This is a genomic window from Streptococcus infantis (assembly GCF_000960085.1).
GTDB lineage: Bacteria > Bacillota > Bacilli > Lactobacillales > Streptococcaceae > Streptococcus > Streptococcus infantis_C.
Map to the genome: position 1 here is coordinate 56870 of NZ_JYGT01000010.1, position 111654 is coordinate 168523.

At 36.8% G+C, this 111654-nt stretch carries 142 protein-coding genes, 1 tRNA gene, 4 pseudogenes, 1 riboswitch and 2 other annotated features (1 of these 150 running past the window's edge); of the genes and pseudogenes, 60 read left to right on the top strand and 87 right to left on the bottom strand.

Annotated elements, in window-relative coordinates:
- Positions 1 to 225: 225 nt before the first annotated feature.
- The 50 genes and pseudogenes from TZ94_RS07690 to TZ94_RS09600 all read right to left on the bottom strand — a co-directional run bounded on the left by TZ94_RS07690 (position 226) and on the right by TZ94_RS09600 (position 26484).
- Positions 226 to 495: a hypothetical protein gene (locus TZ94_RS07690; RefSeq protein ID WP_045615702.1), complete on the bottom strand. Its 270-nt coding sequence runs from the start codon at positions 493 to 495 to the stop codon at positions 226 to 228.
- Between the two features lie 464 nt (positions 496 to 959).
- Positions 960 to 1727, bottom strand: coding sequence for a hypothetical protein (locus tag TZ94_RS07695; RefSeq protein WP_045615704.1), 768 nt, complete (start codon positions 1725 to 1727; stop codon positions 960 to 962).
- Between the two features lie 61 nt (positions 1728 to 1788).
- Positions 1789 to 2172, bottom strand: coding sequence for an ankyrin repeat domain-containing protein (locus TZ94_RS07700; RefSeq protein WP_045615706.1), 384 nt, complete (start codon positions 2170 to 2172; stop codon positions 1789 to 1791).
- A 3-nt stretch (positions 2173 to 2175) separates the two neighbouring features.
- Positions 2176 to 2493, bottom strand: a complete 318-nt coding sequence (locus TZ94_RS07705) for a hypothetical protein (protein WP_045615708.1) — start codon at positions 2491 to 2493, stop codon at positions 2176 to 2178.
- A 68-nt stretch (positions 2494 to 2561) separates the two neighbouring features.
- Positions 2562 to 3038, bottom strand: coding sequence for a hypothetical protein (locus TZ94_RS07710; RefSeq protein ID WP_045615709.1), 477 nt, complete (start codon positions 3036 to 3038; stop codon positions 2562 to 2564).
- Between the two features lie 295 nt (positions 3039 to 3333).
- Positions 3334 to 3645 (bottom strand): hypothetical protein, encoded by a 312-nt coding sequence (locus TZ94_RS07715; protein WP_045615712.1) that lies wholly within the window; start codon positions 3643 to 3645, stop codon positions 3334 to 3336.
- A gap of 92 nt (positions 3646 to 3737) precedes the next feature.
- On the bottom strand, positions 3738 to 4190 hold the full coding sequence (locus TZ94_RS07720; RefSeq protein ID WP_045615714.1) for a hypothetical protein: 453 nt from the start codon (positions 4188 to 4190) through the stop codon (positions 3738 to 3740).
- A 25-nt stretch (positions 4191 to 4215) separates the two neighbouring features.
- Positions 4216 to 4611 (bottom strand): hypothetical protein, encoded by a 396-nt coding sequence (locus tag TZ94_RS07725; RefSeq protein ID WP_198921335.1) that lies wholly within the window; start codon positions 4609 to 4611, stop codon positions 4216 to 4218.
- Between the two features lie 66 nt (positions 4612 to 4677).
- Entirely contained in the window at positions 4678 to 5118 is a 441-nt protein-coding gene (locus TZ94_RS07730) for a hypothetical protein (RefSeq protein WP_142321372.1), read from the bottom strand.
- 142 nt (positions 5119 to 5260) lie between these two features.
- Positions 5261 to 5581: an RHS repeat-associated core domain-containing protein gene (locus tag TZ94_RS07735; protein ID WP_045615718.1), complete on the bottom strand. Its 321-nt coding sequence runs from the start codon at positions 5579 to 5581 to the stop codon at positions 5261 to 5263.
- Between the two features lie 176 nt (positions 5582 to 5757).
- Positions 5758 to 6315, bottom strand: a complete 558-nt coding sequence (locus TZ94_RS07740; protein ID WP_045615720.1) for a DUF4303 domain-containing protein — start codon at positions 6313 to 6315, stop codon at positions 5758 to 5760.
- Positions 6312 to 6479: an AHH domain-containing protein gene (locus TZ94_RS10155; RefSeq protein ID WP_080929499.1), complete on the bottom strand. Its 168-nt coding sequence runs from the start codon at positions 6477 to 6479 to the stop codon at positions 6312 to 6314. The genes TZ94_RS07740 and TZ94_RS10155 overlap by 4 nt, the downstream gene beginning before the upstream one ends.
- 27 nt (positions 6480 to 6506) lie before the next feature.
- Entirely contained in the window at positions 6507 to 6857 is a 351-nt protein-coding gene (locus tag TZ94_RS07745; RefSeq protein WP_045615722.1) for an RHS repeat-associated core domain-containing protein, read from the bottom strand.
- 45 nt (positions 6858 to 6902) lie between these two features.
- The gene (locus TZ94_RS07750) at positions 6903 to 7403 is read right to left on the bottom strand and encodes an SMI1/KNR4 family protein (RefSeq protein WP_045615724.1); all 501 of its coding nucleotides are present in this window, start codon (positions 7401 to 7403) and stop codon (positions 6903 to 6905) included.
- A 59-nt stretch (positions 7404 to 7462) separates the two neighbouring features.
- Positions 7463 to 7867, bottom strand: a complete 405-nt coding sequence (locus tag TZ94_RS07755) for an NTF2 fold immunity protein (protein WP_045615725.1) — start codon at positions 7865 to 7867, stop codon at positions 7463 to 7465.
- Positions 7868 to 7890: 23 nt separating this feature from the next.
- Complete coding sequence (locus TZ94_RS07760) at positions 7891 to 8475, bottom strand: hypothetical protein (RefSeq protein WP_045615727.1); 585 nt, start codon at positions 8473 to 8475, stop codon at positions 7891 to 7893.
- Positions 8476 to 8607: 132 nt separating this feature from the next.
- On the bottom strand, positions 8608 to 8931 hold the full coding sequence (locus TZ94_RS07765) for a sel1 repeat family protein (protein WP_039862557.1): 324 nt from the start codon (positions 8929 to 8931) through the stop codon (positions 8608 to 8610).
- Positions 8928 to 9440, bottom strand: coding sequence for a hypothetical protein (locus TZ94_RS09840; RefSeq protein ID WP_142321373.1), 513 nt, complete (start codon positions 9438 to 9440; stop codon positions 8928 to 8930). The genes TZ94_RS07765 and TZ94_RS09840 overlap by 4 nt, the downstream gene beginning before the upstream one ends.
- A 24-nt stretch (positions 9441 to 9464) precedes the next feature.
- Positions 9465 to 9665, bottom strand: a pseudogene (locus TZ94_RS10160) (RHS repeat-associated core domain-containing protein); the annotation flags it as partial.
- Positions 9666 to 9686: 21 nt separating this feature from the next.
- A pseudogene (locus TZ94_RS10165) lies at positions 9687 to 9752 on the bottom strand (RHS domain-containing protein); the annotation flags it as partial.
- A gap of 185 nt (positions 9753 to 9937) precedes the next feature.
- Entirely contained in the window at positions 9938 to 10237 is a 300-nt protein-coding gene (locus TZ94_RS07775; protein WP_045615733.1) for a hypothetical protein, read from the bottom strand.
- 269 nt (positions 10238 to 10506) lie between these two features.
- Positions 10507 to 10941: an SMI1/KNR4 family protein gene (locus TZ94_RS07780; protein WP_045615735.1), complete on the bottom strand. Its 435-nt coding sequence runs from the start codon at positions 10939 to 10941 to the stop codon at positions 10507 to 10509.
- A 32-nt stretch (positions 10942 to 10973) separates the two neighbouring features.
- Entirely contained in the window at positions 10974 to 11099 is a 126-nt protein-coding gene (locus tag TZ94_RS10170) for an HNH/ENDO VII family nuclease (protein WP_414280115.1), read from the bottom strand.
- A gap of 213 nt (positions 11100 to 11312) precedes the next feature.
- Positions 11313 to 11573, bottom strand: a complete 261-nt coding sequence (locus tag TZ94_RS09580; RefSeq protein ID WP_347228230.1) for an RHS repeat-associated core domain-containing protein — start codon at positions 11571 to 11573, stop codon at positions 11313 to 11315.
- Positions 11574 to 11616: 43 nt separating this feature from the next.
- Complete coding sequence (locus TZ94_RS07785; RefSeq protein WP_045615736.1) at positions 11617 to 12192, bottom strand: hypothetical protein; 576 nt, start codon at positions 12190 to 12192, stop codon at positions 11617 to 11619.
- Positions 12193 to 12194: 2 nt separating this feature from the next.
- Entirely contained in the window at positions 12195 to 12368 is a 174-nt protein-coding gene (locus TZ94_RS09935; RefSeq protein ID WP_198921337.1) for a hypothetical protein, read from the bottom strand.
- Between the two features lie 230 nt (positions 12369 to 12598).
- A pseudogene (locus TZ94_RS07790) lies at positions 12599 to 12961 on the bottom strand (SMI1/KNR4 family protein); the annotation flags it as partial.
- Positions 12962 to 13156: 195 nt separating this feature from the next.
- On the bottom strand, positions 13157 to 13510 hold the full coding sequence (locus TZ94_RS07795) for a hypothetical protein (protein WP_045615737.1): 354 nt from the start codon (positions 13508 to 13510) through the stop codon (positions 13157 to 13159).
- 191 nt (positions 13511 to 13701) lie between these two features.
- Positions 13702 to 14054 (bottom strand): annotated as a pseudogene (locus TZ94_RS07800) (type II toxin-antitoxin system RelE/ParE family toxin).
- Complete coding sequence (locus tag TZ94_RS07805; RefSeq protein ID WP_045615740.1) at positions 14044 to 14328, bottom strand: type II toxin-antitoxin system RelB/ParD family antitoxin; 285 nt, start codon at positions 14326 to 14328, stop codon at positions 14044 to 14046. The pseudogene TZ94_RS07800 and the gene TZ94_RS07805 overlap by 11 nt, the downstream one beginning before the upstream one ends.
- A gap of 604 nt (positions 14329 to 14932) precedes the next feature.
- Positions 14933 to 15469: a hypothetical protein gene (locus tag TZ94_RS07810; RefSeq protein WP_241767288.1), complete on the bottom strand. Its 537-nt coding sequence runs from the start codon at positions 15467 to 15469 to the stop codon at positions 14933 to 14935.
- A gap of 343 nt (positions 15470 to 15812) precedes the next feature.
- Complete coding sequence (locus TZ94_RS10120; protein WP_142321375.1) at positions 15813 to 16292, bottom strand: RHS repeat domain-containing protein; 480 nt, start codon at positions 16290 to 16292, stop codon at positions 15813 to 15815.
- A 144-nt stretch (positions 16293 to 16436) separates the two neighbouring features.
- Complete coding sequence (locus TZ94_RS07820; protein ID WP_006155751.1) at positions 16437 to 17000, bottom strand: DUF4303 domain-containing protein; 564 nt, start codon at positions 16998 to 17000, stop codon at positions 16437 to 16439.
- A gap of 133 nt (positions 17001 to 17133) precedes the next feature.
- Positions 17134 to 17496 carry a hypothetical protein gene (locus TZ94_RS07825; RefSeq protein WP_045615744.1) on the bottom strand — a complete coding sequence of 121 codons (363 nt, stop codon included), beginning with the start codon at positions 17494 to 17496 and terminating at the stop codon, positions 17134 to 17136.
- Positions 17497 to 17539: 43 nt separating this feature from the next.
- Entirely contained in the window at positions 17540 to 18238 is a 699-nt protein-coding gene (locus tag TZ94_RS09940; RefSeq protein ID WP_198921338.1) for a hypothetical protein, read from the bottom strand.
- A gap of 292 nt (positions 18239 to 18530) precedes the next feature.
- The gene (locus TZ94_RS07835; RefSeq protein WP_045615745.1) at positions 18531 to 19436 is read right to left on the bottom strand and encodes a hypothetical protein; all 906 of its coding nucleotides are present in this window, start codon (positions 19434 to 19436) and stop codon (positions 18531 to 18533) included.
- A gap of 366 nt (positions 19437 to 19802) precedes the next feature.
- Positions 19803 to 20057 (bottom strand): RHS repeat-associated core domain-containing protein, encoded by a 255-nt coding sequence (locus tag TZ94_RS09680; RefSeq protein ID WP_347228313.1) that lies wholly within the window; start codon positions 20055 to 20057, stop codon positions 19803 to 19805.
- A 39-nt stretch (positions 20058 to 20096) separates the two neighbouring features.
- Entirely contained in the window at positions 20097 to 20483 is a 387-nt protein-coding gene (locus TZ94_RS07845; protein ID WP_045615746.1) for an ankyrin repeat domain-containing protein, read from the bottom strand.
- A gap of 77 nt (positions 20484 to 20560) precedes the next feature.
- A complete protein-coding gene (locus tag TZ94_RS07850) occupies positions 20561 to 20881 on the bottom strand; it encodes an RHS repeat domain-containing protein (protein ID WP_045615747.1) in 321 nt (106 codons plus the stop codon).
- Between the two features lie 62 nt (positions 20882 to 20943).
- A complete protein-coding gene (locus TZ94_RS07855) occupies positions 20944 to 21408 on the bottom strand; it encodes a hypothetical protein (RefSeq protein WP_241767289.1) in 465 nt (154 codons plus the stop codon).
- Between the two features lie 252 nt (positions 21409 to 21660).
- A complete protein-coding gene (locus TZ94_RS07860; protein WP_045615752.1) occupies positions 21661 to 22053 on the bottom strand; it encodes a hypothetical protein in 393 nt (130 codons plus the stop codon).
- A 145-nt stretch (positions 22054 to 22198) separates the two neighbouring features.
- The gene (locus tag TZ94_RS07865) at positions 22199 to 22432 is read right to left on the bottom strand and encodes a DUF7660 family protein (protein ID WP_045615755.1); all 234 of its coding nucleotides are present in this window, start codon (positions 22430 to 22432) and stop codon (positions 22199 to 22201) included.
- 73 nt (positions 22433 to 22505) lie between these two features.
- Complete coding sequence (locus TZ94_RS07870) at positions 22506 to 22838, bottom strand: hypothetical protein (protein WP_045615758.1); 333 nt, start codon at positions 22836 to 22838, stop codon at positions 22506 to 22508.
- 164 nt (positions 22839 to 23002) lie between these two features.
- Positions 23003 to 23458, bottom strand: coding sequence for a hypothetical protein (locus TZ94_RS07875; protein WP_045615759.1), 456 nt, complete (start codon positions 23456 to 23458; stop codon positions 23003 to 23005).
- Positions 23459 to 23472: 14 nt separating this feature from the next.
- Entirely contained in the window at positions 23473 to 24156 is a 684-nt protein-coding gene (locus tag TZ94_RS09690) for an RHS repeat-associated core domain-containing protein (protein ID WP_080929489.1), read from the bottom strand.
- A gap of 13 nt (positions 24157 to 24169) precedes the next feature.
- Positions 24170 to 24502: a hypothetical protein gene (locus tag TZ94_RS07890; RefSeq protein WP_045615764.1), complete on the bottom strand. Its 333-nt coding sequence runs from the start codon at positions 24500 to 24502 to the stop codon at positions 24170 to 24172.
- A 48-nt stretch (positions 24503 to 24550) separates the two neighbouring features.
- Complete coding sequence (locus TZ94_RS07895) at positions 24551 to 25096, bottom strand: hypothetical protein (RefSeq protein WP_045615766.1); 546 nt, start codon at positions 25094 to 25096, stop codon at positions 24551 to 24553.
- Entirely contained in the window at positions 25074 to 25394 is a 321-nt protein-coding gene (locus TZ94_RS09945; RefSeq protein WP_198921346.1) for a hypothetical protein, read from the bottom strand. The genes TZ94_RS07895 and TZ94_RS09945 overlap by 23 nt, the downstream gene beginning before the upstream one ends.
- Positions 25395 to 25805: 411 nt before the next feature.
- Entirely contained in the window at positions 25806 to 26045 is a 240-nt protein-coding gene (locus TZ94_RS07905) for a hypothetical protein (protein WP_045615769.1), read from the bottom strand.
- Between the two features lie 199 nt (positions 26046 to 26244).
- Positions 26245 to 26484 carry an RHS repeat-associated core domain-containing protein gene (locus tag TZ94_RS09600; protein ID WP_080929490.1) on the bottom strand — a complete coding sequence of 80 codons (240 nt, stop codon included), beginning with the start codon at positions 26482 to 26484 and terminating at the stop codon, positions 26245 to 26247.
- Between the two features lie 159 nt (positions 26485 to 26643).
- On the opposite strand from TZ94_RS09600, the gene TZ94_RS09955 reads away from it, so the two are divergent.
- A complete protein-coding gene (locus TZ94_RS09955; RefSeq protein WP_045616159.1) occupies positions 26644 to 26853 on the top strand; it encodes a hypothetical protein in 210 nt (69 codons plus the stop codon).
- A 12-nt stretch (positions 26854 to 26865) separates the two neighbouring features.
- On the opposite strand, the gene TZ94_RS07915 is transcribed toward TZ94_RS09955, so the two are convergent.
- From TZ94_RS07915 to TZ94_RS08035, 24 genes are all read right to left on the bottom strand, one after another.
- Positions 26866 to 27318 carry a hypothetical protein gene (locus tag TZ94_RS07915; RefSeq protein WP_045615771.1) on the bottom strand — a complete coding sequence of 151 codons (453 nt, stop codon included), beginning with the start codon at positions 27316 to 27318 and terminating at the stop codon, positions 26866 to 26868.
- A 108-nt stretch (positions 27319 to 27426) separates the two neighbouring features.
- Positions 27427 to 27885, bottom strand: a complete 459-nt coding sequence (locus tag TZ94_RS09700) for an RHS repeat-associated core domain-containing protein (protein WP_080929491.1) — start codon at positions 27883 to 27885, stop codon at positions 27427 to 27429.
- 343 nt (positions 27886 to 28228) lie between these two features.
- Positions 28229 to 28657, bottom strand: a complete 429-nt coding sequence (locus TZ94_RS07925; RefSeq protein WP_045615774.1) for a hypothetical protein — start codon at positions 28655 to 28657, stop codon at positions 28229 to 28231.
- Between the two features lie 343 nt (positions 28658 to 29000).
- Complete coding sequence (locus tag TZ94_RS07930) at positions 29001 to 29303, bottom strand: RHS repeat-associated core domain-containing protein (protein WP_045615776.1); 303 nt, start codon at positions 29301 to 29303, stop codon at positions 29001 to 29003.
- Positions 29304 to 29462: 159 nt separating this feature from the next.
- Positions 29463 to 30314, bottom strand: a complete 852-nt coding sequence (locus tag TZ94_RS07935) for a hypothetical protein (RefSeq protein WP_045615778.1) — start codon at positions 30312 to 30314, stop codon at positions 29463 to 29465.
- A gap of 247 nt (positions 30315 to 30561) precedes the next feature.
- Entirely contained in the window at positions 30562 to 30765 is a 204-nt protein-coding gene (locus TZ94_RS07940) for a DUF4926 domain-containing protein (protein ID WP_045615779.1), read from the bottom strand.
- A 45-nt stretch (positions 30766 to 30810) separates the two neighbouring features.
- Positions 30811 to 31038, bottom strand: a complete 228-nt coding sequence (locus TZ94_RS07945) for a DUF6883 domain-containing protein (RefSeq protein WP_045615780.1) — start codon at positions 31036 to 31038, stop codon at positions 30811 to 30813.
- 18 nt (positions 31039 to 31056) lie between these two features.
- Complete coding sequence (locus tag TZ94_RS09605) at positions 31057 to 31317, bottom strand: RHS repeat-associated core domain-containing protein (RefSeq protein ID WP_241497343.1); 261 nt, start codon at positions 31315 to 31317, stop codon at positions 31057 to 31059.
- A 71-nt stretch (positions 31318 to 31388) separates the two neighbouring features.
- Entirely contained in the window at positions 31389 to 32336 is a 948-nt protein-coding gene (locus TZ94_RS07950; protein WP_241767290.1) for a DUF2750 domain-containing protein, read from the bottom strand.
- 295 nt (positions 32337 to 32631) lie between these two features.
- Positions 32632 to 32877, bottom strand: a complete 246-nt coding sequence (locus TZ94_RS07955) for a hypothetical protein (protein ID WP_045615782.1) — start codon at positions 32875 to 32877, stop codon at positions 32632 to 32634.
- Positions 32878 to 32893: 16 nt separating this feature from the next.
- Positions 32894 to 33463 (bottom strand): RHS repeat-associated core domain-containing protein, encoded by a 570-nt coding sequence (locus TZ94_RS09960; protein ID WP_198921339.1) that lies wholly within the window; start codon positions 33461 to 33463, stop codon positions 32894 to 32896.
- 241 nt (positions 33464 to 33704) lie between these two features.
- On the bottom strand, positions 33705 to 34301 hold the full coding sequence (locus TZ94_RS07970) for an SMI1/KNR4 family protein (protein ID WP_198921340.1): 597 nt from the start codon (positions 34299 to 34301) through the stop codon (positions 33705 to 33707).
- 273 nt (positions 34302 to 34574) lie between these two features.
- The gene (locus tag TZ94_RS07975; RefSeq protein ID WP_045615783.1) at positions 34575 to 35246 is read right to left on the bottom strand and encodes a hypothetical protein; all 672 of its coding nucleotides are present in this window, start codon (positions 35244 to 35246) and stop codon (positions 34575 to 34577) included.
- Between the two features lie 17 nt (positions 35247 to 35263).
- On the bottom strand, positions 35264 to 35488 hold the full coding sequence (locus TZ94_RS07980; RefSeq protein ID WP_045615784.1) for a hypothetical protein: 225 nt from the start codon (positions 35486 to 35488) through the stop codon (positions 35264 to 35266).
- Between the two features lie 166 nt (positions 35489 to 35654).
- Complete coding sequence (locus TZ94_RS07985) at positions 35655 to 35930, bottom strand: hypothetical protein (protein WP_045615786.1); 276 nt, start codon at positions 35928 to 35930, stop codon at positions 35655 to 35657.
- 55 nt (positions 35931 to 35985) lie between these two features.
- Positions 35986 to 36270: an RHS repeat domain-containing protein gene (locus TZ94_RS09615; RefSeq protein ID WP_198921341.1), complete on the bottom strand. Its 285-nt coding sequence runs from the start codon at positions 36268 to 36270 to the stop codon at positions 35986 to 35988.
- A gap of 358 nt (positions 36271 to 36628) precedes the next feature.
- Positions 36629 to 36892 (bottom strand): hypothetical protein, encoded by a 264-nt coding sequence (locus TZ94_RS07995; RefSeq protein ID WP_142321376.1) that lies wholly within the window; start codon positions 36890 to 36892, stop codon positions 36629 to 36631.
- On the bottom strand, positions 36879 to 37628 hold the full coding sequence (locus TZ94_RS10085; protein ID WP_241767291.1) for an RHS repeat domain-containing protein: 750 nt from the start codon (positions 37626 to 37628) through the stop codon (positions 36879 to 36881). Before TZ94_RS10085 ends, TZ94_RS07995 begins: the two co-directional genes overlap by 14 nt.
- A gap of 281 nt (positions 37629 to 37909) precedes the next feature.
- Positions 37910 to 38314, bottom strand: coding sequence for an immunity 22 family protein (locus TZ94_RS08010; RefSeq protein ID WP_045615792.1), 405 nt, complete (start codon positions 38312 to 38314; stop codon positions 37910 to 37912).
- A 176-nt stretch (positions 38315 to 38490) separates the two neighbouring features.
- The gene (locus TZ94_RS08015) at positions 38491 to 39174 is read right to left on the bottom strand and encodes a hypothetical protein (RefSeq protein ID WP_045615795.1); all 684 of its coding nucleotides are present in this window, start codon (positions 39172 to 39174) and stop codon (positions 38491 to 38493) included.
- A gap of 16 nt (positions 39175 to 39190) precedes the next feature.
- Positions 39191 to 39835: an Imm43 family immunity protein gene (locus tag TZ94_RS08020; protein ID WP_045615797.1), complete on the bottom strand. Its 645-nt coding sequence runs from the start codon at positions 39833 to 39835 to the stop codon at positions 39191 to 39193.
- 131 nt (positions 39836 to 39966) lie between these two features.
- Positions 39967 to 41433 (bottom strand): glucose-6-phosphate dehydrogenase, encoded by a 1467-nt coding sequence (gene zwf / locus TZ94_RS08025; protein WP_045615800.1) that lies wholly within the window; start codon positions 41431 to 41433, stop codon positions 39967 to 39969.
- Between the two features lie 150 nt (positions 41434 to 41583).
- Positions 41584 to 42324 (bottom strand): amino acid ABC transporter ATP-binding protein, encoded by a 741-nt coding sequence (locus tag TZ94_RS08030; protein WP_045615802.1) that lies wholly within the window; start codon positions 42322 to 42324, stop codon positions 41584 to 41586.
- Positions 42324 to 43769 carry an amino acid ABC transporter substrate-binding protein/permease gene (locus tag TZ94_RS08035; protein ID WP_080929494.1) on the bottom strand — a complete coding sequence of 482 codons (1446 nt, stop codon included), beginning with the start codon at positions 43767 to 43769 and terminating at the stop codon, positions 42324 to 42326. Before TZ94_RS08035 ends, TZ94_RS08030 begins: the two co-directional genes overlap by 1 nt.
- A gap of 179 nt (positions 43770 to 43948) precedes the next feature.
- Between TZ94_RS08035 and uvrB the strand changes: the two genes are divergently transcribed.
- Genes uvrB through TZ94_RS08065 form a run of 6 tightly spaced genes read left to right on the top strand, consistent with a single transcriptional unit; the run spans position 43949 to position 48545 of the window.
- The gene (gene uvrB / locus TZ94_RS08040; RefSeq protein ID WP_045615803.1) at positions 43949 to 45937 is read left to right on the top strand and encodes an excinuclease ABC subunit UvrB; all 1989 of its coding nucleotides are present in this window, start codon (positions 43949 to 43951) and stop codon (positions 45935 to 45937) included.
- Positions 45938 to 45950: 13 nt separating this feature from the next.
- Positions 45951 to 46577, top strand: coding sequence for an NAD(P)H-dependent oxidoreductase (locus TZ94_RS08045; protein ID WP_045615806.1), 627 nt, complete (start codon positions 45951 to 45953; stop codon positions 46575 to 46577).
- Positions 46574 to 47125 (top strand): hypothetical protein, encoded by a 552-nt coding sequence (locus tag TZ94_RS08050; RefSeq protein WP_045615808.1) that lies wholly within the window; start codon positions 46574 to 46576, stop codon positions 47123 to 47125. The genes TZ94_RS08045 and TZ94_RS08050 overlap by 4 nt, the downstream gene beginning before the upstream one ends.
- Positions 47122 to 47622 carry a hypothetical protein gene (locus tag TZ94_RS10090; protein ID WP_241767292.1) on the top strand — a complete coding sequence of 167 codons (501 nt, stop codon included), beginning with the start codon at positions 47122 to 47124 and terminating at the stop codon, positions 47620 to 47622. Before TZ94_RS08050 ends, TZ94_RS10090 begins: the two co-directional genes overlap by 4 nt.
- Positions 47623 to 47624: 2 nt before the next feature.
- The gene (locus tag TZ94_RS08060; protein WP_045615809.1) at positions 47625 to 48065 is read left to right on the top strand and encodes a hypothetical protein; all 441 of its coding nucleotides are present in this window, start codon (positions 47625 to 47627) and stop codon (positions 48063 to 48065) included.
- Between the two features lie 12 nt (positions 48066 to 48077).
- Positions 48078 to 48545 (top strand): 8-oxo-dGTP diphosphatase, encoded by a 468-nt coding sequence (locus tag TZ94_RS08065; RefSeq protein WP_045615811.1) that lies wholly within the window; start codon positions 48078 to 48080, stop codon positions 48543 to 48545.
- Here TZ94_RS08065 and TZ94_RS08070 read toward each other — a convergent pair.
- Entirely contained in the window at positions 48542 to 49057 is a 516-nt protein-coding gene (locus TZ94_RS08070; protein WP_045615812.1) for a transcription repressor NadR, read from the bottom strand. The two genes, TZ94_RS08065 and TZ94_RS08070, sit on opposite strands and share 4 nt — an antisense overlap.
- A 10-nt stretch (positions 49058 to 49067) precedes the next feature.
- Positions 49068 to 49595: an ECF transporter S component gene (locus tag TZ94_RS08075; protein ID WP_045615814.1), complete on the bottom strand. Its 528-nt coding sequence runs from the start codon at positions 49593 to 49595 to the stop codon at positions 49068 to 49070.
- Between the two features lie 635 nt (positions 49596 to 50230).
- Positions 50231 to 50366: a sequence feature (ribosomal protein L10 leader region), on the top strand.
- A gap of 38 nt (positions 50367 to 50404) precedes the next feature.
- Here TZ94_RS08075 and rplJ point away from each other — a divergent pair.
- The 6 genes from rplJ (at position 50405) to TZ94_RS08110 (ending at position 55622) form a co-directional block, all read left to right on the top strand.
- Positions 50405 to 50905, top strand: a complete 501-nt coding sequence (gene rplJ / locus TZ94_RS08085) for a 50S ribosomal protein L10 (protein ID WP_045615818.1) — start codon at positions 50405 to 50407, stop codon at positions 50903 to 50905.
- Between the two features lie 75 nt (positions 50906 to 50980).
- Complete coding sequence (gene rplL, locus TZ94_RS08090) at positions 50981 to 51349, top strand: 50S ribosomal protein L7/L12 (protein WP_001196964.1); 369 nt, start codon at positions 50981 to 50983, stop codon at positions 51347 to 51349.
- A 408-nt stretch (positions 51350 to 51757) separates the two neighbouring features.
- Positions 51758 to 52129 (top strand): GFA family protein, encoded by a 372-nt coding sequence (locus TZ94_RS08095; RefSeq protein ID WP_045615819.1) that lies wholly within the window; start codon positions 51758 to 51760, stop codon positions 52127 to 52129.
- 35 nt (positions 52130 to 52164) lie between these two features.
- Positions 52165 to 53082 (top strand): glycine--tRNA ligase subunit alpha, encoded by a 918-nt coding sequence (glyQ, locus tag TZ94_RS08100; protein ID WP_000038760.1) that lies wholly within the window; start codon positions 52165 to 52167, stop codon positions 53080 to 53082.
- A gap of 216 nt (positions 53083 to 53298) precedes the next feature.
- On the top strand, positions 53299 to 55335 hold the full coding sequence (glyS, locus tag TZ94_RS08105) for a glycine--tRNA ligase subunit beta (protein WP_045615821.1): 2037 nt from the start codon (positions 53299 to 53301) through the stop codon (positions 55333 to 55335).
- A gap of 29 nt (positions 55336 to 55364) precedes the next feature.
- Positions 55365 to 55622 (top strand): DUF896 family protein, encoded by a 258-nt coding sequence (locus TZ94_RS08110; RefSeq protein WP_016465955.1) that lies wholly within the window; start codon positions 55365 to 55367, stop codon positions 55620 to 55622.
- Positions 55623 to 55707: 85 nt separating this feature from the next.
- On the opposite strand, the gene TZ94_RS08115 is transcribed toward TZ94_RS08110, so the two are convergent.
- Genes TZ94_RS08115 through TZ94_RS08125 form a run of 3 tightly spaced genes read right to left on the bottom strand, consistent with a single transcriptional unit; the run spans position 55708 to position 58530 of the window.
- Positions 55708 to 56952 carry an NAD(P)H-dependent oxidoreductase gene (locus TZ94_RS08115; RefSeq protein WP_045615823.1) on the bottom strand — a complete coding sequence of 415 codons (1245 nt, stop codon included), beginning with the start codon at positions 56950 to 56952 and terminating at the stop codon, positions 55708 to 55710.
- A gap of 17 nt (positions 56953 to 56969) precedes the next feature.
- Positions 56970 to 57575 (bottom strand): NADPH-dependent FMN reductase, encoded by a 606-nt coding sequence (locus TZ94_RS08120; protein WP_045615826.1) that lies wholly within the window; start codon positions 57573 to 57575, stop codon positions 56970 to 56972.
- A gap of 34 nt (positions 57576 to 57609) precedes the next feature.
- Positions 57610 to 58530: an FAD:protein FMN transferase gene (locus TZ94_RS08125; RefSeq protein ID WP_045615827.1), complete on the bottom strand. Its 921-nt coding sequence runs from the start codon at positions 58528 to 58530 to the stop codon at positions 57610 to 57612.
- Positions 58531 to 58848: 318 nt separating this feature from the next.
- Between TZ94_RS08125 and nox the strand changes: the two genes are divergently transcribed.
- The gene (gene nox, locus TZ94_RS08130) at positions 58849 to 60228 is read left to right on the top strand and encodes a H2O-forming NADH oxidase (RefSeq protein WP_045615831.1); all 1380 of its coding nucleotides are present in this window, start codon (positions 58849 to 58851) and stop codon (positions 60226 to 60228) included.
- A 63-nt stretch (positions 60229 to 60291) separates the two neighbouring features.
- On the opposite strand, the gene TZ94_RS08135 is transcribed toward nox, so the two are convergent.
- Positions 60292 to 61152 (bottom strand): YitT family protein, encoded by an 861-nt coding sequence (locus TZ94_RS08135; protein ID WP_045615834.1) that lies wholly within the window; start codon positions 61150 to 61152, stop codon positions 60292 to 60294.
- Positions 61153 to 61214: 62 nt separating this feature from the next.
- The gene (locus TZ94_RS08140) at positions 61215 to 62867 is read right to left on the bottom strand and encodes an Rqc2 family fibronectin-binding protein (RefSeq protein WP_045615836.1); all 1653 of its coding nucleotides are present in this window, start codon (positions 62865 to 62867) and stop codon (positions 61215 to 61217) included.
- Positions 62868 to 62971: 104 nt separating this feature from the next.
- On the opposite strand from TZ94_RS08140, the gene ybeY reads away from it, so the two are divergent.
- The 30 genes from ybeY to TZ94_RS08290 all read left to right on the top strand — a co-directional run bounded on the left by ybeY (position 62972) and on the right by TZ94_RS08290 (position 92821).
- A complete protein-coding gene (gene ybeY, locus TZ94_RS08145) occupies positions 62972 to 63469 on the top strand; it encodes an rRNA maturation RNase YbeY (RefSeq protein WP_045615838.1) in 498 nt (165 codons plus the stop codon).
- Complete coding sequence (locus TZ94_RS08150; RefSeq protein ID WP_045615840.1) at positions 63450 to 63845, top strand: diacylglycerol kinase family protein; 396 nt, start codon at positions 63450 to 63452, stop codon at positions 63843 to 63845. Before ybeY ends, TZ94_RS08150 begins: the two co-directional genes overlap by 20 nt.
- 17 nt (positions 63846 to 63862) lie before the next feature.
- Positions 63863 to 64762, top strand: a complete 900-nt coding sequence (gene era / locus TZ94_RS08155) for a GTPase Era (protein ID WP_003004993.1) — start codon at positions 63863 to 63865, stop codon at positions 64760 to 64762.
- Positions 64763 to 64810: 48 nt separating this feature from the next.
- Entirely contained in the window at positions 64811 to 65629 is an 819-nt protein-coding gene (mutM, locus tag TZ94_RS08160) for a DNA-formamidopyrimidine glycosylase (protein WP_045615842.1), read from the top strand.
- 5 nt (positions 65630 to 65634) lie between these two features.
- Entirely contained in the window at positions 65635 to 66240 is a 606-nt protein-coding gene (coaE, locus tag TZ94_RS08165; protein WP_045615843.1) for a dephospho-CoA kinase, read from the top strand.
- The gene (locus tag TZ94_RS08170) at positions 66227 to 67426 is read left to right on the top strand and encodes a multidrug efflux MFS transporter (RefSeq protein ID WP_045615844.1); all 1200 of its coding nucleotides are present in this window, start codon (positions 66227 to 66229) and stop codon (positions 67424 to 67426) included. The genes coaE and TZ94_RS08170 overlap by 14 nt, the downstream gene beginning before the upstream one ends.
- Positions 67426 to 67575, top strand: a complete 150-nt coding sequence (gene rpmG, locus TZ94_RS09625) for a 50S ribosomal protein L33 (RefSeq protein WP_045615846.1) — start codon at positions 67426 to 67428, stop codon at positions 67573 to 67575. The genes TZ94_RS08170 and rpmG overlap by 1 nt, the downstream gene beginning before the upstream one ends.
- Before the next feature lie 39 nt (positions 67576 to 67614).
- Positions 67615 to 67848: a preprotein translocase subunit SecG gene (gene secG / locus TZ94_RS08180; RefSeq protein ID WP_045615847.1), complete on the top strand. Its 234-nt coding sequence runs from the start codon at positions 67615 to 67617 to the stop codon at positions 67846 to 67848.
- A gap of 95 nt (positions 67849 to 67943) precedes the next feature.
- Entirely contained in the window at positions 67944 to 70286 is a 2343-nt protein-coding gene (gene rnr / locus TZ94_RS08185) for a ribonuclease R (protein WP_045615848.1), read from the top strand.
- Complete coding sequence (gene smpB, locus TZ94_RS08190) at positions 70249 to 70716, top strand: SsrA-binding protein SmpB (RefSeq protein ID WP_006150623.1); 468 nt, start codon at positions 70249 to 70251, stop codon at positions 70714 to 70716. The genes rnr and smpB overlap by 38 nt, the downstream gene beginning before the upstream one ends.
- 14 nt (positions 70717 to 70730) lie before the next feature.
- Complete coding sequence (gene tehB / locus TZ94_RS08195; RefSeq protein WP_045615850.1) at positions 70731 to 71591, top strand: SAM-dependent methyltransferase TehB; 861 nt, start codon at positions 70731 to 70733, stop codon at positions 71589 to 71591.
- Positions 71592 to 71779: 188 nt separating this feature from the next.
- Entirely contained in the window at positions 71780 to 72931 is a 1152-nt protein-coding gene (locus TZ94_RS08200; RefSeq protein WP_045615851.1) for a DUF1887 family protein, read from the top strand.
- Between the two features lie 82 nt (positions 72932 to 73013).
- Positions 73014 to 73970, top strand: coding sequence for a competence protein CoiA (locus TZ94_RS08205; RefSeq protein ID WP_045615852.1), 957 nt, complete (start codon positions 73014 to 73016; stop codon positions 73968 to 73970).
- A gap of 18 nt (positions 73971 to 73988) precedes the next feature.
- A complete protein-coding gene (gene pepF / locus TZ94_RS08210; RefSeq protein ID WP_045615853.1) occupies positions 73989 to 75791 on the top strand; it encodes an oligoendopeptidase F in 1803 nt (600 codons plus the stop codon).
- Between the two features lies 1 nt (position 75792).
- Positions 75793 to 76506, top strand: coding sequence for an O-methyltransferase (locus tag TZ94_RS08215; protein ID WP_052689743.1), 714 nt, complete (start codon positions 75793 to 75795; stop codon positions 76504 to 76506).
- Between the two features lie 74 nt (positions 76507 to 76580).
- Positions 76581 to 77522: a peptidylprolyl isomerase PrsA gene (prsA, locus tag TZ94_RS08220; protein ID WP_045615854.1), complete on the top strand. Its 942-nt coding sequence runs from the start codon at positions 76581 to 76583 to the stop codon at positions 77520 to 77522.
- Positions 77523 to 77733: 211 nt separating this feature from the next.
- Entirely contained in the window at positions 77734 to 78945 is a 1212-nt protein-coding gene (ftsW, locus tag TZ94_RS08225) for a cell division peptidoglycan polymerase FtsW (RefSeq protein WP_045615855.1), read from the top strand.
- Positions 78946 to 78968: 23 nt separating this feature from the next.
- Positions 78969 to 81794 (top strand): phosphoenolpyruvate carboxylase, encoded by a 2826-nt coding sequence (ppc, locus tag TZ94_RS08230; RefSeq protein ID WP_045615856.1) that lies wholly within the window; start codon positions 78969 to 78971, stop codon positions 81792 to 81794.
- A 94-nt stretch (positions 81795 to 81888) separates the two neighbouring features.
- Positions 81889 to 82104: a binding site (T-box leader), on the top strand.
- A gap of 133 nt (positions 82105 to 82237) precedes the next feature.
- On the top strand, positions 82238 to 83236 hold the full coding sequence (gene trpX, locus TZ94_RS08235; RefSeq protein ID WP_045615857.1) for a tryptophan ABC transporter substrate-binding protein: 999 nt from the start codon (positions 82238 to 82240) through the stop codon (positions 83234 to 83236).
- A 61-nt stretch (positions 83237 to 83297) separates the two neighbouring features.
- Complete coding sequence (locus TZ94_RS08240) at positions 83298 to 84164, top strand: ABC transporter permease (RefSeq protein ID WP_045615858.1); 867 nt, start codon at positions 83298 to 83300, stop codon at positions 84162 to 84164.
- Positions 84161 to 84919 carry an ABC transporter ATP-binding protein gene (locus TZ94_RS08245; protein WP_045615859.1) on the top strand — a complete coding sequence of 253 codons (759 nt, stop codon included), beginning with the start codon at positions 84161 to 84163 and terminating at the stop codon, positions 84917 to 84919. Before TZ94_RS08240 ends, TZ94_RS08245 begins: the two co-directional genes overlap by 4 nt.
- A gap of 244 nt (positions 84920 to 85163) precedes the next feature.
- The gene (dnaG, locus tag TZ94_RS08250) at positions 85164 to 86924 is read left to right on the top strand and encodes a DNA primase (RefSeq protein WP_045615861.1); all 1761 of its coding nucleotides are present in this window, start codon (positions 85164 to 85166) and stop codon (positions 86922 to 86924) included.
- Positions 86925 to 86926: 2 nt separating this feature from the next.
- Positions 86927 to 88036 (top strand): RNA polymerase sigma factor RpoD, encoded by a 1110-nt coding sequence (rpoD, locus tag TZ94_RS08255; RefSeq protein ID WP_004252673.1) that lies wholly within the window; start codon positions 86927 to 86929, stop codon positions 88034 to 88036.
- 17 nt (positions 88037 to 88053) lie between these two features.
- The gene (locus TZ94_RS08260) at positions 88054 to 88383 is read left to right on the top strand and encodes a metal-sulfur cluster assembly factor (protein ID WP_006145447.1); all 330 of its coding nucleotides are present in this window, start codon (positions 88054 to 88056) and stop codon (positions 88381 to 88383) included.
- Between the two features lie 101 nt (positions 88384 to 88484).
- Positions 88485 to 89537, top strand: a complete 1053-nt coding sequence (locus TZ94_RS08265) for a glycosyltransferase family 4 protein (protein WP_052689744.1) — start codon at positions 88485 to 88487, stop codon at positions 89535 to 89537.
- A gap of 8 nt (positions 89538 to 89545) precedes the next feature.
- A complete protein-coding gene (locus TZ94_RS08270; RefSeq protein ID WP_045615865.1) occupies positions 89546 to 90862 on the top strand; it encodes a glycosyltransferase family 4 protein in 1317 nt (438 codons plus the stop codon).
- 26 nt (positions 90863 to 90888) lie between these two features.
- The gene (locus TZ94_RS08275; protein WP_052689745.1) at positions 90889 to 91080 is read left to right on the top strand and encodes a PspC domain-containing protein; all 192 of its coding nucleotides are present in this window, start codon (positions 90889 to 90891) and stop codon (positions 91078 to 91080) included.
- A 29-nt stretch (positions 91081 to 91109) separates the two neighbouring features.
- On the top strand, positions 91110 to 91244 hold the full coding sequence (locus TZ94_RS09630; protein WP_045615867.1) for a DUF4044 domain-containing protein: 135 nt from the start codon (positions 91110 to 91112) through the stop codon (positions 91242 to 91244).
- Between the two features lie 77 nt (positions 91245 to 91321).
- Positions 91322 to 92632, top strand: a complete 1311-nt coding sequence (gene obgE, locus TZ94_RS08285; protein WP_045615869.1) for a GTPase ObgE — start codon at positions 91322 to 91324, stop codon at positions 92630 to 92632.
- Between the two features lie 9 nt (positions 92633 to 92641).
- Positions 92642 to 92821, top strand: a complete 180-nt coding sequence (locus TZ94_RS08290; protein ID WP_045615871.1) for a hypothetical protein — start codon at positions 92642 to 92644, stop codon at positions 92819 to 92821.
- A 31-nt stretch (positions 92822 to 92852) separates the two neighbouring features.
- On the opposite strand, the gene TZ94_RS08295 is transcribed toward TZ94_RS08290, so the two are convergent.
- Positions 92853 to 95132 carry a Xaa-Pro dipeptidyl-peptidase gene (locus TZ94_RS08295; RefSeq protein WP_045615873.1) on the bottom strand — a complete coding sequence of 760 codons (2280 nt, stop codon included), beginning with the start codon at positions 95130 to 95132 and terminating at the stop codon, positions 92853 to 92855.
- Positions 95133 to 95303: 171 nt separating this feature from the next.
- On the opposite strand from TZ94_RS08295, the gene mutY reads away from it, so the two are divergent.
- The 7 genes from mutY (at position 95304) to TZ94_RS08330 (ending at position 100802) form a co-directional block, all read left to right on the top strand.
- The gene (gene mutY / locus TZ94_RS08300) at positions 95304 to 96461 is read left to right on the top strand and encodes an A/G-specific adenine glycosylase (protein WP_045615875.1); all 1158 of its coding nucleotides are present in this window, start codon (positions 95304 to 95306) and stop codon (positions 96459 to 96461) included.
- 69 nt (positions 96462 to 96530) lie between these two features.
- On the top strand, positions 96531 to 97235 hold the full coding sequence (gene yycF / locus TZ94_RS08305) for a response regulator YycF (RefSeq protein WP_045615876.1): 705 nt from the start codon (positions 96531 to 96533) through the stop codon (positions 97233 to 97235).
- A complete protein-coding gene (vicK, locus tag TZ94_RS08310) occupies positions 97228 to 98577 on the top strand; it encodes a cell wall metabolism sensor histidine kinase VicK (protein ID WP_045615877.1) in 1350 nt (449 codons plus the stop codon). Before yycF ends, vicK begins: the two co-directional genes overlap by 8 nt.
- A 1-nt stretch (position 98578) precedes the next feature.
- On the top strand, positions 98579 to 99388 hold the full coding sequence (locus TZ94_RS08315; RefSeq protein WP_045615879.1) for an MBL fold metallo-hydrolase: 810 nt from the start codon (positions 98579 to 98581) through the stop codon (positions 99386 to 99388).
- 89 nt (positions 99389 to 99477) lie between these two features.
- Positions 99478 to 99720: a type II toxin-antitoxin system RelB family antitoxin gene (gene relB, locus TZ94_RS08320; RefSeq protein ID WP_045615881.1), complete on the top strand. Its 243-nt coding sequence runs from the start codon at positions 99478 to 99480 to the stop codon at positions 99718 to 99720.
- 1 nt (position 99721) lies between these two features.
- Complete coding sequence (locus tag TZ94_RS08325) at positions 99722 to 99976, top strand: type II toxin-antitoxin system RelE family toxin (protein WP_045615883.1); 255 nt, start codon at positions 99722 to 99724, stop codon at positions 99974 to 99976.
- 52 nt (positions 99977 to 100028) lie between these two features.
- Positions 100029 to 100802 (top strand): potassium channel family protein, encoded by a 774-nt coding sequence (locus TZ94_RS08330; protein WP_045615884.1) that lies wholly within the window; start codon positions 100029 to 100031, stop codon positions 100800 to 100802.
- Between the two features lie 136 nt (positions 100803 to 100938).
- On the opposite strand, the gene TZ94_RS08335 is transcribed toward TZ94_RS08330, so the two are convergent.
- On the bottom strand, positions 100939 to 101286 hold the full coding sequence (locus tag TZ94_RS08335) for a thiol reductase thioredoxin (RefSeq protein ID WP_045615886.1): 348 nt from the start codon (positions 101284 to 101286) through the stop codon (positions 100939 to 100941).
- 108 nt (positions 101287 to 101394) lie between these two features.
- Positions 101395 to 103113, bottom strand: coding sequence for a phospho-sugar mutase (locus TZ94_RS08340; RefSeq protein WP_045615887.1), 1719 nt, complete (start codon positions 103111 to 103113; stop codon positions 101395 to 101397).
- Between the two features lie 151 nt (positions 103114 to 103264).
- Between TZ94_RS08340 and TZ94_RS08345 the strand changes: the two genes are divergently transcribed.
- Positions 103265 to 105166 (top strand): ABC-F family ATP-binding cassette domain-containing protein, encoded by a 1902-nt coding sequence (locus TZ94_RS08345; protein ID WP_045615888.1) that lies wholly within the window; start codon positions 103265 to 103267, stop codon positions 105164 to 105166.
- Between the two features lie 45 nt (positions 105167 to 105211).
- Here TZ94_RS08345 and TZ94_RS08350 read toward each other — a convergent pair.
- The 3 genes from TZ94_RS08350 to TZ94_RS08360 all read right to left on the bottom strand — a co-directional run bounded on the left by TZ94_RS08350 (position 105212) and on the right by TZ94_RS08360 (position 106270).
- Positions 105212 to 105283 (bottom strand) — tRNA-Arg (locus tag TZ94_RS08350).
- Positions 105284 to 105390: 107 nt separating this feature from the next.
- A complete protein-coding gene (mscL, locus tag TZ94_RS08355; RefSeq protein WP_045615890.1) occupies positions 105391 to 105765 on the bottom strand; it encodes a large conductance mechanosensitive channel protein MscL in 375 nt (124 codons plus the stop codon).
- Positions 105766 to 105835: 70 nt separating this feature from the next.
- Complete coding sequence (locus TZ94_RS08360) at positions 105836 to 106270, bottom strand: GtrA family protein (RefSeq protein WP_045615892.1); 435 nt, start codon at positions 106268 to 106270, stop codon at positions 105836 to 105838.
- A 28-nt stretch (positions 106271 to 106298) separates the two neighbouring features.
- Positions 106299 to 106396: riboswitch (PreQ1 riboswitch) on the top strand.
- Between TZ94_RS08360 and TZ94_RS08365 the strand changes: the two genes are divergently transcribed.
- The 8 genes from TZ94_RS08365 to TZ94_RS08395 all read left to right on the top strand — a co-directional run.
- On the top strand, positions 106394 to 106903 hold the full coding sequence (locus tag TZ94_RS08365; protein WP_016465913.1) for a QueT transporter family protein: 510 nt from the start codon (positions 106394 to 106396) through the stop codon (positions 106901 to 106903). It overlaps the preceding riboswitch by 3 nt.
- A 115-nt stretch (positions 106904 to 107018) precedes the next feature.
- On the top strand, positions 107019 to 107435 hold the full coding sequence (locus TZ94_RS08370; RefSeq protein ID WP_045615893.1) for a hypothetical protein: 417 nt from the start codon (positions 107019 to 107021) through the stop codon (positions 107433 to 107435).
- Between the two features lie 93 nt (positions 107436 to 107528).
- Positions 107529 to 108326: a formate/nitrite transporter family protein gene (locus TZ94_RS08375; protein ID WP_045615894.1), complete on the top strand. Its 798-nt coding sequence runs from the start codon at positions 107529 to 107531 to the stop codon at positions 108324 to 108326.
- Positions 108327 to 108406: 80 nt separating this feature from the next.
- Entirely contained in the window at positions 108407 to 109681 is a 1275-nt protein-coding gene (locus TZ94_RS08380; RefSeq protein WP_045615895.1) for a DUF2130 domain-containing protein, read from the top strand.
- A 124-nt stretch (positions 109682 to 109805) separates the two neighbouring features.
- Positions 109806 to 109952 carry a DUF4176 domain-containing protein gene (locus TZ94_RS09975; RefSeq protein WP_142321378.1) on the top strand — a complete coding sequence of 49 codons (147 nt, stop codon included), beginning with the start codon at positions 109806 to 109808 and terminating at the stop codon, positions 109950 to 109952.
- An 11-nt stretch (positions 109953 to 109963) separates the two neighbouring features.
- Positions 109964 to 110725 carry a hypothetical protein gene (locus tag TZ94_RS08385; RefSeq protein ID WP_045615896.1) on the top strand — a complete coding sequence of 254 codons (762 nt, stop codon included), beginning with the start codon at positions 109964 to 109966 and terminating at the stop codon, positions 110723 to 110725.
- Between the two features lie 97 nt (positions 110726 to 110822).
- A complete protein-coding gene (locus TZ94_RS08390) occupies positions 110823 to 111533 on the top strand; it encodes a membrane protein (protein WP_045615897.1) in 711 nt (236 codons plus the stop codon).
- A gap of 22 nt (positions 111534 to 111555) precedes the next feature.
- Positions 111556 to 111654, top strand: partial view of a hypothetical protein gene (locus tag TZ94_RS08395; RefSeq protein ID WP_045615898.1) — the beginning only. Its footprint extends 516 nt past the window's final position; 99 of the gene's 615 nt are visible here — the first part of the coding sequence; the start codon lies at positions 111556 to 111558; its stop codon lies off the right edge, out of view.

Genomic DNA, 111654 nt, shown 5'->3' on the forward strand with positions numbered 1-111654 from the left:
TTACTTTTTCCTGCTTCCCATGGTTCAGTTCCTAGAGCTTCATAAATTATCCTGGCCCTTATTTTTTCATGAGCTCAATTCAAAGCCCCCTTTCAACTAGGACATGTTGGGTACTCTCCTTTAATTCTAGTTGATGGGGGTTCGATAGACGAAACCACGTACGTGCATACCGCACACACGCCACGGCGGAATTTGAGGTTTCATGCGGGCTACGTCTTGCTAAAGTTAATCATACTTACCATAATTTTCATGAGTATAATCTTCTCCTAATATTTCTTTTCTTTGTTCTATTGTTAATGCATTCCAAAGAGTTTTGTAGTACAACTTATGAATAATAGGATAATATGTATCCCCAAATTTTTTAATGATATTCATATCTTCTGAACGACTTGGATCGTGAAAAATTTCATTTAGTTTATCCATTAACAGATAAATTTCCATAATATCTTCCTCATTCAGAATTTTCATATATTTTTTGCTTGTGTATTTTTTCATAAAACCTCCAAAAATAAATAATTTTCAATTAAAAATTGGATTTCTACCATCTAAGCTTAAATTTCCTTTATAAATATGTTCAATAAGTTTCGTATCGCGAGAGTTTTTTCTTGGAGTGAACCTCCCTGGACAAGGATCATTACATTCTCCAACAGAAGATAAGCCCAGTGGATCGATCTACCTTTGAATATTCGGCGCAAACTGATATAGATTATCCCCGCCCCACGGTAGGCATACTGGTTCTGTAAGCGGGAGGGTTGGTATGCGCTATCCGTTACCTTGGTTTCCTCTTTCAGACGGCCCCAGCCGGTATAGTTGCCGAACCACAGCAAAAACTGCAATTTTTTGAATCTTATGGCAAAATGCCTTCAAAAGCAAAGTTAGTTTCACTCTCCAAAAATTTCAAACCATGTATCGGATTGACCGGCCGACCGACCCCGACCGCCCCCTTTACGATCGGGAAATTATAAATAAAGTTGAATAGTACTTGTTATTTTTTTTTGTGTTTCGACACTAATTTCCTGGTTAAAATTTTGGATTAATTTTAAAAAATCAATAATTAAGTTGATTTGAGTAGTGTTAAATATCGTACTTTCGTTTCTTAGGGCAATATATAAAAAGTCAACAACGTAACCATATAAATGAAATTTAGACAAATTAGAAAAAATATATTTTAAACAGCAAGGAGTAAAATATAATAAAGCCTTATTAGTAAAAGCTTGCCACTCTAGTGATTCAAGTATTGAGAGAAAATCATCGCATGTTATCTCAATCCAAGTTTTAGTAGATAGTTGCATTATAGAAAATATATAAGAGTTATCACTATCATCAAAACTTATGATGTTATTTTCATCAACTTTGAAAACTGGAAAAGTATGCTCAATTTTTTCCGCTAGATAATTTCTTTCTTGTATATATTTTACCTCCGCAAGAAATTTTTCAAATTCACAAGATACTCCTAAGTCTATGACAAACTTTGAAATAGATTCTAAAAAATCATGAATTATATTGATTTCATTTTTGGTTAAAGATTGTAGTAAATTAAATAGTTCACTTACTTCTCCTTGGGATATATTAGAATAATAGCTAAATAATTCTATGAAACAATCATTATCTATACTAGGATTTTCTATCGAGCTTAGTAAAAGTGTATTTAAATGTAAAGCATTTTCATTTTTTTGTTTATCTGACGTTTGATTTTTAATTAATAAAATTAGATTATTTTTGTTCATGTCTTACTTTCTACATTTTAAGATATGGCACCATTTGATTGATATATTATCTATTTTTTATTTACGCTTTTTTTAAATCATTTAATAGTTTTACTATCTTCTCTTTATTTTCGCTGGATGAGTTAATTGCAATTCTAACGGCATTTTCTCCAAATTCATTTTGTATATTTTTATCAGATCCATTATCAAGGAGTAATTTCACCATTTCTATATTTCCAAACATGCATGCATAATGTAGGGGAGTATATCCTAAGTCCCCTTTAAGATCGATCAATGCCCCATTTTGAAGAAATACAAGAGCATCATTTAAAGAATTATTTCTAGCTGCAATATGTAAAACTGTATCATCCATACCTCCTACTTGATTTATATCTTTAATAGTGTCACCTAAAAAATCAGGATGTGTCTCATATTTTTTTAAAATACATAATAATTCTTTTTCCATTAATTATTGTCCTTGACCAAGAATTTCTTCTCCAATTATTGAATCTAACTCTATCCATGCATCTTCAAGTTGACTAACAATAGAAGATTTATTTTTATTTGGATCGTCTTTTAGATTGAGATACCAAATATGTGTTAATTTTGGTATTTCATATAAATAAGACGCTAGTCTTTTTTCAATTAGATTATGATTATGAGTATAATGCTTTATTTCATTCAAAATTTTTAATAATTCTTGGTAGTCCTTTACATCAAATTCAAGATCCATTCTGACCTTATCAATAAAACTATTATTTTCAAGTTTTTCTAATAATTCTTTCATGGTAACCACCTTTAAGTTATATAAAGCAAAGGATTACTTCTGCTGAAATAGTTTATTTATTTTTAAAGTTAAGCGTTCAGTCCAATAGAAATAGATAACACATCTTCCTCATTGTCGAGTAGAGATATATCGATGACTTTATCTATTTTATGACTAAAGAATTTTAAACAATAAAAATTAGGTTTGTTTATTAATTCTAGCCAATTGCTAATATTTTTTATTTTGATCATAAACAATGGGAATAATTCTATTGGTGTTTCGGCCGAATCATTTATTCCTCCATAAAAGTATACATAAGCAATGTCATTTTCCTCTGGTGCAAAAAAATTTAATAGTTCATTTTTTATCGATAAACTAAAATTTTCCTTTGATAATTCTATATTTCTATAGGGGGGAAAAGTACGATTTATTATTTCACATGAGAGTGGATATGGAATAATTTTTTCAGAATCTGAAATTAAATTATTTAAAAAATGAATTTCTTTCATTTTTTTCATTAAATGATTCTGTTTTAAAGTAAAGCTCTTATCTTCTAAAGTTGTCATGATACTATTTCCTATGTGGTACGGTTACATTATCTTTGTAGGATTTCCAAGAAAATGCACCATTCCCATTATTTCTTTTTTGAATAAGAATTCCATCCATTTTGGAAGTAGCTACATGCCAGTGTGGACAAGGATGTTTTGCAATCTGAACGGCTGGTGCGCATACTTGTAAACTCGCTCATCTTTTTCAGACGACCTTGATATTTTGTTGGGTCTTGACCCAACCTACGCTTTCTAGAAATATTTACAGTTATTTGGATTTTGATTAGCTTTATATAGTTTGAAGGATTTAAAATTAGCAAATTATAAAAGAATTCAGATTTAAAATGAATGTATTTAAATCTCTCTTCCATAACTTAATGCTCTTAGAAAAGTATAATGATATAGCTGGCTCTTCAGATAAAAAACATGCATAACTTTTTTCGATTGGTAAAACTTCCAAGTCATCCATTCCTTCAAAAGCTAGAGTACAAGTTTTGTTTGGTTGGTATCTATGACGAATAGTCCAAAATTCTGATATATCTAAATCATTTCCTTCTGATTCTTTCAAAACAATCCAGTTATGGTTATGTAATTGGTCTCTTAAATCTTCAATATGATATTTCATAGTATATTTCCCTCTAGTTATACTACATCCGGGTCGTAGGCGTAGCAGCGGTTAAGTACGGTACAAAAAAGATCGTCTAAAAATATCGAATCTTACTTTTTGGTTTTTTTCTTAGGATTTAATTCTTCTTTACGTTGCTTATAAAATTGCCAATATTTTTTGTCTTCCATAGAGAAAGGTGTGTAACGTAGCTCATTATAAGTTAGGTCAAAATATTTATAGGCATTTTCCATATCACCCAATTCGTAATAAACGATTCCTGTCCATATAAACACACCTGCTGCAGGTTCATCTTTTCGTGCCTCAAGTGCAATTAACATCCACTCAAGGGCTTTTTGATAATCACCTAATCTTTTATAATTTTCTGAAATACCACAGGCGATTGCCGAAGTAGGCTCAACGAATTGAGTGGCTGGTTTAGGTAAAAGGTCCCATGCTTGATTCAGAATATCAATGCGTTCCTCCAGCGTAGTAGCATCATTTGAGTTACATACAAAATCATTGATTTGTTTGTTTAATTCATAATTTACTTGATCTAAATACATAATTTCTCCTTCTTACGTGCATTCTTTAAAGAGTATTTATTACCATGTTGGTCCGGTTGTGTACCTGTGCCAAGGGTTCGTAGGAATCCGGGTCGGTGTAGAGATAGGTATATCTGCCGTCCGGGTGGACTTCCTGCAAGAGGTGGCTGCCGTCCCAAACGAATCCGATTTCCTCTTCAAGGCCGTCTGAAACTTCTTCGTTTTTCAGACGCCTTTTGCCTATCCTTCTGCCCAAGGCGTCGTAGGTGTAGGTCCAAGTCTCTTTCGTACCGTCTTTTTTGAAGAATTCCGCCTTAACCAGTTGGTCGTGCAGATCGTAGAAGTAGTTCTGTACTTCGCCGTCGGGCAGGACGGTGGCGGTACGGTTGCCGTTGAAGTCGTAGTGGTAGCGGACGGTTTCGGTAACGGGCAGATACAGCATATTGTACTGCGCATCGCGCCAGTCGGTTTCAGACGACCTTTGGCATTTGTTGGGTCTTGACCTAGCCTACGCTTGCTGAATAAGGAACTCTTCAAATTGAGTTGGCAAAGAGGGATGAATATCATGTAAATCAATAATTATAATTGAAATTAAGTCATCAATATCTCCTCCTTCTTTTGCAATTTCTTCCTTTTCGTAATCGTACATAGTATAGATAATAAGATTTAAAAAAAATCTAAAACCTTCTGAGCTTGAATCAAATAATTTCCATGCTTGGACACGTTTACTTATTAATGAATTTAATGATATAGAGCTGTTATAATAATTTTCACTTGCTAATAAAAAACTTAATGATATATCAGTATTTTTATTATTTAAAAATATTTTTTCTTTAATGTTAATCTGTGAATTATTTTCATAAAATTTTTTTAGGAAATCTCTTAGCTTATTAATTAAAAAAATTTCATTTTTCTGGTTTTTTTCTAAAAACTCAGAAATATTATTCATAATTTCATTTATATCATACATGACTATTTTTTACCTTTCATTCTTAAGAATCTTAATACCCATGCACAACTACTACACGGTGCTTTAAGTGTATCATCAGCAAGATTATAAGTTTCTGATGTTCCGTTTTTAACGATTTTTCTTAAATCAGATATTTTTTTATAATAGCCTTACCCCCTTTTTTTGATAGTACTAATGGATCAATCAATCCCAGCGCATTCATCGAAAACTGATAAAAGTTTGTCCCTCCCATCAATCCAATCTGATCCTGATTCACAAACCGCCCGACGTTCGGCTCATAGTACCTGAAGAAGTTGTAATGCAGCCCCGTCTCGCGGTCGGCATATTGGTTTTGCCGTCTGAACGGCTGATTCGCATTCAGATAGACGCGTTCGTCCTTTTTCGGATGACCCCAGCCGGTGTAGTTGCTGAACCATAAGAGGTTGCCATCCTTATCGGTCATCTCTCTCGGGATACCGATTTGGTCGCAGTGGAAGTAGTGGGCTTGTTGGCCGATTTCACCGTCTTCGTTGATCCAGTTGTGTACCTGTGCAGGTGTTCGTGCGTTCCGCGCACACCCTACGTTGGGATTGGAAGTTTTGTGCAGGCTACGGCTTGCTTACTATTAAGAAAAGTTAATTATTCCACAGTTTCAGCAGCTTCTTTTAACCAAATTTGGATTGATTCGATAGGATTTAATTTTTTCGCACGAATAGTATTTGTATAATCGGGTGGTAATACTTCAACATTAATCATTATTTCTGAACGAGCTTGATTTAAGGAGAATATCCCCTTCATATCACACCGATGAAGTGCTTCCTCCATCGCATTAATCCGAAAATTGAATTCTTTTTCATATTCCACTTCTGTTTTTAATGAGTGAATATCAATACGATCTAAGAAAGCTTGATTTACTTGATGGAAATATTGTGAACCAAACTCTAAGTAAGGACTATCTATCGAAGACCATTTAAAATCTGCAATATCATAAGCATCCCAATTTTGAGCAATGCTTTGTTTTTTTAGTGCTTCATATGACCAAGCACTCACAAAAGGAGCCAGTGCCTCACCTGTGGTACTTAACACAAAGAAGTAAAAAGTTTCATTTGTCGAATTGAACAAATCTATAGCCGCCTGACTTGTTGCCTCTTCGATTGTAGCAACTAACTTTTCAAATATATCATCAGAATAATTCATCCTGCTAACTCCTTAAGTATTACATTTTTTAATCTATCTCGTACCTTTTCATGAAATTTTCTATTATGCATTTCATTATGAGGGCGAGGATGACCAACAGCGATCCCATTAGCAGGATCATTAATATCAATATTGTAGTCTCTTAAAATCTGACGAGATTCTATAGCAGGTTCCCAAACATCAACCCACTCCTACGCATTCGGCGCAAAACGATAAAAGTTAAATCCACCTTCCAACCCAATCGGATCCTGATTCACAAACCGACCCGCATCAGGATCATAATAGCTGAAGAAGTTGTAATGCAACCCCGTCTCACGGTCGGCATCCTGGTTTTGCAGGCGGAAGGGTAGGTGAGCAGTTCCGGATATGTTGGTTTCGTTCTTCAGTTTGCCCCAGCCGTAATAATCCCCGAACCAAACCAGGTTGCCGTCCTTATCGGTCATCTCACGCGGGATGCCGATTTGGTCGCAGTGGAAGTAGTGGATTTGTTGGCGGCTTTCGCCGTCTTCGTTGGTCCAGTTGTGTACCTGTGCGTACCTCACATGCCCTATGTCAGGATTGGAAGTTTCATGTGGGCTACAACTTACTCATTCATCTTCATAAGCATCACCATAGCTTTGAAAAGAGGAATCTAACCAAAACCATTCTTTTTCATTGGAAACCAATTTCTCCAGTAGTTCTGTAAATGACTTAGCAATAATGGGAGACTCATCAGGTGTAGCATGAGTTTCTATAAAACTATCATAACAAAAACCAAATCTTTTTTCATTTAAGTCTATACTGATATATTGACTGAGCTCTTGTGAAGATGCAATCATGAACCAATCATTACTGATATCATCTGCCAACTCCTCCCAAATAACATCATCAGCTGGATATAGAATTTGGTTTGTTGGTTGCAATTCTGAAAGTGAACTGATTCTTATCTCACAAGAAGTATTAATATTAAGAATAGCATATTCATAATTTTCATAAAAGAATTTTAAATCTTGTGGCAAAGGAAAAGCAAATTCTGGTTTTGATACTGCTTTCAAAAATTGATGACTACTTTTTTGTTCTAATTTTTCAATTAATTCTTTGATTTTCATAAAATACTCCTTAGGACTGAGAGTTTTTGTTCAGGCTACAGTTTGCTAATTACTTTAATTTAGATGTGTATAGAATGCCATTTCCCATCATAACTATCAAATTCTTTTACATTATCTAATTTCCAGAGACCTGCCTGTTTTTTAAATTTATAAAGTCTTTGTGCTTCCATTCCAGCGTAAAGCACATCACTTTTTACAGTTATAGAGCTACCTTTTTCTTCTATTTCAATGATTTTCTCGTTGTTCGGATTGAATGTTGGAGGGTAGTTAACAGTCATACATTCTAATTTTCCCATTTTTCTTGGTTTATCTGTTAGGTATTTATCGTATATTTCCTTTAGTGTTTGTTTCAATATCTCATCAGGAATATCTGTGCCTGCATCAATATGCTTATTAGCATTATCTTCCCATTTATACATTTCCATCAGAAAACTATTTAATACAGTTTCAATACTTTTATACATAATTCAATCCTTTTTAGTTTTGTTTAAGTCGTTTGTACGAAGAATAATCCACCAGATAGATCTCGATTTATAAAAATATATCCTATGTTCTCAGATAGATAAAAAATTTCATTTACTTTTTCAGGTAAATCCATTCCTAAGATTTGACCTATGAAAATATATTTTTCTAGAAAATCATCACTCTCTTGCTGTAAATATTCAGGTTGTCCTCCTAGAAAACTCATTTCATCTAAATTCTCAATAGGATTAATTGGATAAAATTCATCTAGGTTAAACTTGAACTGATTTTTATCGCCGACGATAACTCTCGTGTATCCTTGAATAGCATCGTCAATTTCAGTAATGTAGTCAAGAAAATAATCTTCTTTATCATAATAAGAAAAAACGTAAATTGCTTTATCTTTATATTCCATATCCTGAAAATCTGTTTTAAATTGTGGTGCAATAGTCAATAAATTTTCAATTGGCATAAAAGCAATCAATGCTAACTCATGACCATCTGGCGCTATCACTTTATTTGAATAGTCTAAATCTAGCCCAACTAATATATTATTTATATTGGGTTTACTATCTAAAAATTTAAAATTAACGTATCCATTTTTTTTCATTTAAATTCTCCTAAAATTTAAGGACATTTCTTACCTGTTTTTTTCAATTTTCTAAGAAATTTTTTAGCTTCTTTTCTTAATCCTCCTCCAGAAGTTTTAGGTTTGTAACGATAATCCGCTAAATCTTATTAATTAATTGATATTTATCAATATTTTTAATTCGTCTGGTAGTTTGGCACCATTTCTATATGCCTTTTTAGCCCAAAATATGGCTTTTTCTTTATTGCCTTGTGTGAAAAATAAATCGGCTAAATTGGATTGGGCAATTGGATGTCCATTTTTTGCCGCTATCTCTAGCCATTTAAATTCCAAATCTTGATCTAAAGATACAAACATATGGTATTGATATAATTTGAATGCTGAGTTTTTATCTCCATTAGTGGCGTTCTTTTCGAGAATTTGAATTTCTTCATCTGAAATCCAATAAGTACTACCTGTTGATATAAAGTTAGTCATTTTAAATTTCTTTCCGGATGTTGTTTACATGATATTAAAGGGGTTAATAACAAAAATAAAATTAAAAATTTTTTAGTATTTCCATAGTTAGCATGTTCCTTACTTATTTTTTTACTTTGAGGAGTAAAGCTTCTCATGGTGACTGGTTTGCTTGTATCTTGCGAGCGATCAGCCTTCATTCCCATCGGTGTTAATTTCCCGTTACTTGGAAACCAAAGATATTCATTTGATGCTTTAACTGTAGTATTTAATTCATTAGCAAGTTGTTGTCCAAGAGGGTTTGCTCCTTTTCCTGTATTACAGGAAAAAATCTCAACCGTCATACCTGATTTATAGTTAGGATTTTTTTTAATTCTCGCTGCTAATTTTTTAGCATCTAATCTTTCACCTGTAGCCCCATCTACCATCAATGAAGGATTACCATGCCCTCCTACCTGGAAAGTAATCGGTTTATTGGCAACTTTTTGAGCGTAAGAGTATATGTCTTCATTACTTGGGAATAAATTCATATTAACTCCAGCTAAACCTAACCAATCGATCCATACTTGGGTATTAGGCGCAAATTGGTACCAATTCTCCCCACCCCACAACCCAATCGGGTCTTGGTTCACAAACCGACCCGCATCAGGCTCATAGTACCTGAAGAAGTTGTAATGCAGTCCCGTTTCAAGGTCGTGCCGTCTGAACGACTGATTCACATCCTTGTAAACCCGCTCGTCCTTTTTCAGAAGACCCCAGCCGGTGTAGTCGCCGAATCACAAGAGGTTGCCGTGGATGTCGGTCATTTCTCTTGGAATGCCGATTTGGTCGCAGTGGAAGTAGTGGGTTTGTTGTCAGCTTTCTTGAAGATTTCAGCTTTAACTAGTTGGTCATGCAGGTCGTAGAAATAGTTCTGCACTTCGTCGTCGGTCAGTTAGCGGTGGATGAGGTTTCCGAGGTCGTAGTAGTAACTTTTGCCGTTGTAGGTTTTCAGGCGGTTGTCTTGAACGGTAGGGCTAAGAGTTATTTAATCAAATTTATTTTCAAATCGCATAAAAAAACATCCCTTATATATATTTAATGAAAGAATATTATCATTATTTTCAATAATATATATTTTTTCATATAGAAAATTTGGAAAATCGGCCAATACATCTGTAACTGCACTATCTATTGCTTCATACTCATCATCTGTCAGTGGTGAATCAATATATACATAAAGAGTAAATAATTCTTCAGTCATATCAAATGCAATAAGTCTGACTTTGTTACAAATTGCTCCAAGAAAAGCCGTTTGCATACTTAAAATAATTTCTTTTCTTTTCATAACTAATTCCTCAAATAAAATTATGTGCATTCTTTAAAGAGTATTTATTACCATGTTGGTCCGGTTGTGTACCTGTGCCAAGGGTTCGTAGCTGTCGGGATTGATGTAGATATAGGTACATCTGCCGTCTTGGTGGACTTCTTGCAGTAGATAGCTGCCGTCCCAAACGAATCGGGTTTCCCCTTCGAGGCCGTCTGAAAAATAGAAACCGCGTACGTACCCCACACACTTTACATCGAAATTTGAAGTTTCATGCGGGCTACGGCTTGCTATTCACTCCACAATGTTTCTTTAAATAAACTATCAAGGGATTCATATAATATTTCCATTTCTGATGAATCATGATAATAAATAAAAATATGTCCCTGTTGATCCATTAAAATGGGATTGCCTGAACCATCATCTGATATTGCATAAAGTTTATTCATTGGTTGTTCATGTAATTCTAAAAGTTTTCGAAATCCCTGAGTTAATTCGATAACTGTTTCTTTTCCAATTAATGTTGAATTATGAAAAGCATGGATATCCAAACCAGCGCTTGCGCCACCGAATTTTTTAATAAATTCAATGTAATCATCGTGAAATTTTATTCTTAAAATATTTTCAGCATGTTTAATTTCCTCACTACTAGCGGGTATCCCATTAAGCTCAGGGTAATCTTGAAAATATTTAATAAGTGAATTCATTGTTTCTTGGCTAATCATTTAATACCTCTTCTTGATAATTCTTTTAAAGCTTAATCGTACCAGAACTCGTGCTTCCATTGATTAAATTCATCTCTTTTGTCAACACCGCCTTTATTTCCTAATGGATGCAAAGCCTTGGAATTTTCGCGATGACAGCGTTCAGGCATGGCAATAATAGGACCTTGGCTTTGTTATTTATAGTGGTGAAGAATAATTGTATTTACCTTTTTGTCAACAGGAGACTTATCGAAGGGTCTTTTGTTTTAAATAGGCAGGATTTTTTACTTGAGAGTCTGATAAATGTTGTAGTCCTGTATATCCTATAACAGACAAAGTTAGTCCTGTAGAGCTTGTAAAGGGTATAGGTATTCTATTCAGACCAAATAAATCTAGCCAATTAAATCATAAGATGCAAAAAAGTAAAGATTCTCTCCACCCAACAACCCAATCGGATCCTGCTTCACAAACCGACCCTCATCAGGATCGTAATACCTGAAGAAGTTGTAATGCAACCCTGTCTCACGGTCGGCATATTGGTTTTGCAGCCGGAATCGACTTCGGCAAACAGCAACCGTGCGCCGAAGTCGGGAGAGGCGATTGGTAGTGGACGTCTGAAAAACAAAAAACACGTGCGTGCGTTCCGTTCGCACTCTACATCGGAATTGTAGGTTTCATTGGCTACAGCTTGCTCATTTATAGAGACTGGATTAATTCTATATATCTGTCTGTTTTTTTATCCCAAAAAATGTACAAATAAGTAGTATCATGCTTCAACTTCGATATATCTAACTGCCCTAGAAACATTGCGGGAATATTATCAATGATAGGCCAATCAGGCTCCTGTAACCATTTGGGATGTTTATCCATGCAAATGAAATGTTCCTTGATAATCTTTTTAAAAGTGGTCACCGTCTTAGGTTTGTATTTATCATACAAGGAATTTAAATAACTCATATCAGCTGGTATCCAGATAGGAATAGCCTCAAAAATCAAATCAAAAATTTTTTCTGTCGTTGAATTCGAAGAGTACGAGATATGCTTGTAATCTAAAATTTCCCTGAAAATATCCATCAAATTTAACTTTGCATCAAGAGATGTCAAATCCTGACTAATTAAATATTCATAAGTGGAATTACTATTCATATAAGGTTTAGCTTTAGTATTTTCCAACAGGGAAATTAATTCTTGATTGGAAGACAACGCCATTTCCAATTCTTCAGTTGATAATTTTTCTTCCACAAAATTCTTTAAAATTTCTATTGCTTTCATAGCTAATCTCCTAGATTTCTATAAGGGCCAAGCGCTGCATGTTGTTCTCTAGTTACTTCTCTCAAATTAAAAGGACTATGCCTATCTGCAAGACCTAAGCGTTGCGGTACATGATGATGCAACTCCATGGGATTTCCATTTGCATCTAAAGGAGCACTTCCGTAATCGTAGCGCACCAGTTCCTTGCCGTTGAAGGTGACGGAGGTGGGGCTGTGCACCGCTATCGGGGGAAGCGATTTGGCAGAGATCGTCTGAAAAACAGAAACCGCGTGCGTGCGTACCGCACACACCTACGTCAGCAATGAAGGTTTTGTCAGGGCTACGGCTTGCTATTTCAAGATTGAAGGCTTCATGCGAGCTACGGCTTGCTACGCTTACTATATATACACGACGCTACGCCAGTTTATTAATTATCAGGATTTTCTTCTAAATAATTTAAAAACTCCTCAAATGATTTCGCAATAACAATTGAATTTTTTTTAAAATTAGCTTCCCTTGATATATTTTCACTCCATACGTCCCTTACATAATAAATAATTTGCCAACTATTTTTTTCTAAACAGAGGTAATTACCTCCCCAATCAAAAGCAAAAGGAATCAAAGTCCTAGGTAACTCATTAAGTTCCCATTCATTTATCGCTCTTCCTTCTAATGTAAAATCTGGATCATCCTCAAACTGCTTAGAATATTTCATTGGAATAAAGTCGCGAATTTCAATATAATCATAATCAATATCATCATTGACAAAACAAGAAAGATTGGGAGTACCTCCATTCCATTTGAAATAATGTGATTTGAATGAAGCTGGAAAAGATACTTCTAATTTTTTTTTTCAACTTCATTAAAATCGTTTTCAGATAAATTTTTATCGCAATCATAAAAATTAAGCATAACAACCTCCTTTAACAATATAACAAGCAGCAGTTTTTTTCTTTTTCCTTCCTTTTTTGGAGGGTTTTCCTACCTAAATGTTATTTTTATAAATTTTGATTAGATTTCCCATCTCATCATATTCATAAGCAAAATCCATCACTTTATTATCATTAATATATTTCTCAAATTTAATTAATTTTCCATCTTTATAAAACCCAATATAATAAGATATAGTCTCTTTGCTTTTTTGGATATTGTCTACCTTATCTAAATTGATTTCATCATACAATTTTGCAGGATGGTTATACTTAGGAAAAGTCATTCCTAAATAGTATCTAACAGTCAAATCATTATATTGAGTATTTTTTTTAAGTGGTTGTGACATTTTTAAAGCTCCTGTCAAAAGCAAAACAGTTCCAATCATTCCAATCAGTAACTTTTTCATTTTACTTGCTCCAATTTTAAACCGTATTTTACAAAGATATACTCTATAGTGTTTAAATCTTTATTAAATCACGTTTCTAGAGGGGATATAGCTGTAAAATATTACATATATACCGTGTTGTTAAACCAAGACGGTAGCAAAAAGGTACCAAAAATTAAGGTTTCGGAGCTTATAAACTTAAGAAAGTTGTCTCAAGTATTTGGCCTTTTTTTATTGTCTTTTTGTAACAAAGTGACGTAGTCACTTTTAGTGTGGAATAGGTGAGATAAAAAACAGTGTTTCGGTTTTGGTCAATGAAGTAAAGCAAAACATATTGGTCTATAATTTTTCCTCGTGAGGGATACTTGCTGTTAATTTTTACTCCGATTTTCTCATCAGCGTCAAATCTTGCTTCAGGAAAAATCTCTAAACTTTTTAAGCTGTCTAAGATTTTAGCCACAGTATTTTTGGCGGATTGAGGGGAGAGAAGTACCGTAGCTATATAGTCGTGTATATTGTCGATAGCTTCCTCGACCTCTTTTGAAGCAATCACTTTATAAGCCATAACGTACCCTCATATCGTCTAGGGAAGTTCCTTCGTCTGCCTCGTATTCTCTCAAGGCACGCTCAGATTGGGCTTGTAATTCTTTAATTAACTGTTCTCTATGTAGATCTTCGGCCGTCTTAATAGGTAAATCTTGCTCCAGGACTATTTGCTCCACAAATAAAGAAATAGCATCTGTCATTGTCATGCCCTTTTCCTTGATAATTTTTCGAGCTTGTTCCATAGTGGCTTCATTCAGTTTAAAATTGTATTGTTTCGATAAAGTTATAGCCATGATATAGCTCCGTTCTATACGTTATAGATTGATTATATATTAGATATAGATTTTAATCAAAAAAAAAAGTTCTGTTTGATGACAGAACTAAGTTATTTCAATAGACGTCGTAGTACTTTAGTTTACTGACGTACTGAGCGGTCAAGAAAGCATAATACAGAAAATGCAAGCATCCAACCAAAAAGTGTTTTTCTCATAGCGTTGCCTCATCACTAAATATATACCACAGCTTATTTTTTAGCTGCGATTTCCTCGACGGTCTTCTTTTTGAAAAATTCAATTTTTTCAATCGGAGTCATATTGCGATATGTTTTGATAAAATCACGATAAATCAGGTACTTTTTATCAGGATCAAGTAAGTCATTAAAGAGGTTAATAACTCCAGTTTTAAAGGTATCAATATCCTCAATAACAAGAAGAATATAAGGCGATTTTTTATATTAGATGGATGTTATAGTTATCCCTGAGATGAATTTTTTATAAGGACCTCTTGGAATGTGGGTTCTTATAAACCCACTCATCTTTTTTCAGACGCCCCCAGGCGGTGTATTCGCAGTACCATACCTGTGTTTTTGAAAATTCATGCAGGCTACGGCTTGCTGATTTATATAGGGTAGCTCAAAGATTTTATGAAATCATTTATTTCATCTTCATTAAAGCTATTTTCAAGATATTCTTTCTCATAAAAAATAAAATCTAATAAATATTTTCTTGAATAATCATCTAAATTATTTTTAATTTTCTCAATTAGCATAAAAAATTTATTGGGTTCTATTAATTTTGTTATTAGTACATTTAACTCAAAATCACAATTTTTGCTTAAAATATTTAGATTTTGAAAAATCAAATCAGCAATTTCCTGTTTTTGTAGGTCATTAAAGTTAAGTATAGATATTGCTCTCAGAAAATCAGAGATGCTTTGAACTACTATAAATTTATTATTGGATAATATATATTTAATAAATTTAAATTCATTCTCAGTAATTTCTATTTTATTTGGGAATATTTCTGATAATAAATACAATGCTCTACGTATTCTTTTAGATGGTAGCGAATCTAGTAGTATAATTATTTGACTGAAATCTTCTTGTTCTAAAGAAGATTCAATCATATTTTGTATATAAAAATCACTATTGCGCATAATTATCATGCTCCTATATCAATATTAAACTTCACATTGCTCCTACAAGACTTCCTCCTACCACAAAAGCACCACATACTCCCGCCGTTGAATATATACAAACACTAACTAGCACAACAGTTCCAATAAGGGCGATTGCTGTTAAAGCATCATTATTAGTAGATGTTTTGTCTTCAGTGGAGCAATTAGTGTATTTTGTTACGGAAGAAGAAGGAGGAGGAGGTTTGTCGCAACCATTATCTACCCACTCTTTTTCGGCTTTAGCTAGTTAACTATACGCAGCATTCAGTAGCTTTACATGACCTCGGACAGTATCTCTAAGAGCTTCTCCTGAACCAATTAGTCACGGTAAATAATTTGGATTACTCTCAAGTGCGGGAATACGTTTTAAGTATATTTCGTATTTAAGATTTTCTATTCTAGCTGCAATTGATGCACATTTCTGAGCATTATATAAACCAAAAATATCAACCCATCCCTGCACGTTCGGCGCAAATTGATAAAGATTATTCCCACCCTTTAATTTGATCGGATCCTGATTCACAAACCGACCTGCATCAGGATCGTAATACCTGAAGAAGTTGTAATGCAGCCCCGTCTCACGGACGGCATACTGGTTTTGCAAGCGGAAGGGTTGGTAAGCACTATCCGTTACCTTGATTTCCTCTTTCAGACGCCCCCAGGCGGTGCATTCGCCGTACCACAACAGATTGGCGTCCTTATCGGTCATCTCACGTAGGATGCCGATTTGGTCGCAGTGGAAGTAGTGGGTTTGTTGGCGGTTTTCGTCGTCGGCATTGGTGTGGTTGTGTACTTGTGCCAAGGGTTCGTAGCTGTCGGGATCGGTGTAGATATAAGTATACCTGCCGTCCTAAACAAATCCAGTTTTCTCTTCGAGGCCGTCTGAGAAGCAGAAGCGCGTGCGTACCGCGCACACTTTACGTCGGGATTGTAGCTTTCATACGGGCTACGGCTTGCTTTGAAATCTATTTTTGAACGTAAGAAATTTATCATATGAATTTAGTTGTTCAGCAGAATAATTTTCCATAATTTCAGCATTATCACTATCTACAATAGAAACAAAAAATATGACATTCTTTGTTTTTTTCTTATCTATATTTTCTATCGCTTTTTTAAATCCTTCTATAATTGAATCATATACTTCCGCCTGATATTGCTCAAAATTACCTTCTGATATTAATGTATTTGCATCATTAAGAATATTTTGAATCTCATTATTGAATACACTATCTATTTTCTCAGGAACCTCTCCAAGTCCTATTGCAAATTGAGGGTAATACCATTTAATAAAAGGCTGATCTTCTTTTGGGTAGTTTACTTTTTCTATTTCGTAGTGAGAAATAGTGTTAGCAGCCCAACCCAGATATGAACAATAGTCATCAATATATAATGTATAGGCAAAAACTTCATTAGAATTATATCTTTCTAATACAAATTTAAATGTTTCTGTAACTCCTTTAGATACATTCTGGATCAAATCTTGAATTATATAATTACTTAAAATACTCATTTTAATTTTCCTTTTATAAATTTTTGTTATCAATCAATTTCTATGCACATTTACTACGTGATCCGTATTTTCCAAAAACCTTACATCAATTCTAGTTAATTGCTTACTCATGTATCTATCTGTTTGAGCTTTATTATACATAATTTCCTATCTTTTTTCTTAAAAATAAAAATATTTTAACCCAAAAGGGTGTTGTTAATCCCAAAATTCCTCCGAATATCAATCCTTCAAGGAACATAAAACTCTCACTTTCGATTTGTATAGCTAATCCCAGCAGCATCCCAATTAACATTTGAATTATGGATAGATATTTAATATTTTTTCTTTCTAATTCCAAATGAAATAAAATAACTAGAAAGAAAGAGATGATCGGAAACACGACCAACTTAACTATCGTGTTATCTCCATAATAGGCCATCCATAACCAAAAACAAATCCATGAAATTAGAATACTAATCCAATACTTTTGAATAAATTCTTTGACTTTAATTAACATGGAAGTCCTCCTTTGGCTATGATGTTTACAGCATATTCTTGAGTTATATTTGTTCATATAAAGTTAAATTCTTTTCTGTGCTTTTATATATATCTGTATAGAAATAAATTCTATTATCTTTTATCTCTTTCAGATAAATCAAGTCTTCGATACCCCCAATATACTCAATGGATAAATCATCTAAATTTAATGTTGCAAGCCTAAATCCAACAACCCAAAATCGTCTAATGAAAACTGGAATATATATTTTTCTATTGAAATACAACAAAGGCCCTCCAAAACCCTGTTCTTGAATAATAACTTGACCGTTAATGGATAGACTTCCAACTAAGGGAGAACCTTGATTTACTTCCATCAAATCAAGGTAACTGACTTCCCATTTGTCAAACAAAAATTTTTCTTGAAAGTCTAAAGGAGTTTCAGTCAAAATTTTTAACTTAGACATTTTTATATTTTTTCTTGTCAAAGAATTGAAATCTTCTTCTAATTCTACAAGGAGATTACCAACTTCATTATTAAATGGCCAAGAATCAATTACTATCCGAGACAATAAAAATTCTTTTCCTTTTTTTTGTTGAAAAAAACTTTCTGAATTTAGATAATTAATCATGTCATATAGTTCATTTTTTATAGAAATCAACTGCTGTTTATTTGTATAACTATATTCATCACAATTATTAATCATTCTATCAATTTCGTCTAAAACAATATTAATCTTTTTTATAAATTGCTCCTGATTCATTGTCTTATTAACCTTTCCAAGTCATTCATATATTTTTGTTTTTGTCCATCAGGAAACCCCAAACCTTGAGGTGCAGCTTTACCTACAATAATAGTTGTTCCTAATAGCCGTCGCGGCAGAAGCCGTGTAAATCGGGTTATTAAAGAATATGATTACTTACGCCGTCTAACAAGTTTTTCAGACGGCCTTTTGAGACTGTTGAAATAAGAAACTGGGGGCGTACCTTGGGGCACGCACCCTACATGCGGGCTACAGTTTACTACACTTGCTCTTCTAAAAGTTGACACTACGATTATTTAGTAAAACCAATTTCTTTTATTAACCTATCGACTAAATTATTTAAATTAATTCCTTTTGGTACTTCAATTTTAACATTATCACAAAATTTGAATAATAATTCCAAGAGGTATTCCTTATTATTTATATTAGGGATATATGGCATTATTTGTATACTCTCCTTTACAAAGGTACCAAAAAGAAATTTTTTACTCTTCTTTAATATAATCGGATTTAATAAATCTCCATTTCTATTAAATATTTCATAAGCATTTTGTTTGACATCGTCTGGTTCTAAATATAATTCAGCATCTTTGATATCGGCAAATAGACTAACGTCTCCACTATCAATTACAATAATTGGTAAAATATTTCTATTATCGTTAATAATATATTCATGAGAATCTATTAATCTATCCACCCAAAAACTTGTCATAGTAACTATCTCTTCAAGATTAATACCATCATCAATATCACTAATTCCAATAGTGTAGATTAAAGCGTAGGGGTCTTTGAGTACGCTTGCTTCAAAATCATCTGGAACAGGTGAAGCTTGAAATGATTTTATAAAGTTCTGAATTTTATCTTGATCTTTCATAATCACTATAGATACTGTTGAAGGGCCGCAGTCATATAAAGTATCTTCAAAAAAAACTTCATCAATTGGTTTTAAAAATTCAACTATTCCTATGCGATCAGGAATAAATCCCAATAAAAATCCTAATATTCCTTTTTTTAAATTACCATTCCATACTAAATTAACTTTAGTATTTTCTTTTAGCTTTCTAAAAAAATCTAAATCTTGACCACTTGTACCAAGAAAACAACGATAACAAGAAGAATTATTTACTATGTTCAGAAGAGTTTTCAAATTTTTTTGTGTCTCTTTTTCACTGCTCTCTCTTTTAATCTTTGTATACATAGTTCACCTTTATTTATTTATTTACCTTTTAATATTGAAATGTCCAGGGTCTCGTGTCCTCCACCATAATCGACCTGGAGGAAGTCTTTTATTGCGAATATACTGATTAAATTGACGCAATTTGGGATTTCCTATTTGGTTAACATATCTACCATTTCTAGCCGGAGAAGCTCCCCACGAAATAGAGTTATTAGTTCGAAATCCTCCTGATCTACTATAAGATGGTTTTCTCCTATACCATTTTCTAAAAGGGCCAAAAGCATTTCGGCATTTACCTATGGCCAATTTACCTACCTTTCCTAATACAGGGCCTGCTATCGCACCAATACCGGCACAGAGTGGAACACTTTCATAATCAATGTCGTTCTAATCTTTACCATTAATCACATTAGAAGCGACCTGCATACCCGCATCAGTTGCCGCACCCGTGAGTGCGCCCACTCCCATTGCAATCAGAATTGGTACAAAAGCTATATTTCCACTTGGGTCTATCCAGTCTTGAGCATTCGGTGCAAACTGATAAACGTTAAAGCCTCCTTCCAACCCAATCGGATCCTGATTAACAAACCTGCCCGCATCAGGTTCATAATACCTGAAGAAGTTGTGGTGCAGCGACCTTATTACGGTTTTGTTGGCTCGCCATTAATATGATTTAATCAATTACTTATAATTTCTCAATAAATTCATTATCTCTTTAGACATTTTTTTATCATGATATTCTTCCGTTGCATAATGCTTTGCATCATATCCGAACTCATTTTTTATATTTGTTTTAGCACCATTCTCTAAAAGAATTTTAATAATATCAATATTTCCGTGAAGGCAAGCATTTTGAATAGGAGTAAAATTTAATTCGCCTTGTTGATTGACATTAGCATCATTTTCTATTAGTAAGATAACATCTTTTTTAGCTTGAGAATTAACGGCTAAATTTAATAATGTTTCTCCCATAGAACCTAAGTCATGTACTGAAGTGATTGGATTACTACTAAAAAAACTAGGGTAGTCTTGGTATTTCAAAAAAAGTTTTGTTAAAAGATTATTCATATTTACTCTCCAAACAATTTTATCTAGAACATTCAGCTTTTGCTTTTTCTTTTAAAACATTTAATCTGTTTTTCCAATCATTTATTTACTTTTTTATTTGCTTTGTTAAATATTTGTCGTAAACAAGAATAAATTTTAAAAGGATTTAATCCTAAATAATCTAGCCAACTCGTGATATTAAATGCATAAGTATAAAAACTTGCATCCTCCAAATATTTAATCGGCTCCTGATTCACAAACCGTTCCTCATCAGGCTCATAATACCTGAAGAAGTTGTAATGTAGCCCCGTTTCACGGTCGGCATACTGGTTTTTCAGGCGGAAGGATTGGTGATTGCTATTCGTAACCTTGGTTTCCTCTTTTAGACGACCTTGCAAGATTGTTAGACCTTTAACCAATCTACGACTATTTTTCTAGAAACCTTGGCTTATGTATTCGATTAACAAAATAATAAGTAGATTTAGGAATTATTTATTAACTTTTCGAGATATTCAATACTTCTGAATAAATAATGTTCACCTATTTGCTGTATCAAATTTGATGAGCCCCCAAATAATATTTTTTCTAAATACTTTTTTAGAATTATAAGCTCATCTTTTTTTAAGAGATTTAAAGCATGAGTGATGTTTTCTGCGGTAGGTATATTTATAATAAATTCTTCTATATTTACCGGAATATCATCATTTCCAATGCCATTGCTGATGCTATCAATAATTTTAGGCATTAAATAATTTATTCCTTCTGGTGAAAAAAAGATGAATGGTACTAAATTATGTTCATCAATAATAATTTTCTCTATTGGGGTATATTCGTAATACTTAAATTCATCTTTAAATTCATCTATTTTATAAATGTTTTCTCGATAAAGGTTTTTGAACAATCCTTCTTTAGGATAATCTCTATAGGGAATTTTAAGGAAGGGCATATTTGTCTCCATTATGTTAGATAACTTTTACATTAATAGTGGTTTTTCCATGCGGTGTATTCGCCGAACTACAAGAGTATGCCGTCTTTATCGGTTAAATCTTGAGATGCCGATTTGGTCGCAGTGGAAGTAGTGGGTTTGTTTGCCGCTTTCGCCGTCTTCGGTTGACCAGTCGTGGACTTGCGTCAAGGGTACGTGCGTATCGCACACGCCCCACGTCAGGATTGGAGGTTTCGTTTGGGCTACGGCTTGCTAATTTTGGTTCGATTCCTGATATTTTGTTATATCAGAAATAGTGACATCTTCATTATTAAACATATCATCCCAAATTTGCTTATAAAGTTCTTTTGCGGTCATTTGTTGAGGTATTTCAAAGGCTGCGTCGGTACTAGGAAATTGATCATGTAGTCGTTCTTCTGTCCAGAAATTTAATCCAAATCTCAAACTTTCTTTAATTCTGAATTGGGTTGATATTGTAAAATTTTGATACTCGGGGTACAGATATTCTTTGACTAATCTCTTTACGCTATCTCGATTAACCAAATTCAGACCTGATAAGTCTTCAAGTTTGCTATCTATACCTTCGTGTAATAGTCCAAGAAAAAGTCTGATATATTCAGGACTGACTTTATACTTTTTATTCATTTAAATTTCCCCCGAATTGAAACTAATTGACCAACTTTATTGAATATGGCTTGTACTTGAGATGTTTGGATTAATGGTCCTCTTTATTGGAATTCAATCCAAACTATAGTAGACTGAACTCAGTTCAACCTACGTTTACTTATTGCTATTCATATATTCGTGAGGCATTCAAAATATCTGCTAACATACTCCAATTTAAAGTTTTGTCGTTATATTCTCTCACACCTATATTTTTATAGTATCCATCCATATCTTCAATCCAATTTTTCATGGCTTCTAAAAAGCTATCTAGTGTATTATTTTCAAAATCTTCTGTATGAATTTCAGTAATGAATTCTTTTAAAAAAACTAGAAAGTCATCTCTATTTTTAATTTCCATAATATAGTCCTCCTCGAACAATGTCTTTTATACGGCCTCAAAAGAGATATTGAGGCCGTATGAAAATATAAAATTACTTTTTCGCAGCACGAATTTTTTTCAATCCATTCTCCAGAATAGTAACTTTCTCGGGAGGAGTTCCCCTATCCAAAGCATTCCACCAGTTATTTACTGGTTTAACGAATAATTGAAAACCTTCATCCGTTAAATTTGATTTCTTAATAATTAAATCTTTTTTTACAGATCCATCTTGATTAAAAGGATTTATATTTACCAACAAATCATTTTCTATTAAAAATTTCATCAAAGACAAAGACATTTTTTTTATTGCTTCTTGGTAATCAACATCTTTACTTCCTGAAATAAATGCATCAAAATCAAATAAAACTATATCATTTACTTCCATAAGATTCCTTTCTATTTCAATAGGATAATTTCAAATAATACATCTGAAGGTGACGGAAGTGAGGCTGTGCGTCGCCTCCGGGTTAGGCGATTTGACAGAGGTCGTCGGAAAACCTTGCATTGGATTCAATGCTTTATCTAGATGACGATTATCATGTTTTTTATTTAAACATAGTTTAATTTAAAAACGACAAGCTTCCCCTCAGGATATTTACCTTCCCATCCACAAGGCCAAAACCCTTTAAAATAAGCATCTTCTATCATATTCCAAATAGGATGATTTTTCTTATATTTGTTGTTTAAATAACAATTAAATAAATCGGCATCTATATCACTAAATAAACTATCTTTTAATCCCTCCTCTAAGTGCAAGGAATTCAATTTTTTTTCAATTTCAGGAACAGCATATTCATCCCAAAAATTGTCATCTTCATCTGTAGATAGCTTTAAAATTAGTGAGTTTGATTCACGTAAATCCGCCCAAACAGTCTTTAAATCATACTGCTGATATGCATATCTTTGTGCTACTGAAATATCTTGAATAATTTTCCATTGGCTGTTTTGATAATTACCTGATACTTCTAATAAATTATTTTTTATAAATCCTAACATTATATTCATAATGTTACTCCTTTTTATGTTAAGTAATTAATCCAATCTTGTTTTGTTGTTGGTTTATATAAAGACTTACTTCCTGACTTAAGTGCCTTATGAATTTTGGATTGTAATAATTGAATTTTTCTAGCCTTTTCTCTATCACATTTAGAATTTTTATCAATATAATCTACTATTTCCATAATTGCTTGGTTATATCCTCTATGATAGCCCTTATGTTTAGAACAGGTAGTCCCTTTAGATAGAGATTCCGGTAACATAATTCCGTTACCTTTTCCATTAAGTTTAAATAATCCTTGTTTTTCTAGGCGTTGTAACAGTGGAGAATTATTAAACACCTCTACCGGAATTTTATGATGTGCTTGACGACCAGACCACCGAGTAGATTTAGTAATTGCTTCTCCCAACAGCTGAGAATTATTTTTTAGCCCCCAAACATCAACCCACTCCTGCGCATTCGGCGCAAACCGATAAAAGTTAAATCCACCTTCCACTCCAATCGGATCCTGATTCATAAACCGCCCCGCATCAGTCTCATAATACCTGAAGAAGTTGTAATGCAGCCCCGTCTCACGGTTGGCATATTGGTTTTTCAAGCGGAAACCGCGCGCAAATTCTACACACAAATCTACGTCAAGGATGGAAGTCTCATACAGGCTAAGGCTTTCTACTACTTGCTTACATAAAAATACGAGACCAATCATAGGTATATCTAGATTACAGTAAATCTATTATAGGTAATTCAAGAATATCTTTCGTTGTTAACTCTCCAATTTTCTTTTCAATAAAAGACAACTTCCTATTTTTCACTAATTTGTCATCATGGAACGCATATTCGTAGATTTTTCCATTTGTTTTATTATAGACATATCCATAATAATCATCCTGACCATCCTCATCTTCAACAAAATTCATAAAGAAAACTTCATCGTCTTGCTTTAATCTCTCTATTAATGCACTGTATAAGTTTGGCACCTCATTTACTACAAAATTTGTACATTCTAAAACACTTTCCAGCAAAATTTTAGAAGTTAATTCCTCAGACTCCATCAACTCAACTCCTATCGTTCTAAATAGTCTACTCAGGCTTGCGTCCATTTATCTATATTTCTTAATATCCTGTAAGGTAATTATACTATTTCTTAAATCATCTAAAAATAACAATTGAATTTCATATTCACGTTTTAAATTTTCGTCCTCTATTTTGCCATCTTCGGAGTATGGGAAATTCGCTAAAGCATCTTTCCAGTTAATTACGTTTTCAGCACATGCAGCAAAGTAATAACTATCAGATGATTTTTGTTGTATACCTAGTAACATATTTCGAATCGAAGTTAATAATTCTATAGTTCCTTGTGTTTCTACCATATCATTTAATGGATCATCATCATCCCAATTTATATCTTCTATAGCTTTTTGAGAGATTCCAATATTTATTTGGGAGAAATCATACCAACCAGCTTTAATGATAGCATCACAGAGTTCGTAGTTCACATTTGAATTAGTTATTTTAGTCATATTTTCATTTATTTTTTTCTCAATGATCAGTGCATTACAGCACCAAGCCGCAAATTTACATTTCTTTTGTAAATCCATTTGATCTAAAAGAGATTGTACTTTTTCAATATGTAATTCTATATTCATAACTCATCCTTTCATTAATCATATACACCACCAGCACCGTCAACACTTTGTTTACATCTTGAACAAGGTGCATTTCTTTGCTTGCTGCATAAAGTGTTTTACTTTCATTTTTCAATTCAACTTTAAAAATCGCGACAGTTGATTTTTCGATTGCACGTGCATCAGGTGTTTTTAGATCTCCTACCAAACCTATCACGTCTTGGCTTACAAAACGTCCTGTTTCTGAATCATAATAGCGGAAATAGTTATAATGGTTTCCTCTTTCATACGCCCCCAACCGGTGTAGTTGCCGAACCACAAGAGGTTGTCGTTTTTATCGGTCATCTCACGCGTGATACCGATTTGGTCGCAGTGGAAGTAGTGGGTTTGTTGTCGGCTTTCGCTGTCTTCGTTGTTTCAGTTGCGGACCTGCGCCAAGGGTTCGTAGCTATTGTATTGTAAGTGTCGGTAATGGTTTCGGGCAGCCATTGGGCGTTGTAGCTGTAGCTTGTGGTGTAACCAACAAGAGAGAAATTTGGTAGAGTTCGCCTGAAAGTATGTTTTCAGACGAACTCTACATCAATCAGTAATAAAATTGTTAAAGAACCGATAGTTCAGACGACTTAGAAGAAGATTTAGAGGTCGCTTGAAAAGCAGAAGCCGCGTGTATATTCCACACACACCCCATATCAGAATTAAAAGTTTCATACAAGCTACGGTTTGCTTTTTTTCATTCGAAAGAAATTTTTAACATTTTTGATAACCGATTTATAAAATATAAAATTGCCAAATGTTCATCTTGGTAACAATATTCTTCGGTTCTCAATCCTCTTTCAGAATAGAATATATGCCATTTTTTATTTTCTTCAACAATACATAATGATTCATCATTTACTTCATTGATTGAGTAACTATCTTCTGGTACTCCTTTATTTTTAAGATATGAATTCAATTCATTAATTTTTAACATTTTCCTATTATCACCTCTTCCAGATGCCAGATTCTATATGATTTAACAGATTTTGGTAATTCATCCTGTGTCCCTAATCCAATTTCTCCGAACAACGACATAATTTTACTTACAGCTACATTATCAATTGGTTTAAGTACCCTATATATGGTATAAGGCTTTCAATCAGAACCAGGAGGTAAGGCTGGGTATGGTGTTCCTACTGGAGATACAGATTGTCTCCGCCTAAAAGCCCAATCGGATCCTGATTAACAAACCGACCCGCATCAGGCTCATAGTACCTGAAGAAGTTGTAATACAGTCCCGTTTCACGGTCGGCATACTGGTTCTGTAAGCGGAAGGGTTGGTATGCGCTATCCGTTACCTTGGTTTCCTCTTTCATACGACCCCAGCCGGTGTAGTTGCCGAACCAAACCAGGTTGCCGTCTTTATCGGTCATCTCACGCGTGATGCCGATTTGGTCGCAGTGGAAGTAGTGGATTTGTTGGCGTCTTTCGCGTCCGAGGGGGTCGCGTTCGCTGTCGCTATGGTATACGAGTTCGCAGTTTTCGTCGAAACCGTATACTTCCGTCCGCCCCAATGCGTCGGTAACGACGGTATGGTCTTTGCGGTAGTCGAACGTCCATTCTTCGCCGAGGTTGTTGCTGCTCTTGAGAACTTTGCCGTTGTCGTCGTAGCAGAGGCGGATATGGCGACTGTTGCGGTCGAGTTGGGCGACCAGTTGGTAAATGCCGCAACCGGAAGCGACTTCGGCAAACAGCAGCCGTGCGCCGCCGTCGGGGGAGGCGATTTGGTAGAGGCCGTCTGAAAATATCGAATCTTACTTTTTGTTTTTTTTCTTAGGATTTAGTTCTTCTTTACGCTGCTTATAAAACTGCCAATATTTTTTGTCCTCGATACTGAATGGATAATATCCAGCATCGTTATAAGCTATATCGAAATATTGATAAGCATCATCATATTTTTCAATATCATAATAAAAAATACCGCCTAATAGATATGTTCCTGCATTAGTTGTTCCTAAATCGGCAACACTCAAAGCAATAGTCAGCCATTCCTCAGCATGTTCATATTTTTGATGTTTATAATATAACTCAAATAAGGCAATCGTAACCATTGTAGTTGGATGCGCCCATTGAGTTACTGGCTTAGGTATTAGCTCAAATGCTTCTTTTAATAATTTTTCTTGTTCCGAAAAAGATTTACTATAAGCTTCGCAAACTAAATCATTAATTTTTGATTCCAATTCTGGATTAACTGCATCTAAATTCATAGCATACAACTCCTCAATTAAATTAAACAATGTTAAGTGTAGATTCTATAATATCAATGGCCATAATCAGATTTCTGCCTAGGCCCGATTCGTTTATCCATATCATACCTATGGAGTATCCCAAAATTGGGCAGAGCTAGGAATATCGCTTACACGTCTTAAATTACTAATCTGCTCAGCCGACATACCACGTAGCTCCTTAGCACTTAACATGCGCTGCATTACAGCCCTACCAGTGGTACTCACTTTTGATGGCGTTTTACCTACTGTAGCTAACCTGTTACGAGAAAGTCCCAACGGATCAATCCAACTTTGAGCATTTACAGCAAACTGATAAAGGTTATCCCCTGCGCCCAACAACCCAATCGAATCCTGATTCACAAATCGCCCAGCATCAGGCTTATAATACCTGAAGAAGTTGTAGTGCAACACCGTTTCACGGTCGCAATACTGGTTTTGCAATCGGAAGGGTTGGTGAGCAGTTCCGGATGTGTTAGTTTCGCTCTTTAGTTTGCCCCAACCGTAATAATCGCCGAACCACAGCAAATTGCCATCCTTATCGGTCATCTCACTCGGTATGCCGATTTGGTCGCAGCGGAAGTAGTGGGTTTACTGGCAACTTTCGCGTCCTACGGTAATGCGGCCGTAGCCGTCGTAGTCGTAGCAATTTGGTAGAGGTCGTCTGAAAAACATAAACCGCATGCGTACGTTCCGTACATATCCTACGTCAGGAATGAAGGTTTTGTGCGGACTACTGCTTGCTAGACCCAACCTACGCCTGTTGTTAGTTTTGCATAAATTAATGAGCAATATAAAACGTCTAAATATTTGAAAGATTTAGATTTTAGAGTTTTCTGTATTTGAAAAAAGGGAACCTTGTGGGGAAGGCTCGACCTAATTACGTTTATTTTTATGAGACTGAAAATTTAGAGATTCTTAAACCATCTAATTCAAATGTGAAAATAATAGAAACTCCTCCTTCTGTTTTTATCTCACACTCATGTTCCCATTCCTCCCTTGATACAAATTTCCATTTAATATCGGCAAAAAACAAATATTGTACAAATTTTTCAATAGTTAATTTCCTATTAATTTTATATTTTTTAGAAATAGTTACACCTTTGAAATAAGGATCTATTGATAGCAAATAAATAACTTCATCCCTAAAACCAATTTCTAATCCCTTCCAAAAAATAGAAAAACCACTTTCTATATTATCGTCATCGTATAACCATTTAGACGAATGTTTGAATTGTTTCCGCTTTTGAAAACTACTATATGACATACCCACAGACAAATCTTCAAATCTGCCTGTTTTTAAGAAAGATGTGATATCCATAATAACCTCATTAACATTTTCCTAAATTTTTTAATTCCTCTTTTAGCTATTTCCTTTCTTCTAGTGCTACTTTTTGGGTCATTTAAATCACCTTCAAAATCAGTCAGAGCCTTTTTAAGCTGATCTTTTGCTGATTACATATTTTGTGAGTTGTCTTTCAGTTCAGAAATTATGTCATCGGCAACTTTCAATTTTTTGGAAGTAGCACTTTTCATATTACCAAAACATTTCCATACAATTTCTCCGTTATCATCTAAGGTTAAAAGGGTTTCTGTTACTTTTTATTTCCTACAAAAATATCAGCATGAGGTCCTTTTACACTAACATCCGAAAATCTATATGGTTACATTTTTGAAGTTGCTTTTGAAGCAAGGCCTAATGGGTCCACCCACGCCTTCGTATTCAGTTCAAAAGCATATAAATTCTCCCCACCTATCAACCCAATCGGTTCCTGATTCACAAACCGCCCTGCCTCAGGCTCGTAGTATCTGAAGAAGTTGTAGTGCAACCCCGTTTCACGGTCGCAATACTGGTTTTGCAAGCGGAAGGGTTGGTGAGCAGTTCCGGATGTGTTGGTTTCACTCTTTAGTTTGCCCCAACCGTAATAATCGCCGAACCACAGCAAATTGCCATCTTTATCGGTCATCTCCCTCGGTATGCCGATTTGGTCGCAGTAGAAGTAGTGGGTTTGCTGGCAACTTTCTTCGTCTTCGTTGATGTGGTTTTGATAGGCGAAACCGCGTGCGTACCGCACACACCCTACGTCAGGACTGAAGGTTTTGTGCAGGCTACGGCTTACTTGTGATTACCAGCTAGTAATAGGTCTATGCAAATTTACCCAAAATTTTAATAATGATTGTTCAAAAAAACGAAATTCGGACAGATCTTTTTCTACAACTAGACCTAATTCTTTGAAAAGATATTTAGATTTCGTTCTCTCGATAACATCATATTGACTTAATAGCTCAGCAAACCCTTTTTTTGATGATATATCTATTTCATTATAGTATATTGCAAGCTCTACTTTCTTATCATTGAAAATTGTAACCTCAGTTAACTTTTCATTATCAAACCTTAGTACAAAATTGTTTATCTCTATAATATTTTTAACCTTCGGGATAACATTGTTTGATATGTTATACTTTCTTATAACATCTGATAGAGAACAATTTAATTCAAAATTGCCTATACTCTTATAAGGAATAAATATTAATTTATCATGATTTAAAGTTGGGTTTTTAAGTTTACTTTTTTGAAAGTCTGAGTACTTTTTACCTTTATTATCATATAAATCTCTTATACTCTCATCGTAAATTAATATCTGCAGAAACAAATTATCCTTATAGTCAACATATAAAACTAAATTATATTTTGGAAAAATATAAAAATAATTTTCTTCATCTGAAACTTCTATTAGAGGATTCTCCTCTTCTAAAAATTTTTCAAGATTTGAAAAGTTAATAACTTTTCCATTTAAGCAAAATTCATCACAATTCCTCAAGGAGGATACAGTAATCAATTCTGAATCAGATTGTGTCTTGTGTTTTCTATCAAACTCTAATGAATAATTAGGATTATTTAAAATAACATCATCAAAGTCAGCCTTTTTTTGACCCAATACAATCCCATTTAACGAATTATTTAATATTTTCAACATAATATATATCCTTTCCTGTATTTGTCTATGTCAATTAGCTTCTCAGCCATCAGGAAAAATGACCTCTAGATAGAATGCCATTGCTAATGGTAATGAGATTGTTAAAGAACAAATATTTCAGACGACCTCGAAAAAGAATTGAGGTTGTCTGAAAGGCAGAAACAGCATGATTACCGCTCCCATGCTACGGGGGAATTGAAGGTTTCATGTAGGCTACGGCTTGCTTATAAGATTCATAAGAATAATATTATGTATCAAGAAATGGCATTAATTGTTCTGGCTTTAAAGTTAGTAGTGCGATTGTTTTTCCTTTAGTATCGCAGAATTCAACCTCATATGCTTCATAAGGATTTGAATAAACTTCTACAATAGCACCGATGTCTCCCTTTTGTAAATTAAAACCAGGAAGATCTTGTTGCAATTTGACTACTTCTAAAAGCGAATATTTCACTATAAACTCCTTAATAATTAACTATAAAACATATGTAATTGCCAATCATGGAATTGATTGTCCGCTATCGATTATCCAACCAGTTCTAACTGTGGCGGTCTGTCCAATTGGACCAGTCATTGGAATATCAACAGTATAGCGTTGCCCATGTTCATCACATTTACCTGGAGTTGCTGGGTTTTCACAAACACCTTGTTGATTTTTTTTAATCAACTCATCTACATTTGATTGATTAAATCCTAATGCAGATTGAAAAACCTTTGCTTTTTCCACCTACAGGGTGTTCTGTATTTAAGGCATATCCCGTGATTTTTTGGGGTCAATGATAGCCTTATCTGCATTAGGTAATTTCGAATTAGAGCAAAGACCTAATAGATAAAGCCAATCTTGAGCATTTGCCGCAAACGCATACAGATTCTCCCCGTCCAACAACCCAATCGGATCCTGATTCACAAACCGACCCGCATCAGGCTCATAATACCTGAAGAAGTTGTAGTGCAACCCCGTTTCACGGTCGCAATACTGGTTTTGCAATCGGAAGGGTTGATGCACATGCTTGTAAAACCGCTCATCCTTTTTCAGACGACCTTACGGTTTGGTTAGATCTCGAACTGACTATTCGTTTAAAGATAAGGCAAATCTAAGGCCTCATCATAACTTTCATCTAAGATTTTATTGACTGAGGCAGCAAACTGAATAGCCTTCATATCAATAGTTTCAGGATTGTCAGGAATCAGAAAGACAGCTATACCTATATTATTTTCTATCAACCATGGTATCCCATCCTCTAAAAATTCTTCTATCTCAATTTCATAAATATCAGAATTCTTATCTTCAGAATTTGCCATAATTCTTGCGAATTCTAATTCAGGCCATATGGCTAAAGATGAATTTTTCTCATCTCCCCATAATATCCAATCTCCTTCTTCGTCTGCTAAAACATATAGAACTCCAGAGTCAGCTATCCTTTTTAAAGTATGCTCACAACGTTCTTGACTGGACAAATTAAGAATTGCATTTATTGCTTTTTGTTGTAAAACCATCGACAAATAAGGTAAATCAAATTCTTCCCCATACCACTCATAAAAATAATCATTGATCATCTTGGCAAATTCAATTGGATCCAAAATAATAGTTTCTGTTTTTTCATTTATAGGAAAAATAGCTAATTTAATATTACTTTCAGACAATAAAGGAACGGTATCTTCTAAGAAGTTCTCTAGTTCCATTTCATCTATTCTCAATGCTTGAGGATTCCATTGGAGAGCTAACTCCGCAAACTCAGATTCTGGAAAAATCATTAGATATTCTTTTCCTTCATCATCTTGCAAACATATCCAGTCATCCTTTCCATTTAGTAGGTATAAAGTTTCAATACCAGATATAGTTTTAATAGAATAATCCAATCTTTCTTTAGCTGATAATTTAACAATTGAATCAATTGCTTGTTTTGGCAGGCCCATTATTAAAATCCTTTCTACTTTCGTGAGTCTTTGTTTTTTGCTCAGATTTTCCACCACATTTTTTTGACCCAATACAATCCCATTTAACGAATTATTTGATATTTTCAATATAATATATATTTTTTCCTATATTTGTCTATGTCAATTAGTTTTTCAGCTATCAGGAAAACGACCTCTAGATAGAATGCCATTACTAATGGTAATGAGATTTTAACGAACAAATTGTTCAGACGACCTCAAAAAAGATATTAAGATCGGCTGGAAACAAAAACCGCATGCGTACTACACACCCCCTACGTCAGGACTGAAGGCATTGTGCAGGCTACGACTTACTTTTCATCGTAATTGGAAGTTTCATGTGGTCAACGGCTTGCTTGGGCTACTTTACAGTTGATAATTAAATTTAGAAAATTATGTCTAATACTCTATTTTTTAAAATAAATTCTTTTTTTAAATGTTCTAAAATATTATCTAACTCTTCCTTGCTTAAAATTTGGTTGGTCTTAGTAAATTTTGCTGTTTTCGCATATAGGGAAAAGTGAAACTCATTATTTGGAAAGAACATTTCTCCTTCAAATGAAATTTCATTTCCATTTAAAGAAACAATTAACATACCTCTTGAAATTTTTTCAATTACGAAATCATCCATAGTAATTACCTTTTTCTCATATATTTCCTGGTCGCAGATCTTTGCCAATAACGCCTGTTACAGTACCAGAAGCGCATGTTGCATACTCTGATGAAATATCTTCCCATGCTTTAATGCTTGCTTGGTTATTTTGATACCACGTAGGCATGATAATTTTTCTAGCTTCAATTAACATTTCTAATGTTGTTCCTCCATTATATTTGGCTATATCGGCAGCAATATGTTGTCCACCAATACCATCTGTTCTACATGACCAAAAAAATGCTGAGTTTGGTTCTGTTTTAACTTTGCTATTTTCACAGCATTTATTCAAACCTAGAGGATCAACCCACACCTGAGCATTAGGCGCAAAAGCATAAAAATTCTCCCCGCCCACTAATCCTATGGGATCTTGATTGTTAAACCGTCCGATTCTACTGTCGTAGTACCTGAAGAAGTTGTAATGCAGCCCCGTTTCACAGTCGCAATACTGGTTTTGCAGGCGGAAGGGTTGGTAGGCGTTATCCGTTACCTTGGTTTCCTCTTTCAGACGACCCCAGCCGGTGTATCTGCCGAACCACAGGAGGTTGCCGTCCTTATCGGTCATCTCCCTAGGGATGCCGATTTGGTCGCAGTGGAAGTAGTGGGTTTGTTGTCGGCTTTCGCAGTCTTCGCTGATGTGGTTTAGACAGGAGAAACCGCTTTCGTGCGTACCACAATGCTCTACGTCAATACTCTACATCGGGATTGGAGGTTTCGTACGGGCTACGATTTGCTAATCAAAGCTAGAAATATATAATTCAGTTTACATATTACATATATCTTTAGGCACATAATATTTCAAACAATTATTCTTCTTCTAAGACCATACGATTAAAACAGTCATACAAATCTTCTCCGACTAAATACATATTTTGCATCTTTACTTCTTCAGGCATAGTTTTTCCAAAATCATCAAAATAATCTTCTTCATCCCATTCGTTTTCATGGTACCAATAAAAAATTTTTCCTATTTTTTCCCCTTTTATACAAAGACATATCCTATCTCCGTAGTTATTCTCAGCAATAGGTAAAAAATTTGTAGGAATCCTATTTTCCATTTTTTTTATAGCATTGCTCAATGAATAGCCAGTTTGATACGATTCCCCTTCTCCATAGAAACAACCAAATTCCCCTTTCTTTATTACAACATTTTCTATCGGTGAATCAGGGGGATAACAATAACTTGGTAGTCCATTGTCATACATGGTTAATTTATAAAATACTTCATTTAGATATGTCTCTCCTCCAAAACACGTCAAATAATCTAAATAATCAGAAAATTCTTTTCTATCAATATCTAGAAATTTTGACATTATTTCTCGTGATAAAGGAGCGAAAGGCTTTGCTCCGACCCTTACAACTCCACCCATTTTTTCTATTAAAGTTTGCATTCTTGTGCTCATAATGTTTACTCCAGTTAAAGGTTATGGACATGTTTTTCCGATTTTCTTCTTATTACGCATGACACTTGCAGGACCAGTATGCCTAATGACACTATGTAAATCTCTCGGTATTATTTGCGCCGTATTCCTACTATAATGATGCAAAATCAGATTATTTCATGGAACGCAATATATAAGGTTGTCTGAAATACAAAACAGTATTTGTGCGTGCCACACACACCCTACGTCAGGACTGAAGGTTTTGTGCGGGCTACAGCTTGTTACAAGGACTAATTATTGCATAATTTGTTGTTTTAATTTTTGGTCAAAAGAATTTTCCAGGAAGATCAAATCATGCTTGCTAAACAAACCATTATCATTTTCTAATACTTTTTTATCAAACAATAAAATATTCTGTATTAAAGGATCATTTAGTGGTAATTCATTCTTATTTATAATATAAATAGCGGTTAACGCTTTAAAACGAAAAGCCTCTGGATAAAGTGATAAATATTTTAAAACTTCTTTGCTACCGGAATGGAAAGCCATAATGATTGGAATATGATTTTGCTGCAAATGCATTAATACATCTGGATAGATGTTTTTTGCATCATTCTCAGATTCAGGTAATTTAATGGTATCTCCATAAGGAAATGAGGTAATAGGGGGAGCTTTAAAAAAATGCGCCTGCGAGATAGATGGTTGCACAAATACTAAATCATATGGATTTGACGATTTATCATAAGGAGGAACATTTTGGGAGAAAAAATTTCCCATTTCAGAATTGTATGCATATAGGTGAAGTATGACCCCCTCGAAAGTACGAGAATTGCTAAAGGATATTTCACCATAAACATATTTTCCTTTTTTAAATTTAATCCTATCTTTTAGAAAATTAGCATCAGGAATAATTAAATTATTTTTTAAATATTCAATAAGACCTTGAATAAATTCTTTACTTTTCATAATTATCCTCCTTAAAATCAATCTTTGAATACTAAAGTCATAAAGCGAGCAACGCCTTTGGAGGAACCCACATCCGTTTGCTTATCCTTATTTTTTGTTGAAACCATATATGCAGCCTTCGGACATTTTCCTCCAGCATTGTGCGGTTTTTTCAAATTGAATAGCCCTGATCTCTTTTGACCTTTCGTTAATCGTTCTGTATTATTTTTTACCTCAATAAAATAGATTTTCCCATCTTTCATTGCGACTATATCAGGACGTATTCGTAGGTAAGATATAGAGCAAGAGTGAACGATAATGAGATTATTCAGACGACCTCGAAAAAGGATTGAGGTCGTCTGAGAATTGATTTTAGACGACCTTGATATTTTGTTGGGGCTCGACCCAACCTATGGTCTAAAAAAGGTCTTAAAGAGGCTTGTTACCTTTAAATATATTAAATCTTGATAGATTAGCTCCTTTTGATTGAATATGTTTTATAGCTAATTCAAGTTCATTAAATTCATTAAATTCTTCTATCTCATAATCTTCAGCCTGATCCAATTTATTTTTTGGTACTGTATAGTAATATGTGCTATAAGTTCCATTATTTTTCTTAATAGCAAATACTTGATAAACAACCTTTCCATCAATTTCAATAAGTTCATCATATCCTTTTGTTTGTAAATTAGTTAAATTTAACATATCTATTTTCCTATAATATCAATACGCACTTGTTTTCCATCTGGACGTCTAAGATTTATATACGGGTACTTTCCATGTTCTGTTCCTTGTGGATCATCATGTCCTTTACACCGTCCTGTTGCTTTATCCATAGCATAATCTTTTCCTGATTCACAAACCGACCCGCATCAGGCTCGTAATACCTGAAGAAGTTGTAATGCAGCCCCGTTTCACGGTCGGCATATTGGTTCTGCAGGCGGAAGGGTTGGTAAGCACTGTCCGTTACTCGGGTTTCCTCTTTCAGACGGCCCCAACCAGTGTAGTTGCCAAACCAAACCAGATTGCCGTCCTTATCGGTCATTTCTCTTGGGATACCGATTTGATCGCAGTGGAAGTAGTGGGTTTACTGGCGGCTTTCGCGTTCGAGGGAATCACGTTCTACGGTAATGCGGCCGTAAACGGCGGTCAAATCGCCGTAGCCAAAATCGACTTCAGCAAACAGCAGCCGTGCGCCGCCGTCGGGGGAGGCGATTTGGTAGAGGTCGGCTGAAAGTCGGTTTTCAGACGACCTCTATGTTAACTGCTAATGAGATTGTTAAAGAACAAATGGTTCAGACGACCTCAAAGAAGATAGTGAGGCCATCTGAAAAGCGGAAACTGAACAGAAACTAACATCAGAATTTGAAGGTTTGTGCGGGGCTACGGCTTACTAAGAATAATTACAGATGAGATTTGGGTGGATAAATTTGCAAATCTAAAGAACACCATCCACATACCAAATCCATTATTTCTAGAATGTAGTCCTCTTCACTTTCTGTTTTTATGTCAGAACGAAGATTTTCTAGAAATAAATATAATTTATCTTGGGATACATCCTTATTTTTTAGCTCAATTAGGTGCTTTTTTATATCTAATAGGGATTTTTTTTGATTTTTTATCATCTCTAATAATATTTTTTTATCATGATTGTTAAACATTGCCACACCCAACTTTCCTAAACTTGCGTCTTAGAGATCCTAATGTTTGCTTGTATTTTTCTAAAGTCATTTTTTTAGATGGTTGAATCGTTCCATGTCCAGGCTTATCAGGAACATATTTTAAATCGTCACCTAAGTCACTAGTGTCAATTTGCCAAACTGGATCTTTACCAGTTCCTCCAAATTCAGGAGGCCGTCTATGAGAAGGAAGATCTTGTGGCGAGGGAGACATAGACATACCATTCTTACCAGGCTCGACCATCCCATTTGCATCTACAGTAATATCAATACCTTCTCGGACACCTAAGCCCCTAGCTGATGATTCAATTTTAGGATACCCTCCATCGTCTTTCATCCCTCGAAAAATTTTGGCTAATCCCCAAACATCCATCCACCCCTGCACACTCGGAGCAAACCAATAAAGATTATCTCCACCCCACAACCCAATCGGATCCTGATTCACAAACCGACCCTCATCAGGCTCGTAATACCTAAAGAAGTTGTAATGCAGCCCCGTTTCACGGTCGGTATACTGGTTCTGAAGGCGGAAGGGTTGGTAAGTACTGTCCGTTACTCGGGTTTCCTCTTTCAGACGGCCCCAACCAGTGTAGTTGCCAAACCAAACCAGGTTGCCGTCTTTATCAGTCATTTCACGCGGGATGCCGGCTTGGTCGCAGTGGAAGTAGTTGTTTTCCTGTTTGCTTTCGCCTTCAGCATTGGTGTGGTTGCGGACCTGCGCCAAAGGTTCGTAGCTGTCGGGATCGGCGTCGTAGATATAGGTATATCTGCCGTCCGGTTGGACTTCCTGCAAGAGGTGGCGCCGTCCCAGACGAAGTGGGTGCGTTTCGGTTCGGTACTCGTCCAGGCGAGTTTGTCTTGGCGTTCTTTGGAAAGGCGTCTGCCAAAAGGGTAGTAGGCGTAGTCGATGGTGCAACCATCAGATTGCCGTTAATCTAATTGTTTAAGGCTATCTGAAAAACCAACTTTCAGACGGCCTTTATCCTGACTAATGTTTCACAATCACTAGCGATATTTTTTTCTAGGATCTTTAAACGTTCCTATAAATTTTAAGTCATTATAAAGTTTTTCTGGATCATCGGGTTTAAAAGTAGCGTTTGCATAATAATACAAAGAATTCCCTTCATTCACACCTTTTTCTTTAGATGCTCTTATAATTTCTTCTGTGGCTTTTTTCGAATGCGTACCAATTTCTTCAGCTAAAATTTCAATTGGAACAATCTCTCCGTTTTTGGTACGAAAAGCTACAAAAAAGTCTGAATCAATAAATGAAACCCCAAAATCTGCAAATGCTGGACATTGAGAATCTGAATCTTCCATTCCTTCAGTGTATTTATTAAATTCATCTAACGTCTTATTTGATGTTCCTATCCATACAGAAATCATATTTTTTGTATCTGAATCAAGCATTTTAATCGTCCTTTCTCAGTTATTGAAAATTTAATTTAAAATTTATTTCATTACAGAGGCCGTCTAATAAACCAAAAAAAACCGCGTGCGTGCGTACCGCTCACACCCCACGTCGGGATTGGAGGTTTTGCAGGCTACGGCTTGCTAAGTTGAAACTGAAGGTTTCATGTTACTTATTAAGTATTTTGAATAAAGAAAATACCTGCTTGACTTCCAGATAGAAGTTTTTTCTTAATATTTTGGTCATAATAAAAATAACCAATACCATTTTGAAAAATATGTAACTTTTTATCTATATCTTCTTCTAATAATTGCAAGCAAAAACTAAACTTAGGAGAAGGATATATTATATCTTGTTCAAAATAAGGATTACCAAAAATCTTGGATACATCCAAGCCCATCCCATTATCTTCAAAGAATAAATGTTCATCTTCATTGTATTTTGCATCAGCTTCTTTATCAACTTCATCAAGCCTTTCAAAAAATTTTCTTTCCAAAGAAATATTTCCCAAATCTTGCTTGTTGATAGCTTGTTCCCTTTCATAAAGGATAGCGCAACTAAAACCATCATTTAGTAAAATCAAACCATCCTGACAATTAACAGTAAATTTAGATGAAATAGAGTCTTTTACTCCTCCCAGTACATGCTCCTCTATAGAAATAAAAACAGAGATATAATAATTTCTACGAGGGAATACATTTTCAGGTAAAAAGTCAGAATAAAGAGTAAATAGATGCGTTTGATAGGCATCAGAATTTGGAACTTTAGGCCATAATTCTAACGGAATATGTTCAGCCCCTCCTCCAATATAACCAATACTATGTGGTGTTTTAGAAGAAGTAAAAAGTAATTTTGACATTTAAACTTCCTTTTTGCTATAATTCATCAAATCCAATAAATTCATAATAATTTTGCTCCTTCCATTCCTTCAAAGTATAAAGAAAAGGCAAAGAAAAATTTTCCAATATTTTTTCTTTTAAATTTTCTGACACCATAAATGCATCCATATACTTATACTTGGAAGACAGCAAAATATCCTTATCTGAATTAGTATATGCCTCCAGCGAAAAACCTTTTTCATCTCTTCCTAAATCTGGATAAACAATTTCATCCTCAATTTCCCAGCTAACTATTCTTACCAAATAATAGACTTCATTCGTCAATAGCTCACCTTTTGTATTGACAATAATTGCCTTGCTCATACCAAAATCATGATCAAACCCATATTTTTTTATAAATTCCAAAAAGCGCGCTGACATGATAAAGAAATCATTATATGGAAGAAAATCAAAAGTAACACCTCTTGCTTTCTTTAAGCAGACATAAACTTTTTCAGGCATTGGAGGGATTTCTTGCCCCTTTACAAACCAACTCCACGGAAAGTCAAAATCAGGATGCGTTTTTTTAGGGTTAAACTTCTCTGATATACCCACAGCTCCACTACTTACTCGTGGCAACCCCATTTTTTCTGCTTTATCCATGCTTTGTAGGGCATATCCCCATACTAGTAATTTTTTCATAATATCCTCCTATTCTAATCGTTTGGGCGAGTTGGTAGATGCGCACCCTCCAACGGATATAGACTTACTCAAACGTTTTTTCAATCTGTTCGATTTTGTCGTAGACGTAATGGAGTACGTCGCTTCTTTGGTTAGAGCTTTGTATCTGGTTGCCAGGTCCATTTGGCTCCATATTTTTTTAGTAAATCAAAGCTAGCTTGAGGTCCCATGCTACCAGCTTTGTAGTCATGGAGTGGAGCACCATTTTCTGCCCAAAGTTTCTCGATACGGTCAATCAATTTCCATGATGCGCTGACTTCATCCCAGTGGCTAAAGTTGGTTGAATTATTGTTCAAAACATCATAGATCAGTTTTTCATATGGATCTGGTGAAGCACCTGTAGCAGTCGCATCTGTGCGATAGTCAAGAGAATTTGGCGCAAGGCTAAACTCTTCACCCACCTTTTTACCGTTAAGGCTAAGAGAGAATCCTTCAGTCGGTTGGATGTAGATGGTAAGCACATTCGGCGCTAGTGGTTCTCCGAAAATAGAATCCATTTGTTTGAAGACAATGTTAACGTGTGTTCCTTTTTCAGTTAGGCGTTTACCTGTACGGAAGAAGAAAGGTACACCACGGAAGCGATCAGTATCTACAAAGAATGCACCTGAAGCAAATGTTTCTGTCATAGATTCAGGGTTGACATTTGGTTCGCTACGGTAAGAGATGTATTTCATGCCATCGACTTTACCAGAACGATATTGACCACGGATAAATTGTTCTTTGAGTTCCTCGTCTGTAGGTTGGTAAAGGTTCTTGAAGACCTTGATTTTCTCCGCACGAATGTCATCTTTGGTAAAGCTTGCGGGCTTATCCATAGCTAGGAGTGATAGAAGTTGGAGAGTATGGTTTTGAACCATATCACGAAGGGCGCCAGACTCATCATAGTAGCCACCACGTTCTTCAACACCGAGACGCTCTGCAAATGTAATCTGAACATTATCGATGTGTTCACGATTCCAAACATTTTCAAAAATCATATTGGCAAAGCGAATGGCAAAAATACTTTGAATCATTTCTTTACCGAGATAGTGGTCGATACGATAGATTTGTTCTTCGTTAAAAGTAGCTAGGAGTTCTTCGTTTAGTTTGCTTGCAGTCTCATAGTCTGTTCCAAAAGGTTTCTCAACGATCAAACGTTCAAAGCCTTTACCATCAACAATTTGCTCTGATTTGAGGTGTTTGGCGATGGTACCAAAGAACTGAGGTGCCATTGAGAGGAAGAAGAGTTTGTTGTGCTCAGTCTGATATTTTTCGTTTAATTCAGCCTGAAGCTTGCGTAGTTCGATGTAGTGCTCAGTGTCATTAACATCGTGACTTTGATAGTAAAAATGACTCGCAAATGCTTGAGCTTCTTCCACACTATCTGCCAAGTCTAAAATAGATTCGACAACGACAGATTCGAAATACTCCTTACTCCAAGGTCTACGAGCAGTTCCAATAACAGCAAAATGATCAGAAAGATTACCTGATTTATAAAGTCTAAAAAGTGAAGGGTAGAGCTTACGTTTGGCCAAATCCCCACTTGCACCGAAAATTGTAACAATAACTTTTGATGACATCTAGCTACCTAATTTCTATTTTGTTTCCTAGTTAAACTAGGCATGAGGAATCCCCATTTTTCATATCCTTTATTTTATCATAATTTTCTAAAAAATCCAAAAATCCAATACAAGTAAGAAAAAAACTGCAAGGTTTTCCTTGCAGTTTTTTTAAGCGTTAAGGACCTTGTCCAAAAATTCTTTTAGACGAGGGTGTTGTGGGTTGTCAAAGATTTGATCAGGGGTTCCATCTTCTAGGAATTCACCGTCTGCAGTAAAGATAACACGATTGGCAACTTTACGAGCAAATCCCATCTCGTGAGTTACGATGATCATGGTCATACCTTGTTCAGCCAATTCCTTCATAACGTTAAGAACGTCTCCAACCATCTCAGGGTCAAGAGCAGAAGTTGGCTCGTCAAAGAGCATGATATCAGGGTTCATTGCTAAACCTCGAGCGATAGCCACACGTTGTTTTTGTCCCCCTGATAGACTATCAGGATTAGCATTGGCCTTGTCAGCAAGTCCAACCTTTTCAAGAAGTTCCATGCCTAATTTTTCTGCTTCAGCCTTGGTTAACAACTTATGCTCGATAGGAGCGAAGGTGATATTTTCCAATACGGTCATATGTGGAAATAGATTGAAGTGCTGGAACACCATTCCGATATTTTCACGAACATGGTCTACGTTGGTTGCTTTATCCGTCAAATCATAGCCATTAACTGTGATGCTTCCTTTTGTTCCTTCTTCGAGGAGATTTAAGCTACGCAAGAAAGTTGACTTACCTGAACCAGAAGGTCCAATGATACAAACAACATCTCCTTCATAGAATTTCGCTGAAATTCCTTTAAGGACTTTGTTTTTACCATATTGTTTATGTAAGTTATGAACGTCAATTTTTAATTTTGCCATTATTGAATCCTCTTTTCTAAGCGTTTTGCTAGTCTAGTTAGAAGAGTGATAATCACAAGGTAAAAGATTGCGAGAATTGCATACATTTTGAAACTTTGATAGTTACGAGCAATGATAATCTTACCAGTCTGGAAGAGTTCTACCAAACCGATTGCAGATACGATTGTTGTATCTTTAAGAGCGATAACAAATTGGTTGACGAAGTTTGGAAGCATGAGCTTGGTTGCTTGTGGCAAGACAATCTTACGCATGGTTTTTCCATATGAAATACCAAGACTTCGACTGGCTTCCATTTGTCCAACAGGTACGGCCTTGATACCACCACGAACAATTTCAGCAATGTAGGCAGCTGAGTTTAGGGAAAGTGCGATAGTACCAGCGACAAAGTCGTTGATTGGACTTTGTTGACCTGTAAGAGATTCGATAAAGTTAGGAATGCCCCAGAAAATGAAAGCAGCAAGAATCATCAATGGAATACCACGGATAACGTCAACGAAAATCTCTGAAATCAAACGGAGTGATTTATAAGGGCTGACACTAAAAATACCAAAGATAATTCCGATGAAAATCGCAATTACAAATGAAATCAGTGCTAATGAGAGGGTAATTCCAAGTCCGCTGAGAAGTTGTTTGTAGTTGTTTTTCAACAAGCCCCAGATAGTTGTTTCATCAGCGATTGAACTTGTAGTAGTAGAATTACTAGCTAGATACTTATCCAGGATTTTTTGGAATTCTCCATTTGCCTTAAGGTTTGCAAGACCCTTGTTAAACTTCTCTAACAATTCTGGATTGCTTCCTTTTTTTACTGCAAAAGCAGTTTCACCGATTGGTGTACCTGCGATTGGTGCTTTTAACTTTTGTCCTTGACTAATAGAGTATTTAATAACAGGTTCGTCGTCCATAACGGCATCAATTGAACCAGTGTTTAAGCTATCATACATAGATGCAGCATCGGAAAAAGTTTTAATCTTGTAACCGTACTTGCTTTGATTCTCTGTTAGGAAGGTTTGAGAAGCAGTACCATTCTTGACACCCACAGTCTTACCGTTCAAATCTTCATAAGAAGAAATAGAGCTTGATTCCTTAACACCAAGAATAGTATTTGCTGTATAGTAAGAATCAGAGAAATCAAAAGTTTCTTTACGAGCATCAGTCACTGACATACCTGCAATGATACCGTCTGCTTGTCCAGATTGGACTGCGTTAATAGCAGCATCAAAACCTGGATTGGTAATCTCGATTTCAAAACCTTGGTCTTCAGCGATTGCCTTGATTAGATCCATATCGATACCAGTGTATTGATTACTTGAGTCTTGGAAAACAAATGGCGCAAAAGATGAGTCACTGGCGATAACATACTTCGTTTTTTCTGTGTCAGCTTTTGCTACTCCTAGTGAAAGAATAGGAAATAAAATTAGCAAACAAGCTAGAATTTTTTTCTTCATGTGATGTCTCCTTTCGAGATATTTTTAAATTATATCAAAAAAGTTGAAGAAGGGCAAATATTTTATATTTCTATGTAAGAAAATATAACATAGAACAAAATGAGGGTGTCTGTTGAGAAACAGAAACTCTTTCCTTTTTATGGTAAAATAGAAGGATAGAAAATGTGTATGAGGCTATTATGATAAATCGAATTACAGACAACAAATTTAAACTAGTATCCAAATACCAACCGTCTGGGGATCAACCGCAGGCCATTGAGCAGTTGGTGGATAATATTGAGGGTGGAGAAAAGGCTCAAATCTTGATGGGGGCGACTGGTACAGGAAAGACCTACACTATGAGTCAAGTCATTGCCCAGGTCAATAAACCAACTCTTGTCATTGCCCACAATAAAACCCTAGCGGGACAGCTCTATGGGGAGTTCAAGGAATTTTTCCCTGAAAATGCAGTCGAGTATTTCGTATCCTATTATGATTACTACCAGCCTGAAGCTTATGTTCCTTCTAGCGATACCTACATTGAGAAGGACAGCTCTGTTAATGATGAGATTGATAAACTTCGCCACTCAGCAACATCAGCTTTGTTGGAGCGTAATGATGTTATCATTGTAGCATCTGTGTCTTGTATCTATGGTTTGGGATCTCCTAAAGAATACGCTGATAGCGTCGTAAGTCTGCGACCAGGCCTTGAGATTTCTCGAGATAAACTGCTCAATGATTTGGTGGATATTCAGTTCGAACGCAATGACATTGATTTCCAACGAGGTAGATTTCGTGTACGTGGGGATGTGGTGGAAATTTTCCCTGCCTCTCGTGATGAGCATGCCTTTCGTGTAGAGTTTTTCGGGGATGAGATTGACCGTATCCGTGAGGTCGAAGCTTTGACAGGTCAAGTTCTGGGCGAAGTGGATCATTTGGCGATTTTCCCAGCCACTCACTTTGTGACCAATGACGACCACATGGAAGTAGCTATTGCTAAGATTGAGGCTGAGTTGGAAGAGCAGTTAGCTATCTTTGAGAAGGAAGGTAAGCTCCTCGAAGCGCAACGCTTGAAACAACGAACAGAATACGATATCGAGATGCTTCGTGAGATGGGCTATACAAACGGTGTTGAAAACTATTCACGCCACATGGATGGACGAAGCGAAGGAGAGCCTCCTTATACTCTTCTGGACTTCTTCCCAGATGATTTTTTGATTATGATTGATGAGAGCCACATGACCATGGGACAGATCAAGGGGATGTATAATGGAGACCGTTCACGTAAGGAAATGTTGGTGAATTATGGTTTCCGTTTGCCATCTGCCTTGGATAATCGTCCCCTTCGTCGTGAAGAGTTTGAAAGTCATGTTCACCAGATTGTCTATGTGTCAGCGACACCTGGTGATTATGAACACGAACAGACTGATACCGTTATTGAGCAAATCATTCGTCCGACTGGTCTTTTGGATCCAGAAGTGGAAGTGCGCCCAACTATGGGACAAATTGATGATCTTTTGGGTGAAATCAATGCCCGTGTTGAAAAGAACGAACGGACCTTTATTACAACCTTGACCAAGAAAATGGCTGAAGACTTGACTGACTATTTCAAAGAAATGGGGATTAAGGTCAAATACATGCACTCGGATATCAAGACTTTAGAGCGAACAGAGATTATCCGTGACTTGCGCTTGGGTGTTTTTGATGTCTTGGTCGGAATTAACCTCCTTCGTGAAGGGATTGACGTTCCAGAGGTAAGTCTAGTTGCCATTCTCGATGCCGACAAGGAAGGTTTCCTTCGTAATGAGCGTGGACTCATTCAGACCATCGGTCGTGCTGCCCGAAATAGTGAGGGGCATGTTATCATGTATGCTGATACTATAACTCAATCTATGCAAAAAGCCATCGATGAAACAGCCCGCCGTCGTAAAATCCAGATGGCTTATAATGAAGAACACGGTATCGTGCCACAAACCATTAAGAAGGAAATCCGTGACCTGATCACTGTAACCAAGGCAATTGCTAAGGAAGATGACAAGGAAGTCGATATCAATAGCCTTAACAAACAAGAACGCAAGGAACTTGTTAAGAAACTGGAAAAACAAATGCAAGAAGCCGTCGAAGTGCTTGACTTTGAACTAGCAGCTCAGATTCGTGATATGATGCTGGAAGTCAAGGCGTTGGATTAGATAGGAGAGAAGAATGAAAATTCTAGTCATCAATGGACACCCTGATAAGGAAAGTTACTGTCAGGCTATTTTTCAAACCATTGTAGAAAATATTGATTCAAAGCACCATGAAGTTGAAGTCATCAACCTTAATGAAGAGGACTTTGATCCTGTTTTACGTTATGGCTATCGAAAACGTATGGAAGAAGATTCTTTTATCCTTCGTTCCCAAGAATTAATACAGTGGGCGGATCACCTGATCTTTGTTTATCCCATCTGGTGGAGTAGTATGCCGAGCCTTATGAAGGGCTGGATTGACCGGGTCTTTACACCGGGGATTGCCTACTCGGCCAATGATCAAGGAAGCTTCATCTGGAATTACCTTAGAGGCAAGCAGTTTAAAAAGTTATTAAAAGGGAAAACAGCCAGTATTTACGCAACTTCTATGGCGCCCACTTGGTGGTACAAAATCTTTTCGGGTCCTATCAACATTCCAGATAGCTATGGCATCTCTGTTTTGAAAAATGCGGTCTTGAATCACTGTGGAATTAAAACTAAGCGCGTGTGCGTACTAGGTGAAGTTGGACGGGATGTGAATACAGCAAGTATGCGTGAAGAGCATCTCAAAAAGGTCGCAGCAGAAGTGAAGAAACTATCATGAAACAAGAAAGTAAGAGACAGAAAACATTAAAAAAACACCAGAAATCAAAGCGAAAGATTGGACTACTGGACCGCATGAATCTGTGGTTTGTGCAACATTCAACAATTGGCTGGATTCTTGATGCAAGCGTTCTTTTGTTTTCCGCTCTAGGAATATTATGTCTATTGTACGGAACAACCTTTATTCCAAGTCCCTATCGGGAACTGCATTATAGTTTTCCACTTTTTTTAAATCTTTTTGTATTGGTGAATTCATCTTATCATACTTTCTTTCGTACCCTTAGAAAAGACTGGATTTCCTTGCGAAATTTTGCAAATATGTTTTTATATCCTAACGGAATTGCTTGTGTATTCCAGTTAACGATTGGGATGACCTCTAAAAGAGGAACAAGATTACTTCCGATATGGGCATTAGACTATCGCTATATCTGGTTTCCCCTCGTTACTTATTTTATTTTCTTTCTATTGCCTATTGTGATAATTATAATTTCCAAGCATATTGAAAAGAAAAAAGGAAAAAAAGAAAATAAGGAAAATCCACTCAAATGAAAAAGAATAAAAGATATTCAAATACAAAAAAGAATCTCTCAAGGAGAGAAAGTTTTCATATTTGGCTAGATTCTCATAAATTTTTAGGATTTTTCTTGGTTCTCGGTCTTATCCTAGCAATAGGACTAAGTTTGAATCTAATTTTTGAAAGTCTTCCTATTCCGTCGCCCTATAGAGATATCAATTATAGTTTTCCATTATATTTAAATCTTTTTTGTCTGGTGTATCGATTATTTGACTATTGGTTCCTAGACTTGTCTGGGGCAAGGATGACAATAAAAAGATATGCAGATTTATTTATTTATCTTAATAGTATCGGTTTAGTGGCCCATCTCTTTATCGGGGTTGGTGGAAAAAATAGTAAAGGGATTTTACCCTCCCTCTTATCTCTAGATCACCGCTACATCTGGTTTCCAATTCTTACTTATATAACCTTCTTCTTAGTGGCTACTTTGATTATTTTAATTTCCAAATATATTAAAAAGAAAAGGAGTTAATCATGCTAAAACATCTAACTATATTTAGGATTCTTTACCTTATGTTTCTTGTATTTGTCCTGATTCATTTTATCTTAGGCTTGTTCGGTTTTGCTTTTACACCTATTGTGTGGAACATCTGGTTATTTAGTCTTTGCCTTACTTTATTTATTCATCCATGGACTATCTTCTATAAAACTAGAATCTTTCAATGGCATCATTTAATTTTTCAGACTCTCAGTGGCTTTTTCGCTCTTTTAATCTGGTTAGTGATATTCTTTTTCCTATCTTTTATTCCAGACTCAGCCATGCCTATCAGTATAGACTATCAAGTCAATAGTAAAGACAAAGAGATAAGGATTAATAGGGGTTCTTTTCTTGATGATACTCGTGAATATCATGACTTAGTTAATCCTTTGATTATGAAGTCTAAAGTTAAGTACATGATAGAAAATAACCCTTAGAAAGTGAATCCTATGTCTCGAGCACAATTAACGATTTTAACAAATATTTGTATGATTGAAGATCTAGAAAAGCAGCGCGTGGTTATGCAGTATCGATCACCCGAAAGCAACCATTGGTCTGGCTATGCCTTTCCAGGAGGCCATGTTGAAAATGGAGAGGCTTTTGCAGAATCTGTTATTCGTGAAATTTATGAGGAAACAGGCCTAACGGTTCAAAATCCTCAACTTGTCGGCATTAAAAATTGGCCGTTAGATACAGGTGAGCGTTATATTGTCTTTTGTTATAAGGCTACTGAGTTCTCTGGTACCCTTCGTTCTTCAGATGAAGGAGAAGTTTCCTGGGTACAAAAAGACCAGATTCCAAATTTGGATCTGGCTTATGATATGTTACCTTTGATGGAGATGATGGAAGCTCCAGACAAGTCTGAATTTTTCTACCGTCACCGTACAGAGGACGGGTGGGAAAAGAAAACCTTCTAATCTTTTACTAAATAACCAAGCTGGTCCAAGGCCTTCTCAATATAGAGGAGGTCTTGTTTATTTTCTGCTTCAATTAAGTGATAATGGATACCATCTGTCAATTCAGATAGGGGGCGAAAATCAGACGTCTTAACTTGGTTTAAAAAGTGCTCCACATCGCGTCTACAACTTAGTTTGAGGAGGGTTTCGATTTCCCCGTAGACAGGATGGTCAATAAGGATATTTTGAACCCGTCCTCCGTTATCAACGATAGCAAGTAATTCTTGCTCCATATCTTCCTCTTTATGTTTGACCTTAAAGAGTTTATGAACAAAAGAATTAGCTTTGTTTTCTTTATAGATATAGCCACGATTGGTTGATAGGATAGGAGCACCATCTGCACGAAGAACAGCAATGTCCTGAACAATAATCTGGCGAGTGACATGAAAATGTTCTGCTAAGCTTTGTCCGTTTAGAGGTTTTTGAGCTTCTTTTAAGAGTTGTAAAAGGGTTTCTTTTCTATTTTTTGTCATAGTCTCTTTCTTAATGGCGTTTTTTTAGTGCTTTATAAACAGCTAATGCTAAGTAATAGTCTATCATACTATGAACAATAGTTCCAAAACCAACCAATACAAAGAGAACATAGAACATATTTTTTAGGTCTGTTCCTGTACTAGCATAGAAGATAATACAAGCAAAGACTTCGGCGATGGCATGAACCAAACCTAGGATAAAGTTAAAAATCAAAGAAGATTTTGGATTATCTAAGGTTTGAGGATGTTTTTGCAGATAGAAGGCGCCCAAAGTACCGAAAAAGATATGGGAGAAAGCTCGAAGTACAATAACGATCGGATAACCAGCCATGAGGAATCCTAGGCTAGAAGCTATAATGACAAAGATTGCCATCCAAGGAGAAAGGAACATAGCGATAAAGATTGCAACGTGGCTTCCTAGAGTGTAAGAAGCGGGTGGAATAACAATCTTGAAGGGCATCACCAAGGGAATCAAAATAGCGATAGCGGTTAGCAATGCGGTTAAAGTCATGAATTGGGTTTTCTTTTGTATATTCATAATAACTCCTTTTTCTGTATATACAGTTGTATAGTACACTAAAATTTTAAACTAGTCAAGGAGCAAATTGCATTTCTGGAGAAAAATAGTTAAAATAAAGTAAAGTATCTTAGTAAGAATAGAGAGTCAAGATGGTAGATATTCTTTATCCGATTTTTATCATTCATTATTTATCCAAGCAGAAAAAAACAGAATTCAAAGTATCAAAATTTACCACATTTTCAGCCTATAGTTTCTTAATGATTTCGATAATAAGAATCGCATTTGGTTCCTTAGCTCTGATTGTTTTCTCGATACCCATATTCGGTTTCCTCTATTTCAGTATCATAGGGCTCATTCTTTATCACATTAGCATTATTTATGGCATAATCCTACTTTTCTTGTCATTAACTTTTTTCTTAGACAGTCAAAAATCTTATCAGGACATTCAAACCACGGGAAATACTCCATTCATATTTCATGTGTTAATGTTGTTCTTTCATGCGCTCTTAATCTATAATACCTTGATGCCAATCTTTTCCATTTACTGAAAAAATATAAAAAATATTCTTCTCTAAGTGGCAGTAGAATTTAGAAAAAACTCAAATTTTTTTAAAAAATACTTGCTTTGATAGAATTCTTGTGATATACTTATAAACGGTTTGAAAAAACTGCCTAAGACAGTAGGGGAGCAAGACTCATAAATATCCTACCGAGGACAAAACGTATCATGTAAAAAGAAGCGTATTGTACTTTCGTGTCTAGGTTTGGGCGCGTTTTTCTTTTGGAAAAATTCCCCAAGCAAAATAATTACGGAGGTGAACACACTAATGAGTGAAGCAATTATTGCTAAGAAAGCGGAACTAGTTGACGTAGTAGCTGAGAAAATGAAAGCTGCTGCATCAATCGTCGTTGTAGACGCTCGTGGTTTGACAGTTGAACAAGATACAGTTCTTCGTCGTGAGCTTCGTGGAAGCGAAGTTGAGTATAAAGTTATTAAAAACTCAATCTTACGTCGTGCGGCTGAACAAGCTGGACTTGAAGATCTTGCATCTGTTTTTGTTGGACCATCTGCAGTAGCATTTTCTAACGAAGATGTTATCGCACCAGCGAAAATCTTGAACGACTTTGCTAAAAACGCTGAAGCACTTGAAATCAAAGGTGGTGCAATCGAAGGCGCTGTCGCATCAAAAGAAGAGATTCTTGCTCTTGCAACTCTTCCAAACCGCGAAGGACTTCTTTCTATGCTCCTTTCTGTACTTCAAGCGCCAGTGCGCAACGTTGCTCTTGCAGTCAAAGCGGTTGCAGACAACAAAGAAGACGCAGCTTAATTATAAGCTACGCAGCGTAGCCTAGCTACAAAAAATTAACAAAATTAAATTTAAACTTATTTGGAGGAAATAACAATGGCATTGAACATTGAAAACATTATTGCTGAAATTAAAGAAGCTTCAATCCTTGAATTGAACGACCTTGTAAAAGCTATCGAAGAAGAATTTGGTGTAACTGCAGCTGCTCCTGTAGCTGTTGCTGCAGCTGGTGCTGCTGACGCTGGTGCTGCTAAAGACTCATTTGACGTTGAATTGACAGCTGCTGGCGACAAAAAAGTTGGCGTTATCAAAGTTGTACGTGAAATCACTGGTCTTGGACTTAAAGAAGCTAAAGAACTTGTTGATGGTGCACCAGGTGTCATCAAAGAAGGCGTTCCAACTGCAGAAGCTGAAGAAATCAAAGCTAAATTGGAAGAAGCTGGAGCTTCAGTTACTCTTAAATAATAGAGCGACTACATTTGTAGCTTAAAAACATGATTAAACCGCTATTCTTAGGAGTAGCGGTTTTTCTTTTTGTTCAAAAAGGGGCAAAAAAGGGACAACGATGTTAAATTGGTGTGTCTAGTTTAGATGATTTAGAAAAGATTCCTTATGAAAATAATTTACTTTTGAATTTCATTTTGTTATAATAGACGCAAGAAAGAATATCTTATCGGTAGATTCTAAGCGAGCCTGAGATAGTGAGAGTCAGGTGGTTAAGAGATAAGTGTGGCGCTTTCTGTAGTATTTTCAAAAACAATGAAGTAATAAATTAGGGTGGAACCGCGTTTCTGACGCCCCTAGTCGCAAGGCTTGGGTGTTGAAATTCGGTTCTTTTTGAATTTGTCTAATGCCTAAGTAGAAAGGAGTACAATGCTTAAAGGATCTTGTTTATGTAAAGCAGTGACTTACACTCTAGATGAGGAATTATCTGAATTAGTTTTTTGCCACTGTTCATTCTGTCGGAAAGCAACTGCGTCTGCCTATACAGTTAATGCCAAAGTTAGCAGTAAAAATCTAGTATTGCATGGAAAAGAAAAGCTTGTTACGTATAGTTCTTCTCCAGGAAAACAGCGTTATTACTGCCAGAACTGTCATAGTCAAATTTTCACTGTTCAAGAAAATATACCAGAAGTCTGTGCTTTGAAATTAGGTACAATAGATGAATGCGATCAGAATTTACAAACTGTTCCTAAACGTCATATTTTTCAGGACCCAGCTTTTTCTTGGATGCTTGATAAATAAACCTAAAAAGATAATATAAATTAAAGGAGTAAATAATGTCTAAAAAATTGACTTTCCAGGAAATTATCCTTACTTTGCAACAATACTGGAATGACCAGGGTTGTATGCTTATGCAGGCTTATGATAACGAAAAAGGTGCGGGAACCATGAGTCCTTATACTTTCCTTCGTGCCATTGGTCCTGAACCATGGAATGCGGCTTATGTAGAACCATCTCGTCGTCCAGCGGACGGTCGTTACGGAGAAAATCCAAATCGTCTCTACCAACACCACCAATTCCAAGTGGTTATGAAGCCATCTCCATCAAATATCCAAGAGCTCTACCTTGAGTCTTTGGAAAAATTAGGTATCAATCCATTGGAACACGATATCCGTTTCGTTGAAGATAACTGGGAAAACCCATCAACTGGTTCAGCTGGTCTTGGATGGGAAGTGTGGCTTGATGGGATGGAAATCACTCAGTTCACTTACTTCCAACAAGTCGGTGGTTTAGCAACTGGCCCTGTTACCGCTGAGGTCACTTATGGTTTGGAACGTTTGGCTTCTTACATCCAAGAAGTAGATTCTGTTTACGATATCGAATGGGCTCCAGGTGTTAAATACGGAGAAATCTTCCTTCAACCAGAATATGAGCATTCAAAATACAGCTTTGAAGTTTCTGACCAAGATATGCTTCTTGAAAACTTTGAAAAGTTTGAAAAAGAAGCTGGACGTGCTTTGGAATTAGGCCTTGTGCACCCAGCCTATGACTACGTTCTGAAATGTTCACACACCTTCAACTTGCTTGATGCTCGTGGAGCGGTATCAGTTACAGAACGTGCTGGTTACATTGCCCGCATCCGTAACTTGGCCCGTGTCGTAGCAAAAACCTTCGTCGCAGAACGTAAGAAACTTGGCTACCCACTTCTAGATGAAGCCACACGCGCTAAACTCCTAGCAGAAGAGGAAGAATAGACAGAATTACGGGAATAAATGACTGAAAGTCGACCGTAGGTCGCTAAATAAAACAAGACCGCTGTAGTGAAAGTCGGGTAAGAAGTTTCTTATCCGATTGGGGAACTGACGAGACTTAAGGCTTGGCAGTTAGCAATGAAACCGAAGGTTTGCTTGCGTCCCCCACTACTAAAGGTCTTGTTGAAGAAAATTAATTGATTGTGTAAAGGAAAAAACATGACAAAAAACTTATTAGTAGAACTAGGACTCGAAGAGTTACCAGCCTACGTTGTCACACCAAGTGAAAAACAACTCGGCGAAAAAATGGCAGCCTTCTTGGATGACAACCGCCTTTCATATGAAGGAATTCAAACCTTCTCAACTCCACGTCGTTTAGCTGTTCGTGTACTTGGTTTAGCAGACCAACAAACAGATTTGACTGAAGATTTTAAAGGACCTTCTAAGAAAATTGCTTTGGATGCAGAAGGAAACTTTTCTAAAGCAGCACAAGGTTTTGTCCGTGGAAAAGGCTTGACTGTAGATGACATTGAATTCCGTGAAATCAAAGGTGAAGAATACGTCTACGTAACCAAGCATGAAGCTGGAAAACCAGCGGAAGAAGTTCTGACTGGAATTCCAGAAGTCTTGGCTAGCTTAAGTTTCCCTGTTAGCATGCGTTGGGCAAACAATACCTTTGAATACATTCGTCCGGTCCATACATTGATAGTCCTTTTGGATGATGAAGCTCTTGATATGGACTTTCTAGATATTCATTCGGGACGAATTAGCCGTGGACATCGTTTCCTTGGACATGAAGTGGAAATTCGTCATGCTGATAGTTACGAAGAAGATTTGCGTAAAGTTTATGTCATTGCTGATAGCATTGAACGCGAAAATATGATTCGGGAACAAATCAAGGCTATTGAAGTAGAACAAGGTGTTCAGGTTCAAATTGATGAAGGACTCTTGAATGAAGTTCTGAATTTGGTTGAATACCCAACTGCTTTTATTGGGAATTTTGATCCTAAATATCTAGAGGTTCCAGAAGAAGTTTTAGTTACTTCAATGGAAACTCATCAACGCTACTTTGTAGTCCGTGATCTTGAAGGAAATCTAAAACCAAACTTTATTTCTGTTCGAAACGGTAATGCAGAGCATTTGGAAAATGTTGTTCGAGGGAATGAGAAAGTCTTAGTTGCACGTCTTGAAGACGGAGAATTCTTCTGGCGTGAAGATCAAAAATTGAAAATTGAAGATTTAGTAGCTAAACTATCACATGTAACCTTCCATGAAAAGATTGGTTCATTACGTGAACACATGATCCGTACAGGACAAATTGCTATTCTATTAGCAGAGAAAGCTGGTTTATCAGTTGATGAAACTGTTGATCTTGCTCGGGCTGCAGCCATTTATAAATTTGACCTTTTGACAGGTATGGTTGGTGAGTTTGATGAGCTTCAAGGGGTCATGGGCGAGAAGTATGCTCTTCTTGCTGGGGAGAACGCAGCAGTGGCACAAGCTATTCGTGAACACTATCTTCCGGATTCGGCTGACGGAGCTCTTCCTGAGTCTAAAGTCGGAGCTATTCTTGCACTAGCTGATAAATTAGATACTCTCTTATCTTTCTTCTCGGTTGGCTTGATTCCATCAGGTTCAAACGACCCATATGCTCTTCGACGTGCAACACAAGGAATTGTTCGAATCTTGGAAGACTTTGGTTGGAAGATTCCAATGGACGAATTGATTGCGAGCCTTTATGCCTTATCATTTGAAAGTCTAACTTATGATAATCAAGAAGAAGTGCTTAACTTCATTAAAGCTCGTGTTGATAAGATGATGGGTTCTACTGCAAAAGATATCAAAGAAGCTGTTCTCGCAAGTTCGAATTTTGTTGTTTCTGATATGATTGAAGCTGCAGAAGCACTGAAAGAAGCATCTCTAAATAGTGACTACAAACCAGCTGTTGAATCCTTATCTCGTGCCTTTAACCTAGCGGAAAAAGCAGAAGGTTCAGTCAAAGTTGATACTAGTCTCTTTGAAAATGAACAGGAAAAAGAACTAGCTCAAGCAGTAGAAAATCTAGAATTGAAAGGTTCAGCTAGTGATAAATTAACGCAGTTATTTGCTCTTAGTCCTGTTATTGATGCATTCTTTGACAATACAATGGTTATGGCAGAGGATGTTGATGTTAAGAATAATCGTCTAGCTATTCTAACTGAACTTGTGAATAAAGCAAAAACTGTCGCTGCTTTTAATCTTCTTAATACAAAATAGAAATTAAAAAGTAGATTGGAGGTTCAAATATGACACCAGAAAAAATCGCTCGTATTAATGAGCTTGCTAAAAAGAAAAAAACAGAAGGTTTGACTGCAGAAGAGAAAGTAGAACAAGCCAAACTTCGTGAAGAATATATCGAAGGTTATCGTCGTGCGGTTCGTCACCACGTTGAAGGAATTAAAATCGTGGATGAGGAAGGAAACGACGTGACACCTGAAAAACTTCGTCAAGTACAACGCGAAAAGGGTTTGCATGGTCGCAGTCTTGATGACCCAAATTCATAAAGTAAATAAAACCTCGGTTAGTATAAGCTAACCGAGGTTTTTGTATTGAAAAAAGGAACCCAAAATGGTCCCTTTAGATTGGTTTTTAGTTACTTGCACCAGAAGTAGCATCAGCAGCTCCGTGGCCACCGTCACCATGTCCTCCAGCGTCAGATGCACCAGAAGTAGCATCTGTATCACCATGCCCTCCAGCAGGAGCAAATGGTCCGCTACCTCCTACCAAACGTTGACCAGTTTCTTTTAAGTACCAGTCAAGCCATGGTTGGAAGTTAAAGACGATTTCATTAATACCAGCATATGATCCATCTGGATAGTACATTGCTTGGTAGTTGTGAGTGTTGATAACACCTGCAGGTGAACCAGGAACGATTGTACGTACATATTCTTGGTTACCATTACGAAGTGTTCCGATAACCCATTCAACGTTTTTCATACGTGCTGGTGGAAGTGATCCGTGAACTGTTGACATACGGCTACCAGATTGAGATGGTACACGTTTCGCAAACATTGTGTCAGGATCTTGGTGAGCGTTGTTGTAGTAGAGGAATTGGTTGTTATCATCAGCATATGTCAATTCAAAAGGCATAGCTTTCAAGAACATATCAATTTGGTTAACTGTCAAGATACCATGGTCAAGTTTAACATATGTATCACCTGAAACAGCACCTGTGATTTCTGCAACTTTTTCTACCCAGTTTGGATCGTCTGGATCAACTTCTGTAATAGTTGTAGCGATTGGTTTGCCACAATCCAAGTCTTCTGGTTCAATTGGTTTTGGTTTTTTCAATTTAGAAACGACTCCTACGTATTTGACAAAGTTATCTAAGCAAGTTTCAAGGAATTTAACTGTTCCTTCGTTAATAATGTTTCCATTTGCGTCGAAAGCTTCTTTAGCTTTTCCAAGGAGGAATTCATTACCTGGCAATGTGTAGGCATTCACTCCTGGTGCATCAAGAATCTTACGAAGATGAACTTGAGCACGTGAAGTACCTTGGTCATAATATGAAGCACCCACAATCATAACTGGTTTGTTTTCAAATGGATGAACTTCAAATGAAAGCCATTCAAGAACAGATTTAAGTGAAGCAGAAATAGTGTGGTTGTGTTCAGGAGTTGCGATAATGACACCATCTGCACGAGTGATTTTATTGTACAACACTCGTAATTGGAAGCTTTCATCCCATTTTTCATCTTGGTTAAACATTGGAACTTCATCGATTTCCAAAACTTCTAGTTCAAATTTAATTTTAAACTGACGGCGGATGAATTCCAAGAGTTTGCGGTTATATGATTGATCGTAGTTTGATCCAACAAGTCCAACAAATTTCATTCTTTCGATCTCCTATCTTACAATTTTTCCCAGTCAAAGTCTTCAGCATCTTTGCGAAGAAGTTCTTGTGCGTTACGCAATTTTTCAGTAACTTTAACAAAGATACGGAAGTCATCAAAGATGGCATCTAATTTTTTGATGACATCAAGATCTACTAAGTCACCATTCTGATCAAATGCTTGAAGAGAATGAGAAAGCAAGAATTCATCTGGGAGAACATTTGCTTTGATTTCAGGAGCATTTAGAATTTGACGAAGTTGCAATTGAGCACGAGAAGAACCAAGTGTACCGTATGAAGCACCTGTAATCATAACAGGTTTGTTTAAAAGTGGGAATACTCCATAGGAAATCCAAGCAAGAGCGCTCATAAGAACAGCTGGGATTGAGTGGTCATACTCAGGAGTACCGATAATAACACCATCAGCAGCTTCAATTTTAGCAACAATTTCACTAGCTTCGGCCGGAATTTGTTTGTCGGCTGGTTTGTTAAATACAGGTAGGTCTTTAATTTCTACCAATTCGATTTCAGCTTTATCTGCAAAGTGTTTTTGCATATATTGAAGCAGTTGGCGGTTTGTGGAACGTTTTGAGTTAGTTCCTACAATAGCAATAAGTTTAAGCATGGGCTTTCCTTTCTCTTTTTGCATTATTAATGATTTATCGTTGGATACCAGATGAACAAGCTAGGCGTCCATCTTTGTCAATGAGGATGGCTTCGATACCATCAATATTTTCGACTTGCCACATAATAGATGCGCTACGTTCGCCAAATAATCGTGTGGTCCATATCTCGCCGTCAACAGATCGGTCAGATATTATGGTTAAACTAGCTAAATCCGTTTCAATAGGATAGCCTGTTTCACTATCGAAAATGTGATGATAATCCTTGCCATTGATTGCAAGATGCCGTTCATAAATCCCAGATGTAACCACTGATTTTCCAGTAATAGACAAGGTCATCAGGTGATTACCGCGTGGATTATTTGGATCTTGAATGCCGATTTGCCACGGACGTCCATCTTTTGATTGATTGTTCCCAATTGTGAGGATGTTTCCTCCAAGATTGATAAGAGCAGCAGTGACGCCGTTTTCTTTTAAGAAAGCTGCAACCTTATCTGCACTATACCCCTTTGCTAAACACCCTAAGTCAATTTTCATTCCTTTTTTTTCTAGGAAAACCGTAGAATTGACTGAATCGAGTTTAATAAAATGAGGGTCTATTAGTGGTAAGGATGAAGCAATTTCTTCAGGGCTTGCAACCTTTGCATCGGAAAAACCGATACGCCAGGTTTGAACCAAAGGTCCTATACTAATATTGAGATGACTTTTAGGTGCTAGACTGTGTTCTAGACCTAATGAAATCAGTTCAAACAAATCAGGGTGGACTTTAACTGGGGCAATACCTGCCTGATAGTTAATTTCCATTAATTCAGATTCAGTACTGTTAGCATTGAAGCGGAATTCAAGTTCCTTGAGCAAATCAAAAGCTTGACGGAGAAGATTATCGGCTTGTTCATGTACTAAGGAAATAGTAATCGTAGTTCCCATTAATCGCTCAGATGATGAACTAAGAGGCAAAGAATCAACTCCCTTCGAATCACTCAGAAATAGCTACAAATCTTAATTTAAAAAGAAATTAAGAATTTATAATTTATTTCCATATAAATAGAATATCATAAAGTCAGCGTTTTCACAAATTATTTTTTACAAAAAGTCAAGAAATATGCTTAAAAAATTAAAAACACCTCCAAATCAATGAGGACTCTTTGAAAACAAATTGATATATCTTTCAAAAACTTTCTTAAATAACATCAAACTGGTCAAAAGTCTTGAAAACGTTCACAGATAATGGTATACTTGAGAGGTAAATAAAAAAATAAAGGTAGGATTTATCTTATGAGTAAAATCGTAGTCGTGGGTGCTAACCACGCTGGAACTGCATGTATCAACACTATGTTGGACAACTTTGGAAATGAAAACGAAATCGTTGTATTTGACCAAAACTCAAACATTTCATTCCTTGGATGTGGAATGGCTCTTTGGATTGGTGAACAAATCGACGGCGCTGAAGGATTGTTCTACTCTGATAAAGAAAAATTGGAAGCAAAAGGTGCTAAAGTTTACATGAACTCACCTGTTCTTTCAATCGACTATGACAATAAAGTTGTGACAGCAGAAGTTGAAGGTCAAGAACACAAAGAATCATATGAAAAATTGATTTTTGCTACTGGTTCAACTCCAATCTTGCCACCAATCGAAGGCGTTGAAATCGTTAAAGGTAACCGTGAGTTCAAAGCAACTCTTGAAAACGTACAATTCGTTAAATTGTACCAAAACGCAGAAGAAGTTATCAACAAACTTGCTGACAAGAGCAAACACCTTGAGCGTATCGCTGTTGTAGGTGGTGGTTACATCGGTGTTGAGCTTGCTGAAGCTTTCGAACGTCTTGGAAAAGAAGTTGTCCTTGTTGATATCGTTGACACTGTATTGAACGGATACTATGACAAAGACTTCACACAAATGATGGCTAAAAACTTGGAAGACCACAACATCCGTTTGGCACTTGGTCAAACTGTTAAAGCTATCGAAGGTGAAGGAAAAGTTGAACGTTTGATCACTGACAAAGAAACATTTGATGTGGATATGGTTGTTCTTGCAGTTGGTTTCCGTCCAAACACTGCACTTGCTGATGGTAAGATCGAACTCTTCCGTAACGGTGCTTTCCTTGTTGACAAGAAACAAGAAACATCTATCCCAGGTGTATATGCTGTTGGTGACTGTGCGACTGTTTATGACAACGCTCGTAAAGACACTAGCTACATCGCACTTGCATCAAACGCTGTTCGTACTGGTATCGTAGGTGCTTACAATGCTTGTGGACATGAGCTTGAAGGAATCGGTGTTCAAGGATCAAACGGTATCTCAATCTATGGTCTTCACATGGTTTCAACTGGTTTGACACTTGAAAAAGCAAAAGCTGCTGGTTACAACGCAACTGAAACTGGATTCAACGATCTTCAAAAACCAGAATTTATGAAGCATGACAACTATGAAGTAGCTATCAAGATCGTCTTTGATAAAGACAGCCGTGAAATCCTTGGTGCTCAAATGGTATCTCGTGATTCAGCAATTAGCATGGGAATTCACATGTTCTCACTTGCAATTCAAGAACACGTTACAATTGACAAATTAGCATTGACAGACCTATTCTTCTTGCCACACTTCAATAAACCATACAACTACATCACAATGGCTGCACTTACAGCAGAAAAATAATTGATGATATATCAATAAAAAAAAGTAACTTCAACTATTGAAGTTACTTTTTTTATTTTAAGGTTAAGAAACCTCGTCTCTTGCTGGGAAAGTAAACCCTTCTCCAAGGATTTCGTGAGCTTCAGTGATAGTAATAAATGCCATCGGATCAACTGTATGAATCATTTCTTTCATCTTGACAATTTCATTTCTTGCGACAATACAGTAAATAATCTTTAAGTCCTTTTGGCTATAGTAGCCTTGTCCTGAGATAAAGGTAACACCACGACCGAGTTCTTCGTTAATTTTATCGGCTAATTCCATCGGTTTTTGAGTGATAATCATAAATCCTTTTCCAGCATATCCACCCTCACCGATTAAGTCAATAACTCTTGAAACGATGAAGTCAAATAAGAGAGTATAGGTTACAAGACGTAGGTCTTGGAATATGATTAAAATCAGCATCAGAATTAGAAAATCAAGTCCAAAAAGCAATTTTCCAATAGAGATATGGGTGTATTTGTTAAGAATACGTGCGACAATATCAGTTCCACCAGTTGTCCCGCCTGCGTTGAAAATAACACCGAGACCAACTCCAAGGAGCACACCCGCTACTAAAGCTACAACAACCAGATCTCCTTCAAGGTTAAACTGGAGAGGAATCTTCTCAAAGATAGCTAACCAGACGGAGACGGCAATGGTTCCAAGTAGACTGGAATATAGGGATCTAAGTCCAAATATTTTCCAAGCTAGTAGGAAGAGAGGGATATTAATCAAGATATTCATCATCGAAATAGGGATGTTAAAGAGATAGTAGGTAATCAAGGTTATCCCCGTTGCTCCACCTTCGAATAAATGATGTGGAACAACAAAATATGTGAGTCCGAAGGCGAAGATAGCAGCTCCGAATATGATAGTTATTGTTGATTTAATTTGCCGTAGCATAGATCTCCCTCCTATTTTTGTACAAAAATGAAGTAGTAAGAGTTGGACTATAAGAATTTATTTTACAGTTTCATGGAATGAATTTTCTCAGAATCAGGTGTGACACGAAGTGTTTTTTGACCTGTATAAGTCACAAATCCAGGTTTGCCACCACTTGGTTTATTAAGCTTTTTAACCTCAATCATATCAACTTGAACGAGGTTGGAAAGACGTCCTTTAGAGTAGTAGGCGGCAAGTTCTGCAGCATCTGTCTTGACTTCGTCAGAAGGATTCAGATTTCCTGATATGACAACGTGGCTTCCAGGAATATCTTTAGCATGGAACCAAAGTTCCTCTTTTCGTGCTATTTTAAAGGTTAACTCTTCGTTTTGAAGATTGTTTCGTCCAACGAGAATAATGGTTTTACCATCACTAGCCATATACTTCTCAGGTTTTTTCCGCTTCTGGATTTTCTCCCGTTGACGTCTTCTGATGAATCCAGTTTGGATTAATTCCTCACGAATTTCAGCAATTTCATCTAGACCAGCTTGGTTTAGAACAGTTTCTACGCTTTCCAGATAAAGAATAGTAGCCTTGGTTTCCTCTATCAACTCTGTCAGATATTTAACAGCCTCTTTTAACTTCTGATATCGTTTGAAGTATTTTTGCGCATTCTGATTAGGTGTCAATGCTTTATCAAGAGCGATAGTGATGGGTTGATTGGTGTAATAATTATCTAAGACGACTTGGTCTTGATCATTTGGAACCTGATGAAGGAAAGTTGTTAGCAACTCTCCTTTTTGTCTGAATTCCTCCGCATTTTCGGTAGCCTGCAACTCTTTTTTTTGCTTTTTCAGTTTTTGACGATTTTTTTGTAGTTCATTTTCAACTCGTCGAATAAGTTCACTAGCCTGTTGTTTCACACGATCACGCTCAGCCTTGTCTTTGTAAAAAACATCAAGAAGTTGTGATAGGCTAGAAAAATGTTCCTCTATTTTATTCGAAAAAGGAACACAAGTAAAAGACTTATCTGTTAGGCAAGGTTTAGTTTCTTGTTTAAAAAAGTTACGGAAATTAGAAAGTTTATCATTAACTAATAAATTTTCCAATTCATTCGCCGTATCACGACCTAGTCCTTGAAACAGACTTTGAATGTTTCTCGCTATTAATTCCTGTGTTTGGAGAATTTCAAAGAGTTTTTCATCCCTGATGGTAAAGGGGTTTCGAGCCTCTGTACTTGGAGGAGCTATATAAGTAGCACCGGGCAGGAGAGTACGGTAACTATTTTGAGAAAAACCGATATGCTTAATAACTTCAAGAATTTTGTGATTACTCTTATCGACAAGGAGAATATTACTATGTTTTCCCATAATTTCAATAATAAGTGTGGCCTGAATATTGTCCCCAATCTCATTCTTGTTAGAAACGGTGATTTCAACAATTCTGTCGTTTTCAATCTGCTCGATAGACTCGATTACAGCACCTTGCAAATACTTTCTTAAAACCATGATAAAGGTAGAAGGTTGAGCAGGGTTTTCAAAGGTCGTTTCTGTCAACTGGATGCGTCCAAACACAGGATGAGCAGACAGGAGCAGACGATGACTTTGGCGATTACTACGGATTTGTAGGACCAATTCTTGTTCAAAAGGTTGATTGATTTTTTGAATGCGACCATTTAGTAATTTGGTACGCAATTCCTCAACCATGTGGTGTAAAAAAAATCCATCAAATGACATCGTTCTCTCCTCGTGAATGTATTCCATAGTATTATATCAAAAAGGTAGAATAAAATCATAGAAATATGGTATAATAAAGCCAAGTAAAGAGAATCGAGAAGCACATGTATATTGAAATGGTAGATGAAACTGGTCAGGTTTCTGAAGAAATTTTAAAGCAAACACAAGAAATTTTGGAATTTGCTGCTAAAAAAATTGGAAAAGAAGACAAGGAGATGGCAGTCACTTTTGTGACCAATGAACGCAGTCATGAACTCAATCTAGAGTTTCGTGATACTGATCGTCCAACAGATGTCATCAGCCTTGAATATAAGCCTGAAATAGAAATTGCTTTTGATGAGGAAGATTTGGCAGAAGACCCTGATTTAGCAGAAATGATGTCAGAATTTGATGCTTATATCGGTGAGCTATTCATTTCAATTGACAAAGCTAAAGAGCAGGCTGAGGAGTATGGCCATAGCTTCGAACGTGAAATGGGTTTTCTAGCGGTTCATGGATTTTTACATATTAACGGTTATGATCACTACACTCCGGAAGAAGAAGCGGAGATGTTCGGTTTACAAGAAGAAATTTTAACAGCCTATGGACTCACAAGACAATAAACGAAAATGGAAAAATCGGGACTTGCTATCAAGTCTTGACTTTGCCCTAACAGGTATTTTTACTGCCTTCCAAGAAGAGCGTAATATGAGAAAGCATGCAGTAACATCACTTTTGGTTGTTCTTGCAGGCTTTGTTTTTCAGGTTTCAAAAATTGAATGGCTATTTCTCCTATTAAGCATATTTTTAGTAATTGCTTTTGAGATTTTAAATTCTGCTATTGAAAATGTAGTGGATTTGGCTAGCCATTATCACTTCGATATGCTTGCAAAGAAGGCTAAAGACATGGCTGCAGGTGCAGTTCTTGTTGTGTCCTTATTTGCAGCAGTGACTGGACTTATCATTTTCATCCCTAGGATTTGGGATATCCTATTTTAAACACTAAAGAGGTAACTATGACATTTAAATCAGGCTTTGTAGCCATTTTAGGACGCCCTAATGTTGGGAAATCAACGTTTTTGAATCATGTCATGGGGCAAAAAATTGCCATCATGAGTGACAAGGCTCAAACTACTCGCAACAAAATCATGGGTATTTATACTACGGATAAGGAACAAATCGTCTTTATCGATACACCGGGAATTCACAAACCCAAAACGGCTCTTGGAGATTTCATGGTAGAGTCAGCCTATAGCACTCTTCGTGAAGTCGATACCGTTCTCTTTATGGTTCCTGCTGATGAACCACGTGGGAAGGGTGACGATATGATTATCGAACGACTCAAGGCTGCTAAGGTTCCGGTAATCCTTGTGGTCAACAAGATTGACAAGGTGCACCCAGACCAACTTTTGGCTCAAATCGATGACTTCCGTAGTCAAATGGACTTTAAGGAAATTGTTCCAATTTCAGCACTTCAGGGAAATAATGTTTCACGTTTAATCGACATTCTCAGTGAAAACCTTGAAGAAGGTTTCCAATATTTCCCAGCGGACCAAATTACAGACCATCCAGAACGTTTCTTGGTTTCTGAGATGATTCGTGAAAAAGTGTTACACTTAACTCGTGAAGAAATTCCGCATTCAGTTGCAGTAGTGGTAGATTCTATGAAACGAGATGAGGAGACTGATAAAGTTCATATCCGAGCAACTATTATGGTCGAGCGCGACAGCCAAAAAGGGATTGTCATTGGTAAAGGTGGTGCCATGCTCAAGAAAATTGGTACCCTTGCGCGTAAGGATATAGAACTCATGCTAGGGGACAAGGTCTTCCTAGAAACATGGGTCAAAGTTAAGAAAAATTGGCGCGATAAAAAGCTAGATTTGGCTGACTTTGGCTATAACGAAAAAGAATATTAAGAAGAGGTGGGCGGTAGCCTGCTTCTTGTTTTTAGAGAAGGAGGAGCTATGCCTGAATTACCAGAGGTCGAAACAGTTCGACGCGGACTGGAAAAAATGATTTTGGGAAAGAAAATATCAAGTGTTGAAATCAGTTATCCCAAGATGATTAAGACAGATTTTGGACAATTTCAAAAGGAATTGCCAGGACAAGTTGTCGAGACAATGGGTCGTCGTGGGAAATATCTACTTTTTCACTTATCTGATAAGATTTTAATTTCTCATCTGCGAATGGAGGGTAAATATTTTTATTATCCTGATGAGATTCCTACACGAAAACATGCTCATGTATTTATCAACTTTGAAGACGGAGGCACTCTAGTCTATGAGGATGTACGCAAATTTGGGACCATGGAACTGTTGGCTCCTGAACTATTGGATTCTTACTTTATATCAAAAAAACTGGGCCCTGAACCAACTGAGCAAGACTTTGATTTAGAAAGATTTAAACTTGCCTTGAAAAAGTCTAAAAAGCCAATTAAATCTCATTTGCTTGACCAGACGCTAGTTGCAGGATTGGGAAACATTTATGTAGATGAAGTTCTCTGGAGAGCGAAAGTTCATCCTTCTAGAACTTCTAATAGTTTAAGCACCCAAGAGGCCATAAAAGTCCACGATGAAACGATTAAGGTTTTAGGTGAGGCTGTTGAAAAGGGTGGTTCAACGATTCGTACCTACACCAATGCTTTTGGTGAGGATGGAACCATGCAAGAATTTCATCAGGTCTATGATAAAACTGGGCAAGCTTGTTCTCGCTGTGGGGCTATTATCGAAAAAATTCAGTTTGGTGGTCGAGGAACCCACTTTTGTTCCAAATGTCAAAGGTGAAAGTGATGGGAAGAATAATTGGAATCACAGGTGGTATTGCATCCGGTAAGTCCACCGTCACAGAATTTCTAAGACAAAAAGGGTTTGAAGTAGTGGATGCGGATGCCCATGTCCACCAACTGCAGAAACCTGGTGGTCGACTCTATCAGATGTTAGTTGCGCACTTCGGTGCGAAAATTCTTCTTGAAAATGGGGAACTGAATCGACCATTACTTGCCAGTCTTATCTTTTCTAACTCTGAGGAGAGAGAATGGTCTAAAGAAACTCAAGGCAAAATCATCCGTGAAGAATTGAGGGCTTTGAGAGACAAGTTAGCTCAAACTGAGGATGTATTTTTCATGGATATTCCATTGCTTTTTGAACAAGACTATACTGCTTGGTTTGATGAAACTTGGTTGGTTTATGTATCACCTGATGTTCAATTAGAACGTTTGATGAAAAGAAATCATTTATCTAAAGAATCGGCTGAAGCTCGCTTGGCTTCTCAATGGTCTTTAGAAGAAAAGAAAAAATTGGCTAATCATATTATAGATAATAATGGCAGTCGTGATCAGCTTCTGAGTCAAGTAGTGACCTTACTTGAAGGAGGCGATGTCCATGCAAGACATTAGTTGGAAGGATAATCTTCGTATTGCTTGGTTTGGTTGTTTTTTAACTGGAGCCAGCATTTCTCTCGTTGTTCCTTTTATGCCCATTTTTGTGGAACAATTAGGAGTTGAAGGGGATCAAGTTGCTTTTTATTCAGGTTTGGCTATTTCTGTTTCTGCTATTTCTGCAGCCTTTGTATCACCAATCTGGGGTATCTTAGCAGACAAATATGGTCGAAAACCTATGATGATTCGTGCGGGACTAGCCATGACTATTACCATGGGAGGACTGGCTTTTGTTCCAAATGTTTTCTGGCTCTTGTTTCTACGTTTTCTCAATGGCGTTTTTACAGGTTTCGTACCCAATGCGACAGCTTTGATTGCTAGTCAAGTTCCCAAAGATAGGTCGGGATACGCTCTAGGGACTTTATCAACTGGTGTTGTTGCAGGTACGCTGACGGGCCCTTTTGTTGGTGGTTTCATTGCAGAAATTTTTGGAATTCGAAATGTCTTTTTATTGGTAGGTAGTTTTCTGTTTTTGGCAGCTATCTTAACAATTCTTTTTATTAAGGAAGACTTTCAACCTGTATCAAAAGAAAAAGAACTCCCAACAAAAGAGCTTTTTACCTCTGTGAAATATCCCTTTCTTCTGCTAAACCTCTTTCTAACCAGTTTTGTAATTCAGTTTGCTGCACAATCGATAGGTCCTATCCTTGCTCTCTATGTACGAGATCTTGGGCAGAAAGAGAATCTTCTCTTTGTCTCTGGCTTGATTGTATCCAGTATGGGATTTTCAAGTATGATGAGTGCAGGAGTCATGGGTAAACTAGGAGATAAGGTGGGAAATCATCGACTACTTGTCGTAGCTCAGAGTTATTCAGTTGTTATTTATTTATTATGTGCAAACGCGACAAGCCCATTTCAATTAGGTTTCTATCGTTTTCTATTCGGGCTAGGTACAGGCGCTCTGATACCGGGTGTCAATGCACTCCTCAGTAAAATAACTCCCAAAGCTGGCATATCAAGAGTATTTGCCTTTAATCAAGTTTTCTTTTATCTAGGAGGAGTGATAGGCCCCTTTGCAGGATCAACAGTAGCAGGTCAATTTGGTTACCATTCAGTATTTTATGCAACAGCTCTCTGCGTAGCTCTTAGTTGCTCTTTTAACCTTATCCAATTTAGAACATTATTAAAAGTGAAGGAAATCTAGTGCGCGTAAAAATTAATTTAAAATGCTCCTCTTGTGGTTGCATCAATTATCTAACCAGTAAAAACTCTAAAACACATCCAGATAAGATTGAAGTCTTAAAGTATTGTCCGAAAGAAAGAAAAGTAACTCTACATCTTGAATCTAAGTAGAAATTATGGTAAAATAATAAAGATTTTAAGGAGTTTGATATGTATAACCTATTATTAACCATTTTATTATTGTTATCTGTTGTGATTGTGATTGCAATTTTTATGCAACCAACTAAAAACCAATCTAGCAATGTATTTGATGCCAGTTCGGGTGATTTGTTTGAACGTAGCAAAGCGCGTGGTTTTGAAGCCGTAATGCAACGTTTGACAGGAATTTTAGTCTTTTTCTGGCTAGCCATTGCCTTAGCATTGACGGTATTATCAAGTAGATAAGAAAATAATGGGCGAGACTAGGTCTTAGCCTATTTTTATTTTAAAGAGAAATAAGGTTTACACTAAAAGAAAATTCACAAATCTAGAAAGAAAATATGAAAGATAAAATAAAAGAATTTATAGAAGAGAAAGGACGAGCAACAGTAAATGAGCTAGCTCAAGCTCTGGAAAAGGAGAGCTCTAAGGATTTTAGTGAGCTCATCAAAACTTTGTCTCTGATGGAAAGAAAGCACCAAATTCGTTTTGAAGAAGATGGAAGTTTAACCCTAGAACAGAAGAAAAAACATGAGATTACCCTAAAAGGAATTTTCCATGCTCACAAAAATGGATTTGGTTTTGTTAGCATAGAGGGAGAAGAAGACGATCTTTTTGTTGGGAAGAATGATGTCAACTATGCTATTGACGGAGATACTGTTGAAATCGTAATTAAGAAGGTTGCGAATCGTCAAAAAGGAACTGCTGCAGAAGCAAAGATTATCGATATTCTAGAACACAGTCTAACGACTGTGGTTGGGCAAATTATTCTTGATGAAGAAAAGCCCAAGTATGCTGGTTATATCCGTTCTAAAAATCAAAAAATTAGCCAACCAATTTACGTAAAGAAACCAGCTCTCAAGTTAGAAGGCACAGAAGTTCTCAAGGTCTTTATTGAAAAGTACCCAAGTAAAAAGCATGATTTCTTTGTAGCAAGTGTTCTGGATGTGGTAGGGCATTCGACAGATGCTGGAATTGATGTTCTAGAAGTACTAGAGTCCATGGATATCGTTTCTGAGTTTCCAGCGGCTGTTCTCAAAGAAGCGGAAAATGTACCGGATGTACCATCTGAGAAGGATTTTGAAGGACGATTGGATCTTAGGAATGAAATTACATTTACTATAGATGGTGCGGATGCAAAAGACTTGGATGATGCTGTTCATATCAAACCATTAAAAAATGGAAATATTGAACTAGGAGTTCATATTGCGGATGTTTCATATTATGTAACGGAAGGTTCTGCCCTTGATAAGGAAGCCCTCAATCGGGCGACCTCCGTCTACGTGACAGACCGTGTAGTTCCAATGCTACCAGAGCGTCTTTCAAACGGTATCTGTTCTCTTAACCCTCAAGTGAACCGCTTGACTCAATCTGCTATTATGGAGATTGATAAAAATGGTCGTGTTCGTAATTATACGATTACACAGACTGTTATCAAGACAAGTTTCCGTATGACTTATAGTGATGTCAATGACATCCTAGCAGGTGACGAGGAGAAGAGACGAGAGTATAAGAAAATTGTTCCTAGTATCGAACTTATGGCCAAGCTCCATGAAACTTTGGAAAGTATGCGAATTAAGCGTGGAGCCCTCAATTTTGATACCAATGAAGCTAAGATTTTGGTAGATAAAAAAGGCAAGCCAGTTGACATTGTTCTTCGACATCGTGGTGTTGCTGAACGTATGATTGAGTCTTTTATGTTGATTGCTAACGAAACGGTTGCCAAGCATTTTAGCAAGTTGGACTTACCTTTTATTTATCGTATTCATGAGGAACCTAAAGCTGAGAAAGTTCAAAAGTTTATTGATTATGCTTCAAGTTTTGGCTTGAGAATTTATGGGACTGCTAGTGAGATTAGTCAGGAAGTTCTTCAAGACATCATGCGTGCTGTTGAAGGTGAGCCTTATGCAGATGTGTTATCCATGATTCTTCTGCGTTCGATGCAACAGGCTCGTTATTCAGAGCATAATCATGGTCACTATGGACTAGCTGCGGACTATTATACTCACTTTACCAGTCCGATTCGCCGTTATCCAGACCTCTTGGTTCATCGGATGATTCGTGACTATGGACGTTCTAAGGAAGTAGCGGAGCATTTTGAACAAGTAATTCCAGAGATTGCTACCCAGTCTTCTAATCGTGAGCGTCGTACCATCGAGGCAGAGCGTGAAGTCGAAGCTATGAAAAAAGCTGAATACATGGAAGAGTACGTTGGTGAAGAGTATGATGCAGTTGTTTCAAGTATTGTTAAATTTGGTCTTTTTGTTGAATTACCAAATACAGTTGAGGGATTGATTCACATTACCAATCTACCTGAATTTTACCATTTTAACGAACGCGATTTAACCCTCCGTGGGGAGAAATCAGGGACAACCTTCCGTGTGGGACAGCAGATTCGTATTCGTGTTGAAAGAGCCGATAAGATGAGTGGTGAGATTGATTTCTCCTTTATTCCAAGTGAATTTGATGTGATTGAGAAAGGTTTGAAAGACTCTGGCCGTAAGGATAGAGGTCGTCGTTCGGATAAGAAAGAAGACAAGAGAAAAGCTGGTCGTTTAGGTGATAAGCGCAAGCATTCTCCAAAAGACAAGAAGAAAAAGAGCAAGAAACCTTTTTACAAAGAAGTAGCAAAGAAAGGAGCCAAGCATGGCAAAGGGCGAGGGAAAGGTCGTCGCGCAAAATAAAAAGGCGCACCACGACTATACAATTGTAGATACGCTAGAAGCAGGAATGGTCCTAACAGGAACTGAAATCAAGAGTGTTCGAGCAGCCCGCATCAATCTGAAAGATGGGTTTGCCCAGGTTAAGAATGGGGAAGTTTGGCTGAGTAATGTCCATATCGCTCCTTATGAAGAGGGCAACATCTGGAACCAGGAGCCAGAACGTCGTCGTAAACTTCTCCTTCATAAAAAACAAATCCAGAAATTGGAGCAAGAAACTAAAGGAACAGGTATGACCTTGGTTCCTCTTAAAGTTTATATCAAAGATGGCTATGCCAAGTTACTTTTAGGACTTGCAAAAGGGAAACACGATTATGATAAACGTGAGTCTATCAAACGTCGTGAGCAAAATCGTGATATTGCGCGTGTTATGAAAGCTGTTAACCATCGATAGAAAGAGTGAAGAATATGGAAAAACTAGTTGCCTACAAACGCATGCCTGTCTGGAATAAAGACACCATGCCAGAGGCTGTTCAAAGAAAACACAATACTAAGGTCGGAACCTGGGGGAAGATTACCGTATTAAAAGGAGCTCTTAAGTTTATTGAATTGACTGAAGAGGGAGAAGTTATAGCTGAGCACCTCTTTGAAGCAGGTGCTGATAATCCTATGGCACAACCTCAAGCTTGGCACAGAGTGGAAGCTGCCACAGATGATGTGGAGTGGTATTTAGAATTCTATTGTAAACCGGAAGATTATTTCCCCAAGAAATACAATACCAATCCAGTTCATTCGGAGGTTTTAGAAGCTATACAAACCGTGAAACCATGTAAGGCACTTGATCTAGGATGTGGTCAGGGTAGAAATGCACTCTTTCTAGCTCAACATGGATTTGATGTTACAGCAGTGGATCAAAATGAGCTATCCCTTGAAATCTTGCAAAGCATCGTAGAGCAAGAAGATTTAGAGATGCCTGTTGGTCTCTACGATATCAATTCAGCTAGCATAGGCCAAACTTACAATTTTATCGTATCGACAGTTGTTCTCATGTTTTTACAAGCAGATCGTATTCCTGCTATTATCCAAAACATGCAGGAAAAAACCTCTATCGGTGGGTACAATCTTATCGTTTGTGCTATGGATACGGAAGATTATCCATGTTCAGTTAATTTCCCATTTACTTTTAAAGAAGGGGAGTTGGCAAATTACTACAAGGACTGGGAATTGATCAAGTACAATGAAAATCCTGGCCATTTGCACCGTCGTGATGAAAATGGCAATCGTATTCAACTACGCTTTGCAACCATGTTGGCAAGAAAAGTAAAATAAAAGACTAAGGGAAAAGAAAAGGATTTTTCTATTCCCTTATTTGTTACCCTAATAAGAAAGGAAGTTCTCAATTTATGCTATACTAGAAGTAGGAGAAGTCGATAAAGTTAAACAGAATCGTGATAGTTTTAAAATGATTCTAATCGACCACTATTCTTTCAGACTTTTTTTGTCTAGGAGGTCTTAGGATGACTAGTCTTTTAATTGAACTGTATGACCGTCATACCATTGAGAAAAATGTATACCAAGCTTTTGTCAGTGATTGTGATGAAATTTTATTTTTATCTTTGAAAAAAATTGCTGAAGAAGAAAGATTGTCCCTGAAACATTTTTTATTGGAACAAGTACCCCACTTAAAACAAGTACATTTTCGTCAATTTAAACTAAATAAAGTCTGGCAGGATTTAGACTTCTTTTTTATAGATAGTTATGATACAGTGACAATTGATGTTTTTGGTGGAGATAATCTATTAGCAATCGTCTTATTTCAATATGGTTTAGAAAAAAATATTCCGATTATTGCTATGGATGTTGAACAAGGAAAACAGTATGCATTAGGAAGGACTAAAATTGAGGATGAAGACCTAGATATTCCTAGTCTATCCATTGAACAGTTGATAGCCTTACGTGGTGGGAAAATCTTGAAATCAAGACGACCTCAGCATACGGTTAAGCAAATTGAAGCTATCAAAAAATTGGCCAAGTACGCTATTGAGAATCCAGAAGAATGGTATCAGATTACTCAATTTTTTGCGATAGCAAAAACAGCCGATTTTCACTCTGAAACAGCAAAAGTTTTGGAGAGTAATGGAAAAATTTATTCTTACCCCAGTAGCTTGATTCCTTTGTTCACAAAAGCTAATTTACTGAAAGTAGAAGAGGAAACAACAGATACTGTTACTTATACCTTCCCAACACCAGAAGCACATCTGTTATGTCGAACTAAAGGGCATATTTTAGAATTGTATATCTATTTACTAGCCCTTGAGTCTGAGTATTTTGACGAATGCCTGATTGGCGCTGAGATTGATTGGAATGGTATCTTTCCTGAGATGGACAATGTTCAAAATGAGATTGATGTTATCTTTCGTAAAGGTCACTCAGTAATCTTCATTTCCTGTAAAATGACAGATTTATCAGTTGAAGCTATTAATGAACTTGAAGTTTATGCCAATCATTTTGCGGGTGATAATTGTTTGAAGATGATTGTTTGCTCAGGAAAGATTAACCCCGTTTACAGTCATCGTTGTCAAGAATATGGTGTAATGGTGATAAAGCAGGATCAAATACAGAATCTTATTCCCATGTTACGGAAATATATTAGAAAACAACTGAAATAGTTGAGAATAAATGAAAAAAAGGTTGAGTTGGTCAACCTTTTTCTGCTTTTTCTTTTCGAATGGAATAGAAAAGGAGGTCTCTATGTTTCTAGCGAGGGATAAAAATGGGCATTTAATCAGTGCTTTAGGGGATGAAGTAAAGAAACAAACTTATTATTGCCCAGCTTGTGGAGCACGTGTTCGCTTGAGAAAAGGGAAAAATGTACGAACGCATTTTGCGCATGAAAGTCTAAAAAAATGTGATTTTTTTCATGAAAATGAAGGGCCAGAACACCTGGAAAACAAGGAGCAATTGTTTTATTGGGCTAAGAAGAATGATGAGGTTGAAACGGAATATCCGATACCTGAACTGAAGCAGATTGCTGATATCTTTATCAATAAACAACTAGCCCTAGAAGTTCAGTGTAGTCCAATTTCTTGTGAACTTTTAAGGGAGAGAAGCAATGGTTATCGAAGTCTCGGTATTCAAGTTTTGTGGTTACTTGGAGAAAAACTATGGTTAAATGAGCGACTAACTCAACTTCAGAGAGATTTTCTTTATTTCAGTAATAACATGGGCTTTCATATTTGGGAGTTAGACCATAAAAGACGAGTTTTGAGACTTAAGTACCTACTCCATCAAGATTTGAAAGGAAAACTTCATTATCAGGTCAAGGAATTTTCTTATGGCAAAGGGAATCTTCTAGAAATATTACGGACTCCTTATCAACAGCGAAGCCTGATTTCCTTTTCAGTTGAGCAAGACAGGAACATCTGTTATTACATTCAAAAACAACTTTATTATCAAAATCCCTATTGGATGAAGCAACAAGCTCAAGCCTATTTGAGAGGAGAGAATCTTTTGAATCGAAAGAAACAGGACTGGTATCCCCAAGTAAGGCCGATAGAAAAAGGTTATTTTTGCCAAATCAAACAAGATATTCATGATTATTATCGAAACTTTCAAGCTTATTATGAGAAAAATTCTCAAAATAAGCAACAAAAGCTCTATCCACCTGTCTTTTATCATCGTTATTTCCTGAAAAATATGGTAAAATAGAAAGGATGGAGGAAATTTATGGTATTACAACGAAATGAAATAGATGAAAAAGATACATGGGATTTGTCCACTATCTTTGAAACAGACCAAAAATGGGAAGAAGAACTAGCCCTTCTAACGGAAGATACAAAACAAGCAGCTGGTCTTGAGGGACATCTCTTGGATAGCGCAGAAAGCCTTCTTGACATTACAGAGCGTTATCTAGAATTGAGTCGTCGTCTTGAAAAACTTTATGTTTATGCACATATGAAAAACGACCAAGACACGCGAGTAGCTAAATATCAAGAATACTATGCAAAAGCAATGACTCTTTATAGTCAACTTGATCAAGTCTTTTCTTTCTATGAGCCAGAATTTATGGCTATCACAGAAGAGCAGTATCAAAACTTTCTAGCAGAAGAACCAAAACTCCAACCATATAAACACTTCTTTGATAAACTATTGCAAAATAAGGACCATGTCCTTTCACAACGTGAAGAAGAGTTGCTTGCAGGTGCTGGTGAAATCTTCGGTGCTGCTAGTGAAACCTTTGCTATTTTAGATAATGCAGATATCGTCTTTCCATTCGTTAAAGATGAAGATGGAAATGAAGTACAATTATCACACGGCGTTTATATGCGCTTGGTAGAATCTAAGAATCGTGAGGTTCGTCGTGGAGCATATGAAGCCCTCTATGCTACTTATGAGCAATACCAGCACACTTACGCTAAAACCTTGCAGACCAATGTTAAAGTGCAAAACTATCGTGCTAAGGTTCGTAACTATAAGAGTGCGCGTGAAGCAGCTCTTGCAGCTAACTTTGTGCCAGAAAGTGTCTATGACAATCTGGTATCTGCTGTACGTAAGCATTTGCCACTCTTACATCGTTATCTAGCTCTTCGCTCAAAAATCTTGGGTATTCCAGACCTCAAGATGTACGATGTCTACACTCCATTGTCTTCAGTGGAATACAGCTTTACTTATGAGGAAGCCTTAAAGAAAGCAGAAGAAGCTTTGGCAGTTCTTGGTGAAGATTACTTGAGTCGGGTGAAACGTGCTTTTAGCGAACGTTGGATTGATGTTTATGAAAATCAAGGTAAGCGATCAGGTGCCTACTCTGGTGGTTCCTATGATACTAACGCCTTTATGCTTCTTAACTGGCAGGATAACCTCGATAATCTCTTTACTCTTGTACATGAGACAGGTCACAGTATGCATTCAAGCTATACACGTGAAACCCAGCCTTATGTCTACGGGGATTACTCAATCTTCTTGGCAGAAATTGCTTCAACAACCAATGAAAACATCCTGACAGAAAAATTATTGCAAGAAGTGCAAGACGATGCAACACGCTTTGCCATTCTCAACAATTTCTTGGATGGTTTCCGTGGGACAGTCTTCCGTCAAACTCAATTTGCAGAATTTGAACATGCTATTCACCAAGCAGATCAAAACGGTGAAGTTTTAACAAGCGAGTTCCTAAACAATCTATACGCTGACTTGAACCAAGAATACTATGGCTTGAGCAAGGAAGACAACCCTCAAATCCAGTACGAGTGGGCTCGAATCCCTCATTTCTACTATAACTACTATGTATATCAATATTCAACAGGCTTCGCAGCAGCTTCAGCCTTGGCTGAAAAGATTGTTCACGGAAGTCAAGAGGATCGTGACCGTTATATTGAATACCTGAAGGCAGGGAAGTCAGACTATCCACTCAATATCATGCGTAAAGCTGGCGTTGATATGGAAAAAGAAGATTATCTCAACGATGCCTTCGCAGTCTTTGAACGTCGTTTGGATGAGTTTGAAGCCCTTGTTGAAAAATTAGGATTGGCATAAGATGGTTGAGTCATACAGTAAAAATGCCAACCACAACATGCGACGTCCTGTTGTAAAAGAAGAAATCGTCGAATTTTTACGTCAACGTCAAAAGCAAGTGTCAGGTTCCTTAAAAGAATTAGAAAACTTTGCTCGCAAGGAAAATATTCCCATCATCCCTCATGAAACTGTCGCTTATTTTCGTTTCCTAATGGAAACAATACAACCTAAAAACATTTTAGAGATTGGAACAGCAATTGGTTTTTCTGCACTTTTGATGGCTCAACATGCCCCAAATGCAAAGATTACTACCATTGACCGTAATCCTGAAATGATTGGTTTTGCGAAAGAAAATTTTGCAAAATTTGACAGTCGTAAACAAATCACTCTCTTAGAAGGTGATGCGGTAGATGTTTTATCAACTTTGACAGAAACCTATGATTTCGTATTTATGGATTCTGCCAAGTCTAAATACATCGTATTTCTTCCAGAAATTCTCAAACACCTAGAAGTGGGTGGAGTGGTTATCTTGGATGATGTTTTCCAAGGTGGAGATATCGCCAAGGATATCATGGAAGTCCGACGTGGACAACGAACAATCTATCGTGGTTTGCAAAGGCTCTTTGAGGCAACTCTTGATAATCCAGGATTAACAGCTAGTCTAGTTCCTCTTGGAGATGGGATATTGATGCTGAGAAAGAATCAAGCAGAAGTTGAACTGCCTGATATTGACTAATTTCAGATATTTTTAAGACAATTTAGTAAAATAGATAAGGTAAACATTTATCTAGTGTATAAAAAGGAGTAAACATGAAGAAAAAATTATTGGCTGGTGCCATCACTTTGTTATCAGTAGCTACTTTGGCTGCTTGTTCAAATAGCTCTCAAGGAGCTGACTTAATCAGTATGAAAGGTGATGTCATCACTGAACATCAATTCTTTGAAGAAGTTAAGAATAATCCAACTGCTCAACAAGTCTTACTTAACATGACTATTCAAAAAGTTTTTGAAAAACAATATGGTTCTGAAGTAAGTGATAAAGAAGTTGAAGAAGCTGTAGCAGAAGAACAGAAGAAATATGGTGATAGCTATCAAATCGTTCTTTCTCGTGCTGGTATGACAGCTGAAAGTCGTAAGGCTCAAATTCGTACAAGTAAATTGGTTGAGTATGCTGTTAAAAAAGCTGCAGAAGCTGAATTGACGGATGAGAACTACAAAAAAGCTTACGATGAATACACACCAGAAGTAACTGCACAAATTATTAAACTTGATAGTGAAGATAAGGCTAAAGAAGTTCTTGCTAAAGCTAAAGAATCTGGAGCTGACTTCGCACAATTGGCTAAAGATAATTCAACTGACGAAAAGACAAAAGCAAATGGTGGAGAAATCACTTTTGACTCTGCATCAACAGAATTGCCAGACGTTGTTAAAAAAGCAGCCTTTGCCCTTAATGTTGATGGAATTTCTGATGTGATTACAGCTCCAGGTACACAAGCTTATTCAAACAGTTTCTATATTGTGAAATTGACTAAGAAAACTGATAAATCTTCTAATATCGATGATTATAAAGAAAAATTGAAGACAGTTATCCTGACTCAAAAACAAAATGATGCTACTTTTGTTCAAGGTGTCATTAGTAAAGAATTGCAAGCTGCAAATATCAAGGTTAAAGATCAAGCCTTCCAAAATATCTTTACTCAATATATCCAAAGTGATTCAACAACAGAAACTACAACTACATCTTCTAACTAAAGATTAAGACTCTATCTTTCTATTAAGAAAGATAGAGTTTTTTCATGTGCAGTCAAAATCTCTGAGTAAAACTAGGCAGAATTTAATAGAATGCTCAATAATCATAAATTCAGCTCATTAAAGGGTAAGAGTTTTTTTCTAAGTTAAAAAATGGTATAATAGCTAGAAAACTAGAATTAATAAAAAATTAGATTTTGATAGATGGTGAAGTATGAAAATTAGTAAAAGGCACCTGTTGAATTATTCTATTTTAGTGCCCTATATTCTCTTGTCCGTTTTGGGCTTGATAGTGGTATATTCGACAACGAGTGCATCCTTAATCCAAGAAGGGCAGAGCGCCTTTCAATTAGTTCGAAACCAAGGTATATTTTGGATCGTTAGTTTGCTTTTGATAGCTGTTATTTATAAGTTGAAGCTAGGATTTTTACGAAACGAACGCTTGTTATTCATCGTGATGTTTTCAGAGTTAGTATTGCTTGCTCTAGCGCGTTTGATTGGGATTCCTATTAATGGTGCTTATGGTTGGATCAAGGTTGGTCCTATTACCATACAACCTGCTGAGTACTTGAAAATCATTATTATTTGGTACTTGGCTCAACGTTTTTCAAAACAACAAGAAGAAATTGTTGTTTATGATTTCCAAGTCTTGACTCTTAATCAGTGGTTTCCTAGATCCTTTAACGATTGGCGATTTGTTCTCTTGGTCATGATTGGTAGTTTAGCTATTTTCCCTGACCTTGGAAATGCTACAATTCTCTTCTTGGTAGCATTACTGATGTACTCAATCAGTGGAATTGCTCATCGGTGGTTTGCAACCATTCTTGGTATACTGACCAGTGTGTCCTTTGTGTCATTGACGGCCATTAAATTGATTGGTGTTGATAAGGTTTCAAAGATTCCTGTCTTTGGTTATGTAGCGAAACGTTTTAGTGCTTTCTTTAATCCATTTGATGACGTCGCTGGTGCCGGACACCAATTAGCCAATTCGTACTATGCAATGGTTAATGGTGGCTGGTTTGGCTTAGGTTTAGGTAACTCAATCGAAAAGCGCGGTTATCTACCTGAAGCACACACGGATTTTGTGTTCTCGATTGTTATTGAAGAGTTTGGTTTTGTCGGAGCAAGTCTTATTCTAGCTCTCTTATTCTTCTTAATCCTCCGCATTATCTTGGTAGGTGTTCGAGCAAAAGATCCATTTAATTCAATGGTAGCGATTGGTATTGGTGGAATGATATTGATTCAGGTATTCGTCAATATCGGTGGAATCTCAGGCTTGATTCCATCTACAGGTGTAACCTTCCCATTCCTTTCACAAGGGGGGAATAGTCTATTGGTTCTGTCAGTAGCCATCGCCTTTGTGTTGAATATCGATGCTAGTGAAAAACGTGCAAAACTCTATAGCGAATATGAAGCACAACTTTAAGAAAAAGTAACAAGGAGAAAAATATGTCTCTTCAAAAACTAGAAAATAACAGAAACAAAACTGTCGTTCAAGAAGAAGTTCAAATTTTGACAGATTTGCTTGAAGATATTACTAAAAATATGCTTCCCGCTGAGACCTTTGACAAGATTATGCAGTTGAAGGAGCTATCATCAAATCTTGACTATCAAGGACTGGATAAAGTTGTGGCGGGACTTTCAAATGATGAAATGGTCTACATTTCTAGATATTTCTCTATTTTGCCACTTTTGATTAATATTTCTGAAGATGTTGACTTGGCATACGAAATCAACCATCTTAATAATATTGATCAAGATTATCTTGGAAAATTGTCAACAACCATTGAAATGGTAGCAGAAAAAGAAAATGCCGCTGAAATTCTAGAACATTTGAATGTCGTGCCAGTATTAACAGCCCACCCAACACAAGTGCAACGGAAGAGTATGTTGGATTTGACAACTCATATCCATTCGCTCTTACGTAAATATCGTGACGTAAGAATGGGCCTTATTAACAAGGAAAAATGGCACAATGATCTTCGTCGCTATATAGAGATTATTATGCAGACGGATATGATTCGTGAAAAGAAACTAAAAGTAACTAATGAAATCACAAATGTGATGGAATACTACAATAGTTCCTTCCTTCAAGCAGTACCAAATCTAATGCTAGAGTATAAACGTCTAGCAAAAGAGCAAGGGATTGACCTAAAACAAGCCAAACCTATTACTATGGGAATGTGGATTGGTGGAGACCGAGATGGGAATCCATTTGTAACTGCTGAAACTCTCATGCGATCAGCAACCATTCAAAGCGAAGTCATCTTCAACTACTATATAAGCAAGATTTCTAGTCTCTATCGTACTTTCTCTCTTTCTACTAATTTATCCAAGACAAGCAAGGCTGTCGAAGAAATGGCATCACAATCTCGTGACACATCTGTCTTCCGTGAGAAAGAACCTTACCGTCGTGCTTTTCACTTTATCCAATCTAAATTAATTCAAACGCTTTTGAATTTGAAAGAGTGGGCTCTTGTTGGTTCATCAGCAGATGAACGACATCATGTTGAACGTCTCCTTGGTGCTCAAGGATACAAACAGGGAGAGATAACCGACTATATCAGTAGCCGACTTTCAGGTGCTATCCAAGACTTAGCAGATGAGCGCCCACCCTACTATGAAACGATTGAAGAGTTTAAGCATGATTTAAATGTCATTAAGGATTCATTGCTTGAGAATAAAGCAGAAGCCTTGTTGACAGGTGAGTTTGCAGAATTACTAGAAGCAGTTGAGGTCTTTGGTTTCTACTTGGCATCCATTGATATGCGCCAAGACTCAAGCGTCCATGAAGCCTGTGTTGCTGAATTGTTAGCATCTGCTGGTATTAATGACCACTATAGCGATTTGTCAGAAGATGAAAAGTGCGAGTTGCTTTTACATGAATTATTAGAAGACCCTCGAATCTTGTCAGCTACTCATGCTGAAAAGTCTGAACTTCTTGAAAAAGAATTAGCCATTTTCCAAACTGCACGTGAATTAAAAGATCGTTTGGGAGAAGACGTCATTCGTCAAACGATTATTTCTCATGCAACAAGCGTGTCTGATATGTTAGAATTGGCAATCATGCTCAAAGAAGTCGGTCTTGTGGATGCTGAAAAAGCACGTGTTCAAATCGTGCCTCTCTTTGAAACAATTGAGGACTTGGATCATTCCGAAGAAACAATGAGAAAGTATTTCTCTTTACCGCTTGCTAAGAAGTGGATTGCTTCAAAAGATAATTATCAAGAAATCATGCTAGGTTACTCAGATAGTAACAAGGATGGCGGATATCTATCATCTTGTTGGACACTATACAAAGCTCAGCAACAATTAACCGCTATCGGTGATGAATTTGGCGTCAAGGTAACCTTCTTCCACGGTCGTGGTGGTACTGTTGGCCGTGGTGGTGGACCAACTTATGACGCCATTGCTTCTCAACCACTCAAATCAATCAAGGACCGTATTCGATTAACTGAACAAGGTGAAGTTATCGGAAATAAATACGGAAACAAGGATGCAGCCTACTATAACCTTGAAATGTTGGTATCAGCGGCTATCAACCGTATGATTACACAGAAGAAGAGTGATACTAATACATCAAATCGCTATGAGGCAATCATGGACCAAGTAGTCAGTCGTAGCTATGATATCTACCGTGAACTCGTATTTGGAAACGAACATTTCTACGATTATTTCTTTGAATCTAGTCCAATCAAGGCGATCTCAAGCTTTAATATTGGTTCTCGTCCAGCAGCTCGTAAAACAATCACTGAAATTGGTGGTCTACGTGCCATTCCTTGGGTATTCTCATGGTCACAAAGTCGTGTCATGTTCCCGGGTTGGTATGGTGTTGGTTCAAGCTTCAAAGAATTTATTGATCAAGATCCAAAAAATATTGAATACCTTCGCGACATGTATAAAAACTGGCCTTTCTTCCAGTCACTCCTATCTAACGTTGATATGGTCTTGTCAAAATCAAATATGAATATTGCCTTTGAATATGCTAAACTTTGTGAAAGTGAAGAAGTACAAGCAATCTACTATACTATTTTGGATGAATGGCAATTGACTAAGAATGTTATCCTGGCTATCGAAGGCTATGATGAACTTTTGGCAGAAAATACTTACTTGAAAGACAGTTTGAACTACCGTATGCCTTATTTCAATATCCTTAACTATATCCAGTTGGAATTGATTAAGCGTCAACGTCGTGGCGAGCTTTCTTCAGATGAAGAAAGATTGATTCATACAACTATTAACGGAATTGCTACAGGATTACGTAATTCAGGTTAATACAAGCTATATTTTTTAAATACCGTAGGAATTTTCATAATTTTAAAAAATAATTCATAAAAAGCCTTGACAAGTTTTAGTAAAATGATATAATTTAAACATTCAGAAAGTAATCATTGAAATTTTTTAGAGAGTCTGTGGTTGGTGGAAACAGATAAGTGGAAGTGATGAAAATTGGGCTGAATGTTATTAAGAATTTGAAATCATAAGAATTCGGTGAGCACACCTTACAGTGCAACTCGTGAAGCGAGTAAGAGCGATAGGACAAGTTCCTATAATTGAGGTGGCACCGCGCATCGACGTCCTCACACAAGTTTTTTGTGTGAGGACTTTTTCTATGGGGAGGCAATTTTATGGAAATTAAGCGATGGCGACGCTTGGTAGAGTTATATTGAAAGTGAAATGAACATTACTAAGTTTAAGAAAAATAAGGAGAAATAGATATGAATAAACGTTTAATTGGTATTATCGTAGCATTAGCAGTTGTAGTTGGAGGAAGCTTGGTCTACTCTAACTTAACAAAACAAGAAACTAAAACAGAGACAGCTAACAAGACAGCTAAAGTTGGTGTTTTACAATTCGTCAGCCATCCATCACTTGATTTGATTTACCAAGGTATCCAAGATGGACTTGCTGAAGAAGGCTATAAAGGTGACCAAGTTAAAATCGACTTTATGAACTCTGAAGGTGACCAAAGTAAGGTTGCGACAATGAGTAAACAATTGGTAGCAAACGGAAATGATGTCGTTGTCGGAATCGCAACACCTGCTGCTCAAGGTCTTGCAAGTGCAACAAAAGATCTTCCTGTTATCATGGCTGCTATCACAGACCCAATTGGTGCTAACCTTGTACAAAACTTGGAAAAACCAGGCGGGAACATCACTGGTGTATCTGACCACAACCCTGCTGAACAACAAGTTGAATTAATTAAAGCTTTGACACCTGATGTTAAAACAATCGGAGCTCTCTACTCAAGTAGTGAAGATAACTCTAAATCTCAAGTTGAAGAGTTCAAAACTTACGCTGAAAAAGCTGGTTTGAAAGTAGAAACTTTTGCAGTTCCATCAACTAACGAAATTGCTTCTACAGTAAACGTCATGACTGGAAAAGTAGATGCAATCTGGGTTCCAATTGACAACACAATCGCATCTGCGTTCTCAACTGTAGTATCAAGTAACCAAACAGCTAAAAAACCAATCTATCCAAGTGCAACTGCAATGGTAGAAGCCGGTGGTTTGGCATCAGTCGTTGTGGACCAACACGATCTTGGTGTTGCTACTGGTAAGATGATTGCCAAAGTCTTGAAGGGTGAAAAACCTGCAGATACACCAGTTAATGTCTTCTCAACCGGTAAATCAGTGATCAACAAAAAAGTTGCTCAAGAACTTGGAATTACTATTCCTGAATCAGTTATCAAAGAAGCTGGTCAAGTAATCGAATAAGAATGTAGGAGGAGTTGGAGACATCTCCTCCAATTTTTAGAATAAAGGAAACGAATCAAACATGCTAATATCTATTATTTCACAGGGATTGGTCTGGGCTATCCTAGGTTTGGGAATCTTTATGACCTTTCGAATCCTGAACTTTCCAGATATGACAACTGAGGGTTCCTTCCCTTTGGGAGGAGCAGTAGCAGTTACTCTCATTACCCAAGGGGTTAATCCTTTTCTTGCGACTTTAGCAGCTGTAGGAGCGGGTTGTCTTGCTGGTTTAACAGCGGGTCTTCTTTATACGAAAGGGAAGATTCCAACCCTTTTATCAGGAATTTTGGTCATGACTTCTTGTCATTCTATCATGCTCATGATTATGGGACGGGCTAACCTTGGACTCTTAAACACCAAGCAAATCCAAGATGTTCTTCCTTTCTCATCTGAGATTAATCAATTACTGACAGGTTTGATTTTTGTGACTTTGGTCATTTTACTCATGCTTTTCTTCCTAGATACTAAACTTGGACAGGCCTATATCGCTACAGGAGATAATCCAGATATGGCTCGTAGTTTTGGTATCAATACAGGACGCATGGAGCTTATGGGTTTGGTCTTGTCAAACGGTGTTATTGCACTTGCTGGTGCCCTTATCGCTCAACAAGAAGGCTATGCCGATGTCTCTCGTGGTATCGGTGTTATCGTTGTTGGTCTTGCCAGCTTGATTATCGGTGAAGTCCTCTTCAAGAGTCTTACCCTAGCAGAGCGTTTAGTTACTATTGTTGTTGGTTCCATCAGTTATCAATTCTTGGTATGGGGGGTTATTGCTCTCGGCTTTAACACTAGCTACCTCCGTTTGTACAGTGCTCTTATCCTGGCAACTTGCTTGGTAATTCCAACCCTTAAGGATAAATACTTGAAAGGAGTCAAATTAAGCAAATGACAGCAATTGTAGAATTAAAAAATGCCACAAAAATTGTGAAAAATGGCTTCGACGAGGAAAAAATTATCCTAAACGATGTTTCACTTGAAATTTATGAACATGACTTCATCACAATATTGGGTGGAAATGGAGCAGGGAAGTCAACCCTCTTTAATAGCATTGCGGGAACTCTACCCTTGACAAGTGGTAGCATTCGTATCATGGGTGAAGATGTAACTCATTTTAGCCCTGAGAAACGTGCTAAGTATCTCTCTCGTGTTTTCCAAGATCCTAAGATGGGAACTGCACCTCGTATGACCGTTGCAGAAAACCTTTTGATTGCTAAGTTTCGTGGAGAAAAACGTGGTTTATTTCCAAGAAAACTCTCAGCCTATAAAGAAGAATTTCAAGCAACCATTGAGAAGGTTGGCAATGGTCTAGAGAAGCATTTGGATACTCCGATTGAATTTTTATCAGGTGGACAAAGACAGGCTTTAAGTCTCTTAATGGCAACACTAAAACGTCCAGAACTACTTTTGTTAGATGAACATACAGCTGCCCTTGACCCTAAAACAAGTGTTGCCTTGATGGAATTGACAAATGACTTTGTCAACAAGGACCATCTAACTGCTTTGATGATTACTCACCATATGGAAGATGCTCTCAAGTATGGAAATCGCTTGATTGTTATGAAAGATGGACAAATCATCCAAGATTTGAATAAGGATGAAAAAGCTAAAATGAAGATTTCTGATTATTATCAACTGTTTGATTAAGAATTCACATTAACTATAAGCTTAGAGGTAGTATTTACCTCTAAGTTTTTTGTTTTTGAAACGAATAGAAAATTTTAGCTATGATTTTTATTTTCAAGGTTATTTGCTTTTAAATAAAATTTTACTTTAAAAAAGTTTATAATCTATGAAATAGAAGTATGTAAAGGGGATGAAATGGTTTACTTTTTTTCAGAAATAAAGTATACTATATAAAGTAAACTGTGATAAAATGGAGGTATTGTCTATGGTTGACAAGAGAGTCATCGAAGAAATCAAAAACAATACCAATATTGTCGAAATCATAGGAGAAGTAATTTCCTTACAAAAATCTGGACGGAACTTTTTAGGGCTCTGTCCTTTTCATGGTGAAAAGACCCCTTCCTTTAACGTAGTTGAAGATAAGCAGTTTTACCACTGTTTTGGTTGTGGCCGTTCTGGAGATGTCTTTAAATTTATTGAAGAATATCAACAAGTAACCTTTGCCGATGCAGTAAGGATTTTAGGTGAGCGTCTTGGGATGCATCTTGAAACTCCTGTACACAATACTGCTCAACATACGTCCCCTCATCAAAATCTTTATGAGATGCATGATAAGGCTGCACGCTTTTATCATGCTATTCTCATGACAACAAAAATGGGTGAGGAAGCAAGAAACTATCTCTATAAACGTGGTTTGACCGATGATGTCATTAAGCATTTTATGATTGGTTTAGCCCCTGCTGAACGTTCTTATCTCTACCAACGTTTAGCTGATGATTATAGCGAAAAGGACTTGCTGGATTCAGGTCTGTTTTATCTTTCCGAGAGTAATCAATTCTTTGATACCTTCCATAACCGGATTATATTTCCACTCTTTAACGATCAAGGTAAGGTAATTGCTTTTTCTGGTCGTGTTTGGCAAGAGACGGATTCTCAAACTGCCAAGTATAAAAATAGTCGCGCGACGGCAATTTTTAATAAGAGTTACGAATTATATCATTTGGATAGGGTAAAAAAAGGGTCTGGTAAGGCTCCTGAAATTTATCTGATGGAAGGTTTTATGGATGTCATTGCAGCCTACCGTGCTGGTATTGAAAATGCTGTAGCTTCCATGGGAACAGCCTTGACTGCTGAACACGTTGAACATCTCAAACGCTTTACAAAAAAAGTGATTATCACTTATGATGGTGACAAGGCAGGACAAGCAGCAACCGCTAAAGCTCTAGAGGAACTTGGGGATTTACCAGTTCAAATTGTTCAAATTCCCGATGCAATGGACCCTGATGAGTATTTACAAAAGAATTCTCCAGAGGATTTGGCTTATCTTTTATCCAATACTCGAATCAGTCCGATTGAGTTTTATATCCATCATTACAAACCTAGTAATAGTGAAAATCTCCAAGCACAGATTGATTTTATCGAGAAAATTGCACCTCTTATCGTCAAAGAACCTTCTATCACAGCTCAGAATACCTATATTCATTTACTGACTGATCATTTACCATCTTTTGATTATCAACAAGTAGAGCACATTATTAATGAAAGTCGTGTTAGACAGAGACAAGAAAAGGTTAAGCAAGTCGTTAATCCGACACCAATTACTATGTCGGTTTCTAAACAACTGACAGCAGTTATGAGGGCTGAAGCGCATATTCTTTACCGTATGATGGAACATCCTTTGGTGCTCAATGATTATCGCTTGAGAGATGATTTTGTATTTGAAACACCTGAGTTTCAAACCTTGTATGGTCTGCTGATTGATAATGGATCAATCACTTCGGAAGATTTGGCTAACCAGACTAGAGAAGTGGAAAATGCTTGGTATCAGGTGTTAGCCTTGGATTTACCTTCTGAAATGTCTCCGGAAGAGTTAAAAGAAGTGGAAGAGTCGAGAAATCGTGCTCTGTTGAATCAACAAAATTTGCAAATCAAAAAGAAGGTTCAGGAAGCTAGTCATGTAGGTGATACTGATACCGCTTTAGAAGAGCTTGAACGCTTAATTGCCCAAAAAAGAAGAATGGAGTAAGAATGGCAAAAAAACAAAAAGAAGTAACAACTTTTGATGTCCAAGTCGCTGAGTTTATTCGTAATCATAAGAAAACTGGTACTGCGACAGATGACGAAATCAACAATGTCCTTGTAATCCCTTTTGCTCTTGATGTTGAAGGAATTGAAAATCTGTTGCAACGTATTCAAGATGCTGGGATTGCAATCACGGATAACGAAGGAAATCCAAGTGAACGTGTTCTAAGTACAGAAGAAGAACCAGAACTCAGTGATGAGGATTTAATTGGTTCAACATCTGCTAAGGTTAATGATCCTGTTCGTATGTACTTGAAGGAAATTGGTGTCGTGCCTCTTCTTACTAACGAAGAAGAAAAAGAGTTGGCACTTGCTGTTGAAGCAGGTGATGTTGAAGCTAAGCAACGTCTAGCAGAAGCTAACCTTCGTTTGGTTGTGTCTATCGCGAAACGCTACGTTGGACGTGGAATGCAATTCCTTGACTTAATCCAAGAAGGTAACATGGGGCTTATGAAAGCCGTTGATAAATTTGACTACTCTAAAGGGTTCAAATTCTCAACTTATGCAACTTGGTGGATCCGTCAGGCTATTACCCGTGCCATTGCTGACCAAGCACGTACCATCCGTATCCCAGTTCACATGGTAGAAACCATCAACAAGCTTGTTCGTGAACAACGTAATCTTCTTCAAGAGTTGGGACAAGACCCTACTCCTGAACAAATTGCAGAACGTATGGATATGACACCTGATAAGGTTCGTGAAATCCTTAAGATTGCACAAGAACCAGTTTCTCTAGAAACGCCTATTGGTGAAGAAGATGATAGCCATCTTGGTGACTTTATCGAAGATGAAGTGATTGAAAATCCAGTTGACTACACAACTCGTATCGTTTTGCGCGAACAGTTAGATGAAGTTTTGGATACTCTTACAGATCGTGAAGAAAATGTTCTTCGTCTTCGTTTTGGTCTTGATGATGGTAAAATGCGTACTCTAGAAGATGTGGGTAAAGTCTTTAACGTCACTCGTGAGCGTATTCGTCAGATTGAGGCAAAAGCTTTGAGAAAACTTCGCCAGCCAAGTCGTAGCAAACCGCTTCGTGACTTCATTGAAGATTAAGACAGAGGAGACTGAATATGGCTTACACTGAAGAGCAAATTGAAAACATCAAAACACGGATTTTGACAGCTTTAGAAGAAGTTATCGACCCAGAATTAGGAATCGATATCGTTAACCTAGGTCTGATTTATGAGATTCGTTTTGATGGTGATACAGGAGATACAGAGATCGATATGACTTTGACAACTATGGGTTGTCCTTTGGCAGATCTCTTAACAGATCAAATCTACGATGCAATGACAGATGTACCAGAGGTTACCAACGTTGAAGTTAAATTAGTTTGGTATCCAGCTTGGACGGTTGAAAAAATGAGTCGCTATGCGCGCATTGCTTTAGGAATTAAATAGAAAAAAATAAAAAAGAGAAATAGTATAATTGTTAGGAATTTTCTTAGCTTTTATGCTATCTCTCTTTTAATTTGCTGATTTTATTTCAAGAAAATGATATAATGGATAGTATGGAAAAAGAGAAATTACGCATCAATATGCTGAGTTCAAGTGAAAAGGTAGCAGGTCAAGGTGTTTCTGGAGCTTACCGTGAACTTGTGCAACTTTTGAAACGTGATGCGAAAGACCAACTAATTGTAACGGAGAATCTTCCTGTAGAAGCTGATGTTACTCATTTTCATACAATCGATCTTCCTTATTATTTGTCAACATTCCAAAAGAAGCGTTCTGGTCGTAGAATAGGTTATGTCCACTTCTTGCCGGATACCTTAGAAGGTAGCTTGAAGATACCATTCTTCCTAAAAGGAATCGTGAAACGATACGTATTTTCCTTTTATGACCGTATGGAACATTTGGTTGTGGTCAATCCTACTTTCATCGAAGATTTGGTTGCAGCTGGGATTCCCCGTGAAAAAGTAACCTATATCCCTAACTTTGTTAATAAGGAAAAATGGCATCCACTTCCTGCAGAAGAAGTAAGTAAACTTCGACATGACATGGGGTTGAGTGAAAATCAATTCGTAGTAGTAGGAGCTGGGCAGGTTCAAAAGCGTAAGGGAATTGATGATTTCATTTCACTTGCTGAAGAGTTACCAGATATTACCTTTATTTGGGCTGGTGGCTTCTCTTTTGGTGGGATCACGGATGGTTATGAGCGTTATAAAAAAATCATGGATAATCCTCCAGAAAATTTAATTTTCCCTGGGATTGTTGCGCCAGAACGGATGAGAGAACTCTATGCTTTAGCAGATTTGTTCTTACTTCCTAGTTATAACGAGCTCTTTCCAATGACCATTCTAGAAGCTGCAAGTTGTGAAGCACCCATTATGCTTCGAGATTTGGATCTTTATAAGGTTATTCTAGAAGGAAATTATCGTCCAACCACTGATGTGGAAGAAATGAAAGAAGCTATTTTGGAATACAGAGCGCATCCAGAAGCACTAAAAGAATTAAAAGAGGGGGCTAAGGCTATTTCAAAAGAATACTCAGAAGAGCATCTCTTAGAAATCTGGCTTAAATTCTATCGGGAGCAAGCAGCTTTAGGAAAAAAATGAGGTAGTATATGCGAATTGGATTATTTACAGATACTTATTTCCCACAGGTCTCGGGTGTTGCGACCAGTATTCGAACCTTAAAAACTGAGCTTGAGAAGCAAGGGCATGCAGTCTTTATCTTTACGACAACTGATAAGGATGTCAATCGCTATGAAGACTGGCAGATTATCCGTATTCCAAGTGTTCCTTTCTTTGCCTTTAAAGATCGTCGTTTCGCTTACCGTGGATTTACAAAAGCTCTTGAGATTGCTAAGCAATACAAACTTGATATTATTCATACGCAAACTGAGTTTTCTCTAGGTTTGTTAGGAATATGGATTGCACGAGAATTGAAAATTCCAGTTATTCATACCTATCATACCCAGTATGAGGATTATGTCCATTATATTGCTAAGGGGATGTTGATTCGTCCAGGTATGGTTAAGTTCCTTGTCCGTGGTTTCCTTCATGACGTTGATGGGGTTATTTGCCCAAGTGAAATCGTGCGAGACCTTCTATCAGATTATAAGGTCAAAGTTGAAAAGCGTGTTATTCCTACAGGGATTGAACTTGCCAAATTTGAACGCCCTGAGATTGGTCCCGAACACATTAGTGACTTACGGGATAAACTAGGGATCCAACAAGATGAAAAGATGCTTCTAAGTCTTTCTCGTGTTTCGTACGAGAAGAACATTCAAGCAGTTCTAGCAGCTTTACCAGATGTCCTAAAAGAAGAACCAAATATTAAACTGGTTGTAGCTGGAGATGGACCTTATTTAGACAACCTTAAGGAGCAAGCAGAAGATTTAAAAATTCAAGATTCTGTTATCTTTACAGGTATGATTCCGCCAAATGAGACGGCACTCTTTTATAAGGCAGCTGATTTCTTCATATCGGCTTCTACAAGTGAGACTCAGGGATTAACTTATCTTGAAAGTTTAGCTAGTAAGACACCTGTTATTGCCCATGGTAATCCTTATTTGGATAATCTCATCAGTGATAAAATGTTCGGAACCCTTTATTATGAGGAAAGGGACTTGGCAGGAGCGATTCTTGAAGCCTTACTTGTTACACCGTCAATGGATGAAAAACACTTGGCTGAAAAATTATATGAAATTTCTGCTGAGAATTTTGCTAGAAGAGTCCATGAATTTTATCTAGACGTTATTATTTCAAATAATTTTGCTAAAGAAATAGGGGCTGACGAACCTGTTACAAAACGTATTTTAAAGACAGTCTTCTATATCCCGCAACAGGCTGTTACTATGCCAGTTAAAGGTTCGAAGCGTATGCTTAAGGCATCTAGAAAACAATTAAGAAATTTAAGAAAATATATAAATGATTAATCGAATCAAAGAAAGGAAATAAAAATATGAAAAAGAAATTTATGAGAAGTGGTAGAGATCAAAAAATCGGTGGTGTATGCGCTGGTTTAGCTAATTATTTTGATATCGACCCTACAATCGTACGTGTTATTTGGGGAGTTTTAGCTTTCTGTTATGGTGCTGGACTTATTGCTTACTTAATCTTGTGGGCAATCGCTCCTGTATCAGATGAATATTAAGAACAGAGTATTATAGTAAAGGAGAAAACATGGCATTCGGTGATAATGGTAAACGTAAAAAAACATTCTTTGAAAAACTTACAATGTTTGTAGTATTAGTAATGTTATTTGTAACATTGGCAGGTATCTTTGCTACTGCCATTGGTGTATTTAGCAGATTCTAAAAAGTTAATCATTTTATTGTTTGGCAATAAGTTGGGTGACTGGGATTTCCCAGCCCTTTTTGAAGTGAGAAGAGAATATGAGTATGTTTTTAGATACAGCCAAGATTAAAGTAAAGGCTGGTAATGGTGGCGATGGCATGGTTGCTTTTCGTCGTGAAAAATACGTCCCTAATGGTGGACCATGGGGCGGTGATGGAGGACGTGGTGGTAACGTTGTTTTCGTTGTAGACGAAGGTTTACGTACCCTTATGGACTTCCGTTACAATCGTCATTTCAAAGCCCAATCTGGCGAGAAGGGAATGACCAAAGGGATGCACGGTAGAGGGGCAGAAGACTTAATTGTCCGTGTACCTCAAGGGACAACTGTGCGTGATGCCGAGACTGGAAAAGTCATCACCGATTTGATTGAGAATGGTCAAGAGTTTATTGTAGCTCATGGTGGACGTGGTGGACGTGGAAATATCCGTTTTGCAACACCAAAAAATCCTGCACCAGAAATCTCAGAAAATGGAGAACCAGGTCAGGAACGTGAATTACAGTTAGAACTTAAAATTCTTGCGGATGTTGGCTTAGTTGGCTTCCCATCTGTCGGTAAATCAACACTCCTTAGCGTGATTACCTCTGCTAAGCCAAAAATTGGTGCCTACCACTTTACGACAATTGTTCCAAATCTTGGTATGGTTCGTACCCAGTCCGGTGAATCCTTTGCCGTTGCAGACCTTCCTGGATTGATTGAAGGTGCTAGCCAAGGTGTTGGACTAGGAACTCAGTTCTTGCGTCATATCGAACGTACTCGTGTTATCCTGCATATCATTGATATGTCCGCTAGTGAAGGACGTGATCCTTACGAGGATTATCTAGCGATTAATAAGGAACTTGAATCTTATAATCTTCGTCTGATGGAGCGTCCGCAAATCATTGTTGCCAACAAGATGGATATGCCAGAGAGTCAGGAAAACCTTGAAGAGTTCAAGAAAAAATTGGCTGCTAATTATGATGAATCTGAAGAATTACCGCCAATCTTCCCAATCTCAGGTTTGACCAAGCAAGGTCTTGCACCTTTATTAGATGCAACGGCAGAACTTCTTGATAAGACGCCAGAATTTCCAATTTACGATGAATCTGAAATGGAAGAAGAAGCATATTATGGCTTTGATGAAGAAGAAAAACCATTTGAGATTAGTCGTGACGATGACGCAACATGGGTTCTTTCAGGTGAAAAACTCATGAAACTCTTTAATATGACTAACTTTGACCGTGATGAGTCTGTCATGAAGTTTGCTCGTCAGTTGCGTGGTATGGGTGTTGATGAAGCTCTTCGTGCTCGTGGTGCTAAGGACGGCGACCTTGTCCGTATTGGAAAATTTGAGTTTGAATTTGTAGACTAGGAGATAGCTATGGGTGATAAACCAATATCTTTCCGAGATGCTGACGGAAATTTTGTTTCTGCAGCAGACGTCTGGAATGAAAAGAAATTAGAGGAACTTTTTAATCGCCTCAATCCCAATCGTTCATTGAGACTTGCGAGAATGAAGAAACAAGCCGAAGAAAAAAATAAGAATAAAAAGAACCCGTGATATTCGTATCACGGGTTTTCTGGTTTACTAACTATTTTTGATATGGGATTTCGAGACTAGACTGTGCAAGGTCGACAGTCAAGTGATAGTCTGTATTGTCACGTACAGTAATCTCAAAGTCTGTAGTATAAAGAACGAGACGTACTGTATCGCCTTCTTTTAGTTTGTAAATAGTTGGTTGTAGCTCAAATTGGAATTCCATCCATTCATCTGGCTTAACTTCCTCAATTTTCAGTAAATCATGACGATTTTGAAGATTGATATAGCCTTTTGTAACGACACGCTGAGCATTTGGAGCAAATGGAAGTTCACAAAGATTTTCAAGCATGTGGTAACGACCGTTATCGATTGTACGAACGGACAAGACTCCTGGATACGGTTGTAGATATTTCTTTTGACCAAGTTCAAGAAGTTGAGCAGAAAGTAAGCCTTTGTTTGTACTTGACTTGAGACGAAGATTTAGTTTAACACGTCCATTAAGATGAAGGTCTTCCGTCACTGGAAGGTCAATTGTAATCTGATTGACCTTACCTTGATACAATTCATTATTAAAGGTTTGGTAAGTTTTTCCAAATCGTTCAAAATCAGAGTCTTCATAGTGGTTTTGAATGACAGCTTCTTCAGTACCTAATGTGAAAGTTTTGTGGTTGGTTTGATTTCCAAAATCTTCAAGAGTTACCCAGGTTTGTGGACTGGTGTTATCTTGCCAAACGACTCTTGGAAGTTGGTAGTCAGTTTCTTGACCCAATAATTTCTGTGTCAAAAGGGCATTCATGGATTCACGGAAATCAATAGACTGCCAGTTGTTCATATAAACATGGGCGCCGTTATGGTAAAAGAGATGTTTTTTAATATTGCTTGGAAGAGTATTGAACATTTGATAGACATGAAGTGGTTTTACATTCCAGTCTTGTGAACCGTGAGTAAAGACAACTTCAGCCTTAACCTTTTGGGCATTGAGTAGGTAGTTTCTGTCATGCCAAAATTGGTTATAATCGCCCGTTTTACGGTCTAGATTTTTCTTGAGTTCTTCTATAGACTCTTTATGAGCCTCGTTTCCACGAATAAAGTCACCAGCTAAGAGATTACGAGAATAAGTTAATTCATCTAATGAATCAAAGTCCTCTCCAGGATAGCCGCCTGGGCTTGTCACAAGACCATTTTCACGGTAATAGTTGTACCATGATGAGATACCTGCTTCAGCAATAATGACTTCTAAACCATCAACTCCTGTAGTAGCAAGACCATTAGACATTGTTCCTAGGTAAGAAAGTCCAGTAGTTGCTACTTTACCATTTGACCAGTCAGCTTTGACTTGACGTTTACGACTATGATCTGTAAAGGCACGGCAACGACCATTGAGCCAATCGATAACATTTTTATAAGCTTCGACTTGTCGGTAGTCGCCATTGGTCATTTGACCTTGAGAATCCTTGGTACCAAGACCTGATACATAGATATTTGCAAATCCTCTTGGAAGGAAGTAGTCATTAAGTGTGTAGCTGCTATTGATATGAGTGAGTTTTTCTTCAGCATCAGAAACGAGTGCTGCGTCACCAACTGGTTCAACCAAGTCTAGGGTTGGCTTATCTAGCGTAATTTTATGTGGTTCCTTGACTTCTAGCACAGCTTCCATTTTGTAAAGAGCTTTATCGCTTGCTTTATCATTGGTTCCTTGATGGTAAGGACTTGCCGTCATAACAGATGGGATCTTCCCATTGTATGCTGGACGAATAATGTTTACCTTAATGAGATCAGGCAGACCATCCTTGTCAGAGTCAACGCGAGTTTCTACATAAACAACTTCACGAATGACATTGTTTGCAGAGAAGGTTGCCAAACTCTTACCATTGAAGTAGTGGTAGTTATTGTCCTCAGGAATAAGACCATCACTCACCAAATGGTCAATCAAGGTATTTCCCTTTTTAGTGCGCGTGTTAAGGAGTTGATAGAGATTATCAATCAAATTTCCGTAAACAATTGGGAATGCTGTATCTTCATGAAAATCAATACTATCTTCAAAGTCTACTAAGTAACTGAATCCAAGTAACTGGAATGCTACAGTATAGAAAATCTCTGCAGTTAATTCACGTTCTGAATTGAAGAAAGTGAGAAGATCAGTCTCCTTATCAACTGCTAAAGCGGAAAGTGGATAGTCGGTATTTTTGTAATTGAAAAAACAAGTTCTAACAAAAGCTTCAAACTGTTCTTTATTTGAAGCTGATAGATCAAGTTTAAAGCCAAGATCAGATAATTCCTTTAGTGCTTGTTGATTTGTAACGGGATAATAACTAAATTGATTAAAACGCATTGATATCTCCTTTAAAGATTCATTCAAAAGTCATTATATCAAAAAAATATGGAAAATAACAGAAACAGTTGATAGATATGTGATAGGCGAGTGAAAAGAATCATATGTGGCTAGTATAAAGCCTTATTTCCATTTTTTGAGTATCTTATAAGGATATGCTATACTAGATATATGTTAGATTTGGAGAAATATGGCGTATCCATGTGGGAAGAAGATAAAATTCGCTCTTTTCGCAAAAAGTTATTAGCTTGGTATGATGAAAATAAGCGAGATTTACCTTGGAGAAGAAGCAAGAATCCTTACCATATTTGGGTATCTGAAATTATGTTGCAGCAAACAAGAGTTGATACTGTCATTCCCTATTACGAGCGTTTCCTAGAATGGTTTCCGACTGTAGAGAGTTTAGCAATCGCACCTGAAGAACGTTTATTAAAAGCATGGGAAGGACTTGGTTATTATTCTCGTGTTCGCAATATGCAAACAGCAGCTCAGCAGATTATGAATGAATTTAACGGAGAGTTTCCTTCAACTTACGAAGGTATTTCAAGTTTGAAGGGGATTGGTCCTTATACGTCTGGCGCTATTGCAAGCATTGCCTTTAACCTTCCACAACCTGCAGTTGATGGGAATGTCATGCGAGTTTTGGCTCGTCTATTTGAAGTCAATCACGACATTGGCAATCCAAGCAATCGTAAAATATTTCAAGCTATGATGGAAATTTTGATTGATCCTGATCGTCCAGGTGATTTTAACCAAGCTTTGATGGATTTAGGTTCTGATATCGAATCACCAGTTAATCCTAGACCAGAAGATAGTCCTGTTAAAGAATTTAGCGCTGCCTATAAACATGGAACTATGGATCGCTATCCCGTTAAAGCACCAAAGAAAAAGCCGGTTCCTATTTATCTCAATGCTTTAGTGGTACAAAATAGTAAAGGACAGTTTTTACTAGAGAAAAATGAAAGTGAAAAGTTGCTTGCTGGATTTTGGCATTTCCCCTTGATTGAGGTAGAGGGATTTTCAAAAGACGAAGAATTAAATCTCTTTAGTCAAGTGGCTGAATCATTCCAGCAGATCGGTCCTTCACCTCAAGAAAGCTTTGAGCAGGATTATGATTTAGAGGTTGACTGGCAGGATACCCATTTTGAAGAAGTGAAACATGTCTTTAGCCATCGAAAGTGGCATGTACGAATTCTAGCGGGGCAAGTAGTTGAGAGAAAAGAATATAGCGACAAAGAAGTTGTTTGGTTAACTCCAGATGAGTTTGACCTCTATCCACTAGCAAAACCTCAGCAAAAGATTTGGCAAGAGTATTCAAAAAGATGCTGACAACACTAGTCTTTCGTGTCTTCTTTGCATTTTTTTGGTATAATTAATACAAGGAAAAAAGGTGACTATATGAAAAAAATATTGATTGTAGATGATGAAAAACCAATCTCAGATATTATTAAGTTTAATATGACCAAGGAAGGCTATGAAGTTGTTACAGCCTTTAATGGACGTGAAGCGATTGAACTGTTTGAAGCTGAAAAACCTGATATTATTATTTTGGATTTGATGCTTCCAGAAATTGATGGTCTTGAAGTGGCTAAAACGATTCGAAAGACAAGTAGTGTTCCAATTATCATGCTTTCAGCAAAAGATAGTGAGTTTGATAAGGTTATTGGCCTTGAGCTTGGCGCGGATGATTATGTGACTAAGCCATTTTCAAATCGTGAGCTACAGGCGCGTGTTAAAGCTTTACTCCGTCGTACGGAGTTAGTAGCAGTGGATAACCAAGAGGAAGATGCTAAGTTACAAAGCCTTCAAATTGGTGATTTAGAGATTCTTCCAGATGCTTATGTGGCAAAAAAATATGGGGAAGAATTAGACTTAACCCACAGAGAGTTTGAATTGTTGCATCACTTAGCTTCTCATCTTGGTCAAGTTATTACCCGCGAACATCTCCTTGAGACGGTTTGGGGCTATGATTATTTCGGTGACGTTCGTACAGTCGATGTCACTATTAGACGTCTACGTGAGAAGATTGAAGACACACCAAGTAGACCTGAATATATCTTAACTCGTCGTGGTGTGGGTTATTATATGAGAAATAATGATTGATATAATTAAACAAACAATTTTAACCAGAGATTTCGTCTTTGTACTCATTTTAATTGGTTTTATCATGCTTGTGAGCTTTCTCTTGCTTGAAGGCCGAAGAGATAATATTCGTCTTAAACAGTTAAATCAAAAGGTTAAAGATTTAATTGCTGGGGATTATTCTCAGGTGTTGGATATGCAAGGAAATACTGAAATCACTAATATCACGAATAACTTAAATGATTTGTCTGAAGTTATTCGTCTAACTCAAGAAAACCTTGAGCAGGAAAGTAAAAGATTGCATAGTATCCTATCATACATGACTGATGGGGTTCTTGCAACAAATCGTCGTGGTCAAATCACTATGATTAACGATATGGCTAAAAGACAACTTGGAGTTGAAAGTGATGACGCGCTCAATCAAAATATTTTAGAGTTGCTCAAGATTGAAGATGAGTACGAGCTTAGAGACTTAATTACGCAAAGTCCTGAAATGATGATTTATTCCCAAAATGTAAATGGGGAGTATATTAGTTTGCGTGTGCGTTTTGCCTTGATTCGTAGAGAATCCGGCTTTATCTCTGGTTTGGTAGCAGTTCTACATGATACGACTGAACAAGAGAAGGAAGAACGCGAGAGAAGGCTTTTCGTTTCCAACGTTAGTCATGAATTGCGAACTCCATTGACCAGTGTAAAATCTTACCTAGAGGCCTTGGATGAGGGTGCATTATATGAACCTGTTGCTCCTGATTTTATCAAAGTATCTTTAGTTGAGACCAACCGTATGATGCGAATGGTGACAGATCTCTTACATCTATCTCGTATTGATAATGCAACTAGTCATTTAGATGTTGAATTGATTAACTTTACAGCTTTCATTACTTTTATCCTAAATCGTTTCGACAAGATACGAGCCCAGGATGAGGAAAAGAAATACGAGTTAGTTCGAGATTATCCGATTACATCGGTCTGGATTGAAATTGATACAGACAAGATGACTCAGGTAATAGATAATATTCTCAACAATGCCATCAAGTATTCTCCTGATGGTGGGAAAATTACGGTTAGCATGAAAACAACTGATGACCAGATGATTTTATCTATTTCGGACCAAGGGCTTGGAATTCCTAAAGAAGATTTACCGAAGATTTTTGACCGTTTTTACAGGGTTGATAAGGCTAGAAGTCGTGCCCAAGGTGGTACTGGTTTGGGTCTTGCGATAGCAAAAGAAATCATCAAACAACACAATGGATTTATCTGGGCCAAGAGTGAATATGGCAAGGGCTCTACTTTTACTATCGTACTTCCATACGATAAGGATGCCGTGAAAGAAGAGATTTGGGAGGATGAACTAGAAGACTAGAATGAGTGATATCGGTTTTAAATATAGTATTTTAGCATCGGGTTCCAGTGGAAATTCTTTCTATTTGGAAACACCAAAAAAGAAAATTTTAGTAGATGCCGGCTTATCCGGTAAAAAAATCACAAGTTTATTAGGTGAAATCAATCGTAAACCAGAAGATTTGGATGCGATATTAATCACGCATGAACACACGGATCACATACATGGCGTTGGAGTTTTAGCGCGTAAATATGGCATGGACCTCTATGCCAATGAGAAAACTTGGCAAGCTATGGAAAATAGTAAGTACTTAGGTAAAGTTGATTCTTCTCAAAAGCATATTTTTGAAATGGGAAAAACTAAAACCTTTGGTGATATTGATATCGAGAGTTTTGGAGTTAGTCACGATGCAGCCGCTCCCCAGTTTTATCGCTTTATGAAGGACGATAAAAGTTTTGTCATGCTGACAGATACAGGTTATGTCAGTGATCGTATGGCTGGTATTGTTGAAAATTCAGATGGCTATCTCATTGAGTCCAATCATGATGTAGAGATACTCCGAGCTGGATCTTATGCTTGGCGACTCAAACAACGGATTCTGTCCGATCTTGGTCATCTCTCAAACGAGGATGGAGCGGATGCCATGATTCGCACACTTGGGAATCGTACCAAGAAGATTTACCTAGGACATTTGTCTAAGGAGAATAATATCAAGGAACTGGCCCACATGACCATGGTCAACCAGCTAGCTCAAGCAGACCTGGGAGTAGGAGTAGACTTTCAAGTTTACGATACTTCACCAGACACTGCAACACCATTGACGGAGATATAGCAAGGAACGCCGAGAGGTGTTCTTTTTATCTTGACTGAGCTCTTAAAAAGTAATACAATAGTGTTACCAATAGTTATAGGAGAAGAAACATGACGACTATTACATTAAAAGTTTCCGAAGCAGATAAAACATTTATGAAAGCAATGGCTAAGTTTGAAGGAGTTTCTCTCTCAGAGTTGATACGGACAAAAACTTTAGAAGCTTTAGAGGATGAATATGATGCTCGTGTAGCAGATTTAGCTTATCAAGAGTATTTAGAAGATTTGGAAAAAGGGCTTAAACCCATTACTTGGAAAGAAATGATGCATGATCTAGGCCTGGAGGAAGATTAACTTGTATAAGCTAGTTCCAACAAGACGATTTATTAAACAACTAAAGAAATTAGATCGTTATACACAAATATTAATTACAAAGTATCTAGAAAATAACGTTTTAGAGGATCCAAGACGGCATGGGAAAGCTTTGGTGGGGAATCGAGGTGGTCAATGGAGGTACCGGATTGGTAATTATCGAGTTATTGTGCAAATTGTAGATGATGAACTGATAGTCTCTACTCTGGAAGTTGGTCATCGTAGAGATATTTATTAGAAATCCCATTAAACTATTTTATTTAATTTTTATAACAAGAGGAGTTTACAGATTGCAGAACAAGTGGAAGATAAAGGCATATTACGATACTAGTATTATAATATTAGCTTTAATATCAGTTGTTTTAGTCATACTTGGTTTTACAGATTTAATTGATCTTGAGAAACCTCCATACAGTATTGTAGACTTAGTCATATGGATTGTTTTTCTTGTCGATTATATTTGGAGATTTAGTATTTCCAAAAGTAAATGGTCATTTATTATAAACAACATTTTTGACTTGCTTGCAATTCTGCCTTTGAATGCTATTTTTACAGTTTTTCGTTTGGGGAGGATCTTCCGTCTTGCACGCTTAACAAAGTTAGTAAAACTAACTCGGTTATTAAGAATTATAGGTCTTACTGGCAAATTAGAGAAAAAGCTAAAAATTTTTCTAAGAACAAATGGATTAATTTACATTCTGTATGTCAATTTTTTTATCGTTCTAGTTGGTAGTTCAATCTTATCAGTTGTTGAAGAGAAGTCATTTTCTGATAGTGTATGGTGGTCACTTGTTACAGTTACAACTGTTGGATATGGGGATATTGTACCGAGTAGCCTATTTGGGAAATGGCTAGCTGTATTATTGATGCTAGTTGGAATTGGAACAATAGGAATGCTAACAAGTTCTTTAACTAATTTTTTTGTTAAGGATGAATCTAAAACTCAAATAAATCTTGATAAACTTTATAAGGAAATTGAGAATCAAAGACAATTAATAGAATCACAAGATAAGAAGCTTGAAGAGTTGAATCAGATGGTTAAAGAATTGCTGAAAAAATGTTAGCAAACAAATAGTTTTTCAACAGTCTATAAAATCAAAAAACGCATAATATCAGGAGTTCATAAACCTTGATATTATGCGTTTTAACATGAAATAAATTATTGGATTATCTCCTAAAATTCAATCTAAACTAAATTTCTTACAAACCAGCAAATTCTTTGATTTCTTGTGCAGACATAGAAGAATCACAACGAACCTTGATTTCTCCATTAGTAACATGTACAAATCCAGGTACTGTAGGGATTTCATAACGTGAGCGGAAGTCTTGCAATGCATCGAGCTGGCTTGGTTCTTCGCTGTTGATGAAGTAGATGTGTGCTTTTGTTTCGGCAACGACACCAGCTAAAGTTCCGGCAAATTTACGGCAGTAAGGACAAGTTTTACGGCCGATAAAGAAAGTTGCAGTTTCTTTTTTTTCAAGGGCTTCTTGCGCACGAGCTACAGTTGTAACTTCGAGATCTTTAATATCTTCTAAGAATTGTTCCATGAGTTTACCTCGCTTTCATTGATAAATCTAGTATGCCATAAAGTTTTTAAAAATGCTTAGATTTGATACGAAAAAAGATGAGATAGTCTATCTCATCTTTTTAAGTTGTTATTTTACAAAAGCGTTGATTTCAGCTTCAATATTTGCAATTTTAGTTTGTGAATCTTCATTGCTTTCACCAACCACTGCAATATAGAATTTAATTTTTGGTTCAGTACCTGAAGGACGAACAGCAATCCAAGAGCCATCTGCAAGAGTGTATTTCAAGACATCGCTTGGAGGAGTTGTCAAGGCTGTTACAGTGCCATCTGCAGCAGTAGATGTTTGAGCTTTAAAGTCTTCAACGACAGTGATTGTTGTTGCATTCCATTCTTTTGGAGCATTGTTGCGGAATTTAGCCATAATTGCTTTGATTTGTTCAGCACCGTCAACACCAGAAAGAGTAACAGAGATTGTCTTTTCAGCATAGTATCCGTACTCTTTGTAGATTTCTTCGATACCGTCAGCAAGTGTCAAACCGCGTGAACGGTAGTAAGCAGCAAGTTCAGCAACAACAAGAACAGCTTGAATCGCATCTTTATCACGTACGAATGGTTTAATCAAGTAACCGAAGCTTTCTTCAAATCCCATCATGTATGTGTGATTGTGTTTTTCTTCGAATTCTTGAATCTTTTCGGCGATAAATTTGAAACCAGTCAAGACGTTGAACATAGTTGCGCCGTAGCTTTCAGCAATCTTAGTTACCAAGTCAGTTGATACGATAGATTTGCAAAGAGCTGCATTCTCTGGAAGTGTCCCAGCATTTTTGTGGGCTTCTAAGATGTACTTAGCCATGATAGCACCGATTTGGTTACCTGAAAGGTTGAGGTAGCTACCGTCTTTTTGAAGAACTTCAACACCGACACGGTCAGCGTCAGGGTCAGTTGCAACAAGAACATCAGCTCCAACTTGACGACCAAGCTCCTCAGCAAGGGCAAAGGCTGCTTGACTTTCAGGGTTTGGAGATTTAACAGTAGAGAAATCTGGATCTGGTGTTGCTTGAGCTTCAACAACCTGAACAGAGTCAAATCCTGCTTGAGCAAGAGCACGACGAGCCAACATTTCACCAGTACCATGAAGAGGAGTATAGACAATCTTCATATCTTTACCAAACTCTTCAATCAAGGCAGGGTTGATATTTACGTCTTTAACTTCTTTGAGGTATTCGGTGTCGACTGCTTCGCCAATAACTTCAATCAAACCAGAGGCTTTTTCTGCTTCTACATTAGCAACTTCAACAGCAAATGGATTTTCGATAGCACGGATGTAGGTAGTCAAAGCGTCCGCATCATGTGGAGGCATTTGGCCACCATCTTCACCATAAACCTTGTAACCATTAAATGGAGCAGGGTTGTGACTGGCAGTAATCATGATACCTGCGAAGCAGTTAAGGTGACGAACAGCAAATGAAAGTTCTGGAGTTGGACGGAGACTTTCAAAGACATAAGATTTAATACCGTGTTTTGCAAGAACAGCTGCAGATTCAAAGGCAAATTCTGGAGAGAAGTGACGGCTATCGTAAGCAATAGCTACACCACGTTCTTTTTCGTTCCCACCTTTAGATTCGATCAAACGAGCCAAACCTTCAGTTGCTTGACGGACTACATAGATGTTAATACGGTTTGTACCTGCACCAATCAATCCTCGCATACCAGCTGTACCGAATTCAAGATTAGTATAGAAGGCGTCTTCCTTTGTTTTTTCATCCATATTTTCTAAATCTTGACGAAGGTAGTCAGGAAGTTCTGCAAAATCTACCCATTTTTGGTAATTTTCTTGATAAGTCATAGGAAATCTCCTTTATTATATATTCTAATCGGCTTCATTATACCATGAAATGAAGTTTTAGTAAAACGTTAGCATAAGTTTCTGATAAGTTGTAAAATGTAGCTTAGGAACAAGCCTTGAACGGCTTAAAGAAACATGCTATACTAACTGTATGATTATTTTACAAGCAAATAAAATCGAACGCTCTTTTGCAGGAGAGGTTCTTTTTGATAATATAAACCTACAAGTAGATGAAAGAGACCGTATTGCCCTCGTTGGGAAAAATGCAGCAGGTAAGTCTACCCTTTTAAAAATCTTGGTTGGAGAAGAAGAGCCAACCTCTGGTGAGATCAATAAGAAAAAGGATATTTCTTTATCTTATCTAGCCCAGGATAGCCGTTTTGAGTCAGAAAATACTATCTATGACGAGATGTTGCACGTTTTTGATGACTTACGAACTACTGAGAAACAGCTTCGTCAGATGGAGCTCGAGATGGGTGAAAAGACCGGTACAGATTTAGAAAAACTTATGTCTGATTATGATCGCTTGTCTGAGAATTTTCGTCAGGCAGGAGGATTTACCTATGAGGCAGATATTCGTGCTATTCTAAATGGTTTTAAGTTTGATGAATCCATGTGGCAGATGACGATTGCCGAGCTTTCTGGCGGTCAAAATACTCGTTTGGCTCTAGCCAAAATGCTCCTTGAAAAACCGAACCTCTTGGTTTTGGACGAGCCAACCAACCACCTAGATATTGAAACCATTGCCTGGTTAGAAAACTATTTAGTTAATTATAGTGGTGCCTTGATTATCGTCAGTCATGACCGTTATTTCCTCGATAAGGTTGCAACTATAACACTTGACTTAACCAAACATTCCTTAGATAGATATGTAGGAAACTACACTAGCTTTGTGGAGCAGAAGGAGCAAAAACTCGCAACTGAAGCCAAAAACTACGAAAAGCAACAGAAGGAAATTGCTGCCTTAGAAGACTTTGTCAATCGGAATCTTGTTCGAGCATCGACAACCAAACGAGCGCAATCCCGACGCAAGCAACTGGAGAAAATGGAGAGATTGGACAAGCCTGAAGCTGGCAAGAAATCAGCTAATATGACCTTCCATTCTGATAGAGTATCTGGTAATGTCGTTTTGACGGTGGAGAATGCTGCTATTGGCTATGATGGTGAAATATTGTCAGAGCCTATCAATCTTGACCTTCGTAAGATGAATGCCGTTGCAGTAGTAGGTCCAAATGGTATTGGAAAGACAACCTTTATTAAGTCTATTGTAGACCAAATTCCATTTATTAAGGGGGAGAAGCGCTTTGGTGCTAATGTTGAAGTTGGTTACTATGACCAGACGCAAAGTAAGTTAACAGCAAGCAATACTGTTTTGGATGAACTCTGGAATGATTTTAGATTAACGCCAGAAGTTGAAATCCGTAATCGCCTAGGTGCCTTCCTTTTTTCTGGTGACGACGTTAAGAAATCAGTTGGCATGCTTTCAGGTGGAGAAAAAGCTCGCTTGCTCTTAGCTAAACTTTCTATGGAAAACAATAACTTTCTGATTCTCGACGAACCGACAAACCACTTAGACATCGATAGCAAGGAAGTTTTGGAAAATGCTTTGATTGACTTTGACGGTACTTTACTTTTTGTCAGCCATGACCGTTACTTTATTAATCGTGTAGCGACTCATGTGCTAGAATTGTCTGAAAATGGCTCAACCCTTTATCTGGGTGATTACGACTATTATGTCGAAAAGAAAGCAGAGCTAGTAGCTAGTCAAACGGAAGAAGCGGCAGCTGTTAAACAAGAAAAAGAAGTTTCTCCAGTTAATGATTACCAAGCTCAGAAAGAGAGTCAAAAAGAACTTCGTAAGTTAATAAGACAAATTGAAAGTCTTGAGACAGAAATCGAAGAGCTAGAAACCAAAGCACAAGACATTTCCGAACAAATGCACAGTACCAATGATGCAGATGAACTCATGCAGTTACAAGCAGAACTAGATATGATTAGCCAACGCCAGGAAGAAGCTATGCTGGAGTGGGAAGAATTGTCGGAGAAAGTTTAAAAATAAAAAAAGCAACAGGGTTGTTGCTTTTTTCGTTTATATCTATCCACCCTGAGGGAATCGAACCCCCATCTCAAGAACCGGAATCTTACGTGATATCCATTACACTAAGGGTGGAAACTTTAATTATTATATCAAAAAACAAGGTCTAACTCAAGAGTCATCTAAAACATGAATTTAAAGAATAGAAAAAGGATTTAGTATTCACTAAATCCTTTATGGAATTATTTTTTCTCAAGAAGTGCTTTGATTTCTTGAAGAACTTCCAATTCAGTTGGACCTGCAGGAGCTTCTTCAGCTTCTTTCTTACCAAGGCTTTGAGCTTTTTCAATTCCTTTAACAACAAAGAAAAGAACTGTACCAATAACGATGAAGTTAATAATAGCGCTCAAGAAGCTTCCGTAAGCAACACCATTCCATGAAAGTTCAGCGATACGGTCAACGTTCGCAGCTTTCAAAGCTGGGTTCAATAGAAGTGGAGTGATGATATCGTTAACGAATGAAGTTACGATAGCACCAAATGCAGTGGCGATGATCACACCGACAGCAAGGTCTACGACATTACCGCGGAGCAAAAATGCTTTAAGATCTTTTAACATTTTCTTTTTCCTTTCGAAATTTTTCAGACTAGATTATATCGTAAATTTATATTAAATGCAAGAAAAGTGCTTATTTTTTTTTAAATACAAAAAGCTTACTAAAAACGTAGTTGAGAACAACCATCGTAACTTGTGCAATGAAGATTTCAACTGTATTAATTGTATTAATATCATTTCCAACAAAGTAACCAATAATTTGTGGAAAGCTTGTTACAAAAATAAAAGTTAATAGAAGATCTAATAGAAAGGTTACTAGTCTTGCAGAAGTAAATTTAATTAATCGATTAAACCAATTCTTTCTTTGTTGTTTAAATACAAATGTGTCATTGGTGAAAAAAGCAAATAGAATTCCAGCAATATTACCCAAAGCAGTCGCAACTAGTTCTTGTTGTGTTAAGTAGAAGACGATAATACGGACGAATATTGATACAATTGTAGTTGCAACACCGAAAAATAAATAAGACAGAATTTCATTATCGAAGAATTTTTTTATGTATTTTTTCATAAGATTAGTATAGCATAAAGCCTTTAAATATGCTATACTAATAAAGTTGACTTGCTCAACCCTTGGTGCTTAGCTTCTTTCACCAAGCATATTATACGCGGGATAGCCGCTAAAGGAGAAAATATGAAAAAACTAACTGTCCGTGATTTGGCAGATATTGCCATTGTCGCAGCTATTTATGTGGTTTTGACAATCACACCACCACTCAATGCCATCAGCTACGGGGCTTATCAGTTTCGTATTTCTGAAATGATGAACTTCCTAGCTTTTTACAATCCTAAGTACATTATCGGTGTTACTCTTGGATGTATGATTGCTAATTTCTTCAGTTTCGGACTCATTGATGTCGCTGTAGGTGGAGGTTCGACACTTGTCTTTCTAAGTTTAGGAGTCTTGTTATTTAGCAAATACAGTAAAGACTATCTTTTTAATGGATTGATTCGTAAAGATCATTTCTTCTTTTCAATTCTATTTTCAATTTCAATGGTAACAATCGCTGCTGAATTGCATATCGTAGCAGAAGCACCATTCTTCTTTACATGGTTCACTACTGGTATTGGAGAATTTGCTTCACTCATTGTAGGTGCAATAATCATTGGTAAAATTGGTCAACGAATAGATTTGACTAGATAAAGATATCACACCAAATATTTGTGAAAAGGGCTGAACGTTGTTCAGTCTTTTTCTTTGTCCATAAAACTAGTTGCTCAATAAAAGTGGTATAATAAGGTAAAAAGGCGGTTTGATTATGATAGATTATTTTTTGATTGGGATAAAATCGATGATGAAAAGCTCGGTTTTGACTTTTGCTATTTACTTTGTGTCCTTCCTTCTTTTACTAATTCTATGGCGTCGTTATGTCATTGTGCGTCAAAGTGGTGGAAACTTTTTTGCCCCGTTTCATATTGCTAAGGGAAGATTTTATATCCATAATGCTTATGTTTTTAGAAAGCGAATTATACCACTGAATAATATTAAAAAGATTGAGGTCCATTTTATTCCAAGTGTTAAATTGAATGGAGCTAGATATTTTTTGTGTATCCAACAAAAGAGCGGAAAAGCTCTAGCCTTTTTCTTTGGCAAGTCAAAAGAGTCTGAACAATTAGTGAAGAATTTAAAAAATGAAACAAAAAAATACAATATCAAGATTCGCAGTTTTGAATGATAGCTTTTAATTTCTTTTAAATATTTCAGAAAGCCTTTCCATAAAATAAATTTTATGTTATAATATTCACAAATAAAAGTTTTAGGAGTTTATATGGTCTCATCAGAATTTATCTCAAAAATTGAATTTGCTTGTAAAAAGAAAGAAAGTCTTTATTCAAATAGCAAATTCAAGTATGCTATCCGTTCAATGTTTGCAGGTGCATTCCTTACCTTCAGTACAGCAGCAGGAGCAGTTGGTGCAGATTTGATTAATAAGATTGCACCAGGTAGCGGACGCTTCCTTTTCCCATTTGTTTTCGCTTGGGGATTGGCTTACATTGTCTTCTTAAATGCTGAATTGCTAACATCTAACATGATGTTCTTGACAGCTGGTAGCTTTTTGAAGAAAATTAGCTGGAGAAAAACAGCTGAAATTCTCTTGTATTGTACTTTCTTTAACTTAATCGGTGCCCTTATCGCTGGTTGGGGATTCGCCCATTCAGCAGCTTATGCAAATCTCACTCACGACAGTTTCATTTCTGGTGTTGTAGAAATGAAACTAGCACGTTCAAATGAATTAGTATTGCTAGAAGGTATTTTAGCGAATATCTTTGTAAATATCGCAATTCTATCATTTGTTTTGGTTAAAGATGGTGGAGCTAAACTTTGGTTGGTTCTTTCAGCCATTTACATGTTTGTATTCTTAACAAACGAACACATCGCCGCAAACTTTGCATCATTTGCTATTGTGAAATTCAGTGTTGCTGCTGATTCTATCGCAAACTTTGGTATCGGAAATATTCTTCGTCACTGGGGTGTAACCTTCATCGGTAACTTTATCGGCGGTGGTCTACTGATGGGATTGCCTTATGCCTTCTTAAACAAAAACGAAGATACATACGTAGATTAAAAGTTGGATTGATTCCAACTTTTTCTTTTTGTTTTTCCATGCTATAATGAAAGTAGTAATGTTAAATTTAGAGGAAAATCATGAACGAAATTAAATGTCCAAATTGTGGCGAAGTTTTTACAGTTAATGAAAGTCAATATGCAGAACTGATTTCTCAAGTTCGCACTGTAGAGTTTGATAAGGAATTGCATGAACGAATCAAGCAAGAATTGACATTGGTAGAGCAAAAGGCCTTGAATGAACAACAGGCAAAACTCGCTCAAAAGGATCAAGAAATTGCCCAGCTACAAACTCAAATCCAAAATTTCGATACTGAAAAAGAATTGGCTAAGAAGGAAGTAGAGCAAAGTGCTAGCCAAAGTCTGTTAGAAAAAGAAAAAGAGGTCCAAGCTCTTGAGAATCAATTGGCTACCTTGCGCTTAGAGCATGAAAATCAATTACAAAAAACTCTTTCTGATCTTGAAAAAGAACGCGATCAGGTTAAAAATCAGCTCCTTTTACAAGAAAAAGAAAACGAGCTTTCTCTGACTTCTGTAAAACAAAACTATGAAGCCCAACTTAAGGCAGCAAATGAGCAAGTTGAGTTCTACAAGAATTTCAAGGCCCAACAATCAACAAAAGCTATTGGAGAAAGTCTTGAGCAGTATGCAGAGAGTGAGTTCAACAAGGTTCGTAGTTTTGCCTTTCCAAATGCTTATTTTGAAAAGGACAACAAGATTTCAGCTCGTGGTTCTAAAGGGGACTTTATCTTCCGTGATTTTGATGAAAATGGGCTAGAATTCATCTCCATCATGTTTGAGATGAAAAATGAAGCTGACGGGACTGAGAAGAAACATAAGAATGCTGATTTTTACAAGGAGTTGGACAAGGATCGCCGTGAGAAGAACTGTGAGTATGCTGTATTAGTATCGATGTTAGAAGCCGATAATGACTACTTTAACACTGGAATTGTGGATGTTAGTCATGAGTATGAAAAGATGTATGTTGTCCGTCCTCAGTTCTTTATCCAGTTAATTGGTCTCTTACGAAATGCTGCCCTTAATTCCCTAAAATACAAGCAGGAGTTGGCACTTATCCGAGAACAAAACATTGATATTACCCATTTCGAGGAAGATTTGGAAGCTTTCAAGGTAGCCTTTGCTAAAAACTACAATTCAGCTTCTGTAAACTTCGGTAAGGCCATTGATGAAATTGACAAGGCCATTAAGCGTATGGAAGAAGTCAAGAAATTCTTGACTACATCAGAAAATCAACTCCGCCTCGCTAACAACAAGCTAGATGATGTTTCTGTTAAAAAATTGACTCGTAAGAATCCGACCATGAAGGCTAAGTTTGAGGCTTTGAAGAATAAGTAGGTATTTGTGATACATTTAATAATAAGTTTATCTTGTAAATCATGGCTAGTATTTAAAGATTAACAGACTATTTAAAGGGATATATTATGCTCTCAATGCCCAGTTAAAAGGAGATGAAGGTCGTGTGTCAGAACGTACCGCTTTACCGATTGTGAGTGTTGTTCGAGTGAGAGAAGGTGTAGATCCTCTCATGATGATAAATCACTGTCCAGTTAATGAAAAAGCAAAGCCGCAAATGAAACTAGGACCATTTGGATTGGATTATCAATAGGGTTGTAAAACATGGAAATACAATTAAAATTACGTGGAAACTCAGAAGGATTTATCCTTGAGTCAAAATTATCTGATGATGAACATTGGACTGAAAGAATTGAAATCGTTCAAGAAGATGAAGGTTATCGTCTATACGCAAAAGATGTAGAAATTCTAGTCTTGAAAGTATCAGAATTCATTTCTAAGAAGAAAAGAATAGTCGCAAGAGGGTTAAATAAGGATTTGATTTATTATGAAGAAAAAAGATTTGAACATTTATGGGAACAAGCATACTGGCATGGAGTTTTTCAATTCAATTTAAATAACTATGAAATGACGTGTGTAGGTTCAGGTAGTAAAGGAGATATTTCACCTGTCACAAAAGATGGCATTCCGATTGCCGTTTATGCTGCAAGTAACATTGCAATTGCTGGAAAGAGAAACTTTTCTCTCTATACTGAAAATATTGACGAAATTGACAATTTACTGATATTTTACGTAATTGATTATATTAGAGGATATGACTTTTTAGATATTGATTCTTTATCTGCAAGATATCGTTTCTTTTATCAATTCACTGATCGCTCAGCTATAACGCAGGAACATTTAGATATGCTTCCAGAGGAGAGAAGACCTTCTAAGTTAGAGGCGTTTATCATCTATTTTTTATCAGCCTTCCTTGTTGTGGGTGTAAGCTTGGTATCATTACGCCCTTTATTCGCATTTTTAGTAGCAATACTGATACATTTAATTTATACTATCATAAAGAATTGGAGAGATAGAGGTGAATAGTAGATTATTTACCTATTGATTTATTATTGATACTGCATTAAAAGAAATATTAAATAGGTGTCAATAGCCTAATTAAAGGCATGAGAGGATGGTTTAAATGATTATTGAAAGAATCAAAAAATATTTTGACTTTCAAAAAAGTAGAATAAAGGGACCAGTTCCTCTCTGGGGCGTATTAAATGGGATTTTTATTTTATATCCTTTGGCATTTTTGTTTTTTCTTGCAGGAGGGTTAGAGGTTCTAAAAAATGAGGACTTATATCAAGGACTGCTTATTTCAGGGATTGTTGTTTGGGTTTTAAATTTAGTATTTTTACTAGATCTTAAGAGAGGGATTTTAACCAGTTTTGGAACCTATCTCATGTATTTGACTGGTCATGTTTATACTATTATTGGATTTAGTAGTTTGAGTGGGGACCATAACTTTATTGTTCTAAAGTTATCTCTCCCCCTTATCTATGCCATTGTAATTATTATCGTCATGAGCTGTTTGGTTGACTTGGACTCTGAAGAAATTATCCCGGAGAAGGCTGGAAAATTTATGCTTAATTTTGTAGTGGGACCGATAATACTTTTATCTCTTTGCTTTATTTTTCTAGCTATCATTGGATATGATTTTTTAATGGGGTGGGGAGTATCCTTATTGTTAATGATTTTTGGCTCTGCTTTATACCAAACATGGTTTTATATTATCTATGCCTACCAACACCGTTATGATGTTGAGGAAACAAGACCAATCAAGCATATCAAAGTAAAGCCAAATATGATTTTAAATCGAGAATTTGACAGTGATAGATTTAAAAAGTAAAAGTGATTATAGGATGGTTTAAATGAAGAAACGATTTCATAGAACATTTGTAGATATATTAAATAATGCTAAGGGACCTGTTCCGATGTGGGGGACACTAACCCAAGTATTTGTTATATTT

What these genes read in the sequence shown, in the direction of transcription:
- TZ94_RS08375 (WP_045615894.1), top strand. Translation starts at nt 107,529, where the DNA reads ATGGTCTCATCAGAATTTATCTCAAAAATTGAATTTGCTTGTAAAAAG.
- TZ94_RS09600 (WP_080929490.1), bottom strand. Translation starts at nt 26,484, where the DNA reads ATGACCGATAAAGACGGCAACCTGGTTTGGTTCGGCAACTACACCGGC.
- vicK (WP_045615877.1), top strand. Translation starts at nt 97,228, where the DNA reads ATGATTGATATAATTAAACAAACAATTTTAACCAGAGATTTCGTCTTT.
- TZ94_RS07785 (WP_045615736.1), bottom strand. Translation starts at nt 12,192, where the DNA reads ATGAAAGCAATAGAAATTTTAAAGAATTTTGTGGAAGAAAAATTATCA.
- TZ94_RS08270 (WP_045615865.1), top strand. Translation starts at nt 89,546, where the DNA reads ATGCGAATTGGATTATTTACAGATACTTATTTCCCACAGGTCTCGGGT.
- TZ94_RS08315 (WP_045615879.1), top strand. Translation starts at nt 98,579, where the DNA reads ATGAGTGATATCGGTTTTAAATATAGTATTTTAGCATCGGGTTCCAGT.
- TZ94_RS08015 (WP_045615795.1), bottom strand. Translation starts at nt 39,174, where the DNA reads ATGTCAAAATTACTTTTTACTTCTTCTAAAACACCACATAGTATTGGT.
- TZ94_RS10090 (WP_241767292.1), top strand. Translation starts at nt 47,122, where the DNA reads ATGAAAAAGAATAAAAGATATTCAAATACAAAAAAGAATCTCTCAAGG.
- zwf (WP_045615800.1), bottom strand. Translation starts at nt 41,433, where the DNA reads ATGTCATCAAAAGTTATTGTTACAATTTTCGGTGCAAGTGGGGATTTG.
- TZ94_RS07735 (WP_045615718.1), bottom strand. Translation starts at nt 5,581, where the DNA reads ATGACCGATAAGGATGGCAACCTCTTATGGTTCAGCAACTACACCGGC.
- TZ94_RS08020 (WP_045615797.1), bottom strand. Translation starts at nt 39,835, where the DNA reads ATGAAAAAATTACTAGTATGGGGATATGCCCTACAAAGCATGGATAAA.
- rnr (WP_045615848.1), top strand. Translation starts at nt 67,944, where the DNA reads ATGAAAGATAAAATAAAAGAATTTATAGAAGAGAAAGGACGAGCAACA.
- ybeY (WP_045615838.1), top strand. Translation starts at nt 62,972, where the DNA reads ATGTATATTGAAATGGTAGATGAAACTGGTCAGGTTTCTGAAGAAATT.
- TZ94_RS07845 (WP_045615746.1), bottom strand. Translation starts at nt 20,483, where the DNA reads ATGAATAATCTTTTAACAAAACTTTTTTTGAAATACCAAGACTACCCT.
- pepF (WP_045615853.1), top strand. Translation starts at nt 73,989, where the DNA reads ATGGTATTACAACGAAATGAAATAGATGAAAAAGATACATGGGATTTG.
- TZ94_RS09955 (WP_045616159.1), top strand. Translation starts at nt 26,644, where the DNA reads ATGGTCTTTGCGGTAGTCGAACGTCCATTCTTCGCCGAGGTTGTTGCT.
- TZ94_RS07755 (WP_045615725.1), bottom strand. Translation starts at nt 7,867, where the DNA reads ATGTATAAAAGTATTGAAACTGTATTAAATAGTTTTCTGATGGAAATG.
- TZ94_RS07890 (WP_045615764.1), bottom strand. Translation starts at nt 24,502, where the DNA reads ATGGAGTCTGAGGAATTAACTTCTAAAATTTTGCTGGAAAGTGTTTTA.
- TZ94_RS09840 (WP_142321373.1), bottom strand. Translation starts at nt 9,440, where the DNA reads ATGAATTTATTCCCAAGTAATGAAGACATATACTCTTACGCTCAAAAA.
- TZ94_RS07765 (WP_039862557.1), bottom strand. Translation starts at nt 8,931, where the DNA reads ATGACTAACTTTATATCAACAGGTAGTACTTATTGGATTTCAGATGAA.
- TZ94_RS07975 (WP_045615783.1), bottom strand. Translation starts at nt 35,246, where the DNA reads ATGAAAAGTAAAGAATTTATTCAAGGTCTTATTGAATATTTAAAAAAT.
- TZ94_RS08150 (WP_045615840.1), top strand. Translation starts at nt 63,450, where the DNA reads ATGGACTCACAAGACAATAAACGAAAATGGAAAAATCGGGACTTGCTA.
- TZ94_RS08050 (WP_045615808.1), top strand. Translation starts at nt 46,574, where the DNA reads ATGAAACAAGAAAGTAAGAGACAGAAAACATTAAAAAAACACCAGAAA.
- tehB (WP_045615850.1), top strand. Translation starts at nt 70,731, where the DNA reads ATGGAAAAACTAGTTGCCTACAAACGCATGCCTGTCTGGAATAAAGAC.
- TZ94_RS08065 (WP_045615811.1), top strand. Translation starts at nt 48,078, where the DNA reads ATGTCTCGAGCACAATTAACGATTTTAACAAATATTTGTATGATTGAA.
- nox (WP_045615831.1), top strand. Translation starts at nt 58,849, where the DNA reads ATGAGTAAAATCGTAGTCGTGGGTGCTAACCACGCTGGAACTGCATGT.
- TZ94_RS08295 (WP_045615873.1), bottom strand. Translation starts at nt 95,132, where the DNA reads ATGCGTTTTAATCAATTTAGTTATTATCCCGTTACAAATCAACAAGCA.
- TZ94_RS08030 (WP_045615802.1), bottom strand. Translation starts at nt 42,324, where the DNA reads ATGGCAAAATTAAAAATTGACGTTCATAACTTACATAAACAATATGGT.
- TZ94_RS08385 (WP_045615896.1), top strand. Translation starts at nt 109,964, where the DNA reads ATGGAAATACAATTAAAATTACGTGGAAACTCAGAAGGATTTATCCTT.
- rplL (WP_001196964.1), top strand. Translation starts at nt 50,981, where the DNA reads ATGGCATTGAACATTGAAAACATTATTGCTGAAATTAAAGAAGCTTCA.
- TZ94_RS07860 (WP_045615752.1), bottom strand. Translation starts at nt 22,053, where the DNA reads ATGAATAAAAAGTATAAAGTCAGTCCTGAATATATCAGACTTTTTCTT.
- TZ94_RS07720 (WP_045615714.1), bottom strand. Translation starts at nt 4,190, where the DNA reads ATGTATTTAGATCAAGTAAATTATGAATTAAACAAACAAATCAATGAT.
- TZ94_RS08290 (WP_045615871.1), top strand. Translation starts at nt 92,642, where the DNA reads ATGGGTGATAAACCAATATCTTTCCGAGATGCTGACGGAAATTTTGTT.
- TZ94_RS07895 (WP_045615766.1), bottom strand. Translation starts at nt 25,096, where the DNA reads ATGAATATAGAATTACATATTGAAAAAGTACAATCTCTTTTAGATCAA.
- TZ94_RS07875 (WP_045615759.1), bottom strand. Translation starts at nt 23,458, where the DNA reads ATGAATATAATGTTAGGATTTATAAAAAATAATTTATTAGAAGTATCA.
- trpX (WP_045615857.1), top strand. Translation starts at nt 82,238, where the DNA reads ATGAATAAACGTTTAATTGGTATTATCGTAGCATTAGCAGTTGTAGTT.
- TZ94_RS07730 (WP_142321372.1), bottom strand. Translation starts at nt 5,118, where the DNA reads ATGAATAATATTTCTGAGTTTTTAGAAAAAAACCAGAAAAATGAAATT.
- TZ94_RS07795 (WP_045615737.1), bottom strand. Translation starts at nt 13,510, where the DNA reads ATGAAAAAGTTACTGATTGGAATGATTGGAACTGTTTTGCTTTTGACA.
- TZ94_RS08070 (WP_045615812.1), bottom strand. Translation starts at nt 49,057, where the DNA reads ATGACAAAAAATAGAAAAGAAACCCTTTTACAACTCTTAAAAGAAGCT.
- TZ94_RS07805 (WP_045615740.1), bottom strand. Translation starts at nt 14,328, where the DNA reads ATGGCTATAACTTTATCGAAACAATACAATTTTAAACTGAATGAAGCC.
- glyQ (WP_000038760.1), top strand. Translation starts at nt 52,165, where the DNA reads ATGTCTAAAAAATTGACTTTCCAGGAAATTATCCTTACTTTGCAACAA.
- dnaG (WP_045615861.1), top strand. Translation starts at nt 85,164, where the DNA reads ATGGTTGACAAGAGAGTCATCGAAGAAATCAAAAACAATACCAATATT.
- TZ94_RS07690 (WP_045615702.1), bottom strand. Translation starts at nt 495, where the DNA reads ATGAAAAAATACACAAGCAAAAAATATATGAAAATTCTGAATGAGGAA.
- rplJ (WP_045615818.1), top strand. Translation starts at nt 50,405, where the DNA reads ATGAGTGAAGCAATTATTGCTAAGAAAGCGGAACTAGTTGACGTAGTA.
- mscL (WP_045615890.1), bottom strand. Translation starts at nt 105,765, where the DNA reads ATGTTAAAAGATCTTAAAGCATTTTTGCTCCGCGGTAATGTCGTAGAC.
- TZ94_RS09615 (WP_198921341.1), bottom strand. Translation starts at nt 36,270, where the DNA reads ATGACCGATAAGGACGGCAATCTGGTTTGGTTTGGCAACTACACTGGT.
- TZ94_RS07970 (WP_198921340.1), bottom strand. Translation starts at nt 34,301, where the DNA reads ATGAGCACAAGAATGCAAACTTTAATAGAAAAAATGGGTGGAGTTGTA.
- TZ94_RS08140 (WP_045615836.1), bottom strand. Translation starts at nt 62,867, where the DNA reads ATGTCATTTGATGGATTTTTTTTACACCACATGGTTGAGGAATTGCGT.
- TZ94_RS07925 (WP_045615774.1), bottom strand. Translation starts at nt 28,657, where the DNA reads ATGGATATCACATCTTTCTTAAAAACAGGCAGATTTGAAGATTTGTCT.
- TZ94_RS07710 (WP_045615709.1), bottom strand. Translation starts at nt 3,038, where the DNA reads ATGACAACTTTAGAAGATAAGAGCTTTACTTTAAAACAGAATCATTTA.
- prsA (WP_045615854.1), top strand. Translation starts at nt 76,581, where the DNA reads ATGAAGAAAAAATTATTGGCTGGTGCCATCACTTTGTTATCAGTAGCT.
- TZ94_RS07760 (WP_045615727.1), bottom strand. Translation starts at nt 8,475, where the DNA reads ATGAAAAAAAATGGATACGTTAATTTTAAATTTTTAGATAGTAAACCC.
- TZ94_RS07930 (WP_045615776.1), bottom strand. Translation starts at nt 29,303, where the DNA reads ATGACCGATAAAGATGGCAATTTGCTGTGGTTCGGCGATTATTACGGT.
- TZ94_RS08170 (WP_045615844.1), top strand. Translation starts at nt 66,227, where the DNA reads ATGCAAGACATTAGTTGGAAGGATAATCTTCGTATTGCTTGGTTTGGT.
- TZ94_RS09940 (WP_198921338.1), bottom strand. Translation starts at nt 18,238, where the DNA reads ATGAATCAGGAGCAATTTATAAAAAAGATTAATATTGTTTTAGACGAA.
- TZ94_RS07810 (WP_241767288.1), bottom strand. Translation starts at nt 15,469, where the DNA reads ATGCGCAATAGTGATTTTTATATACAAAATATGATTGAATCTTCTTTA.
- TZ94_RS08245 (WP_045615859.1), top strand. Translation starts at nt 84,161, where the DNA reads ATGACAGCAATTGTAGAATTAAAAAATGCCACAAAAATTGTGAAAAAT.
- ppc (WP_045615856.1), top strand. Translation starts at nt 78,969, where the DNA reads ATGTCTCTTCAAAAACTAGAAAATAACAGAAACAAAACTGTCGTTCAA.
- uvrB (WP_045615803.1), top strand. Translation starts at nt 43,949, where the DNA reads ATGATAAATCGAATTACAGACAACAAATTTAAACTAGTATCCAAATAC.
- TZ94_RS08260 (WP_006145447.1), top strand. Translation starts at nt 88,054, where the DNA reads ATGGCTTACACTGAAGAGCAAATTGAAAACATCAAAACACGGATTTTG.
- TZ94_RS07855 (WP_241767289.1), bottom strand. Translation starts at nt 21,408, where the DNA reads ATGCCCTTCCTTAAAATTCCCTATAGAGATTATCCTAAAGAAGGATTG.
- TZ94_RS08205 (WP_045615852.1), top strand. Translation starts at nt 73,014, where the DNA reads ATGTTTCTAGCGAGGGATAAAAATGGGCATTTAATCAGTGCTTTAGGG.
- TZ94_RS07705 (WP_045615708.1), bottom strand. Translation starts at nt 2,493, where the DNA reads ATGAAAGAATTATTAGAAAAACTTGAAAATAATAGTTTTATTGATAAG.
- TZ94_RS08370 (WP_045615893.1), top strand. Translation starts at nt 107,019, where the DNA reads ATGATAGATTATTTTTTGATTGGGATAAAATCGATGATGAAAAGCTCG.
- TZ94_RS07695 (WP_045615704.1), bottom strand. Translation starts at nt 1,727, where the DNA reads ATGAACAAAAATAATCTAATTTTATTAATTAAAAATCAAACGTCAGAT.
- TZ94_RS08115 (WP_045615823.1), bottom strand. Translation starts at nt 56,952, where the DNA reads ATGAAATTTGTTGGACTTGTTGGATCAAACTACGATCAATCATATAAC.
- TZ94_RS07700 (WP_045615706.1), bottom strand. Translation starts at nt 2,172, where the DNA reads ATGGAAAAAGAATTATTATGTATTTTAAAAAAATATGAGACACATCCT.
- TZ94_RS08240 (WP_045615858.1), top strand. Translation starts at nt 83,298, where the DNA reads ATGCTAATATCTATTATTTCACAGGGATTGGTCTGGGCTATCCTAGGT.
- TZ94_RS09700 (WP_080929491.1), bottom strand. Translation starts at nt 27,885, where the DNA reads ATGACCGATAAGGATGGCAATTTGCTGTGGTTCGGCGATTATTACGGT.
- TZ94_RS07725 (WP_198921335.1), bottom strand. Translation starts at nt 4,611, where the DNA reads ATGCTGTATCTGCCCGTTACCGAAACCGTCCGCTACCACTACGACTTC.
- yycF (WP_045615876.1), top strand. Translation starts at nt 96,531, where the DNA reads ATGAAAAAAATATTGATTGTAGATGATGAAAAACCAATCTCAGATATT.
- TZ94_RS07985 (WP_045615786.1), bottom strand. Translation starts at nt 35,930, where the DNA reads ATGTTAAATTTAACTAATTTACAAACAAAAGGATATGATGAACTTATT.
- TZ94_RS08060 (WP_045615809.1), top strand. Translation starts at nt 47,625, where the DNA reads ATGCTAAAACATCTAACTATATTTAGGATTCTTTACCTTATGTTTCTT.
- TZ94_RS08010 (WP_045615792.1), bottom strand. Translation starts at nt 38,314, where the DNA reads ATGCTTGATTCAGATACAAAAAATATGATTTCTGTATGGATAGGAACA.
- TZ94_RS07820 (WP_006155751.1), bottom strand. Translation starts at nt 17,000, where the DNA reads ATGAGTATTTTAAGTAATTATATAATTCAAGATTTGATCCAGAATGTA.
- secG (WP_045615847.1), top strand. Translation starts at nt 67,615, where the DNA reads ATGTATAACCTATTATTAACCATTTTATTATTGTTATCTGTTGTGATT.
- TZ94_RS08110 (WP_016465955.1), top strand. Translation starts at nt 55,365, where the DNA reads ATGACACCAGAAAAAATCGCTCGTATTAATGAGCTTGCTAAAAAGAAA.
- TZ94_RS07870 (WP_045615758.1), bottom strand. Translation starts at nt 22,838, where the DNA reads ATGGAAGTAAATGATATAGTTTTATTTGATTTTGATGCATTTATTTCA.
- TZ94_RS08120 (WP_045615826.1), bottom strand. Translation starts at nt 57,575, where the DNA reads ATGCTTAAACTTATTGCTATTGTAGGAACTAACTCAAAACGTTCCACA.
- rpoD (WP_004252673.1), top strand. Translation starts at nt 86,927, where the DNA reads ATGGCAAAAAAACAAAAAGAAGTAACAACTTTTGATGTCCAAGTCGCT.
- obgE (WP_045615869.1), top strand. Translation starts at nt 91,322, where the DNA reads ATGAGTATGTTTTTAGATACAGCCAAGATTAAAGTAAAGGCTGGTAAT.
- TZ94_RS08075 (WP_045615814.1), bottom strand. Translation starts at nt 49,595, where the DNA reads ATGAATATACAAAAGAAAACCCAATTCATGACTTTAACCGCATTGCTA.
- TZ94_RS07980 (WP_045615784.1), bottom strand. Translation starts at nt 35,488, where the DNA reads ATGAAAGATGGGAAAATCTATTTTATTGAGGTAAAAAATAATACAGAA.
- mutM (WP_045615842.1), top strand. Translation starts at nt 64,811, where the DNA reads ATGCCTGAATTACCAGAGGTCGAAACAGTTCGACGCGGACTGGAAAAA.
- TZ94_RS09960 (WP_198921339.1), bottom strand. Translation starts at nt 33,463, where the DNA reads ATGACCGATAAGGACGGCAACCTCCTGTGGTTCGGCAGATACACCGGC.
- TZ94_RS07740 (WP_045615720.1), bottom strand. Translation starts at nt 6,315, where the DNA reads ATGAATTATTCTGATGATATATTTGAAAAGTTAGTTGCTACAATCGAA.
- ftsW (WP_045615855.1), top strand. Translation starts at nt 77,734, where the DNA reads ATGAAAATTAGTAAAAGGCACCTGTTGAATTATTCTATTTTAGTGCCC.
- TZ94_RS07835 (WP_045615745.1), bottom strand. Translation starts at nt 19,436, where the DNA reads ATGTATACAAAGATTAAAAGAGAGAGCAGTGAAAAAGAGACACAAAAA.
- TZ94_RS08215 (WP_052689743.1), top strand. Translation starts at nt 75,793, where the DNA reads ATGGTTGAGTCATACAGTAAAAATGCCAACCACAACATGCGACGTCCT.
- TZ94_RS08335 (WP_045615886.1), bottom strand. Translation starts at nt 101,286, where the DNA reads ATGGAACAATTCTTAGAAGATATTAAAGATCTCGAAGTTACAACTGTA.
- TZ94_RS08390 (WP_045615897.1), top strand. Translation starts at nt 110,823, where the DNA reads ATGATTATTGAAAGAATCAAAAAATATTTTGACTTTCAAAAAAGTAGA.
- coaE (WP_045615843.1), top strand. Translation starts at nt 65,635, where the DNA reads ATGGGAAGAATAATTGGAATCACAGGTGGTATTGCATCCGGTAAGTCC.
- TZ94_RS08135 (WP_045615834.1), bottom strand. Translation starts at nt 61,152, where the DNA reads ATGCTACGGCAAATTAAATCAACAATAACTATCATATTCGGAGCTGCT.
- TZ94_RS08345 (WP_045615888.1), top strand. Translation starts at nt 103,265, where the DNA reads ATGATTATTTTACAAGCAAATAAAATCGAACGCTCTTTTGCAGGAGAG.
- TZ94_RS09630 (WP_045615867.1), top strand. Translation starts at nt 91,110, where the DNA reads ATGGCATTCGGTGATAATGGTAAACGTAAAAAAACATTCTTTGAAAAA.
- smpB (WP_006150623.1), top strand. Translation starts at nt 70,249, where the DNA reads ATGGCAAAGGGCGAGGGAAAGGTCGTCGCGCAAAATAAAAAGGCGCAC.
- TZ94_RS08360 (WP_045615892.1), bottom strand. Translation starts at nt 106,270, where the DNA reads ATGAAAAAATACATAAAAAAATTCTTCGATAATGAAATTCTGTCTTAT.
- glyS (WP_045615821.1), top strand. Translation starts at nt 53,299, where the DNA reads ATGACAAAAAACTTATTAGTAGAACTAGGACTCGAAGAGTTACCAGCC.
- TZ94_RS08095 (WP_045615819.1), top strand. Translation starts at nt 51,758, where the DNA reads ATGCTTAAAGGATCTTGTTTATGTAAAGCAGTGACTTACACTCTAGAT.
- TZ94_RS07865 (WP_045615755.1), bottom strand. Translation starts at nt 22,432, where the DNA reads ATGGAAATTAAAAATAGAGATGACTTTCTAGTTTTTTTAAAAGAATTC.
- TZ94_RS08340 (WP_045615887.1), bottom strand. Translation starts at nt 103,113, where the DNA reads ATGACTTATCAAGAAAATTACCAAAAATGGGTAGATTTTGCAGAACTT.
- era (WP_003004993.1), top strand. Translation starts at nt 63,863, where the DNA reads ATGACATTTAAATCAGGCTTTGTAGCCATTTTAGGACGCCCTAATGTT.
- TZ94_RS08045 (WP_045615806.1), top strand. Translation starts at nt 45,951, where the DNA reads ATGAAAATTCTAGTCATCAATGGACACCCTGATAAGGAAAGTTACTGT.
- TZ94_RS08380 (WP_045615895.1), top strand. Translation starts at nt 108,407, where the DNA reads ATGAACGAAATTAAATGTCCAAATTGTGGCGAAGTTTTTACAGTTAAT.
- TZ94_RS07935 (WP_045615778.1), bottom strand. Translation starts at nt 30,314, where the DNA reads ATGTTGAAAATATTAAATAATTCGTTAAATGGGATTGTATTGGGTCAA.
- TZ94_RS07915 (WP_045615771.1), bottom strand. Translation starts at nt 27,318, where the DNA reads ATGAATTTAGATGCAGTTAATCCAGAATTGGAATCAAAAATTAATGAT.
- TZ94_RS08365 (WP_016465913.1), top strand. Translation starts at nt 106,394, where the DNA reads ATGAAAAAACTAACTGTCCGTGATTTGGCAGATATTGCCATTGTCGCA.
- mutY (WP_045615875.1), top strand. Translation starts at nt 95,304, where the DNA reads ATGTTAGATTTGGAGAAATATGGCGTATCCATGTGGGAAGAAGATAAA.
- relB (WP_045615881.1), top strand. Translation starts at nt 99,478, where the DNA reads ATGACGACTATTACATTAAAAGTTTCCGAAGCAGATAAAACATTTATG.
- TZ94_RS08265 (WP_052689744.1), top strand. Translation starts at nt 88,485, where the DNA reads ATGGATAGTATGGAAAAAGAGAAATTACGCATCAATATGCTGAGTTCA.
- TZ94_RS08275 (WP_052689745.1), top strand. Translation starts at nt 90,889, where the DNA reads ATGAAAAAGAAATTTATGAGAAGTGGTAGAGATCAAAAAATCGGTGGT.
- TZ94_RS09690 (WP_080929489.1), bottom strand. Translation starts at nt 24,156, where the DNA reads ATGATTGGTCTCGTATTTTTATGTAAGCAAGTAGTAGAAAGCCTTAGC.
- TZ94_RS07715 (WP_045615712.1), bottom strand. Translation starts at nt 3,645, where the DNA reads ATGAAATATCATATTGAAGATTTAAGAGACCAATTACATAACCATAAC.
- TZ94_RS07905 (WP_045615769.1), bottom strand. Translation starts at nt 26,045, where the DNA reads ATGTTAAAAATTAATGAATTGAATTCATATCTTAAAAATAAAGGAGTA.
- TZ94_RS08200 (WP_045615851.1), top strand. Translation starts at nt 71,780, where the DNA reads ATGACTAGTCTTTTAATTGAACTGTATGACCGTCATACCATTGAGAAA.
- TZ94_RS07955 (WP_045615782.1), bottom strand. Translation starts at nt 32,877, where the DNA reads ATGGATGATTTCGTAATTGAAAAAATTTCAAGAGGTATGTTAATTGTT.
- TZ94_RS07750 (WP_045615724.1), bottom strand. Translation starts at nt 7,403, where the DNA reads ATGAAAATCAAAGAATTAATTGAAAAATTAGAACAAAAAAGTAGTCAT.
- TZ94_RS07780 (WP_045615735.1), bottom strand. Translation starts at nt 10,941, where the DNA reads ATGATTAGCCAAGAAACAATGAATTCACTTATTAAATATTTTCAAGAT.
- TZ94_RS07825 (WP_045615744.1), bottom strand. Translation starts at nt 17,496, where the DNA reads ATGTTAATTAAAGTCAAAGAATTTATTCAAAAGTATTGGATTAGTATT.
- TZ94_RS08035 (WP_080929494.1), bottom strand. Translation starts at nt 43,769, where the DNA reads ATGAAGAAAAAAATTCTAGCTTGTTTGCTAATTTTATTTCCTATTCTT.
- TZ94_RS07775 (WP_045615733.1), bottom strand. Translation starts at nt 10,237, where the DNA reads ATGAAAAGAAAAGAAATTATTTTAAGTATGCAAACGGCTTTTCTTGGA.